Raw genomic sequence first — 111,579 nt, 5'->3', positions numbered from 1 at the left:
GCGCTGGGCCAGGGAGATTGCCCAAAGGCCGGCCGTGCTGCGTGGCCGCCGCGTGAATCGTACCTGGGGAGATGAAGCCACCCAGGTGCCCGAGCGCCACCAGGCGTCGGACCTGGGCTGATAGCCGTCTACTGGGAGCGGCCCCAGGGGCCGCGATCGGGCTGGCGCCAGAAGCGCGGGCGCTTGCCGGAAGGCTCGGGGGCGGGCTCGGCCTCGCGCCCGTCCTTGTCGGTCCTGTTGGCCTTGTCGGTCTTTTTGGCGTTTTCCAATTGCTGACCTGTCTGCTCGACCTTGCGCGCCGTGCGATCCAGCCGCGAGGGAATGTCGAGTTCTGCGTGCTCGACCACACGAATGCAGTCCTGGATATGCCGCTCGCCCAGGTAGCGCAGCGTGGCATAGCCCAGCGCTGCTGCTGCGGCCTGGCCTGCCAGCGGCACATACTTGGCGGCCTGCGTGGCCGTCATGCGCATGCCGGCCGCGCGCGCCAGGCGCACCACCATGTCGCGCGTGATCAGCTTCCCGATCAGCACCGAGCCCACCATGGCCACGGCCTTTTGCACCTGCTCGCGCTTGCCGGGTTCCAGCTTGTCCAACTGTTCGGGTGTGAGGCCGAATTCGCGGTTGATGCGTGGCAGCAACCGCGCCAGCAGTGCCGCATCCACCAGCCAGTCCAGGCCCGGAATGGGCAGGCTGCTGGCTGCTGCGCCGACCAGTGCACGCCGGTGCAGCAACTTGCGCGCGCTTTCGGCCGCTTGCGCCACATCGTGGCGCGGTGGTGGAGGGGGAGGGGTTTTGTCCGATGTGCGAAAGATCATGCGTGCCAGTGAAGACGGGGCAGATGTCGATCAAGAAAATGCGCCAGCCGGTGGATGCGGCTGGCGCGCAGGGTGGTCAGCGTGCGCTCTTGCTGCGAACCAGGCTGTAGATGAAGAGGATGACGATGGCGCCCACGATGGAGGCGATCCAGCCGGCGGGTTGCCCGGCCTCGTACCAACCCATCGCGACACCAACGTAGCTGGCAAGAAACGATCCTGCCACGCCGAGCAGGATGGTCATGATCCAGCCAAGGCTGTCATCGCCGGGTTTGAGTGCCCGCGCCAGCAAGCCAACGACCAGGCCAACGATGAGGGTACCAATCAAGGACATCATGCTTTTCTCCGAACTGAAGCTTCCATGCCGCGACTCTAGGGCCCGGCACCGGGTGGCCCTGTCGGACAGCATCTCAACCTGGGACGAAGCCAGAGCAGGGCCCTGAAAAACAAAAACGCCTGCATGTGCAGGCGTTTGTGGATTGGCGCAAAAGACGCTGCGATCACTGCAGCTGGCTTGCCTGCATCTGCAGGGCCAGAGCGGCCTTGCTGGCGTCAAGGCCCAGGCCGTCGGCGTCCTGCACGCGGCGGGCACCATCGAAGCGGCGGGCCCAGTACGCGCTTTGCATGCTTTCCACGCGAACCTGCGCACCGGTACGCGGTGCATGGATGAAGTTGCCGTCGCCGACATAGATGCCGACATGGCTGAAGGTGCGGCGCATGGTGTTGAAGAACACCAGATCACCGGGCTTGAGTTCGTTCTTGTCGATTTTTTCCGTGGCCTGTGCCTGCTGGTCAGCGCGGCGCGGCAGGACCTTGCCCAGGGTTTCGGAGTAGATGGCGCGGACGAAACCGCTGCAGTCGAAGCCGGTCTCGGCACTGTTGCCGCCGCGGCGGTAGGGAACGCCGATGAAGCCCATGGCGGTCACGACCAGATCGGAGGTCTTTTCGGCGACGCTTTGTCGTGCTTCCTTGACGAAGTCGGAAGTGCGTTCCGCCATGTGGTGGCGGGCTTCGCGCAGCTGCGAGATGAGGCTGCGGTTGACCAGCAGCTGGTTCATATCGTCGTCACGCATTTCGGGCGGAGCCGCGTGTGCCGTGACGCTGACAAACAGGAGTGCAATAAGCCATCGGGACATGGGGCGCGAGATTACCACGCAAAAACGTAGGACAAATTCGATAAGACCCCCGAAAGCCTGGGTTTTTGAGTTACCTCAGGAATCCGGGCTGCGCGGCAGGGAGCGCACGCAAGCTGCGACAATGGAAAGCTTTCCCTTTTGTCCTCTATAAGAAGGGCGGCCCGCGCCGCCCCATATTCCCAAGAAAGATCCGCCATGCTGCTTGAAGCCACCGACTCCCAGCTCGTACTCGTCGATTACCAGGAGCGCCTGATGCCGGCCATCTTCGAGGGACCGGCAGTTCTGGCCAATGCCGTGAAGCTGGCGCGCCTGGCGCAGCTGGTGGACGTGCCGGTCTTCGGCACCGAGCAGAACCCCTCGCGCCTGGGCGCCAACGACGCCGAACTGCGCGCGTTGTGCGACCGGACCCTGTCCAAGATGCATTTCAGCGCCGTGGCCGAGGGCCTGGGCGAGTGGCTGCGTCCTCCTGCACGGCCCCAGGGCGGCAATGCACGCAGCCTGCCCAAGCATCTGCAAAAGCCCCAGCAGCAGGCGCCCGAGCGCAGCATGGTGGTGATTGCCGGCTGTGAAGCCCATGTCTGCCTGCTGCAGACGGCGCTGGAGCTGCTGGAAGATGAGTTCGATGTCTGGGTCGTCACCGACGCCTGCAGCTCGCGCACCGAGCGCAACCGCGATGCCGCCTTCGACCGCTTGGCCGGCGCTGGTGCCGAGCTGGTGACCACGGAGATGGTGGCCTTCGAGTGGCTGCGCAGCTGCGAGCATCCGGCCTTCAAGGATCTGCTTGCCCTGGTCAAGTAAGGCCCGGGTTCCTGGTTCCGCCGTCTTGGGGCGCTCTTTGGAGCGCCTTTTTTCATGGTGGCCTGTCTATTCTCGGGAGGCGGGCTGCCGCTGCACCGCGTAGTTCTACGGAGCTGCGTGCGTAGCCGGCCGAATAGGCGCGGGCAGGGCGTTTTTCTACAGTGGCGGCATTCCCCCAAGAGAGACTGTATGAAGCACGTTCTGACCTTCACCGCCCTGATCCTGACCGCCTCGGGCAGCGCTTTGGCTGCCGACCATTTCTATGGCGCCGTCCGCATCAACTCCGCCAACTACAAGGCCCACGACATGGACTCCAGCGCCCGCCCCGGGCTGGGGCAGTTCGTGCCTGGCGACGACAGCCGCCGCGCTACTGGCGGCTCTCTGGCCCTGGGCTATCAGCTCCCGTCGGATTGGCGCCTGGAAGCCGAATACACCCTGCCCAGGAGCAACGAATTCACCAGCGGCTCCACGCGCTTTCCCACGAGCTTCAATCACCACAGCATCCGTTCTCAGCGCCTGATGATCAATGCGTACAAGGATTTCCCCCTGAACGCGCAGTTCTCCGTGTACGGCACGGCGGGCCTGGGCCTGGCCCACCTGCAGTCCAGCGGCTGGCAAGGCAATCCGAATCGCCAGTACTTCAGCGATTCCCAGAACAATCTGGCCTATGCGCTGGGCTTTGGCGTCAGCTACTCGCCGATTCAAAAGGTCAGCATTGACCTGGGCTACCGCTATGTGGGCATGGGCAAGACCCACAGCGGCGCCAACAACTTCACCAATGTCCGTGGCCTGCAGGATGAGCAGATGCGCGCCAAGCTGAGTTCCAGCGAGATCTCGGTCGGCCTGCGCTACAGCTTCTGAGTTTGAAGGGGCCTGTCTGCCCGCGCAGCGCGGAGTTGTCAGCTTTTGGCAAGCGCATTATGAATAATTATGAATTCAGAAGCCGCCAATCCATGACAACGACAGGAGACAGACAATGGCCCCGCGTTTCGACGATTTCCACCGCCGCTCCATCGAGGAGCGCGATGCCTTCTGGGCCGAGCAGGCCCGCCGCATCGACTGGCATGTGCCGCCCCAGCGCATCTGCGACTACGACAATCCGCCGTTTGCAAGGTGGTTTGTCGGGGGGCAGACCAATCTCTGCCACAACGCCGTGGACCGGCACCTGGCCGAGCGCGCCGACCAGAACGCGCTGATCGCCATCTCCACCGAGACCGGCACGGAAAAGGTCTACACCTACCGCGAACTGCATGCCGAGGTGCAGCGCATGGCCGCCGTGCTGCAGTCGCTGGGCGTGCAAAAGGGCGACCGCGTCCAGATCTACATGCCCATGATTGCCGAGGCGGCCTTTGCCATGCTGGCCTGCGCGCGGCTGGGTGCCATCCATTCGGTGGTGTTCGGCGGCTTTGCCTCGGCGGCGCTGGCCTCGCGCATCGACGATGCCGAGCCCAAGGTCATCATCAGTGCCGACGCGGGTTCTCGCGGCGGGCGCGTCGTGGCCTACAAGCCCTTGCTGGACGAGGCCCTGCAGCTGGCCAGCCACAAGCCAGCGGCCGTGCTCATCGTGGACCGTGGCCTGGCGCCTGCGCCCATGCGCGCCGGTCGTGACCACGACTGGGCCAGCCTGCGTGCGCTGCACGCCGACGCCCAGGTCGCCTGCACCTGGGTGGAATCCACCGACCCCAGCTACACGCTCTACACCAGCGGCACCACGGGGCGCCCCAAGGGCGTGCAGCGCGATACAGGCGGCTACACGGTGGCGCTGGCCGCCAGCATGCCGCTGATCTTCGGGGCCGAGGCAGGGCAGACTTTTTTCTGCACCAGCGACATCGGCTGGGTCGTGGGCCACAGCTACATCATCTATGCGCCGCTGATCGCAGGCATGGCCACCGTGCTCTACGAGGGCCTGCCCATACGCCCCGACGCAGGCATCTGGTGGAGCATCGTGGAGAAGTACCGGGTCACCCACATGTTCTCGGCGCCCACGGCCATCCGCGTGCTCAAGAAGCACGATGCCGAGTACCTGCACCGCCACGATATCTCCAGCCTCAAGGCGCTGTGGCTGGCCGGCGAGCCGCTGGACGAGCCCACGGCGCAGTGGATCAGCCAGGCCCTGGGAAAACCCATCATCGACAACTACTGGCAGACCGAGACCGGCTGGCCCATCCTCACGCTGTGCAACGGCGTGGAGCAGCAGACCACGCGCTTCGGCAGTCCCGGCAAGGCCGTCTATGGCTATGACGTGAAACTGATCGACGAGGCCACGGGCGAGGAACTGCTCGGTGCCGGGCAAAAGGGCGTGCTGGCCATCGAGGGACCGCTGCCGCCGGGCTGCATGCAGACCGTCTGGCGTGACGACCAGCGCTTCATCAACACCTACTGGAAGAGCATTCCGGGCCGCATGATCTACAGCACCTTCGACTGGGGCATACGCGACGAGGACGGCTACTTCTTCATCCTGGGCCGCACGGACGACGTGATCAACGTGGCCGGCCACCGCCTTGGCACGCGCGAGATCGAGGAATGCATCTCCGCCCACCCCCAGGTGGCCGAAGTCGCCGTGGTCGGCGTGGCCGATGCGCTCAAGGGCCAGGTGGCGCTGGCCTTTGCCGTGCCGCGCACGGCGCTGGAAGGCGAGGCCGAGCGCGCGGCGCTGGAGGCCGATGTGATGAAGCTGGTCGATGCGCGGCTGGGCGCCGTGGCCCGGCCCTCGCGCGTGGTCTTCGTCAGTGCGCTGCCCAAGACGCGCAGCGGCAAGCTGCTGCGCCGCGCCATGCAGGCCGTGGCCGAGGGGCGCGACCCTGGCGACCTCAGCACCATGGAAGATCCGGCTGCGCTGGCCCAGGTGCAGCAGCAGCTGTGAGGCAGGGCACGCGCCGCAACCGCTTGCAGCCGGGGTGATGTGCGGCGGCGCCCCTGCCTGCCGCGCCTACAAGCCTGCCGCGCCTACAATCGCGCCTTGGGCCGCAGCCGGGCCAGGTCCCCAGGCTGCGGCGCCCTGTTTTCAACCGACGAGAAAGCGTTTTCGACGTGCAGGTCGCATCTTCCATCTTCAAAGCCTATGACATCCGCGGCATCGTGCCGTCCACGCTCAACGAGGAGGTGGCGCTCGGCGTGGGCCGCGCCTTCGGCATGGCGGCCCTGGCGGCCGGCGAGACCGTGGTGGCCGTGGGACGCGATGGCCGCCTGTCGGGACCCTCGCTGTCCGCGGCGCTGATCGCCGGCCTGACCGAGGTCGGCATCGAGGTGATCGACATCGGCCTGGCCACCACCCCCATGCTGTACTACGCGGCCAGCACGCTGGCGCGCTCGGGCATCCAGGTCACGGGAAGCCACAATCCCAAGGACTACAACGGTTTCAAGATGGTGCTGGCCGGCCGCGCCATCTACGGCGAGGAAATCCAGGCGCTGCGCCGCCGTGTCGAGAGCGACGACTGGACCCTGACGGGCACCGGCAGCGTGCGCCGCGCCGATGTGCAGGCCGACTACCAGGCGCGCATCGTGGGTGACGTGAAGCTGGCGCGCCCCATCAAGATCGTGGTGGACTGCGGCAACGGCGTGGCCGGTGCCTCGGCGCCCGGCATCTTCCGCGCCCTGGGCTGCGAGGTGATCGAGCTGTTCTCCGAAGTGGACGGTGAATTCCCCAACCACCATCCCGACCCCAGCAAGCCCGAGAACCTGCGCGACGTGATCGAGGCGCTGCGCACCTCGGACGCCGAACTGGGCCTGGCCTTCGACGGTGACGGCGACCGCCTGGGCATCGTCACCAAGGACGGCCAGAACATCTTCCCCGACCGCCAGATGATGCTGTTCGCCAAGGACGTGCTCTCGCGCGTGCCGGGCGGCAGCATCGTCTACGACGTGAAATGCACGCAGCGCCTGGCGCCCGCCATCCGCGAGGCCGGGGGCGAGCCCGTGATGTTCAAGACCGGGCACTCCCTGGTCAAGGCCCGCATGAAGGAACTGGACGCGCCGCTGGGCGGCGAGATGAGCGGCCACATCTTCTTCAAGGAGCGCTGGTATGGCTTCGATGACGGCACCTACGCGGGCTGCCGCCTGCTGGAGATCGTCAGCCGCGAGGCCGACCCCAGCGCCTTGCTCAACGCGCTGCCCACCAGCTTCTCCACCCCTGAACTGAATGTGGCCTGCGCCGAGGGCGAGCCCCATCGCCTGGCCGCCGAACTGCAGGCCCTGGCCGCCGAGACCTTTGCCGCACCGGCCCAGGTCAGCACCATCGACGGCCTGCGCGTGGACTGGGCCGACGGCTTCGGCCTGATCCGCGCCAGCAACACCACGCCCGTGCTGGTGCTGCGCTTCGAGGGCCAGACCCAGGAGGCGCTGTCGCGCATCGAGGCGCAGATGCTGGCGCTGCTGGAGCGCGTCAAGCCCGGCGCGCAGGTTGGCGGCGCCGCGCACTGATTTGCGCGCCAGGCGATGACTTCACGCTCTCCCACGTCCTGGGCGCGCGCGCTGTACAGCGCCGTGACCTGGGCGGCGCAGCCGCTGCTGCGCCGCAAGCTGCTGCGCCGCGCCGAGGCCGAGCCCGTCTATGCCGAGCACATTCCCGAGCGCTTTGGCCGCTACCAGCCGGCCACGCTGGGGCAGGACGGACGAGGCCGGTGGATCTGGATTCACGCCGTATCGCTGGGTGAGACGCGCGCTGCCGCCATCTTGCTGACCGCGCTGCGCGAGCGCCTGCCCGGCATGCGCCTGCTGCTGACCCATGGCACGGCCACGGGCCGCACCGAAGGCCGCCGGCTGCTGCAGTCCGGCGACCTGCAGGTCTGGCAGCCCTGGGATACCCCAGCGGCCGTGCGCCGCTTCGTGCAGCAATTCCGGCCCGCGGTCGGCGTGCTCATGGAGACCGAAGTGTGGCCCAACCTGGTCGCCATCTGCCGCGAAGAGAGCGTGCCGCTGGCGCTGGCCAATGCGCGACTCAGCGACAAATCACTGGGCCAGGCGCTGCGCGTGGCGCCGCTGGCGCGGCCCACCTATGCCGCCCTGGCCGCCGCCTGGGCGCAGACCGAGGACGATGCCCGGCGCCTGCGCCTGCTGGGTGCGCCCGTGCGCGGCGTGCTCGGCAACCTGAAATTCGATGCGCGTCCGGACGCTGCGCTGCTGGAGCGCGCGCGGCAATGGAAGTCCGGCCTGTCCCGCCCTGTGGTGCTGCTGGCCAGCAGCCGCGAGGGCGAGGAGGCCATGCTGCTGTCCGCCCTGCGCACGCTGGGGCCGGCAGGCCGGGCCGTGCAATGGCTGGTCGTGCCGCGCCATCCGCAGCGCTTTGACGAAGTGGCGGCGCTGCTGGCTGGCGGCGGCCTGCATGTCTCGCGTCGCAGCCAGTGGGTGGGTGGCCCGCCCTGCGGGGCTGCGGCGGATGACATCGACATCTGGCTGGGTGATTCGCTGGGCGAGATGGCCCTGTACTACGGCCTGGCCGACGCCACGCTCATGGGCGGCAGCTTTGCGCCGCTGGGCGGCCAGAACCTCATCGAGGCCCTGGCTTGCGACTGCCCCGTGGTGCTGGGGCCGCATACCTTCAACTTCAGCGAAGCCTCGGACCTGGCCTGCGAAGCCGGCGCCGCGCTGCGGGCGCCCGACCTGGAGCACGGGCTGCGCCTGGCCGTGGACCTGGCCGGGGACCGCCAGTCCCACGCCCATGCCGTGGCCCAGGCGCGCGGCTTCCTGGACCAGCACCGCGGTGCAGCTCAGGCGACGGCACAGGCGGTGGCCGGGCTGTTGCAGTCCCAGCCGTTGCGCTGAGCACTGGGTTTTCGGCTGGCGGTATCCGCAGGCCGGATCAGCCGGCGTCCTGCAGCATGGGCAGGCTCACACTCGCCATCAGCCCTCCATCCTCCGCACTGAGCAGCTCGATGCTGCCGCCGTGCCGCTCGGTCACGGTCCTGGCGATGGCCAGGCCCAGGCCGCTGCCGCTCTGGCTCTGGTCGGGTACGCGGAAGAAGCGGTCGAAGACGCGCTGGCGCCAGGCCTCGGCAATGCCCGGGCCACGGTCGCGCACCTGGAGCACGGCCTGGTCGCCCTGGCGCTGCAGGCGCACGCTGATGGTGGCGTGCGCGGGGCTGTATTTGATGGCGTTGTCCACGAGGTTGTCGATCAGCGAGACCAGGCCTTCGCGTTCGCCCATCACGCTCAGTGGCTCGCTGGCTTCCAGGGCCAGTTCCACCGGGCGGCGGCAGGCCAGGGCGTCGAGTGCGGCGAGCCGGTCTTCCAGCAGCAGGTCCAGGCGCAGCGGCTGCATGGCCATGCCGGGCGCTTCGGTCTCGCTGCGCATGAGCTGCAGCAGCTGGGCCACCATGCGGCTGGCGCGCTGGTTGCTGCGCAGCAGGCTGTCCATGAGTTCCTGCTGGCGCGGTTCGCTGCCAAGGCGCAGCAGGGCCTCGACGTTGACGTGCATGGCTGCCAGCGGCGTGCGCAGTTCGTGGGCTGCATCGGCGATGAGGTTGCGCTCGCGCTCGCTGCTGGAGCGCACGCGGGCCAGCAGGGCGTTGATGTCCTGCACCAGCGGCCGCAGCTCGGCGTGTGGCGGCGCATAGGTGAGCGCGCTGAGGTCGTCGGGGCCGCGTGTGGCCAGCTCGTCGCCCACGCGGCGCAGCGGGCGCAGCGCCGCGCGCACCGACCACCAGGCCGGAAAGGCCAGGAAGGGTAGGCTGATCAGCAGCGGCAGCAGGTAATAGCTGCGGGTGTTGAGGGTGATCAGCAGCTCCTTGAAGGACGGCAGCATCAGCGTGACTTCGGTCTGGCCCGAGGCCGAGCGCAGCGTGCTCATGCGCCAGGTCTGCCCTTCGAAATCTATGTCCTCGACCGTGTCCAGCACGCGGTTGCGCAGCGTGGGTGCCGGCGTGGGCGAGCGGTACAGGAGCTGGCCGCGCTGCCAGACCAGCAGCGTGGGCGTGAAGCGGATGTCGTCGTCTCCGTCGCCGTACTCATGGCGCAGGGCCGTGTCCAGCGCGGCCAGGCTGTGCTGCTGGCGGTCCGGAAGGTCGGCCAGGTCCTCGGCCACAGCCATGACAAGTTCGTAGACAGGCTTGCTGACCAGCAATTCATTGTGGAAGTGGGCCATGTAGATGGCTGCCACCAGCAACGCGGTCCAGATCGCGGTGAGCACGCCCATCTGGGCCAGCAGCATCCGCCGGCCCAGTGTGGGCCGCAGCCAGCGGCGCCATCTCGGGCTGGCCTGGTGCCCCTGCAGGGTGTGCGATGTCATGGTCAGGACAGGGGTGCCATCGGCTGCGAGTCGATGACATAGCCAATGCCGCGCACCGTGCGTATGAAGCCCGGCCCGATCTTGCGGCGCAGGTTGGAGACATGGACCTCCAGCGCATTGCTGCCGTTGGCGCTGCCACCCGGGATGACTTCCTCCTCGATGCCGCTGCGCGTGACCACGCGGTCCATGCGCCGCAGCAGCAGGGCCAGCAGGTCGAATTCGCAGCGGGACAGCTCGACGTTCTGGCCTGCAACGCTGACACGGCGCGTGGGCTCGTGCAGCGACAGGCCGCGCAGATGCAGCGTTCCGTCGCCCTGCCCATAGCTGCGGCGTGCCAGGGCGCGCACGCGTGACACCAGTTCGGCCAGGGCAAAGGGCTTGACCAGATAGTCATCGGCGCCGCTGTCCAGGCCGTGCAGCCGGTCGTGCAGGCTGTCGCGTGCGCTCAGGATCAGCACGGGCAGGCGGCGCCATTCGCGGCGCAGGCGCGTGAGCAGGCTGATGCCGTCGCCATCGGGCAGGCCCAGGTCCAGCAACACCATCTCGAAGCTTTGCTGCTCCAGCGTGCGCAGCGCATCGGACAGGCGGCGCACCCAGACCACGTCCATGGCGTGATCGCCCAATGCGATGCGCACGCCATTGCCCAGATCCAGATCGTCCTCCACCAGCAGCAGTCTCATCGTGTGTTTCCTGTGCCGCTCCCATGCCGTGGACCGGCGCCTGCGGGAGGGCTGCCGCGAGTATCGGTCAAGGCGGGGACGATGCGCTTCAGCATCCCTTCAGGAAAGCCGGGGCAGGTCTTCAGGCTGGTTTGCCACAGTGGCCCGCTCGACAACTCCCACGAAGGCAAGGCGCGCATGCCAAGACTCTCCCGCTGTTCCTTGCTGAGCCGCCTGGCGGCGCTGTGCGCGCTGGCTGCCTGGATGCTGGTCGTGGCGGGTTTGCGTGCCTCGGCTTTGCCGGAGCACAGGACTGCGGCGCCAGGCGCGCGGCCCGCGGCGGCCGGGCATCAGCCGGGGGCACTGCCGGCCGTGCGGGCGCTTCAGGGATTCAAGGGGCTGGCGCGCGGAGCGACAGCGCATCGATGGCGCGCAGGTCGTCGTCGCTGAGCGTGCCGGCCGCCTGGCGCAGCTTGAGCTGGCCCAGCAGCACCTGGTAGCGCGCCAGGGCCAGGTCGCGCTGGGTCTGGTAGAGCTGGCTTTGCGCGTTGAGCACGTCGATGTTGATGCGCACGCCGACCTCGTAGCCGAGCTTGTTGGCGTCCAGCGCGCTCTGGCTGGACGCCAGCGCGGCCTCCAGCGCCTTGACCTGGGCCTGGCCCGACTGCACGCCGAAGAAGGCCGTGCGCGTGCTCTGCTCCACGTTGCGCTGGGCGTCGTCCAGCTGTGCCCGCGCCTTGTCTTCCAGCGCCAGGGTTTCCTTGATGCGGTTTTGCACGGCAAAGCCGGCGAACAGGGGCAGGTTCATGACCACGCCCACGCTGGCGGCATTGGTGCGGTAGCTGGTGCCGATCTGCGGCGTGACCGAGCCGTTGGGATAGCGGTTGACCACGTAGCCGGCCTGCAGGTCCACGGTGGGCTTGTGGCCGGCCTCGGCTTTCTTCGTTTCCAGCTGGGCGATGTCCAGCGCCAGGCGGGCCTGGCGCAGCTGGGGCTGGCCTTGCAGTGCGGTGTCCACCCAGGACTGGGCATCGGAGGGCATCAGGGCCGGCAACTGCAGCGGCTGGGCCAGGGGGCGGGGCACCGTGCCCACGGCGCCAACGATCTGGTCCAGCACCAGACGCTTGACGCGCAGATCGTTCTCGGCGGCGATTTCCTGCGCGCCGGCCAGGTCGAACCGGGCCTGGGCTTCGCGCGAGTCGGTGATGGTGGCCGTGCCGACCTCGAAGTTGCGCTTGGCAAATTCCAGCTGCTGTGCAATGGCGGCCTTCTGTGCCTTGACCACGGCCAGGCTGTCCTGGGCGCCGAGGACATCGAAGTAGGCCTGGGCCACGCGAACCAGCAGGTTCTGCTCGCCGCTGTCCAACTGGGCGCGCGCCACGTCCACGCCGCGCTGGCCCTGGTCGTAGGCGATCTTGTTGGCCGGGCGGTACAGCGGCTGCTGGGCGCTGAGCTGCAGGTTCTGCTGGGGCGAGCGAAAGCTCCCCGGCAGCACGCTGACTTCCACATGCGAGGTGTTGGCACCGGCCTGCAGGCCCACGCTGGGCAACAGGCCCGAGCGTGCCTGCTCGGCGCGGCTGGCGGCGGCCTGGGCGTCGGCCTGCTGGGCCTGCCACTGGGCGTCGTAGCCGCGGGCCTTGGCCACCAGTTCGGACAGGTTCTGGCCCGTGGCCGCAGAGGCTGTCAGAGAGGGCAGGGCAGACTGCGGGGCCGCAGGGGCGGGCGCAAGGACGGCTGGGGCAGGAGCTTGCGCCAGGGCCGAGCCCATGCCGGCCGCGCACAGCAGCAAGGCCATGTGGCGCAGGGGCCAGGCGTATGGGCGGGTCAGGGCGGAAGCGACAGGGGCAAGGGGCCGAAGCAGGGGCATAGAGGTCCTCGAATCAAAACACAGTCGTCACGAAGCACCGGGGACGGCGGGTGTACCGCCGTGTCCCGGGTTTCTTTTGCGTGTTGCCGCTCAGTAGCGCGGCACGCCTGGGTCGCGCTCGCGCGACCAGGCATCGATGCCTCCGCTGATGTTGGCCACGGTCTCGAAGCCGTTGTTCATCAGGAAGGCAGCGACATGCATGCTGCGTGCGCCGTGATGGCACAGGCAGGCTGTGGGGTGATCCGGATCGAGTTCCTGCAGGCGCGAGGGAATCTCGCCCATGGGGATGCAGCGCAGCTCGAAGCCCTCGGGGCGTACGCTGGCCTGGGCCACTTCCCAGGGCTCGCGCACGTCCAGCACCAGGGGCAGGGCATCGGAGCCGCTGGAGTGCTGGTTCAGCCAATCGTTGAGTTGCGCGGGAGGCACTTGGGGAAGCATCGGAAAGATCCTTGCGGAATGGAGTGGAGTTGCCGCAGCGGCCGAAATCCTCTGGACCCCGGCCGCCGTGGCGGATTTCAGAACGTGAAGCGCGAAGGCTCTTCGAAGTTGGCCAGGCGTGCGGTCACCACGTCCCAGGGCTGGCTGGTTTCGAACTGGTGGCCGTTCTTTTGCACCAGCGTGAAACGCATCATGGGCAGTTGGCCGACGATGGCTGCCAGGCGGCCGCCGTCGTTGAGCTGGGCCAGCAGGGACTGGGGCACCTGGGCGACCGAGCCGCTGAGCACGATGGCGTCGAACTGGCCCAGAGCGGCCGCTGCCGTGGCGCCATCGGCCAGCTTGACCTCGGCATTGGTGATGCCGGCGCCCAGCAGGTTCTCGCGGGCCATCTCGGCCAGCTCGGGCACGATCTCCAGTGTCACGACTTCCTTGGCCTGGGCGGCCAGCAGGGCGGCCATGTAGCCCGAGCCGGCGCCGATTTCCAGCACGCGGTCGGTGGGCTTGATCTTCAGGTCCTGCAGCATGCGGGACTCGATGCGCGGGGCCAGCATGCACCAGCCCTTGGCGGCGGCTTCCTCGGCCGGGGCGACCAGGGGGATTTCCAGGTCCATGAAGGCCAGGCCGGCATGTTCGGGCGGCACGAAATTCTCGCGGTGCACCTTGCCCAGCAGCGCCAGCACTTCTTCATCAAGCACGTTCCAGGGGCGGATCTGTTGCTCGATCATGTTGTAGCGCGCGTGCGCTTGGGCGCTGTGGTGTTCGGGCAGGCTGTTCAGGGGCAGGCTCATGGGGTATCTCCGGAGAAAGACTTGTCAGGACAAACCTTTGATTCTACGAGTCTCGCGGCGGGGTGGGGGCGCTGGCGGCGCCTTGGCCGGGTGCCGCGTCGTGCCGGTTGCCGTTCCACAGGCGCCGCAGCCACTGGGAGAAGTCGTCAAGGTAGCAATAGACCACGGGCACGACCACCAGGGTCAGCAGCGACGAGGTGACCACGCCGCCGATCACCGACTGGCCCATGGGCGCGCGCTGCTCGGAGCCTTCGCTGAGTGCGAAGGCCAGCGGCACCATGCCGAAAATCATGGCCAGCGTGGTCATCAGAATGGGGCGCAGCCGCACGCGTGCTGCCAGCAGCAGTGCCTGCTCGCGCGGCAGGCCGTCGCGGATCTGGCCGGTGTCCGGGTCGCTGTGAGGGCCGCGCGCACGGATGGCGAAGTCCACCAGCAAGATGGCGTTCTTGGTGACCAGTCCCATGAGCATGACCACGCCGATGATGGAGAACATGGACAGGGCCGAGCCGAACATCATCAGCGCCAGCACCACGCCGATCAGCGTCAGCGGCAGCGAGGTCATCAGCGCCAGCGGCTGCAGGAAGCTCTTGAACTGGCTGGCCAGGATCATGTAGATGAAGATGATGGCCAGCGCCAGGGCGGACACCGCATAGCCGAACGATTCGTTCATGCTCTTGGTGGCGCCGCTGAACTGCGTGCGGTAGCCGGGCGGCAGGGCGATGTCGGCCAGCGCATTGCGGATGTCGGCCGAGACCTCGCCGCTGGAGCGCAGGTAGACGTTGCCGCTGAAGGCGACCTCGCGCGTCATGTCGCGGCGGTTGATCTGGCTGGGGCCTGTGGCGGGCGTGACGGTGGCCACCTGGTTCAGCCGCACGATGCGCATGCCGCCGTCGCCCGAGGTGGAGGGCAAGGCGAAGGGCAGGCGCTCCAGGTCCTGGGGCGTGCTGCGCGACTCGGGCGCCAGGCGCACCTTGACGTCATAGGTCTGGTCGTCGCTGGCGCGCCAGTTGCCCACGGTCTGGCCCGCCACCCAGGTGCGCAGAGCGGCGGCCATGGAGCCTACCGACAGGCCCAGGTCGGCGGCCGCATCGCGCCGCACGGTGATGTCGATCACGGGCTTGTCGGGCTTGAGGCTGCTGTCCAGGTCCACCAGTCCGGGAATGCCGCGCAGGCGTTCCATCACCACGCGGTTCAGGCGCTCCAGCTCGCCCAGGTCCGGGCCCTGCAGCGAGAATTCGACCTGTTTTTGCCCGCCCACGGGCTCGCGCTGGCCCACATGGGTGACGGTGATGCCGGGCACGCTCTGCAGCTGCTCGCGCAGCACGCCCGAGAGTTCATCGCCGCTGCGCTGGCGCAGGTGGCGGTCCAGCAAGCGGATGTAGATGCTGGCGTATATCTTGCCCTGGGCCGTGCCGGTGTTGATGGTGGCCAGCGTGTAGCGGACCTCGGGCAGGGCGCGGATGATGGCATCGACCTGGCGGGCCTTGGCCTCCGTGGCCTCGATGGACGAGCCCACGGGCGTGTTGAAGCTCACCGTGGTTTCCGAGAAGTCGGCCTTGGGCACGAATTCCGTGCCCAGCAGCGGCACCAGGAAGATGCTGGCCACGAAGATGGCCAGCGCCGCCGCCAGCGTGGTGATCTTGTGGCGCAGCGCCCAGCCCAGCACGTCCTGGTAGAAGTGGGACAGCGAGTCGGTAGCGCGCTCGAACCAGGCCGTGACCCGTCCCAGCGTGCGGTCGTAGAGGCTGTTGCCGCGCTTGTCGCCGTGGGCGTGGATGGTCGGGTCATGCCAGACGCTGGAGAGCATGGGGTCCAGCGTGAAGCTCACGAGCATGGAGATCATCACGGCCGCCACGATGGTGATGCCGAATTCGTGGAAGAACTTGCCGATGATGCCGCCCATGAAGCCGATGGGCAGGAACACCGCCACGATGGACAGCGTGGTGGCCAGCACGGCCAGGCCGATCTCCTGCGTGCCGTCGAGCGCGGCGGCATGCGCGTCCTTGCCCATCTGCACGTGGCGCACGATGTTCTCGCGCACCACGATGGCGTCGTCGATCAGCAGGCCCACGCACAGCGACAGCGCCATCAGCGTGATCATGTTGATCGAGAAGCCGAACCAGTACATGAACAAAAAGGTGCCGATCAGCGCAATGGGCAGCGTCAGCCCCGTGATCACCGTGGAGCGCCAGGAGTTCAGGAACAGGAAGACGATGAGCACCGTCAGTGCCGCGCCCTCGATCAGCGTCTGGCGCACGTTGTTGACGGCCACGCGGATGGGGCGGGCGCTATCGGCAATCGGTTCCAGCCGCACGCCGGCCGGCACTTCGGCGGCGATCTCGCGCAGCGTGGCGTTCAGGCCGTCCACGACTTCGATGGTGTTCTCGTCCTGGGCCTTCTGCACGGACAGCAGCAGGGTGCGGCTGCTGTTGTACAGGGCCACGGTTTCCAGTTCGCCCGCGCCGTCCTGCACGCGCGCCAGCTGGCCCAGCCGCACGGGAGCGCCGCCGCGTTGGGCGACGATGATGCGCTCGAAGTCCTGCGGGCGCTTCATGCGTGCGTCGATCTGCACCACGCGCTCCTGCTCGCGCGAGCGGATGGCGCCCAGCGGCAGGTCCTGGTTCTCGCTGCGCACGGCGTTCACGATCTGGTCGGGCGTGATGGCATAGGCTTCCAGCGCCTCGGGCTGCAGGTAGATGTTGATCTCGCGCGGCGTGGCGCCCACCAGGTTGACGGCGCCCACGCCGCGCACGTTCTCCAGCCGCTTCTTGAGGACCTGGTCGGCCCAGCTGGTCAGCGCGACGGCATCGGGCGCCTTGGCGCCGCCATCGGCCTGGGGCAGCACGGCCACGGACCAGATGGGCGAGCTGGCCGGATCGAAGCGCAGCACGCGCGGCTCCTTGACCTCGTCGCGCAGGGTGGGGCGCACCGAGGCCACCTTCTCGCGCACGTCCTCAGCAGCGCGGCGGCCATCGACATGCAATTGGAATTCGATGATGACGACGCTGGTGCTCTCATAGCTGCGCGAGGTCAGCGCGTTGATGCCGGCAATGGAGTTGACGCCTTCCTCGATCTTCTTGGTGACTTCCGACTCCACGATCTCGGGCGAGGCGCCCGGATAGTCCACCGTGACCACGACCACGGGGAAGTCCACATTCGGGAACTGGTCCACCTTGAGTCGCTGGTAGGAAAACACACCCAGCACCATGAGGGCCAGCATGAGCATGGTGGCGAACACAGGGTTGGCCAGGCTGACGCGCGTGAACCACATGGTCAGCGGGCTCCGGGGGCTGGCGCAGCCTGGGGCTGCGGGGCCTGCTGCATTTGCTGCATCTGCACCGCCGTGCCCGCGCGCAGGCCGCCCACGCTGCCGGCCAGCACCCGGTCACCGGCCTGCAGGCCGCTGGACACGGCGATCCAGGTGGCGCCATCCTGCGCGCTCTGGCTGCCCAGCGTGACCGGGCGGTGCTGCACGCGCAGCAGGCTCTTGTCCGCTTCGGACTCGCCCGCTGGCTGCAGCAACTGCACATAGGGTTGGGGCTGGTCGGTGCGCACGGCGGTCAAGGGCACGGCCAGCTGTTCGGTCTGCCCCGTGACAATGCTGCCCTGCAGGTACAGGCCCGGGCGCACGATGGGGATGGATCTGCCGGCGGCGCCTGCGTTGGCCGGTGCAGCCTGCACACGCAGATAGACGGCCACGCTGCGCGAACCTGCCTGGGCGCTGGGGTTGATGCGCACCACGCGCGCGGGCACGGTGGCCACATCGTCGCCCGCACCCTGGACCTGCAACTGGGCCTGCTGGCCGACCTGCACGCGCACCGAATCGGCGGGCGCCAGCTGGGCCACGACTTCGAGGTCGGACGGATCGACGATCTCCAGCACCCGCGTTTCCACGCCCACGCGTTCGCCGTCCTGCACCAGGCGCTGCGCGACCTGCCCGTCCATGGGACTGCGCAGCACGCTGTCGGTCACGCTCTTGCGGGCCACATCGGCGGCGGCCTGGGCGGCGGCCAGGTTGGCGCGTGCGGCATCGAGATTGGATTGGGAGGTGGCCAGCGCCGTGGTCGAGATGAAGCCTTGCGTGACCAGGGCCTGGTTGTTGTCGTGCTGGCGCTGGGATAGCTGCAGCTGCGCCTGCGCCGCATCGGCCTGCTGGCGGGTCTGGCGCCAGCGGGCCTCGACCTCGGTGGCGTCCACGCGGGCCAGTTCCTGGCCCTTGCGCACGCTGTCACCCTCGCGCACCTGCAGGCCGCGCAGCTCGCCGGCCACATAGGCCTTGACCACGGCGCTGCGCACGGCCTGCACCACGCCGCTGACGGGCACGGTCAATTGCAGCTGGCGCGGCTGCAGCTGCACCACTTCCTGCGGACCCACGCGCACCGGCATCTCGCGCGGCTGGGTGGCTGCGGCGATGGCGCTTTGCTTGCTGTGCCGGGTGGATGCGGCGCGCCATACGCTGGCGCCGATGGCGATCAATAAGGCCAGGCCGATCAGCCAGCCGGTGCGACGCTTCATGGTGTGGGCGGGGAGGAGGGTGGTGTGGTGGCTGCAAGGGGCTGGCACATGCCATGCAGCAGATAGTCGATCTGGGATTCCAGAAACTGCTCGGGATCGAAGTCTCCATGGGGCAGGCAGCCGCCCAGCGAATGCTTCCAGATCATCAGAAACATCATCGGGGCGACCACGCAGTGCACGGACAGGTCCAGATCCATGGGCCGGAACTCGCCGCGCTCGACGCCGCGCTGCAGGATGCGCCGGATCAGCTCATGGCCTGGAAGAACCACTTCCTGGTGGTAGAACTGAGACAGCTCGGGAAAATTGCCCGCCTCGCTGAGCATGAGCTTGGTGATGCCCGACGCCTTGGTGCTGCCGATGCGTTCCCACCAGGACTTGAAGCAGTAGCGCAGCAGATCGGTTGAAGGCGCGCAGTAGTTGTCGAGCTCTTCGCTCCACTCGCCGAAGCGGCCCGCGATGCTGTGGCGCACCACGGCCTTGAAAAGCTCCTGCTTGCTCGCGAAATAGAGGAACAGCGTGCCCTTGGAGACCCCGGCGCGGGCGGCGACTTCTTCGACGCGGGTGGCGGCGTAGCCCTTTTCCACGAAGAGGTCGAGCGCCGCTTCCAGCAACTCGCCGGGACGCTCCTGCTTGCGGCGGCTGCGCTTTCCGGAAGGCTCGGCGGGGGCGGGTGAAGAGGCGGGGGAGTCGGTCACGGAAAATTAATGACTGATGGGTTAGTTATCGTAACCGCAGAACCGTTCGTCGTCACCTGGCTTGTGCATGGGCTAACCTGTAGGAGCGACGGCCCGCATGCATTGCGTGTGGTCATTTTTTCGATTTCTTCACAGAAAAGGCGCATATGGCGACTGAAACCATTTATCTGGGCGGCGGCTGTTTCTGGTGCACCGAAGCCGTTTTCGACCGCGTGCGCGGCGTGAGCGACGTGCAAAGCGGCTACGCCAATGGCGATCTGGACGATCCCAGCTACGAAGACATCTGCACCGGCGAGACCGGCCATTCCGAGGTCATCCGCGTGCAGTTCGATCCTGCCGTGATCCCGCTGCGCGACCTGCTCACCGTGTTCTTCGGCACGCACGACCCGACCACGCTCAACCGCCAGGGCAATGATGTGGGCACGCAGTACCGCAGCGGCATCTACACCACGAATGAGCAACAGGCCGAAGTGGCGCGCACGCTGATCTCCGAACTCACCCAGGCCGGCGCCTACGACGCGCCCATCGTCACCGAGGTGCAGCCCCTGGCCAGCTACTGGCCGGCAGAGGACTATCACCAGGACTACTTCCTCAACCATCCCAACCAGGGCTACTGCGCCTTTGTGGTGGGGCCCAAGGTGCAGAAGTTCCGGGGCGCCTTTGCGCGCTGGGTCAAGCCGTGAGCGGGTGGCGGCGCGTGATGTAAGCGGTTGTGATTCGCAGGCATAATGCAACCCGGTTGCGATAATGCCGCCTGGCTGCCCTGCCGTGTTCAGCGGCCTGACCTTTGATCACCCATGTCCTTGCCGACCCCCACTTCCCTGCCCATACCTGCCGGCATGCGTTCGACGCGTGCCACGCGGGCCGTGCTGGCGATGTGGGAGTCGCGGGCCGACGCGCTCCTGAGCGAAGCCGATGTGGAAGCGGCCCTGCACGCCCAGGGCGTGCAGGTCAACCGCGTCACCGTCTACCGGCTGCTGGACCGCCTGGCGGCAGCCGGTGTGTTGCGCCGCAGCGTGGATGCTGCCCGCGTGGCCCGCTACAGCCGGTCCGTGCCGGGCGCGAGCAGGCAGGCCGATGCCGCTGCGCATTTCGAATGCGCGGACTGTCACAGCGCTTTTCGGCTGGGCGGCGAGGGCGGTGGGGGCGGCGAGCCGCTGCAGGCCGCTTTGCTGCAGCTGCGCCAGGCGCTGGCCGCCAGCGGCCTGCAGGGCCGGGCCATCGACGTGGCGGTGACAGGGCTGTGCCAGGACTGCAGCAGTGCAGGGCCATCCCGAAATGCTCCGTCTGCCTGAGGCGATCGCCCTAGCCCCTTTCTTCTCTTGCATAGCTCTTCAGGATTTCGCATGACCCTTGCACCATTGCGCTCCGTTTCCTTGATCCTGGCCGCTGTCTTCCTGGCCGTAGCAGCCCAGGCACATGACCACGATCACGACCACGCGAAAGCCCAGCCGGACGCCAAGGCACAGGGCGCCTCGGCGCCGCTCGATGCCCATGCCCGGGCCGACATGGAACGCCATCGCGCCCTGGCCAAGGCCCACGAAGCCGCCGCGCAGTGCCTGGCCGCCGGCCGCGACCACGAGCAATGCCAAAAGCAACTGCAGGCCGATTGCAAGGGCCTGGCGCTGGGCAAGTTCTGCGGCATGCGCCATGCGCATTGAGTGCGGTCCTGCCCGCCGTGTGGCGCCGTGAGCAATCGCCAGTCTTTGTGACGAGATGGTGAAACCTGCCCCGCAAATTGGCGCATACACTCTGCGCTGCCCATCCAGCCCCTGATCCCTCCATGCCCTTGCAACCCCCGGAACGTCACTTGCCAGCGCAGGCCTCAAGGCTTGCGTTGCGCGGCGCCGTGCCGGGTCGGGCCTGGCTGGTGGCCTGGCTGCTGGTCTGGTCCATTGCCCTGGCGCCGTTGCTGGGCCAGATGCACCGCGTGGTGCACGCGGGCGGCCTGGCTGCAGCCACGCTCCATGGCCCTGTGGAGGTGGTTGCCACTTCCTGCAATGCACCTGTCGATTGGGTCCATGCGCTGTTCTCGGGCCACGGCCCGGCGGATTGCCAACTGCTGGACCAGTTGCACGAAGGCATGGCGGGGCCGCCATCCGCCGTGGTGCTGCCGCCTTTCTGGGGCGAGCAGGCCGAACCCGTCCAGCCGGTCGTCGTGCGCGATGGCCGCATGCTGGCGGCCTTCTTCGATGCGCGGGGTCCCCCGCATCCCATCACTGTCTACCTGGCGGCTTGAATCTCCGGGACTGGCGCTGCATGCGCCGGCCCTGCACAGCCGCTCGGCCGCGCCTTGCTGCATTGATCGCAACAAGGCGCCGCGCCCAGGTCCGGCAGTTCCTTGAATGCATATCCGATCGGATGGCTGGATGCGCCTGCAGGGCGCGCCGTGGCCGTCCGCTTCCGACGCCATTTTTTGCAGCGCCCGGATTTCCACGCCCCGCAGGGACGTGGCCGGCCGCTGCCGGGAAGACCAGTGATGAGAGTGACAACAAAGCAATACCACCAGGACGCCAAGGCGCAGGGGGAGAGGACGAAACTGCGCCCGCTGCTGCAGCAACTGCTGCTGGCAGGCGTGCTGGGCCCGGCGACGGGCGGCCTGGCCATGGCGGCAGAGCCTGCCGACCCCGTGCCCGCATCAGGACCCGCAGCCGCAGCTGCTGCCGAGGCGGGCGCGCCGCGCAGTGATGCCCCCGTGCTCAATGAGGTGACGGTCAAGGCCAGCGGCCTGGGCCTGACCTCGGCCGACATGTCCACGCCGGCCACGGTGCTGGAAGGCGACGTGCTCACGCTGCGCCAGGCCGCCACGCTGGGCGAGACGCTGGACGGCGAGCCCGGCATCCATGCCAGCCATTTCGGCGCAGGCGCAAGCCGGCCCATCATCCGCGGCATGGACGGCCCGCGCGTGCAAATCCTGAGCGATGGCTCCGAGCTGCACGATGCCTCCACCATCAGCCCTGACCATGCCGTGGCCAGCGAGCCCATGCTGGCCACGCAGATCGAAGTGCTGCGCGGCCCCTCGGCGCTGATCTACGGCGGCGGTGGAGCCATGGGCGGCGTGGTCAACATCCTGGACGACAAGATTCCCACGTCCATTCCCAAGAACGGCATCACGGGCTCGGCCCAGCTGCGCGGCAGCACCGGCGCGGGCGAGACGGCGGGCGCTTTCTCGCTGACGGGCGGCGCCGGCCAGCTGGCCATCCACGCCGAGGGCATGGCGCGCGATGCCGGCGACTACCGCGTGGGCAGCGGCTGGGCGCCCAACGGCCAGTCCCAGGGGCGCGTGGGCGGCAGCTTCAACCGCACGGACACGGGCAGCCTGGGCCTGTCCTGGATCGGCACGCAAGGCTACCTGGGCCTGGCCTACACGCGCCAGACCGCGCGCTATGGCCTGCCAGGCCACAACCACAGCTTCGAGGGCTGCCACACCCATGGCGACCATCTGCACTGCGGCGGCCATGACCACGGCGACGAGGACGGACATGACCATGGCGGCGACGAACACGATCACGACCATGGCAGCGTGCCGGTGGTCGATCTCAACAGCGAGCGCTGGGATCTGCGCGGCGAATGGCGCAATCCGACGGCTGGCATCGCGGCGCTGCGCGTGCGCGGTGGCTGGACCGACTATCGCCATGACGAGATCGAAGGCGGCCAGGTCTCGACCACGTTCAAGAACCGCGCCCATGACCTGCGCGTGGAGGCAGAGCTGGAGCCCATCGCCGGCTGGCGCGGCGTCATCGGCCTGCAGACCGTGCAGCGCAAGTTCAGCGCCGAGGGTGAGGAGGCCTATGTGCAGCCCACCGAAACCCGCCGCAACAGCATCTACCTGCTGGAGGAATACCGCTGGCAGGACTGGCGCTGGCAGGCTGCGCTGCGCCACGAGCGCCAGACCGTGGACGCCCAGCAAAGCGGCATCTCGCGCAGCCACAGCGGCACATCGTTCTCGCTGGGCTCGGTGTGGAAGTTCACCCCGGGCTACAGCCTCTCGGCTTCGCTGACGCAGGGCAACCGCCTGCCCACGGCCGAGGAGCTGTACGCCAACGGCCTGCACATGGCGACTTCCACCTATGAGCGCGGCAATGCCGACCTCAAGCGCGAACGCTCGCAGGCGCTGGACATCGGCCTGCGCAAGACGGCAGGCGACACCACGTTCAGCGTCAATGCCTTCCACCATCGCGTCAAGGGCTATATCTATGGCGCCACGCTGGACGAGCATGACGGCCTGCAACTGCTGCAGTACACCCAGGCCGATGCGCGCTTCACCGGCGTGGAGGGCCAGGTGCGCCAGAAGCTGTCGCGCCAGTGGGGCTTGACCCTGTTCGGTGACGCCGTGCGTGCGCGGCTGGAAGACGGCTCCGCCTTGCCGCGCATCCCCGCGGCGCGCGTGGGCCTGCGCGTGGACACCTTCTACAAGGGCTGGGATGCCCAGGCCGAATGGGTGCAGGTGCTGCGCCAGAACCGCGTCACCGCCTATGAGACCGAGACGGACGGCTACGGCATGCTCAACGTCTCTGCCAGCTACACGCTGCGCACCTCGGGTGGCATGCCCTGGCAGTTCTTCATCAAGGGCAACAACCTGACCAACCGCCTGGCCTTCGCCCACACCTCGTTCATCAAGAACGCTGCGCCGCTGATGGGGCGCAACATCACGGTGGGCGTGAAGGTGTCGTTCTAAGAACGCACTCCAGGGCGAACTGCCCGCTGCGCTCCAGCGCCGTCTGCTACAGGTAATGCTGCAGATGGCGCAGGGCGCGCGCGCTTTCCACGCCTATCCACTGCACGACTTCGGTCTCGGCACGGCCCGCGCGCAGCCAATGCACGATGGCCGTGTTGCGCAGCACCTGCGGGCCGACACGGTGCAGCGGCGCCTGCTGCGCCGAGGCAGGCTGCGCGGCATGGGCGCGCTGTATCAGCTGTGACGCCACATGGAACAGCACGCGCACCGACAGCGGCTGCCCTTCACGCGAATAAAAGACCGTGGCATCGGGTTGAACGGCCTCCGGCCCGCGCTGGCCGGCGCTGAAGCCTTTCCAGTCCTGCAGCGCCTTCACCACCGTTTCCGACAGATCCAGCGTGCGCTGCTGTGCGGCGCGTGCGCCATCGATATGCAATTGACAGGGAAGGCCATCGCCTGGTCCGGCGCATTGCACATCGCGCCAGCACAGGCCGCGCACCTCCTCGGGCGCCAGCGCCAGTTCGTACAGCAGCAGCAAGATGGCGCGGTCGCGCGCCGACTGAAAGCCGTCGGCCATCGGTATGTGGCGGGGCAGGGCATTCCACAGCGGCGCGGGAAGGCAATGGCCCTGGCCGTCTTCGGCAGGTGGGCGTTCCTGCGGCGCCAGCCCTGCGGCTGGATTGGCGCTGACCCAGCCGTGGTCCAGCGCATGGTCGTAAATGCGTTCCAGCAATCGCCAGTAGCGCCTGCGCGTGACCTCGCTGATACGGCGGCCGGGCTGGTGGCCCGACAACTGGCCTTCGCGCGGGCGCAGGAAATTCTGGACATCAACGGCGGTGGCCTGTTGCCAGGCGCGGGCCTTCGCCTTGACTTTGCCTTTTGGCGTGGCGGGGGAGGGGGACCTTCTTTGGCTGACATGCCGGCATCGCCCAGGCTGCGCAGCCAGGCACGCCATACCTTTTCGTAGCCGCTGTCGGGTGCCGTGTCCAGGGCATCCCAGCCCTTGGCGCCCTCGGTTTCCAGCCAATGCCGGAACAGGGCCAGCCCGTCGGGGACAGTGGACGGCGGCTTGCCGGCCGCGGGTGCCTGAGAGGGTGATGAAGTCATGGGCGTTGAGAACAAAACGAGCCAACCAATGGAGTTGTTCAATGTAACTTACATGATATCAAGCGACAACCTTGTTATCGACTGATGAACACCAGTGGCGACAAGTCGCCAGAAAAAGGGCCGTTCGGCCTGGATTCGAGTCCTTGGCACGTCTCTAGACGTGTGTTGGGCACTTTCAAGCACCCGCGCTGGCTCTGCGCGCTGGTGATCGCAAGCGCTGGTCCAGGGGAAGCAAGAGGAGGGCAGAAGGCGGCCCCTGTCTTCAGGACAGGGACCGCAGCGGTCAAGCCGCCATGTGCCCGAATCGGCCGGCATTGAAGTCGGCAATGGCTTCGCGGATCTCGGCCTCGCTGTTCATCACGAACGGGCCGTGGCCCACCACGGGCTCTGCAATGGGCTCGCCCTCCAGCCACAGCACGGTGGCGTCGTTGTTGGCCTCCAGGCGCACCAGATCAGCCTCGCGATCGAAGTGCACCAGCTGGCCTTCGCGAACAACCTCGCCGTCGTTGACCAGCACCGTGCCATGCAGCACGACCAGGGCCAGCGTATGTCCGGGCTTGGCGCGCAGCTCGGTGGTGCTGCCGGCTTTCAGGCGCAGATCCCAGACATTGATGGGCGTGAAGGTGCGCGCCGGCCCCTGGCTGTTGTCAAAGGCTCCGGCAATCACCCGCACCCGGCCTGAGCCGCCTGGCAGTTCCACGGACGGGATCTGTCCATCCAGCAGGGTCTGGTAGCCAGGCGCAACCGACTTGTCCTTGGCGGGCAGGTTCACCCACAGCTGCACCATCTCCAGCCGCCCGCCGCGTTCGGTGAACGCATGGGAATGGAATTCCTCATGCAGGATGCCCGCGCCAGCCGTCATCCACTGCACGTCGCCAGGGCCGATCAGCCCGCCAGCGCCGGTCGAATCCCGGTGCTCGACTTCGCCCTCATAGACGATGGTCACGGTCTCGAAGCCGCGGTGCGGATGCACGCCCACGCCGCGAGGCTGGGATGCCGGCTCGAAGCTGGCGGGGCCTGCGTGGTCCAGCAGCAGAAAGGGGCTCAGAGCCGCACCATGGTTGCCATAGCTGAACAGCGAGCGCACGGGAAAGCCGTCGCCCACCCAATGGGCACGGGGAGCGCTGTAGACGCCGAGCATCTTCTTGAGCATTTGCTTCTCCTTGGGAATCGTGGCTGCCGCAGCGTTAGCGCCAGCCACTTTTTGCACATGGGAGAATCTTAGGATTTGAACGATGAATGCGGTAGATAGCAAAATTTGCCTTCATCGTCCTGAATAAAGAACAATGACCATGCTGCGTGTGCTGGCCGAAAGGGCGCAGTGCCTGGTCGTCCTGCCCGGCTGGGAGCCGTGCCGCGAGCTGATCCATGCGGTGTACGCATCCTGGCGCGGGCAATTGCCCGCCGTGCGGTTGCTCATCGACCATCTGGCCCAGGCCTTCGAGGCCCTGGAAGAAGCCTGAATGAGGCAGGGCCTGGCCTGCGGCGCATAATCTGCGCGCGCCGCCAACCTGCGCAGGCGCAGCTTCCCGATCCCGCTTCAGTGAACTCTCCCGTCTTTGCCTCCCTCATCCCCGTCATTCTTTGCATTGGCGCAGGCTTTCTCGCCGCCCGTCTGGGCTGGGTGCGGGCCGCTGCCATCAAGGATTTGTCCAACCTCGTTTTCCTGGTGCTCACGCCGGCGCTGCTGTTCCGCACCATGGGCGCGGTGCGGGTGCAGGAGCTGGACTTTCAGCCCGTGGCGCTGTATTTCCTGGCGACCGCGCTGATCTTCGGGGTGTCCATGGTCCTGGGCGGTTTTTCCACGCGTTCGGCCGCGCGGGGGCTGGCCAATATGTTCAGCAACACCGTCATGATCGGCGTGCCGTTGGTGGGGCTGGTCTACGGGGAGGACGGATTGGTGACGCTGTTCACCCTCGTTTCGCTGCACGCGCTGATTCTGCTCACGGCGGCCACCATCGTGTTCGAGCTGGCCGAGGCCCGCGAGCACCAGCGGTCGGGCCAGAGCGCGCCGCGCCCCATGTGGCGCACGGTGCTGCAGGCCGTGCGCAACGGCATCGTCCATCCTGTGCCGCTGCCCATACTCGCCGGCCTGCTGTTCGCACAGACCGGTCTGGCTCTTCCTGGGGTGGTGGATCGCTCCCTGCAGGTCTTGGGCCAGGCACTGGGCCCCATGGCGCTGCTGCTGGTGGGGGTGACCCTGGCGTACACCAAGGTGGGCCAGAACCTGCGCGAGGCAGTGGGCATCGCGCTGGTCAAGAACCTGGTGCATCCGCTGCTGCTGCTTGCGCTGGCCTGGGCCTTCGGTCTGGGCGGCCTGCCGGTGGCCGTGATGTTCACGGCGGCTGCACTGCCCGTGGGGGCCAACGTGTTCCTGTTCACGCAGCGCTATGGCGTGATGCAGGAGGAGGTGTCCGCCAGCATTGCGGTGTCCACGGCGCTGGCCCTGCTTACCGTGCCGCTGATGCTGTGGCTGGCCCAGCGTCTGCTGGGCTGACGGGTTTCAGCAGGAGCAGCGCCAGCAATCCAGGGGATCAGGGCGCCAGACGTTGGCGCAGCCAGGTTCCAGATTCCAGCTGGTAGCACAGGCGGTCATGCAGGCGGCTCTTGCGGCCTTGCCAGAATTCCCAGCGTTCGGGCACGAGCCTGAATCCACCCCAGTGCGGCGGGCGCGGCGGGTTCAGCAGGAATTGCGCGCCGTACTTGGCCGCATTGGCCACCAGCACGCTGCGGCCGCTGATGACCTGGCTTTGCGGGCTGGCCCATGCGCCAATGCGAGAGTCCAGCGGGCGGCTGTTGAAGTAGGCGTCGCTTTCGGCCTCGCTGACCTTTTCCACGCGGCCCTCGATGCGCACCACGCGCTCAAGCTCCACCCAGTGGAACTGCAGCGCTGCAAACGGATTGCCCGCCAGTTGCTGTCCCTTGCGGCTGTCGTAGTTGGTGTACCAGACCAGGCCGCGCTCGTCATAGCCCTTGATGAGCACGATGCGCGTGCTGGGCCGCAGGTCGCCGCCCACGGTGGCCAGCGTCATGGCATTGGGCTCGGGCACCTGGGCGCTCAGGGCTTCCTGCAGCCATTGGTCAAACTGCTGCAGCGGATCGGCCAGGGAGGCCGATTCGCTCAGTTCCGCGCGCTCGTAGCTTTTGCGCAGATCGGCGATCGAGGTGGAAATGCTGCTCATGGCCAGCATTGTGCCTGCGCCCGACCTCCCATTTGCTGCGCTAGAGTTGCGCATGCTCAGAGACTTCAAAGGCCGCCCCTGCGTGATCATCCTCGCCTCGGGCCGTGGCGAGCGTTTCCGCGCGTCGGGCGGCACCATGCACAAGCTCGCCGCGCCGCTGGGCGGCAGCACCGTGCTGGAACACACACTGGCCGCCGTCCGCGCCAGCGGCCTGCCCTGGCATCTGGAAGATGCGGGCCACCCCGGAATGGGCGATTCGCTGTCTGCGGCCGTGCGTGCCACAGCCGATGCGCCAGGCTGGCTGGTCTTGCCGGCCGACCTGCCGCTGGTAAGTCCACAGACCTTGCTGAAAGTGGCCGATGCATTGCATGCGGGGGCCCGAGCCGCCCAGCCTGTCCATCAAGGCGAGCGTGGACATCCCGTGGGTTTCGGCGCCGCATGCGGCGCGGCGCTCATGGCGTTGAGCGGAGAGAAGGGCGGGGCGCCTGTGCTGAAGGCGCTGCGCGAAGCCGGACATCTGGTTCAGGTCGATGTGGACGATGCTGGTGTGCTCACCGACATCGATACGCTGGACGATCTGGCGCGCGCTGAGGTGTTGCTGCAGAACCGGCCTGAAGTGGGCTGAATTCAGGCTTCGCCGTCTGCCGTAGCGGGGCTGCCTTCGGTCGCTGGGTCGGCTTGGCTGCCTTGGCAATAACCGCGCAGTTTGAGCAAGGCCCGATACATCACCTCCCGTTCCTCCTGCGTCAGCGCCAGCAGAGCAGCGGCCTGGTGTTGCCGGGCCACGGGCATCACCTCGTCATGCAACTGCCGGCCCGCAGGCGTGATGGAGCACAGGATCTTCTTGCGTGGAGTGGAGCCTTGCGCCAGCAGGGCCACCAGGCCGCGTTCCTGGAGCAGCCGCAGCGCCCGGCTCACCAGGGCCTTGTCCGAAGTGGATTGCACCACCAGCGCGCTGAACGGCAACTCGCCTGCATGCGCGACAAGGGCCAACAGCCGCCACTCCGAAACCGTCAAGCCCGCCGTATCGGCATAGGGCACGGTGATGGTGCGCCGCAGCGCATTGCCCACCTGGCTCATCAGCGTGGTCAGAAAGGCATCGACGGTCAGGCTGCTGCCTGCCTCGTCAAGGTGGGTCCAGGGATTGCCTGCGGGCGTGCTGGGCACAGGGAGAGGAGAAGGTGGGATGGACATGTTCCCATCAATTGTTTCACAGGCTGCCTGACGTTTGTCTTGTGGAATTTCTTTGGAGAAATCAATAGAGGTCAATCGGTGTTTTCGGTAAGTTGATTCATCAACTTACTGGAGAAAATCGTTATTGATTCTTTTGAGGATCAATGTTTCATGGGTGAATCGTACAAATTCATCGCATAGCCAGCCCCAGCTGCCATGCCCGTATCTGACCGATGCATGTCCGCGCTTTCAAAGGAGCCAGTGATGACCCCCCATCGTCGGCAAGGCCTGACCATTGCAGCATTGGCTTTTGCCACCGCTGTCTGTGGTCCGGCATTTGCACAGGACTACCCCGCCAGGCCGATCACCGTGGTGGTCGCCTATCCCGCAGGTGGTGACACGGACGCCATGGCGCGCCTGTTCGCCGAAAAGCTCACGTTGCGTCTGCGCCAGCCCGTGGTGGTGGACAACCGGCCCGGGGCGGGCGGCACCGTGGGCAACAACCTGGTTGCGCGGGCCGTGCCCGATGGCTACACGCTGCTGTTCACGCCCAACCCCTTCACCATCGCCCCCATGGTGATGAGGCTCCCTACTGCCGCGACCTATGACCCCTTGAAAGGTTTCACCCCCGTGGTGCAGACCGCCAGCCAGGCCGTGCTGCTCGTGGCCCATCCCTCCACGGGATTCAAAAGCGTGGCCGACATGGTGGCTGCGGCCAAGGCCGGCAAGACGCTCAGCTACGCCAGTCCCGGCGCAGGCTCGCCCATGCACATAGGTGCCGAGTGGCTGAACCGCGCTGCCGGAGTGAGCATTCAGCATGTGCCCTATCGCGGCGTGGCACCGGCCGTCAACGATGTGGCTGCGGGCCATGTAGGACTGGCCTACGTCACGCTGGGGCCGGTGGCCCAGTACATCCAGGCGGGCAAGCTGCGCGCGCTGGCCGTGACCGACCCGAAGCGTTCGCCCCTGCTGCCCGATGTGCCTTCACTGGCGGAACTGGGCTACAGGGACATCGCCGCGGGTGCCTGGAATGGCTTCTTCGCGCCCAAGGGCACGCCGGCCGCCGTGGTGCAGACCTTGAACACCCATCTCAACGAGATCCTCAGGATGCCGGAGGTGGTGGCAAAGATGGCCACCTTCGGTGCCGTGCCCGTGGGCGGGTCGCCGCAGGTGCTGGCCGATGTCAACGCTGCCGACTACGAGCGCCTGGGCAAGGTGATCCGCGAACTCGGCATCACCGCTGAATGACATGAATACCTCGAATTCCACGCTGGGCCGCGAGACGGCCCAGGTCACGGCGCTGTCCAAGGTACTAGGTCGTGCCCAGTACGCGGGCGACCTCAAGCTGCCGGGCATGCTGCATGCCAAGCTGTTGCGCAGCCCCTATCCGCATGCGCGCATCGTGCGCATCGACATTGCTGCAGCGCGTGCGCTGCCCGGTGTGAAAGCCGTGCTGACCGGGGCAGATGCACCGCGCACGCCCTGGGGCGTGAGCCACAAGGAGCGGCGCATCCTGGCCGACGGCCTGGTGCGCTTTGCGGGGGAAGAGGTGGCAGCCGTGGCTGCCGCCACAGAAGAGATCGCCCGCGATGCGCTGGACCTGATCGAGGTCGAGTACGAAGAACTGCCCGCCATCCTGTCGCCCGAGGAAGCCCTGGATGAAGAAGCGCCCGGCGTTCATCCGGGCCGGGGCAACATCGCCCACGAGATCCGCTTCGAGCGCGGCGATGCAGATGCCGGATTCGCCGCAGCTGATCTGGTTCACGAAGCCACGTACACCACGCATGCGCAGTACCCGGGCTACCTGGAACCCATGGCAACCCTGGCCTCCATCGACGCCGATGGCCGCCTGTTGGTACAGACCTCCACGCAGTCGGTTTTCCTGGCGCGTGCCCGGCTGGCGGCGGCGCTGGAGCTGCCGGTGTCCGCCATCCGCGTGGTGCAGGCCACCACGGGCGGCGGCTTTGGCGGCAAGATCGTCGAGGACGACAACCAGCTCGTGGCGGGTCTGCTGGCCCTGCGCACCGGGCGGCCCGTGCGCCTGGTCAACAACCGGCTGGAGGACTTCCTGGCCTGCTGCTCCAGCGTCCCCGAGCGCATCACGCTCAAGCTGGGCATGGCGCGTGATGGCCGCATCCTCGCCAAGCAGGTGCACATCGTTGCCGAGTGCGGTGCCTATGCGGGTCTGTCGGCCGAGGTCATGCACGTCAGTGCCATGCGCAGCGACAACATGCACAGGCAGGGCAACGTCCGATCGCACGCCACCCTGGTCTATACCAACAACCCGCCGCACGGCGCGTTCCGCGGCTTTGGCGGTACGCAGATGCTGTTCGCGCTCAACAGCCACATCCACATCATGGCCGAGCAGCTGGGGCTGGATCCGGCCGAAGTCCACAAGCTCAATGCAGTGGAAGCCGGCGACGTGACAGTGCATGGCTGGAAGATCGGCAGCGCCGGCCTCAAGGAGTGCATAGACCAGGCCGCCGATGCCATCGACTGGCGCGGCAAGCGCGCCCGCCCCCGCCAGGCCTTTGGCGCCCGCCGCAGGGGCGTGGGCATGGCCGCGGCCATGCATGTCAGCGGCAACCGCACCATGGGCAACTGGGACGGCTCCACCGTGGTGGTGCGCATCCATGAGGATGGCCAGGTGCTTGTGCTCAGTGGCGAGTGCGACATGGGCCAGGGCGCGGCCACCATGCTCAGCCAGATCGTCGCCCATGAACTCACGCTGCCGTTGTCGCAGGTCCGCGTGGCCGCACCCGACACGGACAGCACGCCCTTCGCCATAGGCTCGCTGGCCTCGCGCGTGACCATGGCTGCAGGCAATGCCGCCATAGGTGCCGCGCAGGCGGCCCGCAGCAAGCTGCTGGCCCTGGCCGCCGTCGTGCTGGAGGCGCAGGTCGACGACCTGGAGCTGGCCGATGGTCAGGTGCGCGTGCGCGGCACCGACCGTGCGGCAGGCGTGGCCGAGCTCGCACGCCAGCACATCTGGCGCCATGGCGGCGAGGGCATACAGGTCAGCCACACCTGGGATGCCCAGACGCAGATGCACGACGCCCAGCTGCACGGCAACATCGCGCCGGCCTATTCCTTCGCGGCCCAGGCAGTGGAGGTCGAGGTCGATACGGAAACCGGCCAGGTCCGGGTGCTTGACAGCTATGTGGCCGACGACTGCGGCAAGGCGCTGAACCCCGTCGCCATCCATGGGCAGACCAACGGGGCCACCGTCCAGGCCATGGGCTGGGCCCTTTACGAGCAACTGCACCTGGAAGGCGGGCGCCTGGCCAACGGCAACTTCGCCGACTACACCATGCCAACGGCCGACGCCGTGCCCTTGCTGCGCGGCGGCTTTGTCGAGTCCAACGACCCCAACGGCCCCTATGGCGCCAAAGGGGCCAGCGAAACCGCCATCCTGCCGGGAGCGCCTGCCATCGCCAACGCCGTGTACGACGCCATCGGCGTGCGCATATGCGATCTGCCGATCACACCCGAAAAAATCCTGGCGGCGCTGCGCGCACGCGCCGAGGAGGGCCGTCATGCATGACTTCGACTTCCTGGAGCCCACCTCGGTGGCGGAGGCCAGCCGGTTGCTGGCCGAACTGGGCGAGGACTGCCGCGTGATCGCCGGCGGCACGGCCTTGATGCTGGGCATGCGCCAGCGCATGCTCGCGCCCACGCACCTGGTCTCGCTGGCTGGCATCGATGCGTTGCGCGGCCTGGACTTCGACCCGGTGCGTGGCCTGCGTATCGGCGCCCTGGTGCGCCATGCCGAACTGGCGGCCTCGCCGCTGGTGTCGCATCACTATCCTGTCCTGGCCGGCATGGCGCAGCGCATGGCCAACCCGCAGGTGCGCAATCAGGGCACGGTGGGCGGCAATCTCTGCTATGCCGACCCCTCCACCGACCCGCCCGGCTGCCTGATGGCATTGGGCGCCCAGATCGTGCTGGCCAGCGCAAGAGGCGAGCGCCTGTTGGACATCGAGGACTTCCTGGTCGACTACTACGCCACGGCGCTGGAAGGCGACGAGATCGTCAGCGAGATCCGCGTGCCGCCCATGGGGCAAGGAGACGACCGGCGCAGCGGTGTGTACACGCGCTTTCTGCGCACAGCGGCCGAACATCGGCCGCTGGCCAGCGTGGCCCTGGTGGCGCACACCGCCGGGGGCATCTGCCGCGACGCGCGTCTCGTCGTGGGCGCCTCTACGCCCATACCCGTGCGCCAGCGGCGCGCCGAGGGCTTTCTTGAAGGCCGTGCCCTCACCTGGGCCTTGGCGGCCGAGGCGGGTGACATCGTCGCGGCCGACATCACACCGGTTTCGGACCTGCGCGGCTCGGCGGATTTCCGCCGAGAAATGGTGCGCGTCAACGTGCGGCGCACCGTGGCCGAACTGTTTGGCCTGGACCTGGCACTGGAACAAGGAGAGCTGGCATGAGCCGACATCGCATCGAATGCACCGTCAACGGCGAGCCCTGCAGCGTGGACGTGCCTGCGCGCCGGCTGCTGTCGGATTTTCTGCGTGATGACCTGCACCTGACGGGCACCAAGCGCGGCTGCGAGACGGGCGTGTGCGGCGCCTGCTCGGTGCTGTTGGATGGCGAAGTGGTGAAGTCCTGCCTGCTGCTGGCCGTGCAGGTCCAGGGCCGCGCGCTCACCACCATCGAAGGCCTGGCCGACCGTATTGCTGGGGGTGCGGGCGCAGACCCGTCACAACGGCTGCACCCGCTGCAGCAAAGCTTCATGCAATGCGGCGGCCTGCAGTGCGGCTACTGCACACCGGGCTTCATCATGGCCGCCTGCGATCTGCTGGGGCGTAACCCCCTTCCCGGCGCGGACGAAGTTCGCCATGGCCTCAACGGCAACCTGTGCCGTTGCACGGGCTACACCCAGATCGTGGAATCGGTCCTTGTGGCCGCGGAGAAAATGCATGGAAATTGAGAAAACCCTGACTGTTTCGGCCTCGCGAGAGCGGGTATGGGCCTTGTTGCTCGATCCCCAGGTCATGGGAGGTGCCGTGCCGGGCATGCAGTCCATCGAAGTGGTCAGCCCCACCGAATACGTGGCGGTGATGCACCAGAAGATCTCCTTCATCAGCGCCAGATTCAAGCTGCGCACACGCATCGTCGAGCAACGCGCTCCCGAGTATCTGCGCGTGGAAGGAACGGGAGAAGACACCTCGGTGGCCAGCTCGCTCAAGCAGCGCAGTGAAATCTTCCTGAGCGCCACGCCGGATGGAGGCACCGAACTGCGCATCAAGATCGACGTGGACCTGCTGGGCCGTCTGGGCGCCTTCGGCCTGAGCGTGATGAAGACCAAGGCCGACCGAATATGGGAGGAGTTCGGTAACAATCTGGCCGCGCGGCTCGAAGGCGGGGGAGGGGAGCCCGCTGCGGGCGAGGCGACCATGCAGGCGCCTGCACCTGTCGCGCCCGCGCCGGCCTCCGAGCCAGCCAGGGAAACGGTGGTGCAAGCCCCGAATTCGCCAGCACCAGCGCCAGCTTCGGAGCTCTCCTCCACGGCCCAAGACCTGCGGGGCCGTGGCTGGTGGGGGCGGCTAATCGGCAGCTTGAGCGGTGAGGGCAGCGCGGGCGCAGCCGACACCATTCATGTCGAGCTGCGCCGTGGCGATACCACGGTCAGCGTCCAATGGCCGGGCGCGCGCGCCGAGCAGTGCGCGGCGTGGCTGCGCGACTGCCTGCGCTGAACGCAGACCCGGCCGAGCACATCATCCGCGCGTGATCACCGCACAGGCCAGGCGCGCCCCCGAATTGCCGGTGGGTTGCGTGGTGTAGTCGTCCGGGTCCTTGTGCACGATCAGGCCACGACCCACCACGCTGTTGGGGCCCTGGTCCAATGCCAGGCCGCGCGACACGAAGTCGATGCTTGCCATGCCTTGCGCATCGGATCGCAGGCTGGGCAGATCACCCGTGTGATGGGTCGAAGAATCGAAGCGGCCATGGGCCTGGCCGGTCGGGTTGAAGTGGCCGCCCGCGCTCAGGCCGTCAGGGCTGGAACAATCGCCTTTTTCATGGACGTGAAAGCCGTGCTCGCTGTTCGGCGCCAGCCCCTGGACGGAGCCTTGCACGCGCACGCTGCCATCGGCCTGTGCCGTGAACTGCAGGCTGCCGCTGACCTTGCTGCCTTGCGTGGGCTGCAGCTGGGCCATGGCCACATTGCGGGAGGCGGGCGCTGTCGTGACGGCTGCCGGGGTCGAGGCGGAGGCTGCGGCAGGAGGCTTGGGCTGGCTGCCACAGGCGCCCAGGGCCAGCACCATGCCGGCAGCCATCAACAGCTTCACGGCGGTGGACGGGGTGGAGGGCTGCGAAGTGGCGGCGTGGCTGGATTGGGAAGCGTTCAAAGGCATGGCGGCAATCTCCTGTTTGGAATGGGAACTGAAAAAGTCACGGGGGCGCATGGCGCGCAGCCGCCATCATGCAGCGTGCGATACGGCGGCCATGTCGGAGAGCGCAGCGTTCTGTGGCCGTGCGCGGCGATGGCGTCAAACGGAGCCTTGCCGCGCGCCTGCATCGGGCTGGCCCGCGTAGCTGAGCAGGCGCTGGAGCGCGCGGTCACGGATGCCCAGGCGCTTGAGCTCATCGAAGGTTGCGCGCGCATAGTCATGCGTGCTGCCGTAGATGCCCTTGGCCTCGCTGAAAATGCGGCGATAGTCCTCGGGCGCCAGCTCGCCCGTGTGATTGGGGCTTTGCCGGGACAGCGTGAACGCCAGCGCCTGCACCGTGCCCTGGCCGGTGCGGCAGGGCAGCCAGCGGGGGTCATAGACGGCATTGGCCATCTCGCGCTGCCACAGCTTTCTCATGACGTCATGGCCGTGGTGCCGGGGAATGCGGAACACCATGCCCTGGCAGCTGCCGCCGGACAGCATGCCAAAGACCAGACCAGGGTTCTGGGGCGTGCCGCGGTTGATGGTGCTCCACATCTTCAGCGCCCGATGCCAGCCAAAGACACGCGCCGTGCGGCGTTCGCAGAAATCGAAATCCGGCCGCCAGATCAGCGAGCCGTAGCCAAAGATCCAGAGGTCATCGCTCCCGCCCCATCGGTGCAGCGCCTCGTCCAGCATGGGCTGTGACTCTCGGCGGGCGAATGAAAATTCTGGCAGGGCGGACATGGGCGCGACAGCATGAAAGAACAATGACGTTTTAACGCCTGGACGCCCAAACGGTGCACAAGCGCGTGCTTTGCCCTTGCAGGGCTGGTCTTCTGTCTCCGCCGCACCACAGTTTTTGCCGGCCGTCACTGCGGGGTTTGGGCGTGGCGCGGGGCCCTCGACGGTGGCCCTCTACAATCCACCGGTTTTTCGCAGTCTTTCTGGTTTTCATCCAACAGCTCATTCACGGAGAGTGCTTCATGTCCTTCAGTCATTCCGACGACGACAGCCAACAACGTTTTGCCCTGGGTTTCCTGTTCGCGCTGATTGCGCTCGTCGTCTCCACGGTCGTTGGCGTCGTCGTCTACCAGCGCGGCATTGCACATGGCCCGGCGAAGATGGCAGGCGGCGCTTCCCCTGTGGCAGCAATGGTGCCCGTGGTCTTGGAGGAAGATGTGGCCCGCGTCGTTGTCGAAAACGGCGTGGTCAAGTTCTACTTCGCATCGGCCAAGGCCGAGCTGGCCGCGGGCGCCAATGAAGCGCTGGCCGACGTGGTCGCCGGTGTGAAGGGCGGCAAGCGCGCCGTGATCTCGGGCTACCACGACGCCACGGGCAGCGCCGAACTCAACGCCGAACTGGCCAAGAAGCGCGCCCTGGCAGTCCAGGCCGCCCTGTCCGCTCTGGGCGTGGCTGAGGAAAAGGTCGAACTCAAGAAGCCCGAGCAGCTGCAGGCTGACGGCAGCAACGCCGAAGCCCGCCGCGTGGAAGTGATCCTGGTGGACTGAGCCTCAGCCTTGCCGCTGTAAACGGCCAAAAAGAAAAGGCCCGGAGCGTCAATCGCTCCGGGCCTTTTCTTTTGATGGCTGCGCGGATCAGGAATTGCGCAGCGGGTCGAAATTCGCGTCACCGTCAGGCTGGGTCCCGGCATGGGCTCGCGAATTCTCTTGTATGAGTTCGATCTTGTAGCCGTCCGGATCCGTCACAAAGGCAATCACCGTGGTGCCGCCCTTGACGGGGCCTGCCTCGCGCGTCACGTTGCCGCCGGACGCCTTGATCTTCTCGCAGGCGGCATACGCGTCCGGTACGCCAATGGCGATGTGGCCATAGGCCGAGCCCATGTCATAGGCCTCGGTGCCCCAGTTGTAGGTCAGCTCGATCTCGGCTTGGGCCGGGTTGCCGCCCTCGAAGCCCAGGAAGGCCAGGGAGTATTTGTACTCCGGGTTCTCGGAGGTTCGCAGCAGCTGCATGCCAAGAACCTGTGTGTAGAAATCGATGGAGCGCTGGAAGTTGCCAACGCGCAGCATGGTGTGGAGGATTCGCATCCCTCGATTGTGCCGGGATTCCTCCATCTCTTCAGCCGCCCGCCAAGCGCCGCAGTGATCTCATCGCGCACAGGTCTGGCGCCTTCCCGCAGATCGGGCACTTCAGGTCCCGGCGGCATCTGGCCCGAATCCATTCAACCATTGGTTCAACTGTCTGTTGAATTCTAGGAGTGGGACCTAGGACTGGTACCCGATTTTTCGGCAATAAATCTTGCAAATCAGACAAATCTTAGATTTTTGGATTGAAAAATCAGACAAATCCAATTAAATCCTAGTAGCCGGCTGCCTAGAATAGGAATGTTCTTCGTGCGAATTATTTTAATTTTTTGAGTCATGAAAAATTTCGTCTTGCGGATATTAATTGCCGATGACCATCCGGCAGTTCTGGCAGGCATAGAAAGTGTTTTGGAGGATAAGCATGAAATAGAGATTGTAGGTCGAGCGAAAAACTCCACGGAAATCATAAGCTTTCTGAAGAAAAACGAATGTGATGTTCTGGTAACTGATTACTCCATGCCCGGTGGAACCTACGGTGATGGTCTGGTGATGCTGAATGTCATTCGTAAAAGATTTCCAAGTGTCAAGATCGTCATGCTGACAATGATCGAGAACATTGGAATCATCAAATCTCTTACCAACCAAGGAATCTACAGAATTGTCCATAAAACGGATTCCTTGGGAAGTCTGCTGCCCGCCATCTACGCTGCATACACGGATGGTCAATTCATATCTCCCAGTGCAAGCAAGCTGCTGGGAGGAGAATGGCTGGGTGCGGTGCGGACATCGATAGAACTCTCAAAACGGGAAGAAGAGGTTCTGCTTCTTTTCATCTCTGGCATGACGGTGTCCGAGATAGCAAAAAAGCTCTATCGCAGTATCAAGACGGTCAGCACGCACAAGGTGGCTGTCATGAACAAGCTGGGTATACGCAAGGACATTGATCTCATTCGCTATGGAATTGAGATGGGCTGGATTGACGTAAGAAAATAGGTGCAGAAATGCATCGTCATTGCCGCAGACGATCCGACCAAGCTCCATTCCATCCGCAGCTTTCTTGCAAAGATTTCTTTTATTACATGAGGAGATCCACAGCCTGATCGATGGTTGTATCTTGATGCCCAGATGGAAATATATAAAAAAGAGGCTGGAGAAAAGGAAGAGCTCCACCTTCTGACCAAATACAACAAGACACTGCTTTTTGGCGGTGGCCTGGTTTTCTCTCTTCTTATCATTGTTTTGGCAATGCTTGCGGCCCTGTTCGAGCTCAATGACTTCATGGAGGAAAGAAGAGCAGTATTCCAGAGCAAGAGAACCCGGGTTCTGGTGGAAATAGAAACAAAGCAAGTCATTATGATGCGAGGAATCATTGCATCAGAGTTGCTTTGGGGGCAGACGCACACATCTCATCCCGGTGTCTTTGCCGGGGCAGATGCTGTGATGGCAGGGGTGAGTCCTGTAGTATTGCTTGAGAATAAGATCAACAAGAATGTACACAAGCACTACAGAGATATGTTGGGAGAGCTGGCATATTTGGCAAATTCCAGCTTTCTTCAAAATGGAAGAGCAATATCTGCCTATGTCTTCAGCCCGGACAGATCGTTCATAGGCGTCCTTGTGCCGCAGGTGCCAAACGAGCATGAGCGAAAAGACATGCTCTTGAAACTCAGGGAACAGATTTCGAATTTGCCTGAGGATAACGGCACCATCATTCCGTCCGTCCAGCTGCGTCATCCCATATGGCTGCCTCCGAGTAAAAGCATTCTGACCGGGGAGATGTCATTTCAGATTGTTGTCTCGGCTTTCCAAGATGGAAAGCCATTTCTCACGGTGGTGAGCGACATGCCGACTCAATATATTGAGAGCCTTATGCAGCAGGGTGATGGTAGGAACTCCTTGTTTATTATTGATTCTCAAGGCAACGTTGCGTTGGGTGGGGGAAGCGGCGATGCAATAGGGGATTTTTTTGATATCGAGGCGTCGAAATTTCACGGAGGAATGATAAGTAGATATATTTTGAGCAAGTATGGTGCCGTCTATAGGAATGGATATTTTTATTACTATTCGAGGATATCAAATACGAACATGATACTTCTCCAGGTGTTTTCCTGGAAAGATGTGTATTTAAATGGGAAATCCCTTGTATATTTGCTGTTTTCATTGATATTCATCATTTTTTTCTGGTGTTTTCTGATATATTTTTATGATAGGGTTTTTATTCCAATATATGGAAAAGCCAAGAATGTGTTCGACACGGAACATCTGAGCCGCACCATCATTGCCATGGCGCCTTATGGTCTTGGTCTTCTTGATTTCAAGGAAAAGAAGATGCTGTTGGAAAACAGCATGATGTACAAGTACAAAGAAAGCATGGTGTTGGATGATAAGTCTGCTGGTGAGCGGTTGATTGAATATTTTCTCAGATTCTACGGTGAGAAATATCTGAGTGGAAAAAAGACTGAATATTTTCCGGTAGTCAGCGAAGTCGTGATCTCTTACAACGGAACAGTTGCAGAGCTTTCAGTGATCATGGTGAAGGCCAAATATCAGGGGCGGCATGTCCTGCTGTGTGGATTTGCCGATATCACTGCGCACAAGCAGGTGCAAAGAAATCTGGAAGATGCCAAAAAGGCGGCAGAAGAGGCGAACCAGGAAAAATCTTCTTTTCTTGCTGCCATGAGCCACGAGATACGCACGCCACTGAATGCAATATTGGGCAATCTGGAAATACTGGGAAGAAGCTCCATGTCAGAAGAGCAGCAAACCAGGCTCACCACCATATCATCTTCATCCCATTCTCTTTTGACGCTGCTGAATGATGTTCTCGACTTCTCGAAGATCGAGTCTGGTCAGATGAGTGTGGAATTGGCCAGCTTTGATCTCAAGTCTGTGATCCGGCAGGTGGCTGCCATTTACAAACCGCTCGCTGCGGAATTAGGTATAGGATTTTCCTTGATCATTGACCATTCGCTGAGGGATGGATATATAGGCGATGGGGAGAGAATAAAGCAAATCCTCAACAATCTTCTCAGCAACTCCTTGAAATTCACCAAGGCCGGCAAGATTGACGTATTTGCATCAGACAGGGCCGGTGAGCTCAAGATCAAAGTGTCAGATACCGGGATAGGCATTCATCCCTCACAGCACCCCTTCATCTTTGATGCATTCAAGCAGGCAGGCTCGGATATAGCGGCGGAATTTGGTGGTACGGGCTGGGCCTGACGCTGTGTCAGCGTATGGCACATCTCATGGGCGGGGAAATCAGGTTCTTCAGCGTGCCGGGAAAGGGCAGCATTTTCGAATTGACCTTGCCCGCATGCCACGCCCAGCCTGTTCCTGCTTCCTTGGGTTGGGACGATGGCGATGTCATGCTTGCAGACGATGAAAGCGCAGGTTATTGCGCAAGGATTCTCATCGTCGATGATCACCCGGTCAACAGGCTGCTGCTTCTGGATCAGCTGAAAATACTCGGCTTCGAGGCGGAATCTGCAGAAGGCGGGGAATCCGCATTGCGAATGATGTCGCGAAATATCTATGACCTGGTTCTTACGGACCTGCAAATGCCTGGAATGAGCGGTTATGTACTTGCTCAGCGCATCAAGCAGAATTATCCGGGAATTCCTGTGGGAGCAATAACGGCACATGCAGGCAAGCAGGAAAAATTCAAATGTGCGAAATTTGGCATCGTAGATATTCTTGTCAAGCCGGCCTCCTTGAAAAACATCAAGGAATTCATTGGGAAAAATATAGGAAAATCTGGCAAGGGTGTCGCTGAAGCTGCGGAAGTTCCGGGCAGCAGATTGCCTTATCGCGATGTATTGATTTCAGCAACCGAAAGCTCATTGGCTGCGTTGAGAAAGCATTTGCTGCAAGGTGATCTGATGGCTGTGCACCGTGAAATTCATGCCATGAAAGGGTCATTTGCGGTGGCTGGGCTGAAGGATAGAGTGGAAGATATGGACCGATTGTCATCTCTTGTCAATATGCGGCACCTCCATGCAGTGGATGATGCCCTGACTGACCTGCTGGAGAACCTGAAAGATATCTGATGAGCCATGGTGCAATGATGCTGCACTGAAACGATTTTGTTTATTCCGTTGATGGTGCCAAATCATGTTTTCCAATATGAATCATAGAAAAGATTTGAATATATCCGTACTGCTGGCCGATGATCATCCTGGAATCATCTCAGGCATCCGGCATGAGCTGTCTTCCGAGCTGGAAATCCTGTTGAAAGCCAGTGTGTCAAACTCAACTGATCTGGTGAAAAAGTTGGATGAGGGTGGCTTTGACGTGCTTGTGTCGGATTACTCCATGCCTACGGGTCAATACGGAGATGGCTTGAATCTGTTTGGCTATATATCCAGAAGATTTCCTAACCTGGGTTTGGTGGTTCTGACCATGTTGGACAATTCGGCCATTCTCCAGGCGCTGGGCAAGGTGTCGAATATCAGCATCGTGAGCAAGGCGGACCCTGTGCTGCATCTGGTTCCGGCCATCCACGCAGCCTATACAGGAGGGACCTACTTCTCTCCCGCCATTTCCGAGCGACTGGAAAAAATGAATGCGGGTGTCATGGGAGGTGAAGGAAAATCGCCGGGGGTGCTCAGTCCCAAGGAATCGGAGGTGGTAAGGCTTTATGCGGCCGGTTTGCGTATCGACGAGATCGCTGCCAAGCTGAACAGAAGCAAGAAAACCATCAGTACCCAGAAAGTCAAGGCCATGCACAAGCTTGGAATTGAACGAGACATTGATCTGATGAAGTATGCCCTTGAATGCGGATGGGTGACCTCATCGAGATCTCAATGACGGCCGGTTCTTTATCTGCCGTTCAAGGTCCGTATTTCTTCCAGGAGCTGGTCAAGCTGCAGTTCCAGCGCCAGCAGCGAATGCGCATGGTGCATCAGCCCATCATGGTTGATGCCGTTTTCCAGGCCAGCGCAGCGTATTGACAGCTCAGTCAGGTCAAAAAATCGCAGTGAACCGGAAAGATTGTGCAGCTCTCTTTGCACATCCTTGCGATTCTTGCTGGATTTGATGATCGCCAGCGACGAACGTGCAGACTCCAGAAAGGCCGTTCTGATGGGGGCCGGGATTTGTTGAAAATGGGCGACGTCATCGGTCGACGAAATGCGGCCGCTGCTGGCAGGCCGGGGCTGAACGGCCAGTTGCAGTGCATCAAAGAGGCCCTGCAGCGAACGCCAGGAGACTTCGATGATGCGGGCGTTGATCACCTTGGGTTGCAGGGGGTGATCAGCCTCGCATTCGATGATGCTTGCAGCTCCTGCCACCAGGCGGTTTTCATCCTTGGGATTCCAGGACGTTTTCGATCCGCAAAGCACAACAACCTGGAACTTCTGGAGGCGATCCTGGCGAATGGCTGTGGGATGGTGGCAGGCCGTGATCGCCAGGCCCCAACTTTTGAGGTGTGGGAGCAGATGGGCGTGCAGTTCATCGGATGACGAGATGAACAAAACCTGCTCGCCTGAAAATGACAAAGCGGAGGAGGGGGCTCTTCTGTGGTGGTTATCGATTCGGCGGTAGTCGAGAACTTTTCAGAACGGTATGGTGTGGGTGAACTGTCCAAGGTGGATGTCTGTTTTTTCATGGGTGGCCGAGCATCTGGAGCCGGCATCTGCAGCCAGTCACTCGCTGGAGGCTTCAGATCCGGCTGGAAGATTGGACCACGGCATCCATCCATGGTGCACGTTTAAGGACATGTCCATAGAGCATTCTTGTTTCACCTGCGTGGCGTCTGGCCTTGGAAGCCCAAGCCCGGGAATTCAGGTGTGGCAGCAAGTGCCGCCAGAATGAAAAAAGCCTGCAGAGAACTGCAGGCTGTTTTCATGGAGGCGTTTATCCAGGCTTCAGATGGCGAACTGGGCGCGATCCTTGTCCTTGATCCAGGCAGGGGGCTTGCCACGGCCGGTCCAGGTGTCACCGGTTTCGGGATTGCGGAACTTGGGGGCCACGGTGGAGGGGGCGCGGCGTGCCGTGAAGATGTCGTCGGCAGTCAGGCCGTAATCCTGAACCAGACCGCGAATCTTGGCGATCACATCACTGACTTCTTGCTTGCGTGCTGTCTGGATCTGGGCCTCGAGTGCCTCGCGCTGTGCCAGAAGTTCTTTGTATGTGGTGTTCACGGTAGTTTGCCTTTCATGGATTGAAGCGCGAATATTAACGGTTTTTTAAGAACAAGTTTGCATGCTTTCGATCATTTTCTCCTATGACTGCCATTGGCCGTCCTGACTGTGTTCAAAATGACCGGTCAACGCCAGGTAAAGGCCATGTAAAGAGCCGGTAGTTATGGGGTGCTGTATGTTCCGGAGCCCTTCAAAATCCTGTATGCCCTCGCTTTCAGGTTTGAAGCGCGGTGGTTCACAGGAGTGAGTGACCGGCTGCGAAGGAGTTTGGGCTTATTGAAGGGGATGTGAAAGGCGATGCCGTGATCAAACTGCACCGCACATTGGAAATTCTTGAAACCCAGTCTGTACGCTGTTTGCCAACGGTTTTTTGCGTGGGGTTGTGGGGAGGGTGGCGAGCGGACTGCAAGCGAAAGATGAGGGTGCTGGTGGTCCCGTGACATCCTTCGCAAAAGACACGTGCTTTTGCCTACAAAACTGTTTATTCATACAGTATGATGCGGCCATGAGCATCGATCAGATCGCCTTCGCACTCCCCGCAGTCCTTGCCGTCTGGCTGTCGCAGTCCCGTTCCGTTGCCCTGCGGCGGTGGGCCTGCCTTCTCGGCCTGGGATGCATGCCTTACTGGATATATGTGGCCCTGTTGGCCGGGCAGTGGGGCATGTTGGCCTTGGCAGGCGCCTTTGCGCTGGGCTGGCTCAAGGGGCTTTGGGTGCACTGGCTGGCACCTCGTCGGCGTGAGGCCGTGGGCTCGGGCCTGGGCACCATCCAGATCACGCCGGGCACCCGTTGACGGCTGGGCGGCTGGGCCGCGCCTTGTGTTCATCGATGCTGCAGGCGGGCGCGTGTTTTACGGGCGCTGTGCATGGCGTGCTCGGGAATTTCAAGCGTTCTCACTGGAATTTGATGCAGATAAAAGCCGAGTGTTTTGCTTGGTTGGTGTGATGGCCGTGCCGATGCGCCGGCTGCCAGGGTGGCCTGCTGTCTTTATGCCCAGCCGTGCATGGCTGCAAGACCGGGTAGGGGCCGTGATGCAAGAATTTCTGCCCTTTGTGCACTGTGGTGGTGCACATCTTTCGGGGCTTGGTGCAGGTTTCGGATCGGCTGGTAGTGCTGTGTTTGTGCGGATATTTCCGATCTTTATGGTGAGTTATGTGAGCAAAAAGCCACGGAGTTTGCGGGTCTGTGCAGGTCCTTGGATGGACGCCGGCTGGCAGTGATGGGCAAGTCCGAGGCATAGAATCGTTTGCATACAACAGGCAGTCATCTATCAGAGTTGCCTCTAAAAACCACGTGAAAACAGCCCACCCCGTTGGCGGTGGGCTTTCTTTTTCGGGCTTGGCCGCGGCGAGTCCGTCGCCTGATTTTTCAGTGCGCACCTATGGTTTGCACCTGTTGTCAACCACAAGGTTTGCACACGATGAAATTCACTCTCAACCAACAAGAGGTCGAGATCCAGGGCGTCAGCCCTGAGACGCCGCTGCTTTATGTGCTGCGCAACGACATGCAGCTCAACGGGCCCAAGTTCGGCTGCGGCCTGGGCGAATGCGGCGCATGCGCCGTGCTGATCGACGGCAAGGTGGCCCGCTCCTGCTCCGTTCCCGTGAGCGTGGTCCAGGGCATGAAGGTCACGACGCTGGAAGGCCTGTCCGAGGACGCGACCCAGGCCGAGCACGCCCGCGTGGCGCGTGACTGGGAAGCAGCCCATCCGGCCGCCGTGCCGGGGATGCCTGCCGGCAAGCCGGCAGCCGATGCACAGGGCAAGGCCGTCTACCGACTGCACCCTGTGCAGCAGGCTTTCATTGACGAGCAGGCCGCCCAGTGCGGCTACTGCACCAACGGCATGGTCATGGCCCTGGTGGCCTTGTTCGACCACAAGCCCACGGCCACCGACGAGGAAGTCACCCAGGCCCTGTCCGGCCACCTGTGCCGCTGCGGCACGCATGTGGAAATCATGCGTGCGGCTGCCCGCGCCCGCGTGCTGATCGCCCAGGGAGGTGCAGCATGAGTGCATCCAACCCTCTTCAACTGACGCGCCGCAACCTGCTCAAGCTGGGCGGCATGGTCATGGTCAGCTCGGTGGCGGCCGCTGGCCTGGTGGCCGAAAGCACGGGTACGGCGCCCGCCGTGGCTGGCGCCTTCCCCATTCCCCCCATCGACCGGGTGAGCAGCTTCATCGCCATTGGGGCGGACGGCAGCGTCACGGCCTACCACGGCCACGTTGACCTGGGCACGGGCATCCGTACCTCGCTGGCGCAGCTGGTGGCCGATGAGCTCGATGTGGAGTTCGAACGCATCACCATGGTTCTGGGCCACACGGGCCGCACGCCCAACCAGGGCCCGACCATTGCCAGCAACACCATCCAGGTGGATGCCATCCCCATGCGCAAGGCCGCCGCGCAGGTGCGCCAGCTGCTGCTGGGCCTGGCTGCCGAGAAGCTGCAGCAGCCCGTGTCTGCACTCACCACGTCCAAGGGCGCGGTGGTGGCCAAGGGCGGGCGACGCATCGGCTACGGCGAACTGGCCCAGGGCCAGGACCTGAACATTGCGCTGGACAAGGAGGTGCCGCTGCGCACCGGCGGCTTCAACTACATCGGCAAGTCCGTGCAGCGCGTGGACATTCCGGCCAAGGTGCTGGGCGCGCTGGCCTATGTGCACGATGTGCGCGTGCCCGGCATGCTGCACGGCCGCGTGGTGCGCCCGCCCTATGGCGGTGCCGATGCGTCGGCGCCTCTGGGCAGCAGCCTGATTTCGGTGAACGAGCAGTCCGTGGCGCATCTGCCCGGCATCGTCAAGGTGGTGGTGCAGGGCGATTTCGTGGGCATCGTGGCCGAGCGCGAAGAGCAGGCCATTGCCGCCATGCGCCAGCTGGAGGTGAAGTGGAAGGACTGGGCCGGCGTGCCCGACCTGTCGCTGAACGCCATGCACGACACCCTGGTCAAGCACGAGAAGACCGACCGCATGCTGCGCGAGGACGCGGGCATTGACGAGGCCTTCTCGGGCGCCAAGAAGGTGATCGAGGCCGACTACGTCTGGCCCTACCACCTGCATGCCTCCATCGGCCCGTCCTGCGCCGTGGCCGAGGTGTCCGCCAGCCAGATCCAGGTCTGGACCGGATCGCAGAACCCGCACGACGTGCGCAAGGACATCGCCACGCTGACCGGCATGGCAGCCGACCAGATCAATGTGACGCGCCTGGAAGCCTCGGGCTGCTATGGTCGCAATTGCGCGGACGACGTGGCATCCGACGCCGTGCTGCTGTCGCAGGCCGTGGGCCGCCCGGTGCGCGTGCAGCTGATGCGCGAGCAGGAAGCCGCCTGGGAGCCCAAGGGCACGGGCCAATTGATCCGCGTGCGCGGCGGCCTGGACGAGAACCATGCCGTGCTGGGCTACGAACTCAAGACCTGCTACCCGTCCAACGACGCGGCGGCCCTGGCCCTGATCCTGACGGGCAAGGTGCCCAACAAGCCCAAGGTGCTGCAGATGGGCGACCGTACGGCCATCCCGCAGTACGAGTACCCCAAGATGCGCGTGGTCTCGCAGGATGCGGCGCCCATCGTGCGCGCTTCGTGGATGCGCGGCGTCTCGGCCCTGCCCAACGTCTTTGCCCATGAGTGCTGGATCGACGAATGCGCCTACCTGGCCGGTGAAGACCCGCTGGCCTACCGCCTGCGCTACCTGAAGGACCCGCGCGCCGTGGCGCTGACGCACGCTGCGCACAAGCAGGCCGGCTGGCAGGATGGCCCGGCCCACCGCAACCCCGCGCCGGCTGACCAGCGCCTGGTCAAGGGCCGCGGCTTTGCCTATGCCCGCTACTACCACAGCAAGTTCCCTGGCTACGGCGCGGCCTGGGCCACCTGGATCTGCGACGTGACCGTGGACCGCGAGACCGGCGTGATCAAGGTGGACAAGGTCTTCGTGGCCCATGACTGCGGCGAGATGGTCAACCCGGCCGGCGTGCGCCACCAGGTGCACGGCAACATCATCCAATCCACCAGCCGCGTGCTCAAGGAGTACGTGACCTTCGACAGCAAGGGCGTGACCTCGCTGGACTGGGGCGGCTACCCCATCCTGCGCTTTGACGAGCTGCCCGAGATCGACGTGCAACTGGTCGAGCGCCCCGGCGAAGACCCCATGGGCGCGGGCGAATCGGCCTCCGTGCCCAGCGCCGCCGCTGTCTCCAACGCCGTGTTCGACGCCACCGGCGTGCGCCTGCGCGAAGTGCCGTTCACCCCGGCACGCGTGCTGGCCGCACTCAAGGCACAGGCTGCCGATGCAGCCCCGGCCGACAAGGCACAGAACTGAGAGCGGAGGACCGGAACATGCACACACTCAAGAAAATCACCCTCGGCGTGGTCGGCCTGGCCGCCGTGGCCGGCGCCGCCTTCTGGCTGGCCACGGGCCGCAGCGAAATCGCGCCCCTGCAGCAGATCCCGGTGCAGGAATTCAGCCAGCAGCAGATCGACCAGGGGCGCCGCCTGGCGCACATGGGCGACTGCGCTGTCTGCCACACGGCACCGGGCGGCCAGCGCAACGCAGGCGGCCTGGCCATGCCCAGCCCCTTCGGCACCATCTACTCGACCAACATCACGCCCGATGCCGAAACCGGCATCGGCCGCTGGTCGTACGAGGCCTTCGAGCGCGCCATGCGCCATGGCGTGGACCGCGAGGGCAACTACCTGTACCCCGCCTTCCCGTACACCGCATTCACCCGCGTGACCGATGAGGACATGAAGGCGCTGTACGCCTTCCTGATGACCGAGCCGGCTGTCTCCAACGAGGCGCCCAAGACCGCGCTGAACTTCCCGTTCAACGTGCGCCGTGGGCTGGCCCTGTGGAATGCGCTGTACCTGGAGCCGGGCGAGCAGCCCGCGCCCGCCAACCAGTCGGGCGAGTGGATTCGCGGCGCCTACCTTGTCGAAGGCCTGGGCCACTGCGCGGCCTGCCACTCGCCGCGCAACCAGTTCGGCGCCGAGAAAAAGGGTGCCAACCACCTGGCCGGCGCCTTCATCGACGGCTGGGATGCGCCCGCGCTCAACGACAAGGCCGTGGCCCCGCTGCCCTGGACGCGCGAGGACCTGGTCCGCTACATGCAGACCGGTTTCTCGGAGCGCCACGGCGTGGCCGCCGGCCCCATGGCGCCCGTGATCGAAGGCCTGTCCCACCAGTCGGCCGAGGACATCAACGCCATGGTCACCTACCTGATGTCGTACCGCAAGCCCGTGGCAGACGCCGCTGGCGCAGGGGACGCCCAGGCCCTGGTGAAGGAAAAGACCGAGGTTGCCAAGCTGCCGGTCGACGCCCAGGGCTACCGCCTGTACCAGGGCGCCTGCATGGCCTGCCACCGCGCCGACCCCAGCGGCGTGCTGGCCGGCAGCAGCTTCGGGGTGCGTCCCCAGCTGTCGCTGAACACCAATCTGTACAGCGACTCGCCGACCAACGCCATCCATGTGGTGCTCAACGGCATCACGCAACCGGCGCGCCCGCAGCTGGGCACCATGCCCGCCTTCCGCCACAACCTCAGCGACGATCAGATCGCCACGCTGCTCAACACCATGCGCAGCCAGTACGGCCTGCAGCCCTGGGCCGGCCTGAGCGACAAGGTCAAGGCCCTGCGCGAGGAAACACGCCCCGGCAAGGTGGCGGCGCACTGAGCCTGCGCTGCGTCATCTGCGCAGCCTGTGCGCTGCGCTAGGATGGCAAGGGACCGCTGTGCCCACAGCGGTCCCTTTTTTTATGGTGACCCGCAAGATGACAAGCCACATACCCGATTTCCCCCTGCTGACCGGCGCCGACCGCCAATGGCTGGATGCACGTGCCCAGGCGCTGGATGCCGGCAACGGCGAGGCCACGGCCGCCGTCGTGCCCTATCTGGCCGAAGCCGGGCTGCTGGGCCACGGCTTGGCTGATGCCTTGGGCGGGCAGGGCGCAAGCGCCGGCGATGCCATCGAGGCGATTGCCCAGGTGGCCACGCACTCCATGTCCGCCGCCTTTGCCTTCTGGGGCCAGCGCGTGCTGATCGAGATGCTGGCGAACACCGGCAATGCGGCCCTGCGCGAGCGCTGGCTGCCCGCGCTGCTGGCGGGCGAGGCGGCCGGTGCCTCGGGGCTGTCCAACATCATGAAATTCCTCAGCGGGCTGGAGGCTCTCAACATCCGCGCCACGGCCCGGGAAGGCGGCGGCTGGCTGCTCAACGGCAGCGTGCCCTGGTGCACCAACCTGCGCGGGCCGCGCTTTCTGGCCGCCATTGCCGTGGCGCGTGACGACGGCGCGCCGCCCATGATCGTGGCCCTGCCGTCCGATCGTCCCGGCCTGGAGCGCTCGCCGGATCTGGAGTTGATTGCCCTGCGCGGCACAAACACCGCCGCCTTGCAACTCAAGGACGTGGCCATCACCGAAGACGATCTGCTGGCCGAGCGCGCCGGCGGATTCCTGCCGCGTGTGCGGCCTGCCTTCCTGGGCATGCAATGCGGCCTGTCCATCGGCCTGGCGCGCGCGGCCTGTGCGCAGGCCGCCTCGCGCATGGTGCAGGGCGGGCATGTGCTGCAGCAGCCGCTGGACGATACCCGCAGCCATCTGGAGCAGGCGGTGGCGGCACTCAAGGCCGGTGTAGAGGCCGGCGATTTCGTGGAGGCGCCCGAGCGGCTTTTCGCGCTGCGCCTGGCCCTGCACGACTGCGTGCAGCAGGCCATGCAGCTGGAGCTGCAGACGGCCGGCGGCCGCGCCTACAGCAGCCTGGATGCGGACGATGGCTTTGCCCGCCGCTGGCGTGAATCGGCCTTCATCCCCATCGTCACGCCCAGCGTGATCCAGTTGCGCGCCGAGCTGCAAAAACTGCAAAAGCTCGGCGCCTGACGGCTCAGCCCGCCTTGGCTGCGGGCTGCAGCGCCGGCTCCAGCGCCGTATCCAGCAGCAGCAAGGCGGTCTCCATCGCCGCCAGCAGCCGCTGGCGCGGCACGCCATCGCGGGCCTGCACGGAGATGCCGTGCAGTTGCGTGGCATAGAAATCCCCCAGCGCCTGCACATCGGTGCCGGCGCGCAGCTCGCCTTCATCCAGCGCGCGCTGAAGGCGGTCGATCAGGGACTGCGTGCGCAGGCGGCGGTGTTCGGCCAGCCAGGCGGCGACTGCCTCGTTTTCCTCGGCGCAATTGGTGGCGGCGGTGACCACCATGCAGCCCAGCGGATGGGCATCGTCCGTATAGGTGGCCACGGCATCGCGCAGCACGCGGGCCAGGGCGTCGCGCACGCGCGACTCCTGGGCCATGGCGCGGTCGGCAAAGCCGCCATCACCGGCCTCGTAGCGCTGCACGGCCTCGCGGAACAGGTCCTGCTTGCTGCCGAAGGCCGCATAGATGCGCGCTGACGCAATGCCCAGCGCCTGCACCAGGTCGGCCATGGACGTGCCCTCGTAGCCTCGCCGCCAGAACGCCAGCATGGCGCGCTCCAGCGCCTGGTCTCGGTCAAATTCCCTGGGTCTTCCGGCCATCTTCCTCATCCTTCTCAACAGTCAGGGCGGCATCTTAGCGGCGCCGTGATGCTGTCTTGCATCGGCTTCGCAAAAGCAGCCGCGTTGGCGTGATACTATTCTTTGTCGATCAACAAACAATAGCTCAACGCAAGGAAAACACATGCAGACCATCAAGGGCCCAAGCCTTCATCTGGCGCAGTTCGCCGACAACAAGGCACCGTTCAATTCCCTGGAAGACATCGCACGCTGGGCGGCCGGCGTGGGCTTCAAGGGCCTGCAGATTCCCGCCTGGGACCAGCGCCTGTTCGACGTGGCCACGGCCGCCAGCAGCCAGACCTATTGCGACGATGTCAACGGCATGCTGGCCTCGCACGGCCTGGTGGCCAGCGAGCTGACCACGCACATCTTTGGCCAGCTCGTGGCCGTGCACCCGGCCTACGACGCCATGTGCGACAGCTTTGCGCCCGAGGCGCTGCGCGGCAATCCGGCCGCACGCACGGCCTGGGCGCTGGAGCAGCTCAAGCTGTCGGCCAGTGCATCGCGCCGCATGGGGCTGAGCGACATGGGCACGTTCTCGGGCTCGTTCGTCTGGCCCTATCTGTTCCCGTTCCCGCAGCGCCCGGCCGGCCTGATCGAAACCGCCTTCGAGGAGCTGGCGCGCCGCTGGCGCCCCATCCTCGACGCGTGCGACGAGCAGGGCGTGAACCTGTGCTACGAAATCCACCCCAGCGAAGACCTGCACGACGGCACCAGCTTCGAGCGCTTCCATGAACTGGTGGGCCAGCACGCGCGCTGCAAGATCCTGTTCGATCCCAGCCATTTCGTGCTGCAGCAGCTCAACTACCTCGACTACATCGACATCTACCGCGAGCACATCCGCATGTTCCATGTGAAGGATGCGGAGTTCCTGCCCAGCGGGCGCCAGGGCATCTACGGCGGCTATTCCTCGTGGCTGGAGCGGGCAGGGCGCTTCCGTTCACTGGGTGACGGGCAGGTGGACTTCAAGGCCATCTTCTCCAAGTTCGCCCAGTACGACTACCAGGGCTGGGCCTCGCTGGAATGGGAGTGCTGCCTCAAGGACCAGGAAGACGGTGCGCGCGAGGGCGTGGACTTCATCAACCGCCACATCATCCGCGTCACCGACAAGATCTTTGACGACTTCGCCGGCGCCCCCGTGGACCAGCGCCAGATCAACGCCATGCTCGGCATCGCCTGAGCACGCCCGCAGCCAAAGAACCTCAAAAAGAATCCAACAATGAACGCTTTCACATCGAACGCCCTGCGCAAGCAGGAAGACCAGGCCTGCGAGTTCTCGCACGACTACGTGCGCATCGACGGCCGCCGCATCCACTGCATCACGGCCGGGCAGGGCGCGCCCGTGCTGCTGATCCCGGGCTGGCCCCAGACCTGGTATGCCTGGCGCCACGTCATGCAGGCACTGGCGGCGCAGGGCTTCCAGGCCATTGCCGTCGATCCGCCGGGCACGGGCTTTTCCGACCGGCCCGACACCGGCTACGACACGGGCTCCATTGCGCTGACCCTGCACCGCACCATGCTGGCGCTGGGCCATGAGCGCTACCAGGTCGCCGGCCACGACGTGGGCATGTGGGTGGCCTATGCGCTGGCCAGCGACCAGCCGCAGGCCGTGCAGTCCCTGGCACTGACCGAGGCCGTGATCCCCGGCCTGGCGCCCGAGCCCAGCATCTTTGCGCCGCCCGAGCAGAACATCTTCCTGTGGCACTTCATGTTCAACCAGCTGGCCGACCTGCCCGAGACCTTGATCGCGGGGCGCGAGCGCGCCTACCTGGAATTCATGTTCAACCGCTGGTCGCTGCGGCGCGACCGCGTGGCCGTCGACGTCTATGTCGATGCCTATGCGGCGCCCGGTGGCCTGCGCGGCGGCTTTGCCTACTACCGTGCCATTCCCGAAACCATCCGCCAGAACCGCGAGCGTGCGCTGCGCCCGCTGGCCATGCCCGTGCTGGCCATTGGCGCCGAGCATGCCACGGCCGATGCGCCGCTGGCCACGCTGCGCGGCCATGCCGATGACCTGTCGGGCGTGATCGTGCCAGGCTGCGGCCACTTCATCATGGAGGAAGCCGCCGAGCCCTTCATCGCCGAGCTGCTGCCGTTCCTGCAAAGGACGCTGTGACCATGGGCCTGGACGCTGACATTGCGCGCTATCTCGCCGAGCTGGCGCAGGCAACCCAGGCCGTGGCCCCGCCCACGCTGGCGGCGCTGCGCGAGGCCACCGACGCCGGGCTGCGCGCCCTGCACGGCCCGGCCGAGGCCGTGGCCCGCACCGAAGACTTCACGCTGCCCGCGCGCGACGGTGCGCCGCTGCGCGCGCGCATCTACCGGCCGCTGGCCTCGGACACACCCACGCCCCAGCCCGCCCTGGTCTTCGCCCACGGCGGCGGCTGGTGCCTGGGTTCGCTGGAGGTCTACGACAACCCCTGCCGCGCGCTGGCCGCGGCAACGGGCGCCGTCGTGGTCTCGGTGGACTACCGGCTGGCGCCCGAGCACCGCTTTCCCGTGCCGCTGCATGACTTCTGCGATGCCATTGCCTGGACCTTTGAGCAGGCCGATGCGCTGGGCCTGGACAACAGGCGCATCGGCGTGGCCGGAGACAGCGCGGGCGGCAACCTCGCTGCCGCCGCCTGCCTGCTGGCGCAGGAAAAGCAAGGCTGGGGAGCGGCGGGCGCACCGGCCATCGCCTACCAGCTGCTGTTGTACCCGGCACTGGACGCGGCCATGGATTCGTCGTCGTTCCAGCAGTTCGGCGAGGGCCATTACCTCACGCGTGCGGCCATGGAGTACTGCTATGGCGCGTACCTGGGCGATGCGGCTCCGGGGCGGCACGAACTCGTCTCTCCGCTGCGCGCGGAACACCTGGCAGGCCTGCCCCAAGCCACGGTGATCAGCTGCGAATACGACCCGCTGCGCGACGAGGCCGAAGCCTATGCGCAGCGGCTGGCCCAGGCAGGTGTTGCGGTGAAGTTAGTGCGCCTGCCCGGCATGGTGCACGCCTGCATGCACATGCTGGGGCTGGCGCCGGCATCACGCCGCCTGTTTGACGAAGCGGGTGCTGCCGTGCGCCAGGCTTTCGGCACGGCCATCGGCTGAGGGTTGCTGGGTGCAGGTCAGGCCTGTGCCAGAAACACGGCCACCAGCGCATTCGCATGGCCGTGCCCCATCTGGTACTGGGCCTTGAGCCAGCCCACCAGTTCCATGTGCTTGCGGGTGTCCTGCTGTTGCAGCAGGTCCATCCAGTGCGCAATCGGCTGGCCGTAGGTCTTCTCGATGGAAGGGAAATACGAGGCCGGTCCCTTGACCTTGCTTGTCTCCGTCATGGCGCTTGTCCTTTTTCTGTGATGCGGGTGGCAGATTGTGCCGCTGCGCTGTCCGGGCCGGCAGGCAGGGTCAGGTCAGGAACAGCACATCCTTGTGCTGCGGCGCAGGCGGCAGCACCTCGCCGGTCAGCTCGCGCAGCGTGGCCTCGATCATCTGCGACATGGCGTCCAGCGCCAGGTCGTTGGGCGCCGTGCCGAAGGGCTCCTCCAGCTCGGCGCCCAGCGCCTCCAGCGCGAAGAAGGTGTAGGCGATGAAGGCCACGATCACCGGCGTCATGAAGCCGATGGAATCCACCAGGCCGAAGGGCAGCAGCAGGCAGTACAGGTAGATGGTGCGGTGGATGATCACTGCGTAGGTGAAGGGAATCGGCGTGCCCGCAATGCGTTCGCAGCCGCCCAGCGCCTCGCCCAGCTTGCACAGCGGCGCCTCCATGGCGGGCACCAGCACGGGCTGCAGGCTGCCGTCTTGGCGGCGCGCCTGCAGCCATTCGCCGGCCATGAGCAGCAGCACGGCAGGCTTGAAGCGCGCCGTGGCCAGGCGTTCGCAGTCGGCGGCAGGCAGCAGGCGACGCATGTCGGCCGCGGCATCGGTGCCGCGCAACTGGTGGCGCAGCGCGTGCACGAAGGCCGCCAGCACCATGGCCAGGGCCGGGGCGTGCTGCGGCGCGTCCGTCAAGGTCCGGGCCTGGCGCACCAGGGAGCGTGTCTCGTTGAGCAGGGTGCCCCACAGCGTGCGCGCCTCCCAATAGCGCGCATAGCTGGTGCTGTTGCGAAAGCCCAGGAAGATGGCCAGCGTCAGCCCGATCAGCGAAAACGGCACGAAGTTCAGCGGCACCTTCCACGCGAACAGCTGGCCGTGCAGGGCCGTGACCAGCACGGCGAACAGGGTGGCGGCCATCAGCTGGGGCAGGATGTCGGGCAGCACCGAGCCGCGCAGCACGAAGAGCATGCGCAGCCAGTGGGGGCGGGGCCGGATGATCATGAAAGCTTGTTCCGTGATGGAAAAGAGGGCGCAAGAGGGTGCAAGAGGGCGCAAGAGGGTGCAAGAGGGCGCAGCAGCCCCGCAACTCTAACCGCCCCGCGCAGTCAGTGCGCCACCTGCGCGCCACCCTGCACGCGCTGGCTGCGGCTTCAAAGATCGCTGCCGTGGCTGTCGTGGTTGCCGTCTGGCTGGAGAAGGGCCTGTGCCGTGACCGCTGCTGTCTGCTCCGCCTGCCATGCCGTGCGCATGGAAGAGGGCGCCACCGTTGCGCGCGGGGATGGCTGGCTGGTGATGGTGCCCAGGCTGATGAAGCCGGCCAGGTGCTCGCCGTCCTCCAGGCCCAGTGCGGTGTGGATGGCTGGATCAAAGCAGCGCTCGCCGCTGAGCATGATGGCGCCAAAGCCCAACTGGTGCGCAGCATTGAGGAAGTTGCCCAGCGCAGCCCCTGCGGCCAGCCATTGCTCGCGCACGGGAACGCGCGAGCGCAGCTTGGGAGAGATGATGAAGGCCAGCAGTGCCGGTGCGCGCGTGGCGTGCTCGCGGGCGCGGCGGATGTCATCGGCCGGGGCCAGCGGGTCGCGGCGCAGTTTTTCCTGTTCGAACAGAGCAGCCAATGCTGCACGCTGATGGACTGGAAACTCCAGAATGCGCCAGGGATGCAATGCACCATGGTCTGGTGAACATAGCGCCGCCTCGATCATCAGGTCCATGTCCCCGCTGTCCGGGCCCGGCATGGCCAGCCGCCTGGGTGAGACGGAGCGCCGCGCCAGCAGGGGCGCCAGGCCCGCCCGCTTGCGCGTGTCGGCAAAGCAGTGCTTGAGTGCATCCACCGCCTGGGCGAACTGCCGGGCCCAGGCCAGCACCTGTTCGCCTTCCTGCGTGAACCCCTGGAAGGGCCGGCCCGCACGCACCAGCGCGTGGCCGAACTCCGCCTCGGCCGAGCGTATGGCCTGGGCCAGCGCGTTGTCGGAGATGCCGCAGGCCTGCGCTGCGCGCGCCCAGTCACGCTCGCGGTCCAGGGCCAGCAGATGGGGAATGTATTTTTGCGTCAAGTCGGTTCTCCAGCGCGGGCCTGCACGTGCGCCCAATCAGGTTGCGGCAAATGGCCGGTGGATGATTTCATTATGTTTTCAAGAATACAGCGAAATGCGTGCGCAGAATGCTTGCCGAACCTCGCCAGGCGTCAGGCTTTGGTCAGTTCCTGAGGTGCCTGGCCCAGCGTCGCAATCAACTGCTCGTACATGGCATCCACGGCCGCCGAGCCCTGCGAGGCCTTGCTGCGCAGGGCCGACACTTGCATGGACACCAGCGGCGGCAGCTCGAAGCCGGCCGGCAGGTTCTGCAGCACCTGCAGGTGCGGGGGCACGCTGCAGCGCGTGAACACGGCCACGGCTAGGCCGCTTTCCACGGCGGCCAGCTGGCCGGCAAGGCTGGAGCTGTGATAGACCACGCGGTGCGCGCGCCGCTGGGCCGCCAGGCTGGACAGCGCCGCCGTGCGCGCCAGGCTGGCGGCCTCGTAGACGGCAATCGGCAGGGGGTTCTTCCTCCACACCTCGTGCTGCGGCGCGCCCACCCAGACCAGGGGCTCGTGGAACAGCAGGCGCCCGCGCTGCGGCCTGTCGCGCGAGACCAGGGCCAGGTCCAGCGTGCCGCGCACCACTTGCGGGATCAGCGCGGTGGACTGCTCGCAGGTCAGCTCGATCTCCACGCCCTGGTAGCGACCCGCGAAGCTGCGCAGCACGGGCGTCAGATAGGTGGATGCGTAGTCGTCCGGCACGCCCAGCCGCACGCGCCCGGACAGGTCGGGGCCGAACAGGGCCGCCTGCGCCTGGGCCTGCAGCTCCAGCATGCGCCGCGCATAGCCCAGCAGCTCCGCGCCTGCGGGTGTGAGCTGCAGATGGCGCGGGCCGCGCAGCAGCACGGGCTGGCCCAGGGCGGTCTCCAGCTTCTTGATCTGCATGCTCACGGCGGCCTGTGATCGGTGCAGCAGCGGCGCGGCAGCCGAGAGCGAGCCCGCATCCACCACGGCCACCAGGGCACGCAGCCAGTCGATCTGCAGGTCGGGGTGGTTCACGGCACGCTCCATGGATTCGAATATCGAATACTAAACCTGCAAACTATTTGCTTTACGAGAATTTCCTGCCACGAGACGATCGCGGCCATGCAAGACAGAACCCATTCCTTACAGGCCGCATCCGTAGCCTCCGCCGCGCCTGCACAAGCCGCTTCCACAGCGCAGGAGACACGCGGCCAGTGGCTGATGATCGCGGGCGGCGTGCTGCTGGGCACCGTCGGCATATTTGTGGAAGAAGCCCGCCAGCACCCGTTGGTCACCGTGCTGTTTCGCTGCGCCTTCGGCGCGCTGGCGCTGCTGGCCTGGGGCCTGGCCACGGGCCGCATGGGGGAGTTGCGCGTGCGCGGCAGGAGCTGGCCGGTGGTGGTGGCCACCGGCGTCCTCATGGTGCTGAACTGGGCCCTGTTCTTTGCCGCGATACCGCGCACCTCCATTGGCGTGGCCACCATCGTGTTCCACATCCAGCCGGTGTGGATCATGCTGTTCGGCACCCTGGTGCTGCGCGAGGCCGTGGCACCACGGCAGGTGGCGGCCATGCTGGCGGCGTTGCTGGGACTGGTGTTGACCACGGGGCTGCTGGGTGGCGATGCGGCGGCCTGGGGGCCAGACCATGTGTCCGGGCTGCTGATGTGCCTGGCCGGCTCGCTGTGCTATGCGGCCGTGACCATCCTGGCCAAGACCGAGAAAGTGGTCACGCCGTTTGCGCTGGCCTGGTGGCAATGCGCGGTCGGCACCGTGCTGCTGCTGTGGGTGCCGCTGGTTCATGGCTGGCCGCAGGCGCCGTCGTCCTGGGCCTGGCTGGCAGGGTTGGGCGTGCTGCACACCGGCCTGGCCTACGCCATTCTCTTTGCGGGCATGGCCCGCCTCACGCTGGGCCGCATCGCCGTGCTGCAGTACGTCTATCCGTTGACGGCCATCGTGCTGGACTGGGCCGTCTACGGGCGTGCGCTGGGCGCCGTGCAACTGGCCGGTGTGGGCCTGATGGCCGGGGCGCTGCTGGTGGTCAAGGCCCGACAGCTGCGATGAGCCGTGCGGGCAATGAGCCGTGCGGGCCTTGTGCGCAGGGCCTACTCCTTGCCCAGCGCCTTGTACTGCTCGTACAGCTCGTCGGCCAGCCGGCGCAGGGCGCGGCCTATGGCTGCGTACTCGTACTCGTTGAGGTTGGCCAGCGAGGCACGACCGGAAGGGCGGTCGGACCCGAAGCCACGGCCTGGCAGCAGCACGATGCCGGTCTCATCGGCCACGCGGAACAGCATGTCGCCCGTGGACGACTGCTGCACCGCCCATTGCGAGAAGGCCTCGCCATAGAGCCGGCAGGTGACGTTCTGCAGATCGATCAGCGTGTAGTAGTTGACCGAGTTGGGGTTCTCCAGCGGGGGCATGCCCAGCTCGCGGTACAGCGTGGCCTCGCGGCGGCGGATCAGTTGCTTGAGGGCCTGCTTGTAGGCGTCCGCTTCATCCATGAGCGCAAACAGCGAGAACAGCACCATCTGCACCTGTTGCGGCGTGGACAGGCCGGCCGTGTGGTTCAACGCCACCACGCGGCTGTCGGCCACCAGGCGGTCGATGAACTTGAGCGAGCGCACATCGGGTAGCAGCGAGCGGTAGCGGTGGTCCAACGCCTTCTTGGCGGACTCGGGCAACTGCGCCAGCGCATGGTCGAACACGTTGTCCTTGTGCGCCGCGATCACCCCCAGGCGCCAGCCCGTGGCCCCGAAATACTTGGAGAACGAATACACCAGCAGCGTGTTCTGGGGGCAGACCGAGAACAGGGACTGGAATTCATCGGCAAAGGTGCCGTAGACATCGTCAGTCAGGATCAGCAGGTCGGGCCGCTGCTCGGCCACGATGGCGCGCACGCGGTCCAGGCTGCGCTGGTCCATCTTCACGGACGGCGGGTTGCTGGGGTTCACGCAGAAGAAGATCTTGACGTCCGGGTCCTTGAGCTTGTCCAGCTCGGCGTCGGAGTACTGCCAGCCGTTGTCGGGGTCGGCGTGGATGGGCACTTCCTTGAGGTCGTACTGGGCCAGTTCGGGGATCTCGATATACGGCGTGAACACCGGCATGCCGATGGCCACCTTGTCGCCGGCCTTGAGCAGGCCGCTGATGCGCAGGCTCTCGAAGATATAGGCCATGGCCGCCGTGCCGCCCTCGACCGCGAACAGGTCCACCGACTCGGGCGGCACGGCGCCGCCTGCCATCTCGCGCACGATGTACTGGCGCACGACTTGCTCGCTCACGGTGAGCATGCGCGGCGGCACGGGGTAGTTGCAGCCCAGGATGCCGTCCACCATCTCATGCAGGAAGGCGGCGGGGTCCAGCCCCAACTGGTCGCGCACATAGCTGAGCGACTTGCCCAGGAACTTCACGCCCTCCTGGTCGCGGTGCTCGGCGATGAAGCGCTCGAAGCGGCCCTCGATGCCGTCGAGCTTGGCCAGCCCGCCCACGCCCACCGTCATGTAGGAGTACGACAGCTCCGACTCCGCCGCCGCGAACAGCCCCAGCCGGAAGAACGCCCGGCGCGGCGTGGTCGCCAGGAAGTTGGGATTGCCGCGCCCCGCATTGAGCATGAGGCGGTTGGCCTTGCCCGAGGCCACCTTGATCAGTTCGTCCTTGAGTTCGAATGGGCTCAAATTCGCCAGACTCCGATAATCCTTGCTCATTGCGCAGCTCCTTGTGATGGTCCTTGGTGGTCCTTGGGAATAGATCCGGGGTGATCAGGCAAAGGCGATGACCAGCGGGCCCAGCAGTGTCAGGAACACATTGGCCAGCGCATAGGTGATCGCAAACGGTGCCGTGGGAATCGAGTTGCCGGCCTTGTCCAGAATCTCGCCAAACGCCGGGTTGGCGCTGCGCGCCCCGGACAGCGAGCCCGCGAACACGGCCACGTTGTCATAGCGCAGCACGTACTTGCCGAACAGCATGGCAATCAGCAGCGGCACGATGGTCACCACCACGCCCAGCAGGAACAGCGTCAGGCCCTGCTGCATCATCGTGGTCACGGCCTGCTGGCCGGACTGCAGGCCCACCATGGCCACGAAGCCGGCCAGGCCCAGGTCGCGCAGCAGCGTGGAAGCGGCCGTGGGCATGTTGCCGAAGGTGTGCTTGCGGCTGCGCCACCAGCCGAACAGCAGGCCCGCCAGCAGGGCGCCGCCGCCGCTGCCCAGCGTGATGGGAATGGAGCCCAGGCGCAGCACCAGCAGCCCGATCAGCAGGCCCACCGTGATGCCCAGGCCATGGAAGACAAAGTCCGTCTTGTCGCTGGGCACGATGATGGGGCCCACCGACTGCGCAGCCTTTTGCACATCCTGCGGCGTGCCGAACAGCGTCACCACATCGCCCGGCATGACCATGGTGGCCGGCGCAATCGGCACCGGCGTGCCCGCGCGCATCAGCGCCACTGCGTACACGCCGTGCTTGAACTCCTGCGACAGGCTGTCCAGGATGTCCTTCACGCTGCGGTTCAGGTACTGGTTGTTGGAGATGGCCACGTCGCGCCGCACCATCACCACGTCCATGCCCTCGGCGCCCTGCAGCTCCTCGCCCACCGAGGCGCCCAGCGCCACCACGGCCGCGCGCCGGCCCACCAGCAAGATGATGTCGCCGGCCTCCAGCGCCAGGCTGCCGTCCACGCCCACCATCGCGTTTTTGCGCTGTATGCGCTCCACCGTCACCGTGCCGCCGTTGGCGGTGGCGCTGGCCTCCAGCTCCGCCACGGTGCGGCCTGCCTGTCCCACGCGGAAAATGCGTCCCACCAGATCCGGCACGGCCGGTGACTCGCCGGTTCCGTACACGCGCACGCCCTTGAGCAGCTCCTGCTCGGCCTGGATCGCGTCCTCGCGGATCTTGCGGCCCGTCAGCCACTGCAGCACGTTCACGCACATGATGATGGCGCCGAAGGAGCCGAAGATATAGGTCACCGCATAGCCGATGGCCACATTGGCCTGCATGCGCTGCACCTCGTCGGGCGCCAGTCCCAGCTTCTCGATGGCAGAGCCCGCCGTGCCGATGATGGCCGACTGCGTCAGCCCGCCCGCTGCCAGCCCCGCCGCCAGCCCCTTGTCCAGATGGAACACCCGGGCGATCACCACCACCGTGACCAGCCCCGACACGGCCACCACCAGGGCCATCAGGATCTCCTTGACCGACTGCCGTCCCAGCGAGCGGAAGAACTGCGGCCCGCTCTCGAAACCCACGGCATAGATGAACAGCGCGAACAGCACCGCCTTGATGCCCGAATCAATGGTCACCCCCACCTGGCTGATCAGCACCGCCGCCAGCAGCGACCCCGCCACGCCCCCCAGCTGGAACGACCCGAACCTGAACTTGCCCACCCAGTAACCGAGCGCCAAGGCCGCGAACAGCGCGATTTCCGGAGCCTGATGAAAGATGCTTCTGAGAAAGTCCACAGCCACCTCTGCTTCTGGGTTGAGGTCCACGGCGGCGCAAGGCAACGGGGAAACGGGAACGGCTGCCCGCGAAGGGCAGGGGGGCTTGCGTGCGCGTGGACCTGGGGGAAACGGTGTGTCGCTATTAGAAAATGCCTATCGATATTTGATGAATGCGGTGGTTTCCGTATTCATCAATATTTAATTGGATATGGCGTTTCCATTGGCTTGCTTGAATCAGTATCTTGTCGAAAACAGAGCCACTATTCATGACAAAAAGGAGTGGCGATGTAGGACTTGGCCGTCAGCCTGGAGGCGGCTTATGTCGTAGGACCTGGATAGGCAGGGCTGCACGGGCCGCCCTGCGCCTGGGCAGACCCTGTGCCATTCACGCTCTCAAAAAATATCCGGCTCCGGCACAGCCCTCCCAAAGCCCGTCTCCAGAAAATCAAAATCGCATCCCTCATTGGCCTGCAGGATATGACGGCCGAACAGCCAGCCGTAGCCGCGTTGATAGCGCGCGGGCGGGGGCGTCCAGGCGGCGCGGCGGGTGGCGAGTTCTGAGTCGCTGACTTCCAGGTGGATGCGGCGGGCGGGCACGTCCACCGTGATGCGGTCGCCCGTGCGCACCAGGGCCAGCGGCCCGCCCACGGCGGACTCGGGAGAGCAGTGCAGCAGGCAGCCGCCGTAGCTGGTGCCGCTCATTCGGGCGTCGGACAGGCGCAGCATGTCTTTCACGCCTTTTTTCAGCAGCTTGGTGGGAATGGGCAGCATGCCCCATTCGGGCATGCCTGCGCCCTTGGGGCCGGCGTTGCGCAGCACCAGGATGTCTTCGCCGTTCACATCGAGATGGGGGTCGTCCACGGCCTGCTTGAGGCTGGGGTAGTCGTCGAATACCAGGGCGCGGCCCGTGTGGCGCAGCAGGTGCGGGGCGCAGGCGCTGGGCTTGATGACCACGCCGTCCGGCGCCAGGTTGCCGCGCAGCACGGCCAGCGACCCTTCTGCGTAGATGGGGCGGGACAGGGGGCGGATCACGTCGTCCTGGTGGACCTGGCTGCCTGCAATGTTCTCGCCCAGGGTCTTGCCGTTGACCGTCATGGCCCCGGTGTCCAGATGCGGGCGGATGCGTTCCAGCAGGGCGCGCAGGCCGCCTGCATAGAAGAAGTCCTCCATCAGATAGCGGTCGCCGCTGGGCCGGATGTTGGCGATCACGGGCACGCGGCGGCTGAAGGCGTCGAAGTCATCGAGGCTGACCGGATGGCCCGCGCGCCGCGACATGGCGATCAGGTGAATGATGGCGTTGGTGGAGCAGCCCATGGCCATGGCGCAGGCAATGCCGTTCTCGAAATGCGCACGCGTGAGCATGCGGGCGGGCGTGAGGTCTTCCCACACCATCTGCACGATGCGGCGGCCGCACTCGGCGCTCATGCGGATGTGGTTGGCGTCGGCGGCCGGAATGGACGAAGCGCCGGGCAGCGCCAGGCCCACGGCCTCGGCAATGCCCATCATGGTGGCCGCCGTGCCCATGGTCATGCAGGTGCCGTGGCTGCGGGCAATGCCGGCTTCCATCTCGCGCCAGGCCTGCTCGTCCAGGCGGCCGGCGCGGCGTTCGTCCCAGAACTTGAAGGCGTCCGAGCCCGAGCCCAGCACCTGCCCCTTCCAGTTGCCGCGCAGCATGGGGCCGGCCGGCAGGTAAATGAAGGGAAGGCCCATGGAAATCGCCCCCATGGTCAGCCCCGGCGTGGTCTTGTCGCAGCCGCCCATGAGCACGGCGCCGTCCACCGGGTGGCTGCGCAGCAGCTCCTCCGTCTCCATGGCCAGGAAGTTGCGATAGACCATGGTCGTGGGCTTGACCATGCTTTCCGACAGCGAGATGGCCGGCAGCTCCAGCGGAAAGCCGCCCGCCTGCAGCACGCCGCGCTTGACGTCTTCCACGCGCTGCCTGAAGTGGGCATGGCACTGGTTGGCATCGCTCCAGGTGTTGACGATGGCGATCACGGGCTTGCCCATCCAGTCCTCATAGCCATAGCCCATCTGCAGCACGCGCGAGCGGTGGCCGAAGGAGCGGAAATCATCGGGAGCAAACCAGCGTGCGCTGCGCAGGGATTCGGGGGAACGTGTCATGGTTGTGGGGCTCCTCAGTAGCTGCCGGCGGTGGATGCGGGCCCTGGCGGCTTCGCGGCCAGCGGCCTTTTTCTGAATCGCGCCGCCGCCGCATCCAGCCCGTCGCGCAGCAAGAGCGTGTCCAGCGCCACGGCCACGAACTGCGCGCCCAGCTCCAGGCATTCGCGCGCCCGTGCCTCGTCCACCATCAGGATCCCCGGCGCCTTGCCGCAGGCGCGGATGCGGGCGATGGCCTGGTCGATGGCCCGGTTCACCACAGGGTGGCGCGCCTGGCCCGGATAGCCCAGGCTGGCCGACAGGTCGGCGGGGCCGATGAAGATGCCGTCCACGCCATCGACGGCCGCAATCGCCTCGATCTGGTCCAGCGCCTCGGCCGTCTCCACCTGCACCAGCAGGCACAGCTCGTCGGCCGCACATGCCACATAGTCGGCCGTTCGCCCGAAGTTGGCCGCGCGAGTGGAACCGCCCATGCCGCGCATGCCCTGGGGTGCATAGCGCATGGCGCGCACGGCATCCCGCGCTTGCTGCGCGTTCTGCACAAAGGGCAGCAGCAGGGACTGGGCGCCCAGGTCCAGGTAGCGCTTGATCAGCACCGCACCGTTGCAGGCGGGCCGCACCACGGCATGCACGGGCAGGGCGCCCGGTGCGGGCAGGGCGGCGGCCACGGCCTGCAGCTGGCCCAGCATCAGCGGCACGTCGGTGGGCGTGTGCTCGGTATCGAGCAGCACCCAGTCGTAGCCCGCGCCGCCGATCATCTCGCAGACAAAGGGGGAGGGAATGGTGGACCACAGGCCGATCTGCGGGCGGCCTTCGCGCAGCGCGCGCTTGAACGTATTGGCGGGCAGCATGCTCATGGGGACTCTCCTGAAGCTGTTCACTGGACCTGGATGTTTCCCTTGCGCACCACCTCGCTCCAGCGCGCCACCTCGGCGGCGATGAAGCTGGCGGCCTGGGCGGGCGTGCCCGGCGTGGGCTCGTTGCTCATGGCGGTCAGGCGGGCCACCACCTCGGGCTCGGCGAGGAGGGACTGGCAGGCCTGGTTGAGCCGCTCCACCACATCGGCCGGCATGCCCGGCGGCCCCGCCAGGCTGGTCCATGAATAGTTGACGACCTGCGGCTGGCCGGCCTCGGCCATGGTGGGCACATCGGGCAGGGCCGCCAGGCGCCGGTCGCCTGCCACGGCCAGCGCACGCAGCTTGCCCGCCTGCGCAAAGCCCACGGCCGAGGTGGCGGGCACGAACAGCAGGTCTGCCTGGCCGCCCATCACATCGGTCATGGCGGGCACATCGCCCTTGTAGGGAACGTTGTTGAAGCTCACGCCGGCCGCCTGGCGCAGCAGCTCCGTCGTCACATGGCTGGACGAGCCAATGCCCGTCAGCGCCACATTCACCGTGCCGGGGCTGGCCTGGGCCAGGGCCACCACATCGGCCACCGAAGCGACCTTCAGCCTGGGCGAGGCCAGCAGCAGCATGGGCACGCGCCCCAGCATGGCAATGTGCGTGAAATCCCGCCGCGTGTCGTACCTCACGTTGGGATTGACCAGCTGGTTGATGGCATGCGTGCCCGGCCCGCCAATCACCAGCGTGTAGCCATCGGCCCGCGCCCGCGCCACGGCCTCGGAGGCCAGCGAGCCATTCACGCCGGGCCGGTTCTCCACCACCACGGGCTGGCCCAGGCGCTGCGACAGGCGCTCTCCCACAAGCCGGCCCACCACATCGGTCTGGCCACCGGGAGGGAAGGGAATCACCAGCGTGATCGGCCGGATGGGCCAGGCAGCCTCGGCCTGGGCCTGGGACTGGGCCGGGGCCGGGGCCGGGGCCAGCATCGAGGCCGGAGCCAGGGCCGCAGCCAGCAGGCGCGCCATGGCGCTGCGGCGGTTGGAGAGCGAAGGGCGCATGGTGGTCTCCTCTTGAATGATTGCGCAATCATTTCAAGCAAAGGCAGCGCTCTCCATTCGGACGTACGAGGGGAAACAATCAGACCGTGCTGATGGACATCATCGTTAACATGACCACGCAATCATCCTCAAGCCGCCTCTCCATCGCCATTCCAGGCAAAGGCCTCGCATGACCCTCCGCACCCTGCGCAACGCCAATGCGCCCACGCTCAAGGACCTGGCCCGCATTGCCGGCGTGTCGCCCATCACCGCCTCGCGCGCGCTGCACCGGCCTGAACTGGTGGCCGAGGCCACGCGGCTGCGCGTGGCGCAGGCCGTGGAGCAATCGGGCTACGTGCCCAACTCCCTGGCGGGCGGGCTGACCTCGCGCCAGACGCGGCTGGTGGCGGCCATCGTGCCTTCGGTGGGGCACTCGCTGTTTTCCGACATGCTCGATGCGCTCATCCACACCCTGGCCGCGCAGCGCTATGAAACCACGCTGGGCATCTCCAGCTATGACCCGGAGCATGAGGAAACCTGGCTGGCCGCCATGCTCAGCCGCCGCCCGGACGGCATCGTGCTCACCGGCACCGAGCACACGGCCCGCACGCGGCGCCTGCTGGTCAATGCCGACGTGCCCGTGGTCGAACTCTGGGACTACCAGCCCCATCCGCTGGACATGGTGGTCGGCTTCTCGCAGGAAGACGCGGGCCGCGCCGCCTTCCGCCACCTGGCCGCCTGTGGCTACCGGCGCCCGGCCATCCTGCGCGCCGACGACAGCCGCGCCGCCCGCCGTGCCCTGGGCTTCACCCGCGCCGCAGCAGAGGCCGGTGCCCCGGTTCCCGCGCAAATCGTCTTCTCGGAAGCCATCCCCCAATCCGGCCGTGGCCGCGATGCCCTGAGCGCCCTGCGCGCCCAGGCACCAGAGGCCGATGCCGTCTTCTGCAGCTCCGATGCGCTGGCGCAAGGCGTTCTCTCCCACGCCCACGCGCTGGGCCTGCGCATGCCAGAGGAATTCGGCGTGCTGGGTTTTGGCGACCAGGCCCTGGCGCTGGACGCCTGGCCCGCCCTGTCCACCGTGCGCGTGGACGGCGCCGCCATCGGCCGCCTGGGCGCAGAGGCGCTGATTGCGCGCATGGCCGGTGGCGTGGCGGCGGCCGCGCAGGATATGGGGTTTGAGGTGGTGGGGAGGGGGAGTACGCGAGGGCACGAAGATGCGCGCTGAACGCCAGCGTGAGGCGATGGCCGGGCAACGCAGGAAGACCGGCTTTATCTCAGTATCAGCAAGACGCCGCGCTTGTCCATAACCGGGCCCAGCCCATGCCCAGCAGGCCGGCGCCCAGTACCAGCCAATGCTCGCCGGCAAGGCCGGGCCGGGTCCTGTTCCACTGCCAAGAGCGCGGGCGCCAGGGCGACGGCGGGCCGGCCCGGGCGCCTGCGCCAAGGGTAGGCGTATTACGACGCACAGGAAGGCGTTGGCCCGATGGCTGTACCGAGGGCCACACCGCATCCTGAAGGCGTTACGGACCAAAGCCCCACCATGAACACAGAACTGCTGGACCCCCCACGTACCGAGCTGGCCGCTGGCGCAGGCACGCTTGAGCCTTCTTTCCTGCATGTGCCGCTCTACGAGCGCCTGGCCAACCATCTGCCCACCGAACAGGAGCGCCAGGCTGCTGCGGACTTCCTGAACGGCGTGATCGCCGAGACCTCTGCCGATGCCGATGGCCTGCCGGACAACCCGGAGCACCTGACCGACTGGATGCGTGCCAATGTCGAAAAAGTGCACGCCCAGTACCAGGCCTACCTGGCAGAGCGCAAGGCGGGTGCGGCACGCCGCTACTTCGGCAACCGCGCCCATGCGCTGTACTTCCTGCGCAATGTGGCACCTACCAAGCTGGTGGACGGTTCCTGGCTGTACGGCCTGTGCGCGCATGCGGGCAACTCACGCATGTCGGACCTGGTCACCACCTATGTGGAAGAACTGGGCGACGGCATGGCCGACAAGAACCACGTCAAGCTCTACCGGGAACTCCTGGCCAGGTATGGCCTTGATCCCGTGGAGGACCTGCCCGACGAGCTGTACCGGCAGGGGCTGGTACAGCTGGCGCTGGGCTGGAATGCGCAGCAGTTCCTGCCCGAGATCGTGGGATTCAACCTGGGCTATGAGCAATTGCCGCTGCACCTGCTCATCACCGCCTACGAACTCAATGAACTGGGAATAGACCCCTACTACTTCACGCTGCATGTGACCGTGGACAACGCCGACACCGGCCATGCCCGGCGCGCCTGCATTGCCGCCTGGGAGAACGCGCCGCGCATTGACGATGGCGGCGAATACTGGCGCCGCGTACGCGCGGGCGCCCGGCTGGCAGACACGGGCACCAGCACGCTGGACGTGATCAGGTCGTTCGATATCGAAGCTGAGGTGGTGCGCATCCTGGCGCGCAAATCGCCTTCCGGGCATGGCGCGCACTCGGACTTCTGCAAGGTGGCCGGCCGCAGCGTCAATGACTGGGTGTCCCGTCCGCAGGACATCCCTGCCTTCTTGGCCGCGCTGGAGCAGGCACGCTGGATACAACGCAACCGGCCTGCGGAGGAAAGCCGCTTCTGGCAGCTGCTGCAGGGCGAGCGGGCAGAGATGTTCGGTGTTTTCTCTCCCTATGAGCTGCAAGTCATTCATGACTGGCTGCGCGGGCCGGCCAGTGCGGATGGTGCCTCCTTCGAATCCGTGGCCGAGCCCGGCAAACCGGCGCGGCGCATGAGCTTTCGCGTGGCCGAGCGCCTGCGCACATCCCGTGGTGCGCGGCCGGACCCGGGCCGCAGCGCGCAGGAACTGGACACCGACCTGATGCTCTTCGAGCAGCGCTACCCCACGCTAGATCCAGCGGCCCAGCATGAGTTGCTGGTACAGGCCATGTCACCGGGCCTGCACTGGACGCCCCTGGGCCTGCGCGCCACCCGCCTGTTCCTGGGCCGGTAGGCCATTTGACCCCTCTTTACCTACCCGGGAAAAATCATCTGGTCATTGGGCAAGACGGGCTTGCTCTTTGACCCATTCCCGGCTTTTGCCTCGCACGCACCATTCGGGGTTTTTGACCCAGTCCGTGAAATAAATATTTGGATGGCCTTCTAATATATTGCAGCGTGTATATCCTAATCTTGGCATGGCGTAATACTGAAAAGGTGTAACAACAAGAAGGCAGAAGAGCATAATTCCTCCCCCTGTGATTACAGAGATCGCAAGAATGCGCTCTGAGATTATTTGAGTGTTTGCTTTGCAGGGGATTGCTTTTTGTATCACTGATGCAAGTATCGTAAATCCCATTATCGGGAAATTTACCCCGACCAAATCACCAGGTGTGATTCTTACCGAGGGGGCTGAATTCCTTAAATCGGCGATTGTTTTTAGAAATGAATGTTCTGTATTCCAAATTGAGAAAACCAAAACAAATATAATTGATGGAATTCCATATATCAATGATTTTCTGACATCGGCTAGGTTGTTGTTTTTCATTTCGATATCCATCAATCTCTACGGCTGATAGGGAGTGCCAGATTGTCTGGCTGCATCCAAAGATTCGATTTTGCTATTTATTCTTTCATGGATGCCGCCTAGTTAAACGAGGTAATGAAGGTGGCACTGGTTTCCCATAGGCACCACGTCAATCAGCTTTAAAATGAAAACACCTTGAATGCCATTTCATAAAGCTCGATGAGCTGAATTATTTGTACAGACGGGATTGCTCATTAACCCATTCCCGGCTTTTGCCACGCACGCACCAGGTGGGATTCTTTACCCAGTCTGTAAAATAAATAGTGGGGTGGTCTTTCAAAATATTGCAGCGTGTATAGCCTAATTTTGGCATGGCATAGTATTGCAAAGGGGTTATTACAAGAAGACAAGTAATCATGATCACTACTCCCGTGATTGTGGTAATAGTGAAAATGCGCTCTGAGATTTTCAGGATACTTGATCTGCAAGGAATTGATTTTTGTACAAGAAAAATAATTCCTGTGAGTGACATTATTGGGAAATACGCCACAAGCAAACTGGATGGTGTAATTCTTACTGATGGAGCGGAATTTTTTAGATCAATTATTGTGTTTAGAAATGAATATTTCGTACTCCATATTGATAGTGCTGAAACCAATAGAAGGGAAGGAATGCCATGGATTAAAGATTTTCTGAATTCAGTCAAGCTATTTTTTTTCATCTTGGTATGTATTAACATCTTCGATTTATGGGGCATAGTTGATTTTCAGATGCTTTAGATGGATTGGTAAATTCAATTTTTGTTTTTTCATGATTTTCACTGAATTCTTCCATGCTAACATTGACGCGATATAGTCCCGATGGTGTACTATTTGTTGAAATTTTTAATGTATTAATTACATTTATCTTAATTTCAAAAATTTTATCGATTTCATTTAAAAATATTCCGCTCACAAACACGGCTAACGCCATGAAAGCTAAAGGCAAAATAGCAAGAGTTGTTGTGCTGACAGCAAACGCTCCTCCTATGCTGATACCAACCATCGTCGCCAACCCAGCCTTGACAGCCTCCACTCCAATCCCTCCCACAAGGTCATGCATGGTCTTCTCGTCGTTGAAGATGAAGTCCAATGTCTCCACGCCGATACCCACAACCAAGCTCAAGATGAAGCCCCCTCTGGCCACGCCTTGAAAGCCGCGCATGCCCAGACCCATCTGGACCATGCGGGGATTGGTGGTGAGAAAGCGCGTGCCCTGCAGCAGATTGCCGCGAAACCCGGCTCGGCCCGTGATGATGATATAGGTGCCTTTGGGCGTCGCCTTGACATAGGTACGCGCACCGGCAAGGCGCAATGCAATCAGCGTTCTGGTGAACAGGTACGCGTCATTGGCCAACATGGAGGCGGGGATGGTCCAGGGTTTGCCGGCATTGGGGCTGGCCGTCTGCGTCCAATACCGGCCCAGGGCGCTTTGGGCCAGGATGGCGCGCAGGCTGGCCGTCAGGCGCGGGTCATTGCGTGACCTGTCTTGCAGGACGCCTAGGAACTCTTGCGGCGTGAGTACCACCACGTCCACCTGCTGGCTGTCCATGGCACGGGTGATCTGCCTGTTGAAGGCCTTTTCATAGCTGATATACGGGCGGGTGAGATCTGTGGATGTTGCCATGGCCTGCAAGCGAATGGTTAATGGAATGAATAAGGAAATGGTGGTTTGCCAAATGCCAGAAGAATCACAAACGCAGGCCTACCCTCGGTCCTGTGAGAAATCAGGTCCGATCAAGGTATGGGAGTGGGAATTGCGCGTTCGCAATCATTCCCAAGGCCAATGTCAATCAATGGCCTGGGAATTCCGTTGTGAGAGTCCGGCTATTTGATTTCTTGGGTATCTGGAAGTCAAGCAGAAAGGCTGGTGACTGATTATTTTCAGATTATTCCTAGATGCATATACGAGATGCATGTCTTGAGTGCAGTCGATATGGATTTGGAATGGGGAAGAGGGCGGTGACAAGGCTTTGCCAGCCAGTGCAGCCATTTGCCCCGGTGGACGCAGGCCGCCGGCACCGCCGTGCTGCGGGCCTTTGCGGCCACAGGCACGGCACAGTGGTGATGCGGTCATGAAGACCCGGTACAAGGAAACCGCGCGCAGCGGGCTGGCGGTCCATATCATCGGGTGCTGTGCGGGCACGGCAGCACAGCCCCAACCGCAACGGCCAGCCGCCATCATCCAGCCCGTTCACAACCTCGTACATCCATGACAGCCGGTGAAAAATTGAAGGCCTGGGCACGACGCATCAAGCGCGATGGCGTCACCCTGTGGTTTGCCTGCAAGAGCCCGCAGACGCCCTGGTATGCCAAGGCCTTGGGCGCCTTCGTGGTCGCCTACGCCCTGAGCCCCATCGACCTGATCCCCGACTTTATCCCCGTGCTGGGCTATGTGGATGACGTCCTGCTGCTGCCCGCGCTGATCTGGCTCACCGTGCGGCTGCTTCCCCCTGCCGTGCTGGCCGACAGCCGCCAGCAGGCCGAGGCCTGGATGCAGGCCCAAGGCCGCAAGCCCCCAAGCCGTGCCGGAGTCGCCCTGGTGGTGGGCGTCTGGCTATGCGTTTGCGTGGGGGCCTTCCTTGTGTTCCGAGGGCGCTGGAGTCTTTGAGCGCGGAGCCTTGTCGGGCTGAGCGGCGGCGGCGGGCGGACAACAGTCAGGATGCGTGCGCTGCGCCAGAGCGCTGTATCATTGCGTCCAGGTGCTGAACACACCTTCACAGGCGGTCCCGCCACACTCCCGAAAGCAGTTGGACGTACTCACAGGAGGCCTTATGGCTGCTTTCCTTGCGGGCGTATCAATGCCCGAACCCTCTCCCAATCCTTTGCGTGGTCCCGTGCTTCTAGCGCATGGGCATTCCTTTGCTTCAGTCGCCAAGCGCGCTCATTGAGGAGTTGCCATGCTGTACTTTCAACTTTCCGAGCCGGAGTACAACAGCCTCCGGCGCGTGCAGGATCAGTTGGGGCTAATTTCCAGTTTGATCATTGGCGCCTACCCGGGGCATGCCTTGGAGCCGGTGACTTCTGGGCAATTGCTTGCGTTTATTCAGGCGCAGGAAGAGGCGCTTGAGGGGGTGATGGGGGAGTTAGTGAGCGCGGGGTGGTGCGGGGGACGGATTGACTGGGTGGCCGCACTGGGAGGCTACGCATGATATGCGTGGCCTTTCTGGGTGGTTGGGGGCTGCTAGCGGGGTTGGGAGCACGTGGAGAGCGAGTCTATTGAGGACTGCTCTCGGCCAATTGCTGACATCCACGAAACGTTTACGAAGGTCCGATCCTGTCCGAAGCGGCGCAACGAGATGTCGTACGAGAAAATCATATGCAACCCCTCTCAGATTGGAAAAGTTGCAGTATTGATTGACTTCCAAGCTGCTAGTGGCAATGCAGTCAAAGCCCTATAATGATTTCGTCCAATTTCTAAAAAAATGACCGATCTATCACCTGATGCCTTTTATGAGCTTCCAGCTCCACTCCGTAGTCAGCTTCTCGTCTTATGGGGAAAGGCGCACAAAGTGGCCGACACAAGCGCCGGATTCTCAGGTGAAATTGTCTTTCTCGATAACGGCAATGGCGTTTTTCCCCGCATGACCTGCGCCAAATTCCCACGATGGCGCCAAGATCTCACACCAGCTTTGCGCGCGGAGCGCTTCTTGCGTGAGATCAAGCTGCAAGCAGCGGCTCACTATCATCCAAACGTACATTGGCCGTTTAACGTCAAGTTCATCCTTGGAGTTCCAATTGCTTTTTTCCGGCGCTGGGAGGGCGATCTATCCGACTTCATCGAAGATTCTCACTGGGGTGATCTTGGTCGCTTGTCGCTGATAATTCAGCTCACGGCAGGACTGGCGCACTGCCACGCCCGTGGCTTGGTCCATCAAGATCTGAAGCCGCAAAATGTCTTCGTTCGAGATCTCCAGTCGACCTTTTCGCTGCCGCCGACTGATTTGTGGTTGCGCCCCTTAGTCGCGGACTTTGGTAGCGTCAATCTTGCGGCCGACGTCGGTGAGTTCACAGGTTCTCGACCCTATATGGCACCCGAACAATGGCAGCAGACTGAGCTCGGTGAATGGACCAGCGTGTTCGTGCTTGGAATCATGCTCCACGAGATCATGTCGCGCGGCATCCATCCGATGGGCGAGCGCAGCCACGACTGGCATCATCAAATCAATCCTGGCTTCAATCGCTGGCAGCAGAACAACCGCTGGCGCGCATGGGTTAAGAAAGGTTGCCCGATCGCGCAACCGCTTCCTGATCACGATCTAGCGGATCTGGTGGCGGCTTGCCTCGCGCCGTCCACCACTGCTCGCCCGTCCTTGCACGAAGTCCAGGCAGTACTGCTCGGCCTAATGCACCAGCGATCCGCCACCGCGGCGAAACATGTCAATCTTTTTCTCGACGCGGCCGAGAGCCAGAGCGCAGCAGAGGAGTGGCAGCACCTCAAGGGCTGTGTCGAAGGTCTAGAGCGCTCCATCAAGGCTCACTATCCGCGAAACGCGGAGTGATCCTTGTTTCCTGCTGTTTGCTTGCGGCTGGACGAAGCACGTAGCTACCAAAGTTCGGTAGATGTGCGGAAAGTAAATCTCCGAGCCTATTCGACTCAAACCCGCTGCCTGTTTTCCACCTCGCTTCAGTCGAACCCGAGATAGGCAGCAATGTCTGGAATGGGTCGGTCTGCGACAGTCGCGGATCGGCCAGTAGCAGCCAATCAGGCTAAGGGGAATCAGTCGTTAACCATTTTAATTGGCAGTCCAGTCATCTACGCTGACTCAATGAACAGTTGGGATTATTACGAGAATTCAACTGAGAATTTGAAAGGGTGCGATGTCAATCCAAGATACCGACCCTTCTTATTAAGCGTAAAGTAGACAGTAAACCCTGTGTAACTATATTCGTTTTTATTTCTGTCTGCCTCAAAACCAAGTTCCACGCGAAAGTCAGCGTCTTTCTCGGATTGAAATGGACCAACAACTATCGAGTTGAGAAACCATTCCCCACTGTCTTTCATAAAAGACTCCAGTAGTGCAATCGATTTCTTCTTTATTAAAAAATATTCAGAAATTATTATCTTCGCGTCTTCAAGAGCCGCGATACTGGGCGCCTCATCGGTACCATAAAGAAATAACTCTGTCCCATCTTCTGTTTGCGAAAACCATGCATTTGTTTCTTTTTCTTTTTTCAATTTATCAAGATCAAACATGCAGAGGTGATTTTAGTAGTAAAAGATGAAGAATAATACATTGCACTGGCCCCTAACGCCATACAAGTCTAGTCGGCGCTCTTTCTATGCCTTCACAATGACTGCTTAACGGCGGCCCAATGAAGGTCTCCTGTGGGTCGACCAACGACGGTCGTGCTCCAGCTAAGAGGTGACGGCCACTTATTGAAAGAGCAGCCATTCAATGTAGTGATTAAGCGCCTCTGCATTTAGCCTCAGTGGGGCCATACAGTCAGCCGCTACCTACTGGCGTGCCAAGAAGCCGGCGAACTGGGCATGACGGCGTAGAGTTATCCGGACTTGCTCACAAATACTCGATGGCATCGTATTCGCAGGACTAAACACCTTCATTTCGATTATGGCATTCTGGGGCGAGGTACCATTTCTCACCACAAGAACGTCAGCCCTCAATTTTCCGTGTGCCGATGTAATACTCTGCTCATGTTCGGCAGCGAGTCCGAGAGCTCTGAAGGTCTTCGCAAGGCGTTTCCCTAATGCCGTTGGTGAGGTGGTGACGGATTCGTACCAAACCCGTGCCATTTCGGCGCGATCGGACTCTCGCTCCCGGAGCGGCTTGTAAGAGCTTGGATCCCATGTGCCATTTACTATCGAAAAGAAGTGGGTATTCCTGAATCTATCCAGATACGAATTGTGCAATACATACTCGTCGTTGTTGAGCTCTTTACATAGCGGATGAAGGTCTGCTGCTGCTACTGGGACGAGCCTAAGGTCAAAGTACAGACGTGCACGATTCAAATCACGTAACGGCAGTTGTTTGCGATCATCTTCGTTGAGTTGACGATACCAAGCATTCCAATCGAGCTTATAGCCTTGGCGAGCATCGGTGAACTGCTGCACCCGCGTAATGCGCTGACCATCGGTAACAGGCCAGAGCATAATTACCTGATAGGTGGACAAGTCGTGCAGCGAATGAACATGCTCACTAAGGCGAAGCCCTGTATGCTCAATCGCAGCCCCGATTGTGTCAGTCGAGCGACTTATCTCCTCAAGGTCTTCACGGATAAGTGTAAAATCCGAAAGATCGCGGTCATTATGAAAACGAAAGGTTTCTTCGATGATATTTGGCCACTCGCTTTTGGATGGTCCGGCCAGAGAAAAGTCTTGTTTGAGAAGAATTCTCCGATTCCTGGTCGTTGCGTCAGCGAGTGATTTCTGAAAATCGCGACTGGTGGTCAACCAGAGAAATAGAATCCGGGTGTTTCGGAGTTCGCCGCGATCGAGTAGTGCCAATGCCTCGACAAAGGAAGTCGGTACAGCGGTCTTTTGTGCTGCCGCTTCCTCATACTGATCGACCACTGCGACCATGAGATTTTTCGGTGTGTGCGCAATTCGCTGCGCTTCAGCAGCGACGACACCTGCGAGTTCGGTCGGAGACTCGACGGCTTCGCGTGGCAACTGAAAGACATGAGCCTCTGGAAGGTGTGTGCCTAGTTCCAATGCCGCCGAGCTCTTCCCGCCACCGCTCTCGCCATAGATCGGGAGAAAACGAATGCCACCGGACAATTGCATACTCGCGTAAGCGGTTTTGACAAGAGCAAGAAGTGCCTGGTTGGCCTTAAGGCGTCCTCGAAACGCGAGGTCGAGATCTTCGTATCGTGATGGGAGCTTTAGCGGGTTAGAGGTGTTGTTCATGCGGAAGCCTAGGGTTGATTCTCAAGGTGTTTTCTGATTATCTTAGATATACGGACTTAAGCCACGGGAGACTGTGCTCGCGGTTCTATGCGGCCAACTAATGCATCCCAAAAACCTCCCTGGCTATTCTAAACACCGAATCCTCCTGAAAGTGGCTTGCAGGCTGTATTTTGGGCGGATGCGCTGTTTAGATGCAGATGTACGAATTTCATAAAATCCGACACTCCTGTTTTACGCTCCGCACGTCTGCTGAGCCATCCGGGAGTGCATGCGATGCCTTCACTATAGCCGCGACACCGAGACGGCTTACCTGCACTGAGTGCGGTTTACATCCGTCGGCATGGCCGTGCAAGTGCATGGGGCTACCCCTATGCTCGAAAAGCCTGTGTTGAAATTAGTTGCGGGTGGAGCGGTCAGCCCGGACTTCGGACCGTCACAGACCGCATTGCGATGGATGGAGCTATGTCTCCTTTGGGTCGAAAGCAGACCATCTACAAAATCAATTCCCATTCCCAACCATCTCCCGAGTCCCCCGACACCCCGCACCAAACGCCGAACACCCCCAAAACGCTTTCCCAGCCGCAGGCCCGCGCTTCGCCACGCGCTGAACCATGGCTTTCCCGCATTGAGGACAGCCAGGTATTGGGGCAGCGGCCGGTTGCACTGTGTCAAAAGCAGGCGCCGTCTTGACGGGCTCGACCACAGGCACAGGGCTCGCCAAAGGTGCAGAAGTCCGAGTCTTGAGGGCTGAAGCCGCTCCTGTCTGGGCCTTTGCTTCCTTCAGCAATTTCATGAGCGCGGCTCCGTCCATGAGGTGGATATTCCTCCCCGCAGCAAACGCCACAGCCTCCTGAGTGAACCGGCCAGAGGTCACTACAAAGCCGGCAGCAGCCCCATCAGCTGCCATGACGCCATAAAGCTCGCGCACCGTGGAAACGCCGACCTTGAAGGCTTTCCACTGCTTGCATTGCACCAGTGTCTTTTCGCCATTCTTCGAGAGCACCAGGTCCACGCCACCGTCGGGCCCGCCGCCACCGGTTTCCTTGACGCTGTAGCCGCGCCGCCGAAATCCCTCACCCACCAGCGTTTCAAACTCCCGCCATGACATGTTCTGCAGCGCATCCGCGCTGGAACTGGCCGAGGTGGTTTCGAACAACCGGCTGCGGCGGCGCTTGCGCACGGCGGAAATGGCCGCGCCGGCCAGGCAGATGAGGGGCAGGATGTACTGGCCACCGGTAGCCAAGCCCTGCCATATGGCCGTGGTGGCCAATTGGCCTATTTGCTGCGGGCTTTGCGCTGCAGGCAGGGGACGGATGGCAATGGAGTGCAGCACCATGTAGCTGGCGAGTGCCAATGCAATGCCCGCCCACCAGGGCAGCATGGCGACCAGATCCATGAGGTCTTCTGCCGTGCTGGTCTTTCGTTTTCTTGCCACTCCCGCTCCTCCATCGTTCAAATTGCCGAACATTTTGCAACATTTATGGGCGAGGCGAATTCCTGTGCCAATGGGTGCGGTGAAATCAAGAGAAATTGACACTGAGGATGTCTTCTGGCTGGCGATGAATGTGTGGAATGCGCTATTGATTGCATAGCAGGTGGTGCATGTCTGGTCTGCGAAATTCCTTGCCTTGTCATTTGGGGCAATGGACTGATCGTGCTCATTGCCATGGGTCGCGCAGGGGACAGGCGCCATTGGGTGTGAGAGAGCAGTCCCGCTGCTGTCCTTATCCCCAGTGCTGTATGAATTTGTGTCACTTGTTTGGGGGACATACAGGGCCATGGCGGCTACCTAGCATCCGGTCGACTGGAGCGCAAAAAGGGGGCGGGCGATGACTGCGGTGCGGTCATTTCTTCAACGCCGCCGCTTGTTTGCACACCGATTCGCGGCCGAATCCGGCCTTTCACCATCAGGAGCCTTCGCCATGTCCGACTCTGCAAATTCAAAGAATGCCTTCACCCCGTCTGCCGATATCTACAAGGGAATTTCCGTTCTCAGTTCAGAGGACTGGATCGGGCTGACGACGTTCTTCGAGTCTGCAGTCACCGACAACCCGACCACCACGGAGCTGATGCGCGCCATGCTGGGCATGCAGAAGCAGGATGCGTTTCGGCCGGAGTTCTCCGAAGCGGTGGAGCTGTTCGTCACGCTCAAGGGTGTCGGCCAGAAGTTCAAGGCCGATGTGCAGGACAAGATGCTGACCCTTGCCGACGATATCGTTCAGTACAACGATGTGGCGGCAACCACCTATGAGCGGTTGATCGAGCTGGTGGACCGTTTCGATCTGGAGGGGGCACCCACCCCATCGGCGGAGCCGGCGGTGGAAGCGAAATGGAAGGCCCTGGTCAAGGTTTGGGAAAGCGATACGCCCAGCGGGCGTTCGGAGCAGATCAAGCGCAATTTCAGCAGCGCGCTGGAGCAGTTGATTGAAGACGCCAATGCGCGTTCGGTGCGTGCCTTCGCGCTGCAGAACTCCATTCTTGACAACGGCAACGGAATACTGATGCGCCTGAATGCCTGCAAGACCGCATTCAACGGACAAAAGCAGAAGTTCACGACCACTCTGGGCGCCGAGGGTGCTGCCAACCAGAAGCTGAAGGCCGCCATGGAGAAGCTGGAGAACGACTTGAAGGCCCTGCGCCGCAAGGAAAAGGATGAAGTCATCGTGCTGTCCACGTCTCCGGCCTATCTGGCCATTCCGCTTTTCGGGCCGCTGATTCTGGCGGGGGTGGATATCGGTGTGGGTGCGGACCTTGCGGTCACGCGCAGGAAGATTGCCGAGAAGGTGGATGAGGTGAGAACCATCCAGGCCACGATGGCCACGAACGAGCGCTTCATCGGCTACTACAACCGGAGCAATGATCGCTTTGACAGCATCAGCAAGAGCATTGAAGACCTGGGTCCCAAGCTCAAGACGCTGGGCGAGGCATGGCGTGCGATTTCTGCCGATCTGGGCAACATACACAAGGTCTTGAGCACCACCGGCCGCAAGTCCCTGCAAGGGGAAAACTGGTTCAGCCTGACGGTGGTGCTGGGCACGGCCAAGAAGGGCTGGGCGCGTGTCGCCGGACAGGCAGACCATTTCCGCCGTTTTGGCGGCACGCCGAAAAAGGCGCAGAGCGTGGACCAACTGGTGGAGCTTGCCAGCAAGAAGGCAGCCTGAGCGATCTGCTCCGGCCTTTGTCCAACCGCTGCACAGGTGCAGTGCCTTACCTGGAACCACCCGCCATGACTTCAGCAATGACTCCCCTTGAATTGCGAACCCTGATCGATCGCTACCGAGCCGAGGGCCTGGTGCCGCCAGGGCCGCTGGTCTGCAGCGGTGGCCGGGCGCCGGACGGCAGCTTCAATCCCTTCGGCATCGTGGCCGATCTGGTGGTGGACCTGAAGGTGTTGCTGGACGAGGCCGACGCGGCTGGCCTGCAGGCGCTGGACATCCATGCCGATACCGTGGTGGTGCCCGAGGGGTTCGACAGGCGGCTTGACGGCGCGGTGCGGCGGCTGACGGTGGTTGCCCGCCGCATTGTTTCCGAAGGCACGACGGTGTTGCGCATGCTGCATGACGAGGACAACGAGCTCAGCAGGGTGCGCATTTTCGTGGAAGCCGTGGAGGGCCGGTTCACGCTGTACGGCGGCCCCACGCGCGACACCGCTTATGCGCTGGAGGAGGCCTGGGACACAGTGGCGCGGCCGCAGTTCAGCAATTTCCTGTGGCAGGGCAACCGGGCTGTGGTGAAGCACACCCCCGTGCCGCCCGGCTTGCTGGAGCATGGCGAGCCGATGCACAGGGTGCTGGCCGCGCTGTTTGCCTTGAGCGCCGGCATGGCGGGCAGGCCTGGCCACAGCGCGGCCGAGCTGGCGTTGTGCCATGAGGCGCTGGCCTGGATCACGCGCTGGTCAGGGGTCGAGTCCGGGTTTGGCGAGTTGATCCAGGCGGCGGGTTCGCTGCAGCGTCTGCTGCCGGTCATGGGTGTTGACGGGCTGGCCAGGCCGATTCCTGATCTGAGCGCCGGAAGCTATCTGTCGCTGGCCAAGGCCCGGCAGGAGGTGATGGCGGCCATGGAGGCCCACCTGCGCAGCCTGCGCGCCAGCGGCGAGCTGGCAGGTGCCGTGGGCAGCGTCGCGCAGGCGTTTGCCTACCGGGACACCATGGACCTCAAGACGCTGGAGGCACGTTGCACCGAGCTGGAGCAGCGGTTGATTCAACAGATCGAGGCCCTTGACCGCGCCGCACGCACGGTGCGCCAGGAGGAGCTTGAAGCGGAACTTGCCGCCATGCGGCTGAAGCTGGAGAGCGACGTTGCCCAGATCGTGCGCACCGTGAAGATGAGCCTGGAAATCGCCTTTGGCGTCATTGCGGTCGCGGGCAGTGTGGCGGCCCTGTGCGTGGGCGTGCCGCCCGACCCGAAGGCGCTGACCGAGACCGGTCAGAAAGGCGTGCTCGGCCTGAAGGATTTGTACGGGCAGGCCAAGACGCTCGGCGGCAGCATAGACGGCCCGCTCAAGGCGCTGAAGGCCCTGGGCCAGTCGTTTGCCATTCCACTGCAATGGGCCAGGCACAACTCCAGCACGCTCAAGAATCTGGTGGATCCCGCCAAGGGCGCATTGAATGCGGTGCTGCCGGTGATCCGTGGGCCGCTGAGCGGGCTGGATGTCGAGGGGATTTCACGGGAGCTGGGCGACACCATGCGTGCACTTGCGCTCATGCCGGATGCCAATGAAGCCAAGGCGGCCTGGACGGTGCTGGAAAACGATGCCGTCAACCGGCTGGATCTGGTGCTTGCCACGGAAGGCACCGAGGCGGCCGTGCGCAACGCCGCCAACACCCTCAAGACACAGGTGCAGAAAGTGGCCGTCTATGGCCGCCTGCTGGCAGAGCAAAGCGCATCCAAGAATGCCATTGCCCGTGAGCTTGCCACGCTCAAGCTGGAATACGTTGCGGTGATCGGCAAGCGCAAGCGCCTGCAGGCGCTGGAGCAGCAGGCGCTGACAGAGCTGGAGCGCAGCGCGCGGCTGCAGGGGGAAATCACCCTCAGGGCAGAAAGTGCGTGCCGCGGTTTCTTCGTGGACTGCTTCGGGGTCCGCGCCGCACAGGCCTACGAGACAGGCAAGCAGCCCGGCCACCGTCTGTCGATGCCGGGCACGGCCGCTGCCATGGCAGATGCACACGCCACCCTGCTGGCAGACCACGCCAGCGCGCAGGCGGCCAATGCGAGGACCAAAGGTGATCTGCGGCGGGAATTGCGGGTCACTGACGCCGCGCTGCTGCAGCAGCTGGCGCATGGGCAGCCCATCAGCCTGTCCATTGCCACCAGCCATCCGGCACTGGCCAGCTACCGCCGCATCCGCCTTTCGTCGGTGCAGGCCTGGCTGGAGTTTGCCGATGCCTCGGCCCAGCGCATCAATATCGACATGGTGACCGGCAGCGACTTTCACGACAGCACGGGCAACGGGGCCGAGAGGCTTTTCTGCTCGCCCCTGAAGATCAACTTCACTTACGCCGGCGACCAGATCGAGTTCTCGCAGCATCTGGGAGACGTCTGCCCGACGCCGTTCACGACGTGGCTGATCGAAGTGCTGGAGCCCCGACAGATGCCGGCAGCGCCTCGGGCCCTGCGCCTGTTGATGGCCGGCACTGCCGCCAGATGACCCGGCTTCTGTGGCTGCCCGCCGCTGCCACGGCGCTGTGCTGCGGTGGCGCCCTGGCATCAAGCTGCCGCGTCGAAGTCGAGCCCGCGCGTGAGCCAGTCGCAAGGCAGGTATGGACCGATATCGCCGAGTTCTCGTTCCTGACCGGGCTTGATCTGGACGATGCCAGCGGCCGCATGACGCTGGTAAGGAGCCTGGAGAGCATGCAGTCGTTCCCTGCGCTGAAGGCAGCATCGGCCGCTTGGGGCACGCTGCGTGCCCGTATCGACGGGCTGGCCGACACGGTGCAAAAGCTGGGGCAGGCCGTGGGGCGTTTGCAGCAGCTGTGCGACCAGCTGGATGCCGTTTCGCTGGCCCCCGACGCACCGCTGGACGAGGCCCGATGGAATGCGGGTGTCGCAGCCGTCGAGACGGAGATGGATACGGCCATTGCGGCGGCTGCACCCGTCGTGGCGCAGCTGGAAAGTCATGCCTCGCTGCTTCGCGTGGCCGCCGCGCACCATGCCAGGCAGCCGCCACCGGCAAACGCGGTGGTCCGCCTTGGGCCCGCGCCGCAGGCGATGGCAACGGAATTCAGCACCCTGGCATTGCGCTGGCGGGCCGTGGCCTCCGACCTTGCAAATGCTCGCCGCATCTTGCCGGTGAGGCCGGTGCGTGGTTCATCCGCGCCCTTGATCGCCATGACGGCCGCCATGCGGGAACTGGCACGGATCTCCGCCGAGGCGCACGCACTCTCGGCCCAGCGGCTCAGCGATGCGGATTTTCGGCGCTACGAGACGGGCGACTACCTGTACGACCAATGCCCCATGCTCAAGGACCGCCAATGGGTCGGGCTGCAGAACCTGTACTGGAGTGAAAGGCGCAACGCGGTAGCGCTGCTGCAGGGTACGGGCCTTGTGTCTCCTCCCGGTCTGTTCAACTTCGAGCCATGGCAGATTTCCGTCCCGGCCATGATTCTGGGCGCCGACAGATGGAGGTTCCTGCGCACCGGCAAGGGCTACTGGCTTGTCCAGAATGCGGCGTTCGGACCGGGCACCATAGCGCTCGATGTCACCAGCGTGGCCGGGAAACCGCATCTTGAGCTGAAGATGACGGCGTCGGCGGGGGACTCCCCACGCTTCAGCGGCCAGCAGTGGCGCTGTGCGCCCAGCGCCCTGCCGGGCCAGTTCCATCTCTACAACCGCTTCCTGTCGGATGCCATCGTGCTGGACACGGCCAATGACAATGGCATTGCCGTCATGCTGCCGGCCACCAACCGCTCCTCTGGCCAGTATTGGCGTGTGATCGAGCGGTAAGAGGTACTTGGGGGCAGGACCCCCTTGATCTCAACCGCACTTGAGGTTGCATGCTCCAGGCTTCTCGTCGCCATGGCACTGCGCCATGGCCGGCGCAGACCCTGCAACCAAGAAGCATCCATGCCCCATCAAGATTCCCTCACGCTGGACGATCAGGTCCGGCCGACGACCACCGAGAGCTGGTCCATCCTGTCCTCCCCCTACCGCCTGACGACGATCGGCATCGTCTCGCTGGTGGCCTTGATTGCCTTTGAGGCCCTGGCCGTGGCCACCGCCATGCCAGCGGTGGCCCGCGCGCTCGATGGGGTGCCGCTGTATGCGGTTGCCTTTGGCGTGACCCTGGCCACCAGCGTGGTGGGCATGACGGTGGCCGGCGGCTGGTGCGACGCGCGCGGGCCGGCGGCGCCGCTGTGGTCTGGCATGGCGTGTTTTGTGGCGGGGCTGCTGCTGGCGGGCTTTGCGCCTTCCATGCCGGTGTTTCTGGCGGGGCGGCTGGTTCAGGGGCTGGGGGCCGGTGGCATGTCGGTGGCGCTGTATGTGCTGGTGGGCCGGCGGTATCCCGAGGCACTGCGGCGGCGCATTTTTGCGGCGTTTGCCACGGCCTGGGTGGTGCCCGCGCTGGTGGGACCGGCGTTGAGCGGCCTGGTGGTGGAGCACCTGGGCTGGCGCTGGGTGTTCCTGGGCGTGCCCCTGCTGGCCTTGCCGGCCGGGGCGATGCTGCGCCCGGCGCTCCAGGGCCTGGGCGGCCATGGCCAGGGCATGCAGGGCGGTGTGCGGCGCGGGCTGTGGGCCTTGGGCGCGGCCACGGGCATCTGCCTTCTGTATGTGGGCGGGCAGAGGCAATCGGCGGGCGCCTTGGGGGCGGTGGCGGCGGCCGCGGCCTTGTCGCTGGTCTGCACCTGGAAGCTCTTGCCGGCCGGCACGCTGCGCGCCGGGCGCGGGCTGCCCAGCGTGATCGCCTTGCGCGGGCTGGTGTTTGCAGCGTTCTTCGGGGCCGAGGCGTTCCTGCCGCTGGTGCTGGCGCGCGAGCACGGGCTGTCAGCGCCCATGGCGGGGCTGGTGCTGAGCGCGGGTGCGCTGGGCTGGTGCTCCGCTTCCTGGTACCAGGGACACAGCCGCAACGGCTGGAGCCGTCACCGATTCCTGCGCGTGGGAACCAGTGCCGTGCTGGCGGGCGTGCTGCTGACGGCATCCGTGGCCTGGCCGGCCGTGCCCGTGTGGGTGGCGGTGGTGGGCTGGATCGTGTCGGGGCTGGGCATGGGCCTGCTCTCGGCAAGCCTGTCGGTGCTCACGCTGTCCATGTCCGCGCCCGGCGAGCAGGGCGCCAACAGCTCGGCCCTGCAGCTGTGCGAGGCCATTGCCGTGGCGGCCACCCTGGCCATTGGCGGATCGCTGTTCGCGGCCTTGCTGGAGACTTCGGCCCAGGCGGCCTATCTGGCGAATTTTGGGGTTGCGGCCGGGGCGGCGGTGCTGGCGGCGGTGATCGTGGGGCGAACGGATACGCGGCAGGTGTTTGTGGGGTGATGAATACGTCCCACTGATATGGCAGTGATCGCTGGATTGACGTAGAAGCGGGACAGGTGACGATGCACCCACCCATCGGTGACTGGACAAAGCGTCCAGTTCCGCGGGAGCGCTGGCGGCTATATTCGCTGCGCGGCAAGCCGCATTCCTGTCTTGAATGCATGCGCCGGCAAGCGTGTCGTGCATGCCTGAGGCTGTATCAAGGGCCACCGTAAATATCCAGAGGAAACAGTTGAATGGGCATCGCTTTTCGCCAGACTGAAATCAACATCAAGATCGCCAAGAAGCAGGGCAAGGTACTCACCGCGCTTCTGCAGGAAAAAGGCTGGATCACGGAAGACATGCCGTTGGATGCCGCGTTGGCCGCGATCGGCTGGTATGGCAAGAGCCAGAAGACCCTGCTGGTGATTGACGAGATCGATGTGGACAAGATCACCGAGCGGGTCTCTCAACAGTTGGAGGCGCTGGCTCCTTTTGTGCGCGATGGGAGCTTTGTCCGTTTTGAATCTGAAGAAAGCAGCAAGGACTATGCGCTCTGTGTTTTCGAGGGCGGCAAGGCCCACGGCTACGGGTGGTTGGGCATCCGGGAAAAATCATCGGTCGCCGCCGCCATCGGAGCTGTGCCCAGTGGTCCATGGAATGAGTACATCCATGACGAGTCTCCTTCTCAGCAGAAACTGACCGATCACCGCTATTGGGCCGTGGTGGCACGGAGCATGGCGGAGAAGCTCTGGTTCATTGCCGGGAGTTCCACGAGCTTCAATGCCAGGGAAAAGGAGCAGGCCTACTGGATCATCCGGGCATGCGAAGAGGCACGGACTTCCATGCTGGGTGAGCGCCATCTGCTGGTCCAGGATATCCAGATGTATGAGCGAGAGGTGGCAAAGCTGCCGCAGATTCTTGCGATCCATGCGCATGAGGCGAAGCTGCGCTGGCTGAAAGGACCCCGCAAGAAGCTGGCCGCGCTGGATTTCGATATCCGTGCCGATGAACTGCAGACGCTGCTTGGCTACCGCGATACGTTTGCGCCAGGGCGAGAACTTCTGGTCAATGGACAGCAGGGGGCATACCAACCGGAAGTGCGCGCATTCTTCGCGCAACTGCGTGAGGCTCCCTGGTTCCTGCAGCTTTGCAAGCTGGCAAAGGACGGGGAGGACCGCATGCAGGTCATCCTGGATTTCCAGGGGTTGATGTCTGATGTGATGGACTCTGCCGATCTGAAGGAAAGTCTGTTCTATCTGCATTGGATGGCGTCCGCCGAGAAAGGGTGCGTCGCCATCGTTCTTGGTGCAGACAGTGAAGATATCTCGGACCTCGCGCCCGAGATTCACAAAGCCATGCAAAGAATCGCCCAACTGGCGACCTTGAAGTAGGCCTGCCCGCAAGGCGTTCTTCCTGCGGCCAGCCGCGTGCATGATGGCCGGCATGAATATCTCCTCCTACTTCGAAATTCCCGTCCATGAGCTGGAAAAGGCCATGGCGTTCTACCGCGCCGTCTTCGGGCATGCGCTGGAGCGTGACAGCGTGGATGGCAACGAGATGGCCTTTTTCCCGTATGCGGAAGGCGCGCCCGGCTCCAGCGGCGCACTGGCCCAAGGCGACAGCTATGTGCCGGGAAAGTCGGGCGCCCGCGTCTATTTCGATGTGCCCGATATCCAGGACACGTTGAGAAGGGCCGTGGCAGCGGGGGGAGCAGTTCGCTATCCGGAAACGGCGGTGGGCGCGTTCGGGTTTGTGGCGGAGTTGGAGGATCTGGACGGCAATTGCATTGGCCTGCGCGCTGCCGCGGCGTCCAGGCAAGATCCGGACGCTGAGCCGGCGCTCCCGATGCCGAGCCATGGGGAAAATGTCACATGAAGCACGAAAAGAATATTTCCCCGGTAGGCTGGTACGTGGTTTCCTACCTGCTTCGTTTCGTGGAACTGAACGATGAGAAGAGGGACGACGAACAGGCCCGCTTCCTGTCTTGGGAGAACACGGTGCTGGTCCGTGCCGGCACCTTGGACGAGGCCTATGAGAAAGGGATGGCGCTTGCCCTGGAGAATGCCGTGCCCTACAAGGGTGGGCCGGATGGAGAGCCTGTCCAGTGGGAGCTGCTGGGCATCACCGAGGTGCTGCCTATCTACGAGGAGCTGGCGGACGGCGCGGAGATCCTGTGGACCAAGCGTGCGCCCAGAAAACTGAGGAATCTGCGGCAGATGGTCAAGCCCAAGGGCGAGTTCCGGCAATAGGGGCAGGTGGGGCCGATTGCTTGCCGGGCAGCTGCATCTTCAAGGCCAATATTCCAGCAGAAAGAAGATGGTGGCAGGCATGGCGATGAACCCCAGGAGACGCTTTTTTCTCAGGAAGCTTGCAGGCAGTCCTGATGCCAGCAGTTTTCTATGATTGATGGGTTCAATCAATGCTGAAGAGATCATCACAAAGGCAAGCAATGCGAATTTGATAGTCTGATCGTTGAAAAACGGTATGGCTAACATGGGTGCGGCGCAAGCCATAACGATGTATTTGCTCACCCCTTGGGTCAGGAGTTTTTTCTTTTCTTCTTCTGAAAGGACGGATGTCAGTCGGTTGAATAGATAGATATAAAGCAGAGACAGAGATATCGCAATATACGAATATTTCATTCTTTGAGTTCCTCGCCCTCAATTTGAGGCTGCATTGTTGAACATGCAAAGGAAGCAGGCAAGTGGCATTTTTTGCAGCGGCAGTTGCATTGGCTCGCACGCTCTCCCCGGTATGTGGGCCGGAATATGCTGAATGCTGCGGTATCCGTCTTTTTTGCTGTAGGACGTGCGCGCAGGGGCTGGCGCGCCCCGGGACCACGCCTTGCCCTGTGGCGCCTGTGCTGTGATGGCGGCTTGTCCAACCAACGCACAGGAGAAACACATGTCCGAGAAAACCGCTTCCGTCCATTGGGAAGGTGCAGGCAAGACCGGCCAGGGCCGCATCAGCACGGAGACCGGCGCGCTCAAGGACCATCCCTACGGGTTCGGCAGCCGCTTCGGGGATGACCGCAAGGGAACGAATCCCGAGGAGATCGTGGGCGCCGCACATGCGGCGTGTTTCACGATGGCCTTTGCCTTTGCCTGCGAGAAGGCGGGCATCGCCACCGAGATGCTGGACACCACGGCCAAGGTCCGGCTTGCCAAGGATGGCGAGGGTTTCAAGATCGACCGCATCGCGCTCACGCTGCAGGCCAAGGTGCCCGGCATCGACGATGCGCAGTTCCAGAAAATCGCCCAGGAGGCCAAGTCCCAGTGCCCGCTGTCCAAGGCGCTGGCAGGCGTGCCCGAGGTGACCCTGGTGGCCACGCTGCTGCATTGAACGCGCAGGCCCTTTGGGCCTTTGCCGCGCGGTGACGCGGCCTCAATCCTCCAGTACCAGCCTTCCCCGCATGGGCAGCGCATGCGAGGGATACGAGCAAAAGTAGGTATAGCTCTCGCCCTTGCGCAGGCGCGCCACGGGGAAGGTGACCGAGGCATGCTCGCCGCCCGACAGCATTTGCGTGGCGGCGATGACGCGTGCGTCGGCGTGGTCCACCCAGGCCCGGTCGGGGCCGGCGCGCAGGCCGTCGGCGATCACGGCGTCGATGTCGGCGCTGCGGGCCAGCACCCAGTTGTGGCCGGCTTCCTGCCAGGGCTTCCTGCCGGTGTGGACCAGGTGGACAGTGAAGTTCTCGCAACGCGCGCTGACGCGGATTTCCGCCAGGCTGAAGCGTTTGCCGGGCTGGCCTTCAATGGTGGTTTCGCAGGCGGGATGGGCCACGCTGGATGCGGGCGTGGGGTGGGCATGCTGGGCCTGGGCGTTCAGGCAGAAGGCGGCCAGCAAGGCAGCGGCGGCGGTGATGCGGGTATGCATTCGGAATCTCCAAAAAAGCGGATGGATCTGGAATCGGGGACCGGGCTCAGGCCGCAGGCGTCAGCCCGTCCACGATGACCTGGGGCAGGCCCTGGGAGCAGGGCTCCACCCGGGCCTGCACGCCGTAGACGTGGGCCAGCAGGGCGGGGGTGACGGCCTGGGCGGGCGGGCCGTCGGCCAGCAACTGGCCTTGCTTGAGCACGATGACGCGGTCGGCGTGGCGCAGGGCGGCGCCCAGGTCGTGCAGTACGACCAGGGTGGTCATGCCGTGGCGGCGCGTTTGCTCGCGCACCAGCTGCATGACGTGGAACTGGTGGTTGAGGTCCAGGGCGGACAAGGGTTCGTCCAGCAGCAGCACGCGCGGTTCGCGGATCAGGGCCTGGGCCAGGCCTGCAAGCTGGGACTGGCCGCCAGACAGCTCATCGAGGTGGCGCATGGCCAGGTGGGCGATGCCCAGGTGCTCAAGCAGGGCGGTGGCCTGGGTGACCGCATCCGGGGAGCCGGCCTGCAGCGGGCGCGTGGCGTGTGGCGAGGCCTTGCGCGCGGCCAGCAGTGATTCGATGACGCGCAGGTGCACGGCGGCCGGCAGGGCCTGGGGCAGGTAGACGATGCGGCGCGCGCGCTCGGCCAGGCTGGCGTGCTGCAGTTCCTGGCCTTCCAGCGTGATGCTGCCCTGGGCGCGCACCAGGCCGGCCAGGGCACGCAGCAGGGTGGACTTGCCGCTGCCGTTGGGCCCCAGCACCACGGTGAGCGTGCCGGCGCGCAGCGGGGCGATGTCCAGCGATTCGATGACGCGTCGGCGCCCGTAGGCGACGCTGAGACCCTCGATCTGCAGACCATCTTGCGTGAGAGGTGGCAGATAGGTGGGTGCGAAGTGCGGGGTATTCAGGGAGGTGTTCAGGGTGGTGCTCATGTCCGCCCCCGCGTGCGCAGCACGATGGCCAGGAAGAAGGGAATGCCCACCAGCGAGGTGACGATGCCCACCGGGATGATCACGCCCGGGATCAGCGTCTTGGACGCCACCGAGGCCAGCGACAGCACCAGCGCGCCGACCAGGGCGGCGGCGGGCAGGTAGAAGCGGTGGTCATCTCCCACCATGCGGCGCGCGATGTGCGGTGCCACCAGGCCGATGAAGCCGATGCTGCCCACAAAGGCCACGGACAGCGCGGCCAGCAGGCTGATGCGCAGCAGGGCGCCCAGTCGCAGTCGGCGCACGTCCACGCCAAAGCTGGCGGCACGGTCCTCGCCCAGGCGCAAGGCGGTGAGGCGCCAGGCGTTGAGCAGCGAGAACGGCAGCACCAGGGCCAGCGCGGCGGCCAGACCGGCCACCTTGGGCCAGGTGGCGCGCGAGAGGCTGCCCATGGTCCAGAAGACCAGGCCCTGCAGTGCCTCGGCCGTGGCCACGAACTGCAGCAGCGAAACCAGGGCGTTGAAGCTGAACACCAGGGCAATGCCGAACAGCACCACGCCCGATGCGCTCATGCCGCCCCAGCGCGCCACCAGATCCAGCAGCAGGGCCGAGGCCATGGCGAACAGGAAGGCGTTGGCAGGCACGGCCCAGGCCGTGGGCACGCCGGGCAGGCTCCAGTCCAGCACGATGGCCAGGGCCGCGCCAAAGGCGGCGGCCGAGGACAGGCCCAGCGTGAACGGGCTGGCCAGCGGGTTGGCCAGCACGGTCTGCATCTCGGCGCCGGCCAGGCCCAGGGACAGGCCCACGGCCACGGCCATCAAGGCGTAGGGCAGGCGAATGTCCCAGACGATGACGCGCAGCGCAGGCGGCGCCTGGTCCGCATGGCCCAGGGTGGCGATCAACTGGTCCAGTGCCAGCCCGGAGGGGCCGGTGGTGAAGTCCAGCAGCAGCGCGCCCACGATGGCCGCAGCCAGCAGGGCCAGCACCAGCACGCGCAGGGCGGTCAGGCGCCGGTAGCCTCTGGCCAGCGGCGTGGCGCTGGCGGCCGGGCTGGCGAGGTCCACGGGCAGGTCGGTGGCCATGTTCATCGCGCGGCTCCGCTGGCCGCTATGGCCGCTGCCTTGGCAGGTGCATCGCCCCAGAAGGCGCCGTGCATGGGCAGGGCGGGCAGGAAGCGGCGGTTGATCTCGTCCAGTGTGGCCTGGGGATCGATGTCGCCAAAGCGCTCTGGGTAGAACCACTTGGCCATGGCCTCGATGGCCAGGATGTTGGTGGGTGCGTCGTAGAAGTTGTGCCACAGGCCGTGGGCGCGGCCCTGGCGAACGGCGCCCAGCACCTCGAAACCGGGGCGCGCGGTCAGCGCCTGCAGGCTGGCCGAGAGGTCGGCCGGCGCCACGCCGCTGCCGGCCTTGAGCATGAGGCGGTTGCTCTGCGGGCGGCTGCCGGTGGCGATGTAGACCTCGGGGTCGGCGGCGATCAGGGCTTCCTGGTGCATGTCGCCGATGGCGCCGGGCACCTTGCCGGCCGCGACGTTGATGCCGCCGGCCGCCTCGATGAACTCGCCCATGTTGCCCTTGCCGACGGTGTGGCAGCAGCCGTCCCAGACGCCGGCCAGCAGCTCGGCGAAGACGCGCGGGCGCTGGCTGGTGGGAATGCCCTCCACCCGCTGGCGCACCTGCTGCAGGTGCTGCTCGTAGAAGCGCGCATAGGCCTCGGCCTGTTCCTCGCGGTGCACGGCCTTGCCCAGGATGCGCATGCTGGCCAGGGTGTTGCGCACGGGCTGGGCGCGAAAGTCGATGAAGACCACGGGCACGCCGGCCTTCTTGAGATCGTTGACCAGGCCGCTCTGGCGCCCCGGCCCATGTCCGCCCAGGCCGAAGATGGCGATGTCGGGCCGGGTGGAGACCGATTGCTCGGCGCTGACGCTGTCTTCCGAGGTGCGGCCGATGACCGGGATGCGGTCTATGGCCGGGAAGCGGCGCCGGTAGTCGGCATAGCCGTTGGGGTCGGCGAAGGGCAGCTCGCCCTGCCACCCGGCGATGCGGACCAGCGGCTGGTCACCCTCGATCAGGGCCAGGGCGTAGAGGAAGCGGCCCTCGCCCAGCAGGATGCGCTCCACCTTGGCGGGGATTTCGACCGTGCGGCCGACGATGTCGACCACGGTGGCGGCCGGTGCATTGGCAGCGGTGCCGGCAGGCGAGGCCGCAAGCGCGGAGGCGGACAGCAGGGCGGCGGCGCAGGCTGCGGCCAGGGCCAGCAGTGCGCGGCGTGTGGGGAGACGTTGGGTGGATGTCATGGTGTGGCCCCGGCTCAGAAGGACAGGTCCAGGCCCGCCGTGTAGGTGCGGCCCGCGCCCGGCACGCCGTAGAGCTGGAAGCCGTCCAGCGAGGCGCCGATGCGGCTCCAGTAGAAGCGGTTGGTGAGGTTGTTGATGTTGAAGCGGGCCGTGAGCTGGCGGTTGATGCGCCAGCTCAGCGCCAGGTTCTGCACGAAGTAGCTGGGCGCTTTTTCGTGGTCGGCCACATAGATGGGGTGCACGCCGTTGGGGCCGTTGACCGTGCTGGACGTATTGTTCTGGCCGCCCACCATGACGTTGTCCGTATAGCGGCGCTCACCCACGTACTGCGCGCCCCAGCTCAGGGTGACGGCGGGCGTGACCAGGAAGGAGGTCCAGACGCTGCCGCTCCAGTCGGGCACGTTCCTGGCCTCGGCACCTTCGTTCGCGCCCTTGGTGAGGCGGCTCTTCAAGTGGGACAGGCCGGCGTACACCGACCAGCGCGGCGTGATCTCGCCCTGGGCGCCCAGCTCGAAACCCTGCACCCGCTTGGCGGGCAGGGCGCGCACGGGCGAGACGCTGTCGGGGCTGTACTCCCACGATTCGCTCAGCTCGGTGCGGAACACGGCGCCGGTCAGCGACAGGCGCCCGCCCAGCACGTCCCACTTGCTGCCTGCCTCCCAGGTTCGTGACAGGGCCGGCGCATAGGCCAGCTGGGCGGCCGTGCCGTAGACGCCGTTGTTCGTGGTCACGCCCATGGCCGAGGGCTGGGCCGCGCGGCTGTAGGAGACATAGATGGAGCCCTCGCTGGCCGGCTTGTAGACCAGGCCCAGGCGGCCGCTGAGCGCGCCGTCCGTGCGGCTGGCGCCGCCGTTGTTCGCCTGCCAGCGGTCGTAGCGCAGCGCCGTCTGGGCCTGCCAGCGCGGCGAGAAGGTGATGGTGTCGTTCACATACACGCCCGCGTTCTGCACCGTGGCGCGCGCGCTGCCCGCGCCCACCACCGTGGGCGTGCCCGGGAAGATGGTGGCCGGGTCGGCCATGTCGAAGCCCAGCGTCCCGGTGGGCAGGTCCATGCTGCGCTCGCGGTCGCCATAGGTCTCGCGGTACAGCTCCAGCCCTGCCGTGAGGTCGTGCTTGAAACCTGCCGTCTCGAAACTGGTGCGCACATCGGTCTGGTTGTTGGCGATGGTGTAGCGCTTGGACACTGGCACAGAGGCCAGGCGCAGCGAGGCATTGGCGCCCGTGGTGTCCACCAGGCCGTAGTCGCCATAGGACAGGATGCCGCCCGGCGCCGTCACCAGCCCGCCCAGGCCCACATAGCCCAGCGAGTTCTTGTTGCTGCCGCTGTTGAAGCGCGCGGGCGCCAGCACGCTCCAGTTGTCCGAGCGCTCGTAGCGGAACTGGTTGCGCACCGTGGTCGTGGGCGAGAGGTCATGCTCCACGCGGGCCGTCACCATATCCGTGCGCGACTGCTGGGTGTAGAGGTTGGAGGCGCCGTACCAGGCATTGCGCGGCACGCCCGGCATCACCTGGCCGCCCGTGCCGCGCTGAATGGGCAGGCCGCCATCGGGCGTGTTGTCGTCCACCTGGTGGAAGACGTTGACCACGGTGCGCGTGGAAGTGCCCAGGCCGTGGGCGAACGAGGCTGCCACGCCGTAGCGGTCGTAGTCCACCCCGTTGCGGCCGGCCACGTCGTTCTGATGCTTCATGAGGTTCAGGCGCACGGCGCCGGTCTCGCCCACGCTGCGGTTCAGGTCGGCCGTGGCGCGGCGGTAGCCATCGCTGCCCACGCCCACCGAGCTGTTGTGGAACGTGTCGCGCCTGGCTTCCTTGCTGACCAGGTTGACGCTGCCGCCCACGGCGGACACGCCAGACTCCACCGAGCCCGTGCCCTTGTAGACCTCGGCCTGCTCCAGGTTGAAGGTGTCGGTGCGGCTGGCCATGCCGCCGTCGCGCACGCCGTCGATGGTGATGGCCTGCTCGGCCGAGAAGCCCCGGATGGTGAAGAAATCTCCCCAGCCCAGGTTGCCCTCGCCCGAGGTGAAGGTGATGCCGGGCACGTTCTGCAGCACCTCCTGCAGGCTCTGGGCGTTTTGCTCGCGGATCAGCTCGGCCGGCACCACGCTGATGCTTTGCGGCGTGTCGCGCAGCGGCTGGGTGAGCTTGGGCGACTGCACGGCGGCGGGCTGGTAGGCCGGCGCCTCACGCGTGGAGCGGACCTCGACCGTGCCCAGGGGCGATGCCGGAGCGGCCGCAGTCTGGGCCACGGCCAGGGTGGAGAAGGCGCCCAGCGTCAGCGCAAGGCTGGTGGACAGGGCCGGAGGGAAACTGTTGGAGTGCTGAGAAGACATGGCGACGAATCACTAGAATGAAAATCGTTCTTATTGACGAGCAGGACTCTAGTGACGCGACAGCGCAGACAGGGCAGCGACCGCCGGGCAAATGCAATGCTCCATTGCACAGGCTGCCGCCACAACATTCCATTACAAAACGCCGTGCGCCAATGCAATCCATGAGCGCACCAGCCGCCGCATCCCCGGCCGCCCAGGGTCCGCGCATCCTGGTGGTGGACGACGATCCCGACATCCGCGAGCTGCTGTGCGACTACCTGCGCGCCTCGGGCATGCGCCCGGCCGCCGTGGGTGACGGCCAGGCCATGTGGGACTGGCTGGGCCGGCATGCGGCCGACCTCATCGTGCTGGACCTGATGCTGCCCGGCACCGACGGCCTGGCCCTGTGCCGCAGCCTGCGCGAACGCACCCACATCCCCGTGGTCATGCTCACGGCGCGCGGCGCCTTGCTGGACCGCATCCTGGGCCTGGAGATGGGGGCCGACGACTACCTGCCCAAGCCCTTCGATCCGCGCGAGCTTCTGGCGCGCATCAAGGTGGTGCTGCGCCGCGTGGCCCAGGCACCGGCGCCGGCCAGCGAGCCGGAGCATCTGCCCGTGCTGCGCTTTGCCGGCTGGACGCTGGACATGCGCGCGCGCGAGCTGCGCTCGCCCCAGGCCGTGCTGGTGCCGCTGGCCCAGTCCGACTACCGCGTGCTCTGCGCCCTGGCCAGCAACCCGCACCGCACGCTGAGCCGCGACTACCTGGCCGACCATGTGTTCGGCCGCGAGCGCCAGGCCCAGGACCGCGCCATCGACGTCTGCGTGAGCCGACTGCGCCAGCACCTGGAAGACCCTGCGCGCCAGGCCAGCCTGATCCGCACCGTGCGCAACGCCGGCTACGTGCTGACCTGCGACGTGGTGCCGCAGGCATCGTGATGGCTTGGATGCAGGCCGGCGCGCTGCTGCGGCGCCTGTGGCCGCAGACGCTGTCCGGGCGCGTGGCCCTGATCCTTGTGGCCGGCATGCTGGCGGCCCAGGCGCTGACGGGCACCATCTGGTGGGAAAGCCGGCGCAGCCAGCTGCTGGAGGTGCCGCTGCGCCTGCTGGGCGCGCGCGCCGCCGATTCGCTGCTGCTGCTGTCCTCCCTGCCGCCCGAGGCGCGGGCCGCCGCCGTGGGCACGCTGAGCACGCAGGGCTACCAGCTGACCCTGATCGATGCGGCCCGTGCGCGGCGCCTGATGGAGGACCTGGCGTCCGCTCCCGCCGATGCGGCCGACGCCATGGCCGGCGATCTGCTGGCCGATGTGCTGGCGCGGCGCGTGGGCGCGGCCGTGCCGTTCCACCTGCTGGCGCTGGAGCTGCACGGCGGCGCGGAAACCCTGCTCACCGCCCATGAGCCAGAGGCCCATGTGCGCATGCTGCTGGGCCTGGGCAACGGCCAGTGGCTGCAGGTGCAGGCCGTGGAGGGAGAGGCCGGCTACCCCGTCAGGCCCTACTGGGCGCTGGCCGACTACGTGCTGCGCATCTATCTGCTGCGCATCATCGTGGTGGTTGTGGTGGCTCTGCTGGCCGTGCGCCTGGCCATGCGCCCGCTGGCGCGCATGGCCAGCGCGGCTGACGCGCTGGGCAAGGACCTGCAAAGCCCGCCGCTGCCGCTGGACGGCCCGCGCGAGGTGCGCCAGGCGGCCCAGGCCTTCAATGCCATGCAGCAGCGCATTGCCGATGGCGTGGCCGAGCGCACGCGTTTCTTTGCAGCCGTCTCGCACGACCTGCGCACGCCCATCACGCGGCTGCGCCTGCGCTCGGAAATGCTGGAGCCCGAAGCTCTGCGCGACAAATTCCGCCGCGATCTGCAGGAGATGGAAGCCATGGTCACCGCCACGCTGGACATGCTCACCGGCGCCGACGCGCGCGGCGAGCGCCAGGCGCTGGACATCAACGCCCTGGTGCAGGGCGTGGCCCAGGACCTGGGCGAAGCGCATGGAGAGCACATCCCCATCACGGGCCGCGCCCTGCGCCCGCTCGATTGCTATCCCCACAGCCTGCGCCGCTGCCTGCAGAACCTGCTGGAGAACGCGCTGCGCTATGGCCGCGACGCCGAACTGCGCATCAGCGACAGCGACGATCTGCTGCGCATCGACGTGCTGGACCGGGGGCCGGGCATTGCCCAGGAGCAACTGGCCCAGGTGCTGGAGCCGTTCTACCGCATGGAGGCCTCGCGCAACGCGGGCTCTGGCGGGTTTGGCCTGGGCCTGTCCATTGCCGATGCCGTGGCCAAGGCGCACGGCGGGCGCGTTGTGCTGGGCAATCGGGAGGGAGGCGGGCTGGAGGCTGTGCTGGAGCTGCCGCGCAAGACTCCTGCCCGCTGATCAATCCTGGGCTGTGAAGCCTTTGCCGCAATCGCCGCAGATCAGGTTCAGCCCAGGCTTGCCCCAGACATTGACGGGCGCTGCGCAACCGCCGCAGCGGTACTTGACGCGCAGGGACTTGTTCACGGGCTGCACCATGGTCTCGCCGGTGGTGGAGCCCGGCACCGCCACCGAGGTGCCTACGGGCCGCACGGCTTCGGCCAGGGCGGGCACGGAGGACATGGGCGGCTGCGTGCCCTGCATGCCCTGGATCTGCGTGGCCATGCTCCACTGGCCCGTGACCACATGCTCGATGGCCGGGAAGCGGTCGTACCAGCTCAGTTGGAAGCGCGTGGTCAGCAACTGCTCGCAGGCCGCGAGGAAGGGGCCGCCCGCAATGGCGTAGTCGGCCATCATGTCGCCCGTGCGCCGGCCGCCCGGCCGGCCCGTGGACGAGGGCATGAGGCCCAGCGATTCCAGCTTGTCCGCCCATTCCTCGTTGTGATACCGCGCGCGGCCCGGCTTGCCGAAGTGGTGCTGCCACAGGTGCGTCATCTCATGCACCAGGGTCTGCAGCGTCTCGATGATGGGCACGGCCGCGAAGTAGGCGGGATTGAGCGCAATCTCGTCCGTGGTGCTGCCATCCAGCGACGCAAAACGCGCCGCAGAGAAGTAACCGCAGGTGCGTTTCTCGCGCTGCAGCGTGATCAGGCAATGGGGCAGGGCATCGTCGAACAGGCGCTGGTTGAAGTGCTCGTAGGCCTGCTGCAACTCGGAATAGGTTTCGCGCGTGGGTGCGGAGCGGACGGGGGCGGCGGGCATTGATGGATTGTGCAATACAACCACGTGAACATTGCCCCAAATCGACGTGGCAAAACCGGTATCGAAATTCAGAGCTGTCTGATTGAAAATAGCTATAAAGAATCAATAATTCATTTCTATGAAATTTATTGATCGACAGGGTGCCAGTTGCCATATACCGGGACTGCTGTACGACGGAGTACTTTCCGCTGAGGATTGGCAGTCTGCGCTGGACGCCATGCGGCAGGCGCTGGGCGCGTCCGTTTTCCATTTCTTCACGCTGGGCGCCACTGGTGGCGGGGTGATCGAGAGCGTACACAACCACGACCTGGCGGGCATCGATGCCGATAAATTGCGTGAATACGAAACCCACTACGTTGGCGAGGACCTGCGCATGTCCGTCGTGGCGAGCCTGCCCCAGGGCCAGTTCATGCTCGACCATGAGCACTTCAGCGCATGGGAGATGTCGCGCAATGCGGTCTACGTCGATGTGCTGGCGCCCCACGGACTTCGCAACACGCTGGGTGTCAAGGTGCGCGACGAGGGGGGACGCAGGACTTCCTGGGTTTCATGCGTCCCACGGATCGTGGAACCTATGGCGCACAGGAGCGGGTCTTCATGCAGCAGTGGATGCCCGATCTGGCGCGTGCCGCTCGCCTGCGCATGCACATGGGCGGACTGGCGCGGCAGGCGGCTTTGGGATTCACAGCCCTGGACAACTTGCCGCAAGGTATTGCACTTGTGGATTCAAATTGCCGCATCCACTACTGCAACCCCTCAGCCGACTGCCTGCTGGCAGCTTTTTGCGAAGCCTTGTCTGTGCGCCACTGCCTGCTGCGCTGCGTTGACGGGCAGGCTCAGGCGCAACTGCTGCGTCTTGTGGCCCAGGCTTGCGGCCATCATGCACAGGGCCTGGCCGGGGCTCTGTGCCTGACGGCAGGCTCTGCGTTACGGTTGATGGTGACGGTCCTGCCGCTCAAGCCCAGCCATGCCGCTGCGTTCCGCCAGCGGCCCATGGCTTTGCTGGTAATGGTGGAAGCTGGTACGCCATTTTCTGGCCCGAGTCCCGGACTCGTGCAGGAAGCGCTGGGTTTGTCGCCCTCGGAAGCGCGTCTGGCGGTGCTGCTTGCCACGGGCAGGACCGTCAAGGACTACGCCCGGATAGAGGGGTGCAGCTGGCATACGGCGCGCACCCACATGAAGAACCTGATGCGCAAGACAGGTTGCCACCGGCAGGTGGAATTGGTGGGGCTGCTGCAATCCCTGCAGCCGAGGTGAGTCCATGCAACAACGCATTGATGCCATCGCCGGTCAGCTGTATGAGGGGGTGCTCGCTCCCCAGGCCTGGAGCGAGGCGCTCGCGGGAATGTGCGCGCAATTGCAGGCGGGCGTCTTCCACTATTTCACGCTGAATGCTGGCGAGGCAGCCGTTCCGCAAAGCGCAAGCAATCTGGAAAGCTTCGGTTTGCATCACGGCTTGATGCAGGAGTACGAGACACACCACGCGCACAACGACCTGCGGATGGCAACCGTGCAGCGGCTGCCCGTGGCCCAGGTAATGCTGGACCATGAGCACATCAGTGCCAGGCAGGCGTCACAGAACAGCGTCTATACGGATTGGCTGGTTCCGCTGGGACTGCGGCATACCGCCGCTGCCGCCGTTCGCGTGGAAGGCAATGCGCATGATTTCATCAGTTTCATGCGCCCCAGGGATGCCGGCGTCTATGGTGCACAGGACAAGGCATTCCTAGAGCATTTGATGCCGCACATCGAGCGGGCCGGCCGCTTGCGCGCGCGCATGGGCCAGCTATGCGGCCAAGCAGCATTGGGACTCGCGGCACTGGATGCGCTGGCGCAGGCACTGCTCGTCGTGGATGCTCGGTGCCGGCTGCAGCATTCCAATCCGGCGGCAGAGCGCCTGCTCGCAACATTCGGCACGTTGCAATGTGTGCACGGCGGGCTGCGATGCACATCGGGCGAGGCGCATGCACGCTTGCAGAGCTTGGTCTCCGCCGCTTGCGCTAATCCCGCAAAGGCGGCTGCCTTGGAGCTCCAAGGCAGCCGGCCCAGCCAGTCCCGGCTCAGGCTGACCGCGTTGCCTCTAGCGGCCAACCATGCGTTTGCTGCGCCGTGGCAACAGCCCCTGGCCTTGATCTTTCTGACGTTGCCCGGCTCCATGGTTTTGCAGAATCAAGGTCTGGTGGGCGAGATGCTGGGCCTGTCACCCAGCGAGACTCGCCTTCTGTTGCTTCTGGCAGGCGGAAAGACCGTGAAGGACTATGCCTTGATGGAAGGATGCAGTTGGCACACGGCGCGCACCCACATGAAGAATCTGATGCGCAAGACGGGCTGCCATCGGCAGGTGGAATTGGTGCAGCTGCTGCGGGGGTGGGGAATGGTTTGAACAGCCCCTGCCCATCGCGCAGCGCCTTGCGGGCTGGGCGATGGATTGGGCGCTGCATGGTCCGCAGCCCTTGCTCAGGGGTTGTATTGCAGGTTGTAGTACATCTCCCTGCCGTTGCGGTCAGCGTAGACGAGGAGGAACTCGGCATAGTTCGTGGCCGATGCACCGTCCGGCTTGCCTCCAAAAGGTATGGTGGCCGAGGTGGCCCCTTGGGGCACGGCCACGGTCAGGTTGGGCGTGCGTACCGTGGGCAGGCCGGAGGCAGATCCCGCCGCAGCTCCCTGCCGGTAGGAACTGAGTACGGAAAGTGCCATGGGCGCGCTGCCCGCTGGCGGTTGCGCAGCCGACCAGACAACCTGTGCGCTGCCGCCACCGGCCTTGAAGCCGGCCACGATTTCGGCCTCGGAGGGCGAGATGGTGTTGAACTGGGGATAGGCATTGACAGGTATCTGCGCAAACGGATAAGACCCGCTCCTAAGCGTCACCTGGTAGGTGGCGACGGGTGTTTTGCCTTGCTGTCCGTTGACGGCTTTCCAGCCATCGTCGGCATGGATGTCGAATCGCACTTCGGTTCCCGCTGTCAGGCCCAGGGCTGCGAAGCGGTTGTCACCGTCTGCCATCGCAGCGGCATCGAACCCGCTGCGCACGGTGGAGCCCCAATAGTCGTTGGCCACGCCCAGTTGCGCGTTGGTGCAATCTGCCGTGACGGCGTTGGCCACGTCGTTGCTGGCGTTCGATCGACACTGCCGGAAGTTGTTGGTATCCGCATAGCTGGCGTTACCCCGGACGCCTTGCATTTCGGGTGCGTCGCGCATGATGCGTGGCGACAGCAGCTTGAGCGAGTGGCGCGCGCCGCCTGCCTGCGACGACGGCCAACTGACGATGGCGTAAGTTGCCAGCCGAGCAGGATCGGAGATGCCAAACTGCACCTCGCGCCGCAATTGAAACGGACTGGCGGACGGTTCGCCGTCGGCCAGCTGGCGCATCACATTGGCGCGGTTGCGTGACACCAGTCCTACGCTTACCACGCGCTGATTGCCAAGGGCGCGCATCTCGGCTGCATTGCGGGGAGTGGAGCAGGTCCCGCTGCTGTTGCCAGATATCAGTGTTTCGCGCTGCCCCGTGGTGCTGGTCCCGTCCGTGAATTTTTCGTCGTAGCTGATATCCACCTCATGCCGGGCGGAACCGTCGGCATTGGTGGTCTTGCGCTCTGCCAGGATTTGCAGATTTTCGAAGCTCCGCCCAATCTGATAGGCATTGGAGGCCTGGATCTGGGTCTGGTTTTCATCCCAATTGGTGATCAGGCGCGCCTTGCTGCTGCCGTTGCCCAGGTAGCAGTCGTCGAGATGCGCAAAGCGCTCGGCGCCTTTGGCGGGCAACTGGGTGGCGGTCAGAGTCTGGCTGGCATCCATGTACTTCTGCACCAGCTCCTGGGTCGTTTGCGTTGGGGGCGCAACCGGTGGCGTCACTTCATTGCCACCGCCACCTCCGCAAGCCGTAAGCGCGAGCACGGCACCGGCGATGAGGGTGGGACGCGATATGGAGGTCTGCTTGATCATTGGGTATCTGCCTTTCAAACGATTGGGAATGGGCGGCGGATGGATCTGATGGCCTCCCTCGTCCGCCTAGGCAGAAGTCTTCCCAGTCGTGTTGCATCAGGCCATACCGCATTTGCGGGATGGCCTCAGTCCCCACCCATCTGCCGTAATGCCTTTTGAAGGCCAGACACCGGGCAAACGGCACTGTTTGTCCACCACGTGTTCATACACAGGGGGCTGGAAATGCAGTGGATTAAAAAATCGCAGGCCTGAGGTGATCGGGCAGCGCCCGGTTCTCTGGCAAAGGGCGCAGGATAGACAGAATGAACCCTTTAAATCTTCAGTCCCTGCCCAATCGCATAGAACTGCCCGCCTGCCACATAGTGCAGGCTGCGCAGCGCGGGGTCGGCGTCCTCGAAGTGCCAGTGGCCGTCGCTGAACACGCGGGTGTCGGACCAGGCGCCCACGATCTCGCCGATGAACAGGTCGTAGGCCCGCTGGTTGTGGGGCTCGGGGATCAGCCTGCAGGCCAGCCAGCCGGCGCAGCCGTCCACGAAGGGCAGGTCGAACCCGTCCATGCCGAACAGCTGCGCGCCGCTGGCGGCGAGCTTGCCTGCATCGGTGGACAGGCTGAGCGTGCCGACCTGGTGCGTGAGTCGCAACTGGGCGGCCGTGGGCACCTGGATCACGAACATGCCGCTGTGCTCGACCAGGGCGCGCGTGGCCGTGGCCTTGTCCAGCACCACGGTGAGCTTTGGGGGCGCAAAGTCCAGCGCGCAGCACCAGGCTGCGGCCATGACGTTGTCCACGCCGCCGTGGCGGGCCGAGACCAGGACCGTGGGGCCGTGGTTGATCAGCCGGTAGGACTTGGCGAGATCGACCGGGGCGATGTGCGGGTTCATGCGAGCTTTCTGAGAGGTTCTTGACTGTGCATGGTGTTCACTCGGCCAGCGCCTCGGGACCCACGATATGGACGCCGGGCCTGGCGTTGACAGCAGCCTCTATCAAGGCCTGGGCGATGCGGTGCGCGGGGTTGAGCCGCCAGCGCCGGGGCAGCAGCGGGCCCAGGGCACCAAGAACGCCGACCATGAAGCGCTCGCCCGCGCGGTGCTCGGTGCGCGGGCCGCTGATCAGGCCGGGGCGCACGAAGGTGAGGGAGGCAAAGCCTTGCGCCTGGAGGTCACGCTCGAGCTCACCTTTGACGCGGTTGTAGAAGATGCGCGAGCCGGCGTCGGCGCCCATGGCCGAGTTCAGCACATAGGTGGGCGTGCCGTGGCGATGGGCCAGGCGGGCGGCCAGCAGCGGGTAGTCATGGTCCACACGCCGAAACGCCGGCTGGCTGCCGGCTGTCTTGATGGTGGTGCCCAGGGTGCAGACCAGGGCGTCGGCGCGCCACCAGTCGGCATCTTCGGGCAGGCGTTCGAAATCGACGATGGGGGCGAGCAGCCTGGGGTGCTCCGGCAGCGCCCGGCGTACCGGGGCCACGACGCGGGTAATGCGGCTGTCGGCCAGGGCCTGGTGCAGCACCTGGCTGCCCACCAGCCCCGTGGCGCCCACGATCAGCAGTTGCATGGCTTGGTCTTTCGCTTGGTCATTCGATGAGGACGCAGGTCAGCCAGTGTGCCGCAGATCGTGGGGCGGATGGCTGGCTCAGGCGGCCACTGGCCAGTCCGTGTAGCCCTGGGCACCGCCGCCGTAGTAGGCCTCGTGCGGGGCCACGGCCAGCTCCTTGCCGTGGCGCAGGCGGGCCACCAGATCAGGGTTGGCGATGAAGGGGCGGCCGATGGCCACGGTGTCGATCAGGCCCTTGGCGCGGCGGTCCATGGCCAGTTCCAGGTCATAGCCGTTGTTGCCCATGTAGGCGCCGTCAAAGAGCTTGCGCAGCGCGTCCAGGTCCACGCCGGGCGGCAGTTCGCGCGAGCCGCCGGTGGCGCCTTCCACGACGTGCAGGTAGGCCAGGCCGAAGCGGTTGAGCTGGGGGATGAGGTAGCCGTAGAGGGCCATCACGTCGCTGTCCAGCGGCGTGTTGCCGGCGTTGGGTGTGACGGGCGACAGGCGGATGCCCACGCGGTCGGCGCCCCAGACCTTGGCCACGGTGTCGGTGACTTCCAGCGTCAGGCGGGCGCGGTTTTCGATGCTGCCGCCATAGGCGTCGCTGCGGTGGTTGGTGGAGTCGCGCAGGAACTGGTCGAGCAGGTAGCCGTTGGCCGAGTGCACTTCCACGCCGTCAAAACCTGCACGCTTGGCGCATTCGGCCGCATGGCGGTATTGCTCGACGATGCCGGGGATTTCGCTGGTTTCCAGGGCGCGGGGCATGGATACCTCGGCCACGCCGTTGGGCGTGAAGGTGACGCCTTCGGCCTTGATGGCAGAGGGGGCGACAGGGGCCACGCCACCGGGCTGCAGGTCCACGTGCGAGTAGCGGCCCACGTGCCACAGCTGGGCCACGATCTTGCCGCCGGCGGCGTGCACGGCGTCGGTGACCTTCTTCCAGCCGGCGACCTGTTCCTCGGTCCAGATGCCGGGCGTGAGGTTGTAGCCCCGGCCCTGTGCGGAGATGTTGACGGCTTCGCTGATCAACAGGCCCGCGCTGGCGCGCTGGGCGTAGTAGGCGGCGTGAAGTTCGGTGGGCACGCCGTCGTCACCGGCGCGGCTGCGGGTCAGTGGGGCCATGACGAAGCGGTTGGCGAGCGACAGGCCGCCCAGTTGGGTTGGGGAGAACAGATCGGTGTGAAGGCTGTGGTCGGTCATGGTGTGCAGTGGTGGTGGTTGAACAAAAAGGAAGAGGGATGGGTAAAGGGTGTAGGTTTTGAAGTTGACCAGTCGTCTACAAACAAGGCAAATAAAAAGCAGCGGCCAGGCCTGCTCAGCCCAGCAGCCGCTTCGTGGACACGAGCGCTGCGGCAAATGGCTCCTCATGCCGGCCCAGCTTGGACAGCAGGGAGGCGCCCAGCCACAGCTGGTACAGCGATTCGGCCAGCGCAGGCGCGTCCAGGTCGGATGTGATGGAGCCGTCGGCCTGGCCGGCGCGCACGCAGTCGGTCAGCCGGGTGATGATGGCGTCGGTGCCGGTGCGCAGCACCGAGCGCATGTCGTCGGACAGGTCGCAGACCTCGGGGCCCAGCTTGACCACGAGGCACTGGCCTCCTGCATGGGCCGAGCACTGGTTCTGCGTCCAATGGCGGAAGTAGGTCATCAGCCGGGAGATGGCCGGATCGGGCGTCTCCATGAGCGCATCGATCTTGGCCAGGTACTCGTCGAAGTACTCCTGCAGCAGGGCCTGGCCGAACTCTTCCTTGGACTTGAAGTAGTAGTAGAAGGAGCCCTTGGGCACGCCCGCAGCCGCGACGACCTCGGCCAGGCCGACGGCCGTATAGCCTTTCTGGGTCATCAACGCCTTGGCCACATCAAGGATGTGCTGGCGTGTTTCCTGTGCGGGTTTCTTCATGGGATCGAAGTCTAACGCAAAAACCGACCAGTCGTCTACAAACTTTGTTCCCGCGTCATTCCGGCGGTCGCAAGGCCTGCGCCGTGTCGGGCAAGTCACCCGGCCGGATGATGCGCGCAAGGCCCATCCTGTCGCTCAGAAAGTCGATCAAGGCCCGGGCGGCGCCGGACTGGAAGCGGTTGGGCATGTACAGCATGAACATGCGGCCCTGGTTGATGCTGAATTCGTAGTCCTGCATGGCCAGCACGACGCGGCCATCTTCCACCTGGCGGCGCACCATGTAGTCGGGCACCAGCCCCACGCCCAGGCCGGAGGTGATGCAGTCACACAGGAAAGGGTAGCTGCGCGACATCAGCGTGGGCGTGATGTCCAGCTCCTCCAGCGGCTGACCGTTCCGCGCAATCTGCAGGCGCACCTTGCCGCTTTCGCCGCCCGATGTGATGAGCGGCGTGCGCGACAGCTCGGACGGTGTCTCCGGCAGGCGGTGGCTGCGCAGCCAGTCGCTGGAGGCGCACAGGCTGTAGCGCACCGGCCCCATGTCGCGCGCCACCAGCATGGGCGGCGGGTCGGACATGACGCGGATGGCGATGTCCACGCTGTCCTTGAGCAGGTTGTCTATGAAGTTCTCCAGGCGGATGTCCAGCACCACCTGCGGATGGGCACGCTTGAACTCGATCAGCCACGGCGCCATGACCAGGTGGCCGTAGCCGGTGGGCACGCTCAGCCCGATCTTTCCCGAGATGTCGTCCGTGCTGCTTTGGGCCAACTCGCGCACCAGTTCGGTCTCGTTGAGGATGTTGCGCGCATGGCGGTAGATGCGCTGTCCGACCTCGGTGGCCTCCACGCCCTGGGGCGTTCTGCGCAGCAGCGATGCGCCCAGGGACTTCTCCAGCCGGGCCAGGTGGTAGCTCACGTTGGCCCGCGACATGTTCAAGAACTTTGCCGCCTGGCTCAGGTTTCCGTGTTCGATGATCTGGACGAGGATGTTGAATGCCAGGAGATCCATGCGTTGCGGTCCAAGGGGGTGTCAATATTGTTTGACATGATGTCAACCGCCGCCGCCATTGTCAAAGAGGGTGCGCTGGGCAGAATGGGCCAGCCAGAACACATAAACATTCAAGGAGACAAGATGGCAGGCATCACAAAAAGACAGGCGTTGGCCAAGGGCATGGCGCTGGGCGCCATCGGCGTGGCTGCGTTCGCATCGCTGTGCGGCGCGGCGCAGGCCAATACCGATACCGGCGCCTGGCCCGACAGACCGATTCGCCTGGTCGTTCCCTTCCCGCCGGGCGGACCCACCGATGGCGCGGCGCGCGTGTACGCCGAGGCGCTGGCGCGCCAGCTGGGCCAGCCCGTGGTGATAGAGAACAAGCCCGGCGCATCGGGCGCGGTGGCGGCAGGCCAGTTCCGCACGGCAGCGCCTGACGGCTATACGCTGATGATGATGGTCACGCCCACCATCATGGCGCCGCATTTCTTCAAGAACGTCAAGTTCCACCCGGCCACGGATTTCGCCTCGGTCACCAAGATCTATGACTTGCCCAATGTGATTGCGGTCAATGCGCAGTCTCTGCCCAAGGTGACCGACCTCAAATCGCTGTTCCAGTACGCCAAGGCGCAGCCCGCCACGCTGGACTACACCAGCTCCGGGGCGGGCAGCTCGGGCCACCTGAGCATGGAACTGATGAAATCCGCCAAGCTGCACACCATGCAGCATGTGGCCTACAAGGGTAGCGCGCCCGCCATGAACGACACGCTGGGCGGCGTGGTGCCGGTGATCTATGCGGACATGGTGTCTGCGCTGCCCCATATCCGCAGTGGCCGGCTGAAGGCGCTGGCGGTGGGCACGCCCCAGCGCGTGAAGGCGCTGGACGGCGTGCAGACCATGGCCGAGCAGGGCTTTGGCGGCTATGAGGCATCGTCCTGGGGCGGCCTGGTGGCACCCAGGGACACACCGCGCGCCATCATCGACAAGCTCAGCGCCACCTCGCGCCAGCTGCTGGCCACCGACGAGGTGCGCGACCGCTTCGAGAAGATCGGCGTGACGGCCGCCTACCTCAACCCCCAGGACACCGAGGGCCTGATCCGCAGCGACTACACCCGCTGGGGCGAGGTGGTGCGCACCAACGGCCTGGGCGCGGAGTGAGCCCATGGCCATGAGTCCTATTCCTGCGCAATCCATGTTCCGGCCCCTGCGGGCTGTGCGTTCCCTGGCCGATGTGGAGGCCATCGAAAGCCAACCCATGGCCGGGCTGATCACGGCGCAAACGGTCTACGACCTGTTTTGCAACTCTGCGCGTGAGCACGGCCAGGGCAGGGCGCTGAGCTTTCTGCCCCAGGCCGGCAGCGTGGATGACGCCCGGCACCTGAGCTATGCCGAACTGCTGGGCAGGATCCACCAGACGGCCAACGCCCTGCATGCGCTGGGCATGGGCGCCAGCGACACGGTGGCCATCCTGCTGCCCGGCTGCATGGAGTACCACTTTGCGCTGTGGGGCGGCGAGGCGGCGGGCATCGTGCAGCCCATCAATCCGCTGCTGAGTGCCGAGAAGATCTCTGCCCTGATGCGGACCACGGGCGCGCGCTTTCTGATCGCCTGGGCGGACGAGGACGATGCCGGCATCCGGGACAAGGTGGCGTCGCTGGATGCGGACCTGGCGCATGTGCTCTGGGTCTCGCATGAAGGCCGGGCTCTCCAGGCGAATGGACAGCGCTGGCCCGCCAGCGATCTGCATGCCGCCCTGGCCGCCCAGCCCTCCGACCGGCTGGTGACCGGGCGCCAGCCCCAGGCCGGCGACGTGGCGGCCTATTTCCATACCGGGGGCACCACGGGTGCGCCCAAGATTGCCGTGCAGACGCATGGCGCCCAGGTCTACACCGCCTGGGCCAGCGTGCAGATGCAGGGCCTGAACACGGCCGACCGCACCATCAACGGCTACCCGCTGTTCCATGTGGCGGGCGTGCTGCCGGGCTCGCTGGCCTGCTTCTCGGCCGGAGCCCACGTCATCATTCCGACCACCGGTCTGTTTCGCAACAAGGCCGTGATTGCTGGCTTCTGGCGGATGGCGGCACAGTGGAAGCCCACGCTGATGTCGGCCGTGCCCACGGTGCTGGCCGCGCTGGTGGAGGTGCCGCTGCAGGGGGCCGATGTGTCCTCCATCCGCTACTTCCGCACGGGCGCCGCGCCGCTGTCGCCCGAGGTGGCGGCGCGCTTCAAGGCGCACAGCGGTTTCCATGTGCACGAGAGCCTGGGCATGACCGAGATGACGGGCATCTCCACCATCACGCCGCCCGGCCTGCACGCGGCGGCCGGCCATGTGGGCCTGCGCCTGCCGTTTGCGCGCCTGGCCGTGCGCCGCATGGGGCCGGACGGCAGGCCATCGGACCAGGAAGCGGCGCCCGGCGAAACCGGCATGGTGGTGTTCCAGTCGCCCAACCTGTTTTCCGGCTACCTGGGTGGCATCGCGCCGTCCAGCTACCTCACCGATGACGGCTGGCTGATCACGGGCGACCTGGGCTCGGTCGGCGACGATGGCCTGCTGCGGCTGCGCGGGCGTTCCAAGGACGTGATCATCCGCAGCGGCCATAACATCGATCCGCAGGTGATAGAGCAGGCGCTGGAGCGCCATCCCGCCGTCAAGGCCTGCGCTGCCGTGGGCGCACCCGATGCCTATGCGGGCGAGGTGCCTGTGGCCTTTGTCGCGCTCCAGCCCGGCGCCCAGGCCGATGAGACCGAACTGCTGGCCTTTGCCGCAGCCGGCGTGGACGAAGCGCCTGCGCGCCCGCGCTATGTGCGCATCATCGATGCGCTGCCCACCACCAACGTGGGCAAGGTCTACAAGCCGCGCCTGCGCAGCATGGCTGCGGAAATCTACGCCCGCACCCTGGTGGCCCAGGCGCATGAGCGTATGGGCCTGCCGCTGCCGCCCGCCGACAGCACCACGCATGCGGAGGGCGAGGGCTTTGTGCTGCGCCCGGACAGGGCGGCTGACCGGAGCCCTTGGGAGCAGGCCGCCGAGGCGCTGGCCTTCACGGGCGAGCCGGTGCGCATCGAGGATGCCGCCTGAGCGCTGGGCCGGACCCCATTGCAGCCACCTGGTGAACTGCGCCGGAGCGGTGCGCAATGCGCATAGAATGCAAACCATTCGCATTCAATAATCAATGCGGCGCCATGCGGCCGCACCCCACTCCCCAAGCACGTTCATGCCGTCGGCCCGTTGTGGCGCCGATGGCTGTTTTTTTGTCCTTTGAGGAAGCTGCAATGAAGAAACACTGGATTCTTGTCTCCGCACTCCTGGCCGCCAGCGGCGCCAGCCAGGCCCACCAGATCTGGCTGGAACAGCCGGCCGGCGAAACCGCCGTGATCCGCTTTGGCGAGTTTGGCGACAACCTGCGCGAGACATCGCCGGGCCTGCTCGACAAGTTCGGCAAGCCCGTGGCCACCCTGGTGTCTGCCCAGGGCGAGAAGGCGGCCGATGGCCGCAAGACCGGCACCGGCTTTGCGCTGCCCTTCAAGGCCGGCCAGGGCGACAGCATCGTGGCCGAGGATGCCGGCTACCCGCTGTACACCAGCAAGAAGGGCGAGCAGGAACTGCGCAACTGGTACCACCCGGCTGCACGCCTGATCACCGGCTTTGCCGCCCAGGCCCCGCGCCTGACGCTGGATATCGTGCCCGCAGGCAAGGCTGGCGAATTCAAGGTCATCTACAAGGGCCAGCCGCTGCCCAAGGCCAAGGTGGTGCTGACCGTGCAATCGGGCTGGAGCAAGGAAGCCCATGCCGACGAGCAGGGCCTGGTGCAGTTCGACATGCCCTGGAAGGGCACCTACGTGGCCGAAGCCACGCACGACGAGCGCAGCGGCGGCGAGCGCACCGGCCCGAACGGTGCAGAAAAATACGACGGCGTGCACTATGTGACCTCGGTCACCTACGTCAAGCCCGAAGGCGTGGCGCCCATCGCTGCCGGCCCTGCGGCCAAGCCCAACAAGTAAGCGCTGCGGCCAGGCACCTTGGCCCGAGACGCAGGCAGCCATGCCTGCCGGCCTCCATGCCTCATGCATGGAGGTTTTTTTTATGGGCGCTACAGTAGGAACACATGGGTGGGTGCGGTATTCGTCGTATACGATTGAATATTTCGTAAAGAGAGGGGCGTGGGCTTCAACGCCGCGTTCTAGAGGAGGAAAACCATGTTCAAACGCATACTGTCCCGCGGCCTGGCGCCGCTCCTGGCGCCGCTCCTGGCGCTGTTGTTGGCTGGCTCGGCCAGCCTGGCCCATGCCGATGAAGGCCTGCTGCTGGCCGCTGGCGCCGGCTACCGCAAGCCCGTGCTGGAACTGCTGCAGGCCTTCAGCCAGGCCACGGGCATTCGCGCCGAGGCCAGCTTTGGCAACATGAAGCAGATCGAGACGCAGGCCCGCCAGAACCCCGAGATCGCCGTGCTGATCGGCGACCGCGCCTTTGTCGAGCCCATGCAACTGGCCGAGCGCTACATCACGCTGGGCCAGGGCCAGCTGGTGCTGGTGGCCGCGCGCGGCCAGCGCCTGGAAAGCGTGCAGGACCTGGCCAGGCCCGAATTCAAGCGCATTGCCATCGCCGACCGCAGCAAGGCCGTGTACGGCAACGCGGCGCGCATCTGCCTGGAGCGCCTGGGCCTGGCGCAGACGCTGGGCGAACGCCTGGTCGAAGTGGCCACGGTGCCCCAGGTCAGCGCCTATGTGACCACCGGCGAGGTGGACGCAGGCTTTGTCAACAAGACCGAGGCCCTGGCCCTGAAAGACCGCGTGGGCGCCAGCGTGCCGGTGGCGGCCAGCTGCCATCCGCCCATCGAACTGAGCCTGGCCGTGCTCAAGGGCCGCGCCTCATCACCGCAACTGCGGGCTCTGCTGGACTTCATCGCCACGCCGCAGGCCCGCCAGGTGCTGGAGCGGCACGGCCTTTGATGGGCCACCCATTGCCTGCTGGCAGCTGACAGTCCATGACCGCCTCCGTTTGCGCCCAGGCGCCGCTGGCCCTGACCGCGCATGTCATTGCCTGGAGCCTGATGCTGCAATTGCTGGTGGGCGCGGGCCTGGGCTGGCTACTGGCGCGGCGCCGGTTTGCGGGGCGCCAGCTGGTCGATGCACTGGTCAGCCTGCCGCTGGTGTTTCCGCCCATCGTGCTGGGCTATGGCCTGCTGGTGCTGCTGGGCCGGCAAGGGCTGCTCACCCAACTGCTGCCCGATGTGCTGCGGCCCGACATCGTGTTTTCGCAAACGGGCCTGGTCATTGCGGCCTTCATTGCCGGGTTGCCGCTCATGGTCAAACCCACGCAGGCCGCCTTTGCAGGCACTTCGCCACGCCTGCTGGAGGCGGCGGCCATGCTGGGGCACCGCCCCTGGTCGGTGTTCTGGCGCATCGAGCTGCCGCTGGCCCGGCGCGGCATTGCGGCCGGCCTGATCCTGTCGGGGGGCCGTGCGTTGGGCGAGGTCGGACTGTCGCTCATGCTGGGCGGCAACATCATCGGCAGGACGGAAACCCTGTCACTGGCCATCTACAACAACGTACTGGACGGCAATCTGGCCTGCGCCAATCAGCTCTCTGTGATGCTGGGCGTGCTGGCCATGGCGGCCTTCATGGTGCTCAGGCGGTTTGGCGCGCTGTGAGCAACGGGCAGGGCGCAAGCTGGAAAGGACTCAGGGCAGGAACGGCGAAGACAGCAGCCGCAAGCCGATGGAAAACCACCGTTCCTGCGTGCTGCTGCCCGCGCGGTTACCGTAGGTGGCATCGATCTGCACATGTCCAGGCACCAGCCAGTAGCGCAGGCCCATCTGGTAGAAGGGCTTGCCCTGGTTTTGGCCGAATGTCTCGGCAATCAGCCAGGTGCTCTGGCTCAATTGGGCCTCGGTGGCCAGGCCCCAGGT

Annotated in this window: 105 protein-coding genes (2 of these 105 only partly in view); 56 read left to right on the top strand and 49 right to left on the bottom strand. The window is 64.8% G+C overall.

Annotation, left to right across the window (positions count from 1 at the left end; translation table 11 throughout):
- Positions 1-121, top strand: the end of a protein-coding gene (gene yghU / locus CLV01_RS18935) for a glutathione-dependent disulfide-bond oxidoreductase (RefSeq protein ID WP_099733505.1). 719 nt of this gene lie to the left of the window's left edge; the window shows 121 of its 840 coding nt (coding positions 720-840); its start codon lies off the left edge, out of view; it ends in the stop codon at positions 119-121.
- A gap of 7 nt (positions 122-128) precedes the next feature.
- On the opposite strand, the gene CLV01_RS18930 is transcribed toward yghU, so the two are convergent.
- The 3 genes from CLV01_RS18930 to CLV01_RS18920 all read right to left on the bottom strand — a co-directional run bounded on the left by CLV01_RS18930 (position 129) and on the right by CLV01_RS18920 (position 1,948).
- On the bottom strand, positions 129-815 hold the full coding sequence (locus CLV01_RS18930) for a hypothetical protein (RefSeq protein ID WP_099733506.1): 687 nt from the start codon (positions 813-815) through the stop codon (positions 129-131).
- A gap of 76 nt (positions 816-891) precedes the next feature.
- Positions 892-1,149, bottom strand: a complete 258-nt coding sequence (locus CLV01_RS18925; RefSeq protein WP_012205794.1) for a GlsB/YeaQ/YmgE family stress response membrane protein — start codon at positions 1,147-1,149, stop codon at positions 892-894.
- A gap of 163 nt (positions 1,150-1,312) precedes the next feature.
- Positions 1,313-1,948, bottom strand: coding sequence for a C40 family peptidase (locus CLV01_RS18920; RefSeq protein ID WP_012205793.1), 636 nt, complete (start codon positions 1,946-1,948; stop codon positions 1,313-1,315).
- Positions 1,949-2,143: 195 nt separating this feature from the next.
- Here CLV01_RS18920 and CLV01_RS18915 point away from each other — a divergent pair, with 195 nt between their 5' ends.
- From CLV01_RS18915 to CLV01_RS18895, 5 genes are all read left to right on the top strand, one after another.
- Positions 2,144-2,746 carry an isochorismatase family protein gene (locus CLV01_RS18915; protein ID WP_012205792.1) on the top strand — a complete coding sequence of 201 codons (603 nt, stop codon included), beginning with the start codon at positions 2,144-2,146 and terminating at the stop codon, positions 2,744-2,746.
- 189 nt (positions 2,747-2,935) lie between these two features.
- Positions 2,936-3,607 (top strand): outer membrane protein, encoded by a 672-nt coding sequence (locus tag CLV01_RS18910; protein ID WP_099733507.1) that lies wholly within the window; start codon positions 2,936-2,938, stop codon positions 3,605-3,607.
- A gap of 115 nt (positions 3,608-3,722) precedes the next feature.
- Positions 3,723-5,609 (top strand): propionate--CoA ligase, encoded by a 1,887-nt coding sequence (locus CLV01_RS18905; protein ID WP_013802234.1) that lies wholly within the window; start codon positions 3,723-3,725, stop codon positions 5,607-5,609.
- 167 nt (positions 5,610-5,776) lie between these two features.
- On the top strand, positions 5,777-7,165 hold the full coding sequence (locus CLV01_RS18900) for a phosphomannomutase/phosphoglucomutase (RefSeq protein WP_065346582.1): 1,389 nt from the start codon (positions 5,777-5,779) through the stop codon (positions 7,163-7,165).
- A gap of 15 nt (positions 7,166-7,180) precedes the next feature.
- The gene (locus tag CLV01_RS18895) at positions 7,181-8,506 is read left to right on the top strand and encodes a 3-deoxy-D-manno-octulosonic acid transferase (RefSeq protein ID WP_099733508.1); all 1,326 of its coding nucleotides are present in this window, start codon (positions 7,181-7,183) and stop codon (positions 8,504-8,506) included.
- A 37-nt stretch (positions 8,507-8,543) separates the two neighbouring features.
- Here CLV01_RS18895 and CLV01_RS18890 read toward each other — a convergent pair whose 3' ends face one another.
- From CLV01_RS18890 to CLV01_RS18855, 8 genes are all read right to left on the bottom strand, one after another.
- Positions 8,544-9,968, bottom strand: a complete 1,425-nt coding sequence (locus CLV01_RS18890; RefSeq protein ID WP_099733509.1) for a sensor histidine kinase — start codon at positions 9,966-9,968, stop codon at positions 8,544-8,546.
- Between the two features lie 2 nt (positions 9,969-9,970).
- On the bottom strand, positions 9,971-10,648 hold the full coding sequence (locus tag CLV01_RS18885; protein WP_013802240.1) for a response regulator: 678 nt from the start codon (positions 10,646-10,648) through the stop codon (positions 9,971-9,973).
- A gap of 370 nt (positions 10,649-11,018) precedes the next feature.
- A complete protein-coding gene (locus tag CLV01_RS18880) occupies positions 11,019-12,494 on the bottom strand; it encodes a TolC family outer membrane protein (RefSeq protein WP_099733510.1) in 1,476 nt (491 codons plus the stop codon).
- A 90-nt stretch (positions 12,495-12,584) separates the two neighbouring features.
- Complete coding sequence (locus CLV01_RS18875; RefSeq protein WP_012205782.1) at positions 12,585-12,932, bottom strand: rhodanese-like domain-containing protein; 348 nt, start codon at positions 12,930-12,932, stop codon at positions 12,585-12,587.
- Between the two features lie 77 nt (positions 12,933-13,009).
- The gene (locus tag CLV01_RS18870; protein WP_099733511.1) at positions 13,010-13,720 is read right to left on the bottom strand and encodes a protein-L-isoaspartate O-methyltransferase family protein; all 711 of its coding nucleotides are present in this window, start codon (positions 13,718-13,720) and stop codon (positions 13,010-13,012) included.
- Positions 13,721-13,763: 43 nt separating this feature from the next.
- The gene (locus CLV01_RS18865) at positions 13,764-16,991 is read right to left on the bottom strand and encodes an efflux RND transporter permease subunit (RefSeq protein WP_099733512.1); all 3,228 of its coding nucleotides are present in this window, start codon (positions 16,989-16,991) and stop codon (positions 13,764-13,766) included.
- Between the two features lie 2 nt (positions 16,992-16,993).
- Positions 16,994-18,235, bottom strand: coding sequence for an efflux RND transporter periplasmic adaptor subunit (locus CLV01_RS18860; RefSeq protein WP_099733513.1), 1,242 nt, complete (start codon positions 18,233-18,235; stop codon positions 16,994-16,996).
- Positions 18,232-18,930: a TetR/AcrR family transcriptional regulator gene (locus tag CLV01_RS18855; RefSeq protein ID WP_013802244.1), complete on the bottom strand. Its 699-nt coding sequence runs from the start codon at positions 18,928-18,930 to the stop codon at positions 18,232-18,234. The genes CLV01_RS18860 and CLV01_RS18855 overlap by 4 nt, the downstream gene beginning before the upstream one ends.
- 146 nt (positions 18,931-19,076) lie before the next feature.
- On the opposite strand from CLV01_RS18855, the gene msrA reads away from it, so the two are divergent.
- From msrA to CLV01_RS18830, 5 genes are all read left to right on the top strand, one after another.
- A complete protein-coding gene (gene msrA, locus CLV01_RS18850) occupies positions 19,077-19,613 on the top strand; it encodes a peptide-methionine (S)-S-oxide reductase MsrA (protein WP_034394147.1) in 537 nt (178 codons plus the stop codon).
- Positions 19,614-19,727: 114 nt separating this feature from the next.
- Entirely contained in the window at positions 19,728-20,225 is a 498-nt protein-coding gene (locus CLV01_RS18845) for a Fur family transcriptional regulator (RefSeq protein ID WP_257221400.1), read from the top strand.
- 51 nt (positions 20,226-20,276) lie between these two features.
- Positions 20,277-20,591, top strand: coding sequence for a hypothetical protein (locus CLV01_RS18840; RefSeq protein WP_099733515.1), 315 nt, complete (start codon positions 20,277-20,279; stop codon positions 20,589-20,591).
- Between the two features lie 122 nt (positions 20,592-20,713).
- On the top strand, positions 20,714-21,169 hold the full coding sequence (locus CLV01_RS18835) for a hypothetical protein (RefSeq protein WP_063325987.1): 456 nt from the start codon (positions 20,714-20,716) through the stop codon (positions 21,167-21,169).
- Between the two features lie 240 nt (positions 21,170-21,409).
- Entirely contained in the window at positions 21,410-23,608 is a 2,199-nt protein-coding gene (locus CLV01_RS18830; protein ID WP_099733516.1) for a TonB-dependent receptor domain-containing protein, read from the top strand.
- A gap of 46 nt (positions 23,609-23,654) precedes the next feature.
- Here the strand turns inward: CLV01_RS18830 and CLV01_RS29700 are convergent, their stop codons facing one another.
- Positions 23,655-24,341 (bottom strand): tyrosine-type recombinase/integrase, encoded by a 687-nt coding sequence (locus CLV01_RS29700; protein WP_257221399.1) that lies wholly within the window; start codon positions 24,339-24,341, stop codon positions 23,655-23,657.
- A gap of 657 nt (positions 24,342-24,998) precedes the next feature.
- Positions 24,999-25,868 carry a pirin family protein gene (locus tag CLV01_RS18820; RefSeq protein ID WP_099733518.1) on the bottom strand — a complete coding sequence of 290 codons (870 nt, stop codon included), beginning with the start codon at positions 25,866-25,868 and terminating at the stop codon, positions 24,999-25,001.
- A gap of 133 nt (positions 25,869-26,001) precedes the next feature.
- Between CLV01_RS18820 and CLV01_RS18815 the strand changes: the two genes are divergently transcribed.
- Together CLV01_RS18815 and CLV01_RS18810 are read left to right on the top strand one after the other, a co-directional pair.
- Positions 26,002-26,178: a hypothetical protein gene (locus tag CLV01_RS18815; RefSeq protein ID WP_373681064.1), complete on the top strand. Its 177-nt coding sequence runs from the start codon at positions 26,002-26,004 to the stop codon at positions 26,176-26,178.
- 80 nt (positions 26,179-26,258) lie between these two features.
- Positions 26,259-27,212, top strand: a complete 954-nt coding sequence (locus CLV01_RS18810) for an AEC family transporter (protein WP_063325991.1) — start codon at positions 26,259-26,261, stop codon at positions 27,210-27,212.
- Positions 27,213-27,249: 37 nt separating this feature from the next.
- On the opposite strand, the gene pdxH is transcribed toward CLV01_RS18810, so the two are convergent.
- The gene (pdxH, locus tag CLV01_RS18805) at positions 27,250-27,897 is read right to left on the bottom strand and encodes a pyridoxamine 5'-phosphate oxidase (RefSeq protein WP_099735105.1); all 648 of its coding nucleotides are present in this window, start codon (positions 27,895-27,897) and stop codon (positions 27,250-27,252) included.
- Positions 27,898-27,949: 52 nt separating this feature from the next.
- Between pdxH and CLV01_RS18800 the strand changes: the two genes are divergently transcribed.
- Positions 27,950-28,522: a nucleotidyltransferase family protein gene (locus CLV01_RS18800; protein ID WP_099733519.1), complete on the top strand. Its 573-nt coding sequence runs from the start codon at positions 27,950-27,952 to the stop codon at positions 28,520-28,522.
- A 2-nt stretch (positions 28,523-28,524) separates the two neighbouring features.
- Here the strand turns inward: CLV01_RS18800 and CLV01_RS18795 are convergent, their stop codons facing one another.
- Complete coding sequence (locus tag CLV01_RS18795) at positions 28,525-29,091, bottom strand: MarR family winged helix-turn-helix transcriptional regulator (RefSeq protein WP_099733520.1); 567 nt, start codon at positions 29,089-29,091, stop codon at positions 28,525-28,527.
- A gap of 243 nt (positions 29,092-29,334) precedes the next feature.
- On the opposite strand from CLV01_RS18795, the gene CLV01_RS18790 reads away from it, so the two are divergent.
- The 5 genes from CLV01_RS18790 to CLV01_RS18770 are packed head-to-tail and all read left to right on the top strand — an operon-like array spanning position 29,335 to position 34,772.
- Entirely contained in the window at positions 29,335-30,318 is a 984-nt protein-coding gene (locus CLV01_RS18790; protein WP_099733521.1) for a Bug family tripartite tricarboxylate transporter substrate binding protein, read from the top strand.
- Position 30,319: 1 nt separating this feature from the next.
- Positions 30,320-32,614: a xanthine dehydrogenase family protein molybdopterin-binding subunit gene (locus CLV01_RS18785; protein ID WP_099733522.1), complete on the top strand. Its 2,295-nt coding sequence runs from the start codon at positions 30,320-30,322 to the stop codon at positions 32,612-32,614.
- Entirely contained in the window at positions 32,607-33,503 is an 897-nt protein-coding gene (locus tag CLV01_RS18780; RefSeq protein ID WP_016447072.1) for an FAD binding domain-containing protein, read from the top strand. Before CLV01_RS18785 ends, CLV01_RS18780 begins: the two co-directional genes overlap by 8 nt.
- On the top strand, positions 33,500-34,006 hold the full coding sequence (locus CLV01_RS18775) for a (2Fe-2S)-binding protein (protein WP_016447071.1): 507 nt from the start codon (positions 33,500-33,502) through the stop codon (positions 34,004-34,006). The genes CLV01_RS18780 and CLV01_RS18775 overlap by 4 nt, the downstream gene beginning before the upstream one ends.
- Positions 33,996-34,772: a CoxG family protein gene (locus tag CLV01_RS18770; RefSeq protein ID WP_099733523.1), complete on the top strand. Its 777-nt coding sequence runs from the start codon at positions 33,996-33,998 to the stop codon at positions 34,770-34,772. Before CLV01_RS18775 ends, CLV01_RS18770 begins: the two co-directional genes overlap by 11 nt.
- Positions 34,773-34,793: 21 nt before the next feature.
- Here CLV01_RS18770 and CLV01_RS18765 read toward each other — a convergent pair whose 3' ends face one another.
- Positions 34,794-35,432: a superoxide dismutase family protein gene (locus tag CLV01_RS18765; RefSeq protein ID WP_013802272.1), complete on the bottom strand. Its 639-nt coding sequence runs from the start codon at positions 35,430-35,432 to the stop codon at positions 34,794-34,796.
- Positions 35,433-35,567: 135 nt separating this feature from the next.
- Positions 35,568-36,194, bottom strand: coding sequence for a gamma-glutamylcyclotransferase (locus CLV01_RS18760; protein ID WP_013802273.1), 627 nt, complete (start codon positions 36,192-36,194; stop codon positions 35,568-35,570).
- Between the two features lie 239 nt (positions 36,195-36,433).
- On the opposite strand from CLV01_RS18760, the gene CLV01_RS18755 reads away from it, so the two are divergent.
- Positions 36,434-36,958 (top strand): OmpA family protein, encoded by a 525-nt coding sequence (locus CLV01_RS18755; RefSeq protein ID WP_063325997.1) that lies wholly within the window; start codon positions 36,434-36,436, stop codon positions 36,956-36,958.
- An 87-nt stretch (positions 36,959-37,045) separates the two neighbouring features.
- Here CLV01_RS18755 and gloA read toward each other — a convergent pair whose 3' ends face one another.
- Positions 37,046-37,495 carry a lactoylglutathione lyase gene (gene gloA / locus CLV01_RS18750; protein WP_218968194.1) on the bottom strand — a complete coding sequence of 150 codons (450 nt, stop codon included), beginning with the start codon at positions 37,493-37,495 and terminating at the stop codon, positions 37,046-37,048.
- A gap of 333 nt (positions 37,496-37,828) precedes the next feature.
- Here gloA and CLV01_RS18745 point away from each other — a divergent pair, with 333 nt between their 5' ends.
- The 4 genes from CLV01_RS18745 to CLV01_RS18735 all read left to right on the top strand — a co-directional run bounded on the left by CLV01_RS18745 (position 37,829) and on the right by CLV01_RS18735 (position 42,301).
- Positions 37,829-38,485: a response regulator transcription factor gene (locus CLV01_RS18745; protein WP_013802276.1), complete on the top strand. Its 657-nt coding sequence runs from the start codon at positions 37,829-37,831 to the stop codon at positions 38,483-38,485.
- Positions 38,486-38,599: 114 nt separating this feature from the next.
- Positions 38,600-40,714, top strand: a complete 2,115-nt coding sequence (locus tag CLV01_RS18740) for a histidine kinase dimerization/phospho-acceptor domain-containing protein (RefSeq protein ID WP_257221396.1) — start codon at positions 38,600-38,602, stop codon at positions 40,712-40,714.
- Between the two features lie 26 nt (positions 40,715-40,740).
- A complete protein-coding gene (locus CLV01_RS29695; RefSeq protein WP_257221395.1) occupies positions 40,741-41,541 on the top strand; it encodes a response regulator in 801 nt (266 codons plus the stop codon).
- 64 nt (positions 41,542-41,605) lie between these two features.
- Positions 41,606-42,301 carry a response regulator gene (locus CLV01_RS18735; RefSeq protein WP_081816131.1) on the top strand — a complete coding sequence of 232 codons (696 nt, stop codon included), beginning with the start codon at positions 41,606-41,608 and terminating at the stop codon, positions 42,299-42,301.
- A gap of 11 nt (positions 42,302-42,312) precedes the next feature.
- On the opposite strand, the gene CLV01_RS18730 is transcribed toward CLV01_RS18735, so the two are convergent.
- Together CLV01_RS18730 and CLV01_RS18725 are read right to left on the bottom strand one after the other, a co-directional pair.
- Positions 42,313-42,966 carry an Hpt domain-containing protein gene (locus CLV01_RS18730; protein WP_257221394.1) on the bottom strand — a complete coding sequence of 218 codons (654 nt, stop codon included), beginning with the start codon at positions 42,964-42,966 and terminating at the stop codon, positions 42,313-42,315.
- A 393-nt stretch (positions 42,967-43,359) separates the two neighbouring features.
- Complete coding sequence (locus tag CLV01_RS18725; protein WP_013802280.1) at positions 43,360-43,635, bottom strand: H-NS histone family protein; 276 nt, start codon at positions 43,633-43,635, stop codon at positions 43,360-43,362.
- A gap of 505 nt (positions 43,636-44,140) precedes the next feature.
- Between CLV01_RS18725 and CLV01_RS18720 the strand changes: the two genes are divergently transcribed.
- The 5 genes from CLV01_RS18720 to CLV01_RS18700 all read left to right on the top strand — a co-directional run bounded on the left by CLV01_RS18720 (position 44,141) and on the right by CLV01_RS18700 (position 50,490).
- Positions 44,141-44,428: a hypothetical protein gene (locus tag CLV01_RS18720; RefSeq protein ID WP_043782035.1), complete on the top strand. Its 288-nt coding sequence runs from the start codon at positions 44,141-44,143 to the stop codon at positions 44,426-44,428.
- Positions 44,429-45,055: 627 nt separating this feature from the next.
- Complete coding sequence (locus CLV01_RS18715; protein ID WP_099733525.1) at positions 45,056-45,643, top strand: (2Fe-2S)-binding protein; 588 nt, start codon at positions 45,056-45,058, stop codon at positions 45,641-45,643.
- The gene (locus CLV01_RS18710) at positions 45,640-47,940 is read left to right on the top strand and encodes a xanthine dehydrogenase family protein molybdopterin-binding subunit (RefSeq protein WP_047217040.1); all 2,301 of its coding nucleotides are present in this window, start codon (positions 45,640-45,642) and stop codon (positions 47,938-47,940) included. Before CLV01_RS18715 ends, CLV01_RS18710 begins: the two co-directional genes overlap by 4 nt.
- A gap of 17 nt (positions 47,941-47,957) precedes the next feature.
- On the top strand, positions 47,958-49,289 hold the full coding sequence (locus tag CLV01_RS18705; protein WP_099733526.1) for a c-type cytochrome: 1,332 nt from the start codon (positions 47,958-47,960) through the stop codon (positions 49,287-49,289).
- An 82-nt stretch (positions 49,290-49,371) separates the two neighbouring features.
- The gene (locus CLV01_RS18700; protein ID WP_099733527.1) at positions 49,372-50,490 is read left to right on the top strand and encodes an acyl-CoA dehydrogenase family protein; all 1,119 of its coding nucleotides are present in this window, start codon (positions 49,372-49,374) and stop codon (positions 50,488-50,490) included.
- A gap of 4 nt (positions 50,491-50,494) precedes the next feature.
- On the opposite strand, the gene CLV01_RS18695 is transcribed toward CLV01_RS18700, so the two are convergent.
- A complete protein-coding gene (locus CLV01_RS18695; RefSeq protein ID WP_099733528.1) occupies positions 50,495-51,121 on the bottom strand; it encodes a TetR/AcrR family transcriptional regulator in 627 nt (208 codons plus the stop codon).
- A 142-nt stretch (positions 51,122-51,263) separates the two neighbouring features.
- On the opposite strand from CLV01_RS18695, the gene CLV01_RS18690 reads away from it, so the two are divergent.
- Genes CLV01_RS18690 through CLV01_RS18680 form a run of 3 tightly spaced genes read left to right on the top strand, consistent with a single transcriptional unit; the run spans position 51,264 to position 54,229 of the window.
- Positions 51,264-52,319 (top strand): sugar phosphate isomerase/epimerase family protein, encoded by a 1,056-nt coding sequence (locus CLV01_RS18690; RefSeq protein ID WP_013802287.1) that lies wholly within the window; start codon positions 51,264-51,266, stop codon positions 52,317-52,319.
- Between the two features lie 39 nt (positions 52,320-52,358).
- Positions 52,359-53,255, top strand: a complete 897-nt coding sequence (locus CLV01_RS18685) for an alpha/beta fold hydrolase (protein WP_012205750.1) — start codon at positions 52,359-52,361, stop codon at positions 53,253-53,255.
- Positions 53,256-53,257: 2 nt separating this feature from the next.
- Entirely contained in the window at positions 53,258-54,229 is a 972-nt protein-coding gene (locus tag CLV01_RS18680) for an alpha/beta hydrolase (RefSeq protein ID WP_099733529.1), read from the top strand.
- 17 nt (positions 54,230-54,246) lie between these two features.
- On the opposite strand, the gene CLV01_RS18675 is transcribed toward CLV01_RS18680, so the two are convergent.
- The 4 genes from CLV01_RS18675 to CLV01_RS18660 all read right to left on the bottom strand — a co-directional run bounded on the left by CLV01_RS18675 (position 54,247) and on the right by CLV01_RS18660 (position 57,524).
- Positions 54,247-54,456, bottom strand: a complete 210-nt coding sequence (locus CLV01_RS18675; RefSeq protein WP_099733530.1) for a DUF4287 domain-containing protein — start codon at positions 54,454-54,456, stop codon at positions 54,247-54,249.
- A 70-nt stretch (positions 54,457-54,526) separates the two neighbouring features.
- Positions 54,527-55,438, bottom strand: a complete 912-nt coding sequence (locus CLV01_RS18670) for a bestrophin family protein (RefSeq protein ID WP_017405160.1) — start codon at positions 55,436-55,438, stop codon at positions 54,527-54,529.
- Between the two features lie 149 nt (positions 55,439-55,587).
- Entirely contained in the window at positions 55,588-56,490 is a 903-nt protein-coding gene (locus CLV01_RS18665) for a nitroreductase (RefSeq protein WP_099733531.1), read from the bottom strand.
- Between the two features lie 131 nt (positions 56,491-56,621).
- A complete protein-coding gene (locus tag CLV01_RS18660) occupies positions 56,622-57,524 on the bottom strand; it encodes a LysR family transcriptional regulator (RefSeq protein ID WP_013802293.1) in 903 nt (300 codons plus the stop codon).
- 75 nt (positions 57,525-57,599) lie between these two features.
- On the opposite strand from CLV01_RS18660, the gene CLV01_RS18655 reads away from it, so the two are divergent.
- The gene (locus tag CLV01_RS18655; protein WP_099733532.1) at positions 57,600-58,538 is read left to right on the top strand and encodes a DMT family transporter; all 939 of its coding nucleotides are present in this window, start codon (positions 57,600-57,602) and stop codon (positions 58,536-58,538) included.
- Between the two features lie 41 nt (positions 58,539-58,579).
- Here the strand turns inward: CLV01_RS18655 and CLV01_RS18650 are convergent, their stop codons facing one another.
- The 5 genes from CLV01_RS18650 to CLV01_RS18630 all read right to left on the bottom strand — a co-directional run bounded on the left by CLV01_RS18650 (position 58,580) and on the right by CLV01_RS18630 (position 65,921).
- Positions 58,580-60,175, bottom strand: a complete 1,596-nt coding sequence (locus CLV01_RS18650) for a bifunctional aspartate transaminase/aspartate 4-decarboxylase (protein WP_012205739.1) — start codon at positions 60,173-60,175, stop codon at positions 58,580-58,582.
- 54 nt (positions 60,176-60,229) lie between these two features.
- Positions 60,230-61,921, bottom strand: a complete 1,692-nt coding sequence (gene aspT, locus CLV01_RS18645; protein ID WP_218968193.1) for an aspartate-alanine antiporter — start codon at positions 61,919-61,921, stop codon at positions 60,230-60,232.
- Positions 61,922-62,296: 375 nt separating this feature from the next.
- A complete protein-coding gene (gene araD / locus CLV01_RS18640) occupies positions 62,297-64,024 on the bottom strand; it encodes an L-arabinonate dehydratase (RefSeq protein WP_099733533.1) in 1,728 nt (575 codons plus the stop codon).
- A 14-nt stretch (positions 64,025-64,038) separates the two neighbouring features.
- Positions 64,039-64,878: an HpcH/HpaI aldolase family protein gene (locus CLV01_RS18635; RefSeq protein WP_099733534.1), complete on the bottom strand. Its 840-nt coding sequence runs from the start codon at positions 64,876-64,878 to the stop codon at positions 64,039-64,041.
- 20 nt (positions 64,879-64,898) lie between these two features.
- Positions 64,899-65,921: a Bug family tripartite tricarboxylate transporter substrate binding protein gene (locus tag CLV01_RS18630; RefSeq protein ID WP_099733535.1), complete on the bottom strand. Its 1,023-nt coding sequence runs from the start codon at positions 65,919-65,921 to the stop codon at positions 64,899-64,901.
- Positions 65,922-66,090: 169 nt separating this feature from the next.
- Here CLV01_RS18630 and CLV01_RS18625 point away from each other — a divergent pair, with 169 nt between their 5' ends.
- Both CLV01_RS18625 and CLV01_RS18620 read left to right on the top strand, forming a co-directional pair.
- Complete coding sequence (locus CLV01_RS18625; RefSeq protein ID WP_099733536.1) at positions 66,091-67,125, top strand: LacI family DNA-binding transcriptional regulator; 1,035 nt, start codon at positions 66,091-66,093, stop codon at positions 67,123-67,125.
- Between the two features lie 315 nt (positions 67,126-67,440).
- Positions 67,441-68,883, top strand: a complete 1,443-nt coding sequence (locus CLV01_RS18620; protein ID WP_099733537.1) for an iron-containing redox enzyme family protein — start codon at positions 67,441-67,443, stop codon at positions 68,881-68,883.
- 42 nt (positions 68,884-68,925) lie between these two features.
- On the opposite strand, the gene CLV01_RS29690 is transcribed toward CLV01_RS18620, so the two are convergent.
- Complete coding sequence (locus CLV01_RS29690; RefSeq protein WP_257221391.1) at positions 68,926-69,417, bottom strand: hypothetical protein; 492 nt, start codon at positions 69,415-69,417, stop codon at positions 68,926-68,928.
- 395 nt (positions 69,418-69,812) lie between these two features.
- On the opposite strand from CLV01_RS29690, the gene CLV01_RS29220 reads away from it, so the two are divergent.
- Positions 69,813-70,175, top strand: coding sequence for a hypothetical protein (locus tag CLV01_RS29220; protein WP_180288428.1), 363 nt, complete (start codon positions 69,813-69,815; stop codon positions 70,173-70,175).
- On the opposite strand, the gene CLV01_RS18605 is transcribed toward CLV01_RS29220, so the two are convergent.
- The gene (locus CLV01_RS18605) at positions 70,129-71,061 is read right to left on the bottom strand and encodes a hypothetical protein (protein ID WP_099735109.1); all 933 of its coding nucleotides are present in this window, start codon (positions 71,059-71,061) and stop codon (positions 70,129-70,131) included. The two genes, CLV01_RS29220 and CLV01_RS18605, sit on opposite strands and share 47 nt — an antisense overlap.
- 585 nt (positions 71,062-71,646) lie before the next feature.
- On the opposite strand from CLV01_RS18605, the gene CLV01_RS18600 reads away from it, so the two are divergent.
- The 3 genes from CLV01_RS18600 (at position 71,647) to CLV01_RS18590 (ending at position 73,936) form a co-directional block, all read left to right on the top strand.
- Positions 71,647-72,045, top strand: a complete 399-nt coding sequence (locus CLV01_RS18600) for a YkvA family protein (protein ID WP_099733540.1) — start codon at positions 71,647-71,649, stop codon at positions 72,043-72,045.
- A gap of 289 nt (positions 72,046-72,334) precedes the next feature.
- A complete protein-coding gene (locus CLV01_RS18595; protein WP_257221390.1) occupies positions 72,335-72,586 on the top strand; it encodes a hypothetical protein in 252 nt (83 codons plus the stop codon).
- 360 nt (positions 72,587-72,946) lie between these two features.
- Positions 72,947-73,936, top strand: coding sequence for a protein kinase domain-containing protein (locus CLV01_RS18590; protein ID WP_180288427.1), 990 nt, complete (start codon positions 72,947-72,949; stop codon positions 73,934-73,936).
- 284 nt (positions 73,937-74,220) lie between these two features.
- Here the strand turns inward: CLV01_RS18590 and CLV01_RS28915 are convergent, their stop codons facing one another.
- The 3 genes from CLV01_RS28915 to CLV01_RS18580 form a co-directional block, all read right to left on the bottom strand.
- Positions 74,221-74,631, bottom strand: coding sequence for a hypothetical protein (locus CLV01_RS28915; protein ID WP_143290018.1), 411 nt, complete (start codon positions 74,629-74,631; stop codon positions 74,221-74,223).
- A 261-nt stretch (positions 74,632-74,892) separates the two neighbouring features.
- Positions 74,893-76,302: a hypothetical protein gene (locus CLV01_RS18585; RefSeq protein WP_099733543.1), complete on the bottom strand. Its 1,410-nt coding sequence runs from the start codon at positions 76,300-76,302 to the stop codon at positions 74,893-74,895.
- Positions 76,303-76,801: 499 nt separating this feature from the next.
- Positions 76,802-77,737: a restriction endonuclease gene (locus tag CLV01_RS18580; RefSeq protein WP_099735110.1), complete on the bottom strand. Its 936-nt coding sequence runs from the start codon at positions 77,735-77,737 to the stop codon at positions 76,802-76,804.
- A gap of 430 nt (positions 77,738-78,167) precedes the next feature.
- Between CLV01_RS18580 and CLV01_RS18575 the strand changes: the two genes are divergently transcribed.
- From CLV01_RS18575 to CLV01_RS18545, 7 genes are all read left to right on the top strand, one after another.
- Positions 78,168-79,463, top strand: a complete 1,296-nt coding sequence (locus CLV01_RS18575; protein WP_257221388.1) for an alpha-xenorhabdolysin family binary toxin subunit A — start codon at positions 78,168-78,170, stop codon at positions 79,461-79,463.
- Positions 79,464-79,540: 77 nt separating this feature from the next.
- Positions 79,541-81,949: a hypothetical protein gene (locus tag CLV01_RS18570; RefSeq protein WP_257221387.1), complete on the top strand. Its 2,409-nt coding sequence runs from the start codon at positions 79,541-79,543 to the stop codon at positions 81,947-81,949.
- Positions 81,946-83,244, top strand: a complete 1,299-nt coding sequence (locus tag CLV01_RS18565) for a hypothetical protein (protein WP_099733546.1) — start codon at positions 81,946-81,948, stop codon at positions 83,242-83,244. Before CLV01_RS18570 ends, CLV01_RS18565 begins: the two co-directional genes overlap by 4 nt.
- Before the next feature lie 120 nt (positions 83,245-83,364).
- Positions 83,365-84,768 carry an MFS transporter gene (locus CLV01_RS18560; RefSeq protein WP_180288426.1) on the top strand — a complete coding sequence of 468 codons (1,404 nt, stop codon included), beginning with the start codon at positions 83,365-83,367 and terminating at the stop codon, positions 84,766-84,768.
- A gap of 236 nt (positions 84,769-85,004) precedes the next feature.
- Positions 85,005-86,141, top strand: a complete 1,137-nt coding sequence (locus tag CLV01_RS18555) for a hypothetical protein (RefSeq protein ID WP_099733548.1) — start codon at positions 85,005-85,007, stop codon at positions 86,139-86,141.
- Between the two features lie 52 nt (positions 86,142-86,193).
- A complete protein-coding gene (locus CLV01_RS18550) occupies positions 86,194-86,625 on the top strand; it encodes a VOC family protein (RefSeq protein ID WP_143290019.1) in 432 nt (143 codons plus the stop codon).
- On the top strand, positions 86,622-86,999 hold the full coding sequence (locus CLV01_RS18545) for a DUF4288 domain-containing protein (RefSeq protein WP_099733549.1): 378 nt from the start codon (positions 86,622-86,624) through the stop codon (positions 86,997-86,999). The genes CLV01_RS18550 and CLV01_RS18545 overlap by 4 nt, the downstream gene beginning before the upstream one ends.
- 39 nt (positions 87,000-87,038) lie before the next feature.
- Here the strand turns inward: CLV01_RS18545 and CLV01_RS18540 are convergent, their stop codons facing one another.
- Entirely contained in the window at positions 87,039-87,392 is a 354-nt protein-coding gene (locus CLV01_RS18540) for a hypothetical protein (RefSeq protein WP_099735315.1), read from the bottom strand.
- Positions 87,393-87,654: 262 nt separating this feature from the next.
- Here CLV01_RS18540 and CLV01_RS18535 point away from each other — a divergent pair, with 262 nt between their 5' ends.
- On the top strand, positions 87,655-88,092 hold the full coding sequence (locus tag CLV01_RS18535) for an OsmC family protein (protein WP_016447025.1): 438 nt from the start codon (positions 87,655-87,657) through the stop codon (positions 88,090-88,092).
- Positions 88,093-88,134: 42 nt separating this feature from the next.
- Here the strand turns inward: CLV01_RS18535 and azu are convergent, their stop codons facing one another.
- From azu to CLV01_RS18510, 5 genes are read right to left on the bottom strand one after another with little or no spacing between them, the layout of a single operon-like run.
- A complete protein-coding gene (azu, locus tag CLV01_RS18530) occupies positions 88,135-88,626 on the bottom strand; it encodes an azurin (RefSeq protein WP_099733550.1) in 492 nt (163 codons plus the stop codon).
- A gap of 46 nt (positions 88,627-88,672) precedes the next feature.
- Positions 88,673-89,539: an ABC transporter ATP-binding protein gene (locus CLV01_RS18525; protein WP_257221386.1), complete on the bottom strand. Its 867-nt coding sequence runs from the start codon at positions 89,537-89,539 to the stop codon at positions 88,673-88,675.
- The gene (locus CLV01_RS18520; RefSeq protein WP_099733551.1) at positions 89,536-90,624 is read right to left on the bottom strand and encodes a FecCD family ABC transporter permease; all 1,089 of its coding nucleotides are present in this window, start codon (positions 90,622-90,624) and stop codon (positions 89,536-89,538) included. Before CLV01_RS18520 ends, CLV01_RS18525 begins: the two co-directional genes overlap by 4 nt.
- Positions 90,621-91,832 (bottom strand): ABC transporter substrate-binding protein, encoded by a 1,212-nt coding sequence (locus CLV01_RS18515; RefSeq protein WP_099733552.1) that lies wholly within the window; start codon positions 91,830-91,832, stop codon positions 90,621-90,623. The genes CLV01_RS18520 and CLV01_RS18515 overlap by 4 nt, the downstream gene beginning before the upstream one ends.
- 14 nt (positions 91,833-91,846) lie before the next feature.
- Entirely contained in the window at positions 91,847-94,162 is a 2,316-nt protein-coding gene (locus CLV01_RS18510) for a TonB-dependent receptor (RefSeq protein WP_099733553.1), read from the bottom strand.
- 152 nt (positions 94,163-94,314) lie between these two features.
- On the opposite strand from CLV01_RS18510, the gene CLV01_RS18505 reads away from it, so the two are divergent.
- On the top strand, positions 94,315-95,079 hold the full coding sequence (locus CLV01_RS18505; RefSeq protein WP_013802320.1) for a response regulator: 765 nt from the start codon (positions 94,315-94,317) through the stop codon (positions 95,077-95,079).
- Positions 95,079-96,512 carry an ATP-binding protein gene (locus CLV01_RS18500; RefSeq protein WP_099733554.1) on the top strand — a complete coding sequence of 478 codons (1,434 nt, stop codon included), beginning with the start codon at positions 95,079-95,081 and terminating at the stop codon, positions 96,510-96,512. Before CLV01_RS18505 ends, CLV01_RS18500 begins: the two co-directional genes overlap by 1 nt.
- Here CLV01_RS18500 and CLV01_RS18495 read toward each other — a convergent pair whose 3' ends face one another.
- On the bottom strand, positions 96,513-97,313 hold the full coding sequence (locus CLV01_RS18495; protein ID WP_099733555.1) for a SprT-like domain-containing protein: 801 nt from the start codon (positions 97,311-97,313) through the stop codon (positions 96,513-96,515). It lies immediately after the preceding gene.
- Between the two features lie 597 nt (positions 97,314-97,910).
- Here CLV01_RS18495 and CLV01_RS29965 point away from each other — a divergent pair.
- Both CLV01_RS29965 and CLV01_RS18485 read left to right on the top strand, forming a co-directional pair.
- Positions 97,911-98,570: a helix-turn-helix transcriptional regulator gene (locus CLV01_RS29965; protein ID WP_257221385.1), complete on the top strand. Its 660-nt coding sequence runs from the start codon at positions 97,911-97,913 to the stop codon at positions 98,568-98,570.
- Between the two features lie 4 nt (positions 98,571-98,574).
- Positions 98,575-99,696 carry a helix-turn-helix transcriptional regulator gene (locus CLV01_RS18485; protein WP_099733557.1) on the top strand — a complete coding sequence of 374 codons (1,122 nt, stop codon included), beginning with the start codon at positions 98,575-98,577 and terminating at the stop codon, positions 99,694-99,696.
- Positions 99,697-99,770: 74 nt separating this feature from the next.
- On the opposite strand, the gene CLV01_RS18480 is transcribed toward CLV01_RS18485, so the two are convergent.
- The 6 genes from CLV01_RS18480 to CLV01_RS18455 form a co-directional block, all read right to left on the bottom strand.
- The gene (locus CLV01_RS18480) at positions 99,771-101,255 is read right to left on the bottom strand and encodes a hypothetical protein (protein ID WP_099733558.1); all 1,485 of its coding nucleotides are present in this window, start codon (positions 101,253-101,255) and stop codon (positions 99,771-99,773) included.
- Between the two features lie 311 nt (positions 101,256-101,566).
- The gene (locus CLV01_RS18475; protein ID WP_099733559.1) at positions 101,567-102,136 is read right to left on the bottom strand and encodes a flavin reductase family protein; all 570 of its coding nucleotides are present in this window, start codon (positions 102,134-102,136) and stop codon (positions 101,567-101,569) included.
- A gap of 37 nt (positions 102,137-102,173) precedes the next feature.
- Complete coding sequence (locus CLV01_RS18470; protein ID WP_099733560.1) at positions 102,174-102,806, bottom strand: NAD-dependent dehydratase; 633 nt, start codon at positions 102,804-102,806, stop codon at positions 102,174-102,176.
- A 78-nt stretch (positions 102,807-102,884) separates the two neighbouring features.
- On the bottom strand, positions 102,885-103,985 hold the full coding sequence (locus tag CLV01_RS18465; protein WP_043823061.1) for an alkene reductase: 1,101 nt from the start codon (positions 103,983-103,985) through the stop codon (positions 102,885-102,887).
- A gap of 115 nt (positions 103,986-104,100) precedes the next feature.
- Positions 104,101-104,682: a TetR/AcrR family transcriptional regulator gene (locus tag CLV01_RS18460; RefSeq protein WP_012205713.1), complete on the bottom strand. Its 582-nt coding sequence runs from the start codon at positions 104,680-104,682 to the stop codon at positions 104,101-104,103.
- Between the two features lie 55 nt (positions 104,683-104,737).
- The gene (locus tag CLV01_RS18455) at positions 104,738-105,688 is read right to left on the bottom strand and encodes a LysR family transcriptional regulator (protein ID WP_099733561.1); all 951 of its coding nucleotides are present in this window, start codon (positions 105,686-105,688) and stop codon (positions 104,738-104,740) included.
- A gap of 123 nt (positions 105,689-105,811) precedes the next feature.
- Here CLV01_RS18455 and CLV01_RS18450 point away from each other — a divergent pair, with 123 nt between their 5' ends.
- The 5 genes from CLV01_RS18450 (at position 105,812) to CLV01_RS18430 (ending at position 111,321) form a co-directional block, all read left to right on the top strand.
- Positions 105,812-106,828, top strand: a complete 1,017-nt coding sequence (locus CLV01_RS18450) for a Bug family tripartite tricarboxylate transporter substrate binding protein (RefSeq protein ID WP_099733562.1) — start codon at positions 105,812-105,814, stop codon at positions 106,826-106,828.
- A gap of 4 nt (positions 106,829-106,832) precedes the next feature.
- Positions 106,833-108,749: an AMP-binding protein gene (locus tag CLV01_RS18445; protein ID WP_099733563.1), complete on the top strand. Its 1,917-nt coding sequence runs from the start codon at positions 106,833-106,835 to the stop codon at positions 108,747-108,749.
- A gap of 194 nt (positions 108,750-108,943) precedes the next feature.
- Entirely contained in the window at positions 108,944-109,672 is a 729-nt protein-coding gene (locus tag CLV01_RS18440) for a DUF4198 domain-containing protein (protein ID WP_099733564.1), read from the top strand.
- Between the two features lie 195 nt (positions 109,673-109,867).
- Positions 109,868-110,620 (top strand): molybdate ABC transporter substrate-binding protein, encoded by a 753-nt coding sequence (gene modA, locus CLV01_RS18435; RefSeq protein WP_099733565.1) that lies wholly within the window; start codon positions 109,868-109,870, stop codon positions 110,618-110,620.
- Between the two features lie 35 nt (positions 110,621-110,655).
- Positions 110,656-111,321 carry a molybdate ABC transporter permease subunit gene (locus CLV01_RS18430; protein WP_097202308.1) on the top strand — a complete coding sequence of 222 codons (666 nt, stop codon included), beginning with the start codon at positions 110,656-110,658 and terminating at the stop codon, positions 111,319-111,321.
- Positions 111,322-111,351: 30 nt separating this feature from the next.
- Here CLV01_RS18430 and CLV01_RS18425 read toward each other — a convergent pair whose 3' ends face one another.
- Positions 111,352-111,579, bottom strand: the 3' portion of a protein-coding gene (locus tag CLV01_RS18425; RefSeq protein WP_099733566.1) for a hypothetical protein. The gene runs 486 nt beyond the window's last position; the window shows 228 of its 714 coding nt (coding positions 487-714); its start codon lies beyond the right edge, outside the window — the gene reads right to left on this strand; the stop codon is at positions 111,352-111,354.

This window comes from Delftia sp. 60 (assembly GCF_002754395.1).
GTDB classification, from domain to species: domain Bacteria; phylum Pseudomonadota; class Gammaproteobacteria; order Burkholderiales; family Burkholderiaceae_C; genus Comamonas; species Comamonas acidovorans.
This window is presented reverse-complemented; position numbering and strand designations above follow the sequence as displayed.

Excerpts from the sequence above, each read along its gene's own strand:
- CLV01_RS18930 (WP_099733506.1), bottom strand. The coding sequence starts at position 815 with ATGATCTTTCGCACATCGGACAAAACCCCTCCCCCTCCACCACCGCGC.
- CLV01_RS18925 (WP_012205794.1), bottom strand. The coding sequence starts at position 1,149 with ATGATGTCCTTGATTGGTACCCTCATCGTTGGCCTGGTCGTTGGCTTG.
- CLV01_RS18920 (WP_012205793.1), bottom strand. The coding sequence starts at position 1,948 with ATGTCCCGATGGCTTATTGCACTCCTGTTTGTCAGCGTCACGGCACAC.
- CLV01_RS18915 (WP_012205792.1), top strand. The coding sequence starts at position 2,144 with ATGCTGCTTGAAGCCACCGACTCCCAGCTCGTACTCGTCGATTACCAG.
- CLV01_RS18910 (WP_099733507.1), top strand. The coding sequence starts at position 2,936 with ATGAAGCACGTTCTGACCTTCACCGCCCTGATCCTGACCGCCTCGGGC.
- CLV01_RS18905 (WP_013802234.1), top strand. The coding sequence starts at position 3,723 with ATGGCCCCGCGTTTCGACGATTTCCACCGCCGCTCCATCGAGGAGCGC.
- CLV01_RS18895 (WP_099733508.1), top strand. The coding sequence starts at position 7,181 with ATGACTTCACGCTCTCCCACGTCCTGGGCGCGCGCGCTGTACAGCGCC.
- CLV01_RS18890 (WP_099733509.1), bottom strand. The coding sequence starts at position 9,968 with ATGACATCGCACACCCTGCAGGGGCACCAGGCCAGCCCGAGATGGCGC.
- CLV01_RS18885 (WP_013802240.1), bottom strand. The coding sequence starts at position 10,648 with ATGAGACTGCTGCTGGTGGAGGACGATCTGGATCTGGGCAATGGCGTG.
- CLV01_RS18880 (WP_099733510.1), bottom strand. The coding sequence starts at position 12,494 with ATGCCCCTGCTTCGGCCCCTTGCCCCTGTCGCTTCCGCCCTGACCCGC.
- CLV01_RS18875 (WP_012205782.1), bottom strand. The coding sequence starts at position 12,932 with ATGCTTCCCCAAGTGCCTCCCGCGCAACTCAACGATTGGCTGAACCAG.
- CLV01_RS18870 (WP_099733511.1), bottom strand. The coding sequence starts at position 13,720 with ATGAGCCTGCCCCTGAACAGCCTGCCCGAACACCACAGCGCCCAAGCG.
- CLV01_RS18865 (WP_099733512.1), bottom strand. The coding sequence starts at position 16,991 with ATGTGGTTCACGCGCGTCAGCCTGGCCAACCCTGTGTTCGCCACCATG.
- CLV01_RS18860 (WP_099733513.1), bottom strand. The coding sequence starts at position 18,235 with ATGAAGCGTCGCACCGGCTGGCTGATCGGCCTGGCCTTATTGATCGCC.
- msrA (WP_034394147.1), top strand. The coding sequence starts at position 19,077 with ATGGCGACTGAAACCATTTATCTGGGCGGCGGCTGTTTCTGGTGCACC.
- CLV01_RS18845 (WP_257221400.1), top strand. The coding sequence starts at position 19,728 with ATGTCCTTGCCGACCCCCACTTCCCTGCCCATACCTGCCGGCATGCGT.
- CLV01_RS18840 (WP_099733515.1), top strand. The coding sequence starts at position 20,277 with ATGACCCTTGCACCATTGCGCTCCGTTTCCTTGATCCTGGCCGCTGTC.
- CLV01_RS18835 (WP_063325987.1), top strand. The coding sequence starts at position 20,714 with ATGCCCTTGCAACCCCCGGAACGTCACTTGCCAGCGCAGGCCTCAAGG.
- CLV01_RS18830 (WP_099733516.1), top strand. The coding sequence starts at position 21,410 with ATGAGAGTGACAACAAAGCAATACCACCAGGACGCCAAGGCGCAGGGG.
- CLV01_RS18820 (WP_099733518.1), bottom strand. The coding sequence starts at position 25,868 with ATGCTCAAGAAGATGCTCGGCGTCTACAGCGCTCCCCGTGCCCATTGG.
- CLV01_RS18815 (WP_373681064.1), top strand. The coding sequence starts at position 26,002 with ATGACCATGCTGCGTGTGCTGGCCGAAAGGGCGCAGTGCCTGGTCGTC.
- pdxH (WP_099735105.1), bottom strand. The coding sequence starts at position 27,897 with ATGAGCAGCATTTCCACCTCGATCGCCGATCTGCGCAAAAGCTACGAG.
- CLV01_RS18800 (WP_099733519.1), top strand. The coding sequence starts at position 27,950 with ATGCTCAGAGACTTCAAAGGCCGCCCCTGCGTGATCATCCTCGCCTCG.
- CLV01_RS18795 (WP_099733520.1), bottom strand. The coding sequence starts at position 29,091 with ATGTCCATCCCACCTTCTCCTCTCCCTGTGCCCAGCACGCCCGCAGGC.
- CLV01_RS18790 (WP_099733521.1), top strand. The coding sequence starts at position 29,335 with ATGACCCCCCATCGTCGGCAAGGCCTGACCATTGCAGCATTGGCTTTT.
- CLV01_RS18785 (WP_099733522.1), top strand. The coding sequence starts at position 30,320 with ATGAATACCTCGAATTCCACGCTGGGCCGCGAGACGGCCCAGGTCACG.
- CLV01_RS18780 (WP_016447072.1), top strand. The coding sequence starts at position 32,607 with ATGCATGACTTCGACTTCCTGGAGCCCACCTCGGTGGCGGAGGCCAGC.
- CLV01_RS18775 (WP_016447071.1), top strand. The coding sequence starts at position 33,500 with ATGAGCCGACATCGCATCGAATGCACCGTCAACGGCGAGCCCTGCAGC.
- CLV01_RS18770 (WP_099733523.1), top strand. The coding sequence starts at position 33,996 with ATGGAAATTGAGAAAACCCTGACTGTTTCGGCCTCGCGAGAGCGGGTA.
- CLV01_RS18765 (WP_013802272.1), bottom strand. The coding sequence starts at position 35,432 with ATGCCTTTGAACGCTTCCCAATCCAGCCACGCCGCCACTTCGCAGCCC.
- CLV01_RS18760 (WP_013802273.1), bottom strand. The coding sequence starts at position 36,194 with ATGTCCGCCCTGCCAGAATTTTCATTCGCCCGCCGAGAGTCACAGCCC.
- CLV01_RS18755 (WP_063325997.1), top strand. The coding sequence starts at position 36,434 with ATGTCCTTCAGTCATTCCGACGACGACAGCCAACAACGTTTTGCCCTG.
- gloA (WP_218968194.1), bottom strand. The coding sequence starts at position 37,495 with ATGCGAATCCTCCACACCATGCTGCGCGTTGGCAACTTCCAGCGCTCC.
- CLV01_RS18745 (WP_013802276.1), top strand. The coding sequence starts at position 37,829 with ATGAAAAATTTCGTCTTGCGGATATTAATTGCCGATGACCATCCGGCA.
- CLV01_RS29695 (WP_257221395.1), top strand. The coding sequence starts at position 40,741 with ATGGGCGGGGAAATCAGGTTCTTCAGCGTGCCGGGAAAGGGCAGCATT.
- CLV01_RS18735 (WP_081816131.1), top strand. The coding sequence starts at position 41,606 with ATGTTTTCCAATATGAATCATAGAAAAGATTTGAATATATCCGTACTG.
- CLV01_RS18720 (WP_043782035.1), top strand. The coding sequence starts at position 44,141 with ATGAGCATCGATCAGATCGCCTTCGCACTCCCCGCAGTCCTTGCCGTC.
- CLV01_RS18715 (WP_099733525.1), top strand. The coding sequence starts at position 45,056 with ATGAAATTCACTCTCAACCAACAAGAGGTCGAGATCCAGGGCGTCAGC.
- CLV01_RS18710 (WP_047217040.1), top strand. The coding sequence starts at position 45,640 with ATGAGTGCATCCAACCCTCTTCAACTGACGCGCCGCAACCTGCTCAAG.
- CLV01_RS18705 (WP_099733526.1), top strand. The coding sequence starts at position 47,958 with ATGCACACACTCAAGAAAATCACCCTCGGCGTGGTCGGCCTGGCCGCC.
- CLV01_RS18700 (WP_099733527.1), top strand. The coding sequence starts at position 49,372 with ATGGTGACCCGCAAGATGACAAGCCACATACCCGATTTCCCCCTGCTG.
- CLV01_RS18695 (WP_099733528.1), bottom strand. The coding sequence starts at position 51,121 with ATGGCCGGAAGACCCAGGGAATTTGACCGAGACCAGGCGCTGGAGCGC.
- CLV01_RS18690 (WP_013802287.1), top strand. The coding sequence starts at position 51,264 with ATGCAGACCATCAAGGGCCCAAGCCTTCATCTGGCGCAGTTCGCCGAC.
- CLV01_RS18685 (WP_012205750.1), top strand. The coding sequence starts at position 52,359 with ATGAACGCTTTCACATCGAACGCCCTGCGCAAGCAGGAAGACCAGGCC.
- CLV01_RS18680 (WP_099733529.1), top strand. The coding sequence starts at position 53,258 with ATGGGCCTGGACGCTGACATTGCGCGCTATCTCGCCGAGCTGGCGCAG.
- CLV01_RS18675 (WP_099733530.1), bottom strand. The coding sequence starts at position 54,456 with ATGACGGAGACAAGCAAGGTCAAGGGACCGGCCTCGTATTTCCCTTCC.
- CLV01_RS18670 (WP_017405160.1), bottom strand. The coding sequence starts at position 55,438 with ATGATCATCCGGCCCCGCCCCCACTGGCTGCGCATGCTCTTCGTGCTG.
- CLV01_RS18660 (WP_013802293.1), bottom strand. The coding sequence starts at position 57,524 with ATGGAGCGTGCCGTGAACCACCCCGACCTGCAGATCGACTGGCTGCGT.
- CLV01_RS18655 (WP_099733532.1), top strand. The coding sequence starts at position 57,600 with ATGCAAGACAGAACCCATTCCTTACAGGCCGCATCCGTAGCCTCCGCC.
- CLV01_RS18650 (WP_012205739.1), bottom strand. The coding sequence starts at position 60,175 with ATGAGCAAGGATTATCGGAGTCTGGCGAATTTGAGCCCATTCGAACTC.
- araD (WP_099733533.1), bottom strand. The coding sequence starts at position 64,024 with ATGACACGTTCCCCCGAATCCCTGCGCAGCGCACGCTGGTTTGCTCCC.
- CLV01_RS18635 (WP_099733534.1), bottom strand. The coding sequence starts at position 64,878 with ATGAGCATGCTGCCCGCCAATACGTTCAAGCGCGCGCTGCGCGAAGGC.
- CLV01_RS18630 (WP_099733535.1), bottom strand. The coding sequence starts at position 65,921 with ATGCGCCCTTCGCTCTCCAACCGCCGCAGCGCCATGGCGCGCCTGCTG.
- CLV01_RS18625 (WP_099733536.1), top strand. The coding sequence starts at position 66,091 with ATGACCCTCCGCACCCTGCGCAACGCCAATGCGCCCACGCTCAAGGAC.
- CLV01_RS18620 (WP_099733537.1), top strand. The coding sequence starts at position 67,441 with ATGAACACAGAACTGCTGGACCCCCCACGTACCGAGCTGGCCGCTGGC.
- CLV01_RS29690 (WP_257221391.1), bottom strand. The coding sequence starts at position 69,417 with ATGAAAAACAACAACCTAGCCGATGTCAGAAAATCATTGATATATGGA.
- CLV01_RS29220 (WP_180288428.1), top strand. The coding sequence starts at position 69,813 with ATGATCACTACTCCCGTGATTGTGGTAATAGTGAAAATGCGCTCTGAG.
- CLV01_RS18605 (WP_099735109.1), bottom strand. The coding sequence starts at position 71,061 with ATGGCAACATCCACAGATCTCACCCGCCCGTATATCAGCTATGAAAAG.
- CLV01_RS18600 (WP_099733540.1), top strand. The coding sequence starts at position 71,647 with ATGACAGCCGGTGAAAAATTGAAGGCCTGGGCACGACGCATCAAGCGC.
- CLV01_RS18595 (WP_257221390.1), top strand. The coding sequence starts at position 72,335 with ATGCTGTACTTTCAACTTTCCGAGCCGGAGTACAACAGCCTCCGGCGC.
- CLV01_RS28915 (WP_143290018.1), bottom strand. The coding sequence starts at position 74,631 with ATGTTTGATCTTGATAAATTGAAAAAAGAAAAAGAAACAAATGCATGG.
- CLV01_RS18585 (WP_099733543.1), bottom strand. The coding sequence starts at position 76,302 with ATGAACAACACCTCTAACCCGCTAAAGCTCCCATCACGATACGAAGAT.
- CLV01_RS18570 (WP_257221387.1), top strand. The coding sequence starts at position 79,541 with ATGACTCCCCTTGAATTGCGAACCCTGATCGATCGCTACCGAGCCGAG.
- CLV01_RS18565 (WP_099733546.1), top strand. The coding sequence starts at position 81,946 with ATGACCCGGCTTCTGTGGCTGCCCGCCGCTGCCACGGCGCTGTGCTGC.
- CLV01_RS18560 (WP_180288426.1), top strand. The coding sequence starts at position 83,365 with ATGCCCCATCAAGATTCCCTCACGCTGGACGATCAGGTCCGGCCGACG.
- CLV01_RS18555 (WP_099733548.1), top strand. The coding sequence starts at position 85,005 with ATGGGCATCGCTTTTCGCCAGACTGAAATCAACATCAAGATCGCCAAG.
- CLV01_RS18550 (WP_143290019.1), top strand. The coding sequence starts at position 86,194 with ATGAATATCTCCTCCTACTTCGAAATTCCCGTCCATGAGCTGGAAAAG.
- CLV01_RS18545 (WP_099733549.1), top strand. The coding sequence starts at position 86,622 with ATGAAGCACGAAAAGAATATTTCCCCGGTAGGCTGGTACGTGGTTTCC.
- CLV01_RS18540 (WP_099735315.1), bottom strand. The coding sequence starts at position 87,392 with ATGAAATATTCGTATATTGCGATATCTCTGTCTCTGCTTTATATCTAT.
- CLV01_RS18535 (WP_016447025.1), top strand. The coding sequence starts at position 87,655 with ATGTCCGAGAAAACCGCTTCCGTCCATTGGGAAGGTGCAGGCAAGACC.
- azu (WP_099733550.1), bottom strand. The coding sequence starts at position 88,626 with ATGCATACCCGCATCACCGCCGCCGCTGCCTTGCTGGCCGCCTTCTGC.
- CLV01_RS18525 (WP_257221386.1), bottom strand. The coding sequence starts at position 89,539 with ATGAGCACCACCCTGAACACCTCCCTGAATACCCCGCACTTCGCACCC.
- CLV01_RS18520 (WP_099733551.1), bottom strand. The coding sequence starts at position 90,624 with ATGAACATGGCCACCGACCTGCCCGTGGACCTCGCCAGCCCGGCCGCC.
- CLV01_RS18515 (WP_099733552.1), bottom strand. The coding sequence starts at position 91,832 with ATGACATCCACCCAACGTCTCCCCACACGCCGCGCACTGCTGGCCCTG.
- CLV01_RS18510 (WP_099733553.1), bottom strand. The coding sequence starts at position 94,162 with ATGTCTTCTCAGCACTCCAACAGTTTCCCTCCGGCCCTGTCCACCAGC.
- CLV01_RS18505 (WP_013802320.1), top strand. The coding sequence starts at position 94,315 with ATGCAATCCATGAGCGCACCAGCCGCCGCATCCCCGGCCGCCCAGGGT.
- CLV01_RS18500 (WP_099733554.1), top strand. The coding sequence starts at position 95,079 with ATGGCTTGGATGCAGGCCGGCGCGCTGCTGCGGCGCCTGTGGCCGCAG.
- CLV01_RS18495 (WP_099733555.1), bottom strand. The coding sequence starts at position 97,313 with ATGCCCGCCGCCCCCGTCCGCTCCGCACCCACGCGCGAAACCTATTCC.
- CLV01_RS29965 (WP_257221385.1), top strand. The coding sequence starts at position 97,911 with ATGCAGCAGTGGATGCCCGATCTGGCGCGTGCCGCTCGCCTGCGCATG.
- CLV01_RS18485 (WP_099733557.1), top strand. The coding sequence starts at position 98,575 with ATGCAACAACGCATTGATGCCATCGCCGGTCAGCTGTATGAGGGGGTG.
- CLV01_RS18480 (WP_099733558.1), bottom strand. The coding sequence starts at position 101,255 with ATGATCAAGCAGACCTCCATATCGCGTCCCACCCTCATCGCCGGTGCC.
- CLV01_RS18475 (WP_099733559.1), bottom strand. The coding sequence starts at position 102,136 with ATGAACCCGCACATCGCCCCGGTCGATCTCGCCAAGTCCTACCGGCTG.
- CLV01_RS18470 (WP_099733560.1), bottom strand. The coding sequence starts at position 102,806 with ATGCAACTGCTGATCGTGGGCGCCACGGGGCTGGTGGGCAGCCAGGTG.
- CLV01_RS18465 (WP_043823061.1), bottom strand. The coding sequence starts at position 103,985 with ATGACCGACCACAGCCTTCACACCGATCTGTTCTCCCCAACCCAACTG.
- CLV01_RS18460 (WP_012205713.1), bottom strand. The coding sequence starts at position 104,682 with ATGAAGAAACCCGCACAGGAAACACGCCAGCACATCCTTGATGTGGCC.
- CLV01_RS18455 (WP_099733561.1), bottom strand. The coding sequence starts at position 105,688 with ATGGATCTCCTGGCATTCAACATCCTCGTCCAGATCATCGAACACGGA.
- CLV01_RS18450 (WP_099733562.1), top strand. The coding sequence starts at position 105,812 with ATGGCAGGCATCACAAAAAGACAGGCGTTGGCCAAGGGCATGGCGCTG.
- CLV01_RS18445 (WP_099733563.1), top strand. The coding sequence starts at position 106,833 with ATGGCCATGAGTCCTATTCCTGCGCAATCCATGTTCCGGCCCCTGCGG.
- CLV01_RS18440 (WP_099733564.1), top strand. The coding sequence starts at position 108,944 with ATGAAGAAACACTGGATTCTTGTCTCCGCACTCCTGGCCGCCAGCGGC.
- modA (WP_099733565.1), top strand. The coding sequence starts at position 109,868 with ATGTTCAAACGCATACTGTCCCGCGGCCTGGCGCCGCTCCTGGCGCCG.
- CLV01_RS18430 (WP_097202308.1), top strand. The coding sequence starts at position 110,656 with ATGACCGCCTCCGTTTGCGCCCAGGCGCCGCTGGCCCTGACCGCGCAT.